The organism is Paraburkholderia sp. MPAMCS5, assembly GCF_036016995.1.
In the GTDB taxonomy this organism is placed as follows: domain Bacteria; phylum Pseudomonadota; class Gammaproteobacteria; order Burkholderiales; family Burkholderiaceae; genus Paraburkholderia.
In genome coordinates this window covers 1-115343 of the sequence record NZ_JAYXBK010000004.1, presented here as the reverse complement: position 1 = coordinate 115343, position 115343 = coordinate 1, and the positions used below count along the sequence as shown (strand labels likewise).

Annotated in this window: 100 protein-coding genes and 14 pseudogenes (1 of these 114 running past the window's edge); 44 read left to right on the top strand and 70 right to left on the bottom strand. The window is 62.1% G+C overall.

The features are described from left to right. Positions 1-688, top strand: the 3' portion of a protein-coding gene (locus VOM14_RS10855; protein WP_327628709.1) for an MFS transporter. 653 nt of this gene lie to the left of the window's left edge; only the last 688 of its 1341 coding nucleotides appear in the window; its start codon lies off the left edge, out of view; it ends in the stop codon at positions 686-688. Positions 689-939: 251 nt separating this feature from the next. Continuing rightward, positions 940-2346 carry an MFS transporter gene (locus VOM14_RS10850; RefSeq protein WP_327628708.1) on the top strand — a complete coding sequence of 469 codons (1407 nt, stop codon included), beginning with the start codon at positions 940-942 and terminating at the stop codon, positions 2344-2346. Between the two features lie 22 nt (positions 2347-2368). On the opposite strand, the gene VOM14_RS10845 is transcribed toward VOM14_RS10850, so the two are convergent. Further along, a complete protein-coding gene (locus VOM14_RS10845; RefSeq protein ID WP_327628707.1) occupies positions 2369-3436 on the bottom strand; it encodes a hypothetical protein in 1068 nt (355 codons plus the stop codon). 125 nt (positions 3437-3561) lie between these two features. On the opposite strand from VOM14_RS10845, the gene VOM14_RS10840 reads away from it, so the two are divergent. Both VOM14_RS10840 and VOM14_RS10835 read left to right on the top strand, forming a co-directional pair. Beyond that, the gene (locus tag VOM14_RS10840) at positions 3562-3729 is read left to right on the top strand and encodes a hypothetical protein (protein ID WP_327628706.1); all 168 of its coding nucleotides are present in this window, start codon (positions 3562-3564) and stop codon (positions 3727-3729) included. 109 nt (positions 3730-3838) lie between these two features. Further along, entirely contained in the window at positions 3839-4981 is a 1143-nt protein-coding gene (locus tag VOM14_RS10835; protein ID WP_327628705.1) for a DSD1 family PLP-dependent enzyme, read from the top strand. A gap of 25 nt (positions 4982-5006) precedes the next feature. Here the strand turns inward: VOM14_RS10835 and hpaR are convergent, their stop codons facing one another. Continuing rightward, positions 5007-5414, bottom strand: a complete 408-nt coding sequence (gene hpaR, locus VOM14_RS10830) for a homoprotocatechuate degradation operon regulator HpaR (RefSeq protein WP_327628704.1) — start codon at positions 5412-5414, stop codon at positions 5007-5009. 191 nt (positions 5415-5605) lie between these two features. Here hpaR and VOM14_RS10825 point away from each other — a divergent pair, with 191 nt between their 5' ends. The 7 genes from VOM14_RS10825 (at position 5606) to hpaI (ending at position 11643) form a co-directional block, all read left to right on the top strand. After that, entirely contained in the window at positions 5606-6379 is a 774-nt protein-coding gene (locus VOM14_RS10825; RefSeq protein ID WP_327628703.1) for a fumarylacetoacetate hydrolase family protein, read from the top strand. Beyond that, positions 6376-7134 (top strand): fumarylacetoacetate hydrolase family protein, encoded by a 759-nt coding sequence (locus tag VOM14_RS10820; RefSeq protein WP_327628702.1) that lies wholly within the window; start codon positions 6376-6378, stop codon positions 7132-7134. Before VOM14_RS10825 ends, VOM14_RS10820 begins: the two co-directional genes overlap by 4 nt. Before the next feature lie 29 nt (positions 7135-7163). Next, complete coding sequence (gene hpaE / locus VOM14_RS10815) at positions 7164-8621, top strand: 5-carboxymethyl-2-hydroxymuconate semialdehyde dehydrogenase (protein ID WP_327628701.1); 1458 nt, start codon at positions 7164-7166, stop codon at positions 8619-8621. 63 nt (positions 8622-8684) lie between these two features. Further along, positions 8685-9548: a 3,4-dihydroxyphenylacetate 2,3-dioxygenase gene (gene hpaD, locus VOM14_RS10810; protein ID WP_327628700.1), complete on the top strand. Its 864-nt coding sequence runs from the start codon at positions 8685-8687 to the stop codon at positions 9546-9548. Positions 9549-9569: 21 nt separating this feature from the next. Then, positions 9570-10010, top strand: coding sequence for a 5-carboxymethyl-2-hydroxymuconate Delta-isomerase (locus VOM14_RS10805; RefSeq protein ID WP_327628699.1), 441 nt, complete (start codon positions 9570-9572; stop codon positions 10008-10010). Between the two features lie 16 nt (positions 10011-10026). After that, positions 10027-10830: a 2-oxo-hept-4-ene-1,7-dioate hydratase gene (gene hpaH, locus VOM14_RS10800; RefSeq protein ID WP_327628698.1), complete on the top strand. Its 804-nt coding sequence runs from the start codon at positions 10027-10029 to the stop codon at positions 10828-10830. A gap of 9 nt (positions 10831-10839) precedes the next feature. Beyond that, entirely contained in the window at positions 10840-11643 is an 804-nt protein-coding gene (hpaI, locus tag VOM14_RS10795) for a 4-hydroxy-2-oxoheptanedioate aldolase (RefSeq protein ID WP_327628697.1), read from the top strand. 28 nt (positions 11644-11671) lie between these two features. On the opposite strand, the gene VOM14_RS10790 is transcribed toward hpaI, so the two are convergent. Then, positions 11672-14005, bottom strand: coding sequence for a bifunctional diguanylate cyclase/phosphodiesterase (locus VOM14_RS10790; RefSeq protein ID WP_327628696.1), 2334 nt, complete (start codon positions 14003-14005; stop codon positions 11672-11674). Between the two features lie 133 nt (positions 14006-14138). After that, complete coding sequence (locus tag VOM14_RS10785) at positions 14139-15392, bottom strand: DUF2252 domain-containing protein (protein ID WP_327628695.1); 1254 nt, start codon at positions 15390-15392, stop codon at positions 14139-14141. A gap of 518 nt (positions 15393-15910) precedes the next feature. Here VOM14_RS10785 and VOM14_RS10780 point away from each other — a divergent pair. Together VOM14_RS10780 and VOM14_RS10775 are read left to right on the top strand one after the other, a co-directional pair. After that, positions 15911-18556, top strand: coding sequence for a response regulator (locus tag VOM14_RS10780; RefSeq protein WP_327628694.1), 2646 nt, complete (start codon positions 15911-15913; stop codon positions 18554-18556). 201 nt (positions 18557-18757) lie between these two features. Next, positions 18758-19024: a hypothetical protein gene (locus tag VOM14_RS10775; protein ID WP_327628693.1), complete on the top strand. Its 267-nt coding sequence runs from the start codon at positions 18758-18760 to the stop codon at positions 19022-19024. Here the strand turns inward: VOM14_RS10775 and VOM14_RS10770 are convergent. From VOM14_RS10770 to VOM14_RS10745, 6 genes are read right to left on the bottom strand one after another with little or no spacing between them, the layout of a single operon-like run. Next, a complete protein-coding gene (locus tag VOM14_RS10770) occupies positions 18945-20366 on the bottom strand; it encodes an ATP-binding protein (RefSeq protein ID WP_327628692.1) in 1422 nt (473 codons plus the stop codon). The genes VOM14_RS10775 and VOM14_RS10770 overlap by 80 nt on opposite strands. Beyond that, complete coding sequence (locus VOM14_RS10765; protein ID WP_327628691.1) at positions 20363-21076, bottom strand: response regulator; 714 nt, start codon at positions 21074-21076, stop codon at positions 20363-20365. The genes VOM14_RS10770 and VOM14_RS10765 overlap by 4 nt, the downstream gene beginning before the upstream one ends. A 16-nt stretch (positions 21077-21092) precedes the next feature. Beyond that, complete coding sequence (locus VOM14_RS10760; RefSeq protein ID WP_327628690.1) at positions 21093-24224, bottom strand: efflux RND transporter permease subunit; 3132 nt, start codon at positions 24222-24224, stop codon at positions 21093-21095. Continuing rightward, positions 24221-25375, bottom strand: coding sequence for an efflux RND transporter periplasmic adaptor subunit (locus tag VOM14_RS10755; RefSeq protein WP_327628689.1), 1155 nt, complete (start codon positions 25373-25375; stop codon positions 24221-24223). The genes VOM14_RS10760 and VOM14_RS10755 overlap by 4 nt, the downstream gene beginning before the upstream one ends. 19 nt (positions 25376-25394) lie before the next feature. Continuing rightward, on the bottom strand, positions 25395-26966 hold the full coding sequence (locus tag VOM14_RS10750) for an efflux transporter outer membrane subunit (protein ID WP_327628688.1): 1572 nt from the start codon (positions 26964-26966) through the stop codon (positions 25395-25397). An 8-nt stretch (positions 26967-26974) separates the two neighbouring features. Further along, entirely contained in the window at positions 26975-27265 is a 291-nt protein-coding gene (locus VOM14_RS10745) for an EF-hand domain-containing protein (RefSeq protein WP_327628687.1), read from the bottom strand. A 440-nt stretch (positions 27266-27705) separates the two neighbouring features. Here VOM14_RS10745 and VOM14_RS10740 point away from each other — a divergent pair, with 440 nt between their 5' ends. Further along, on the top strand, positions 27706-27951 hold the full coding sequence (locus VOM14_RS10740; protein WP_327628686.1) for a hypothetical protein: 246 nt from the start codon (positions 27706-27708) through the stop codon (positions 27949-27951). A 5-nt stretch (positions 27952-27956) separates the two neighbouring features. Next, a complete protein-coding gene (locus VOM14_RS10735) occupies positions 27957-28856 on the top strand; it encodes a formate/nitrite transporter family protein (protein WP_327629063.1) in 900 nt (299 codons plus the stop codon). A gap of 25 nt (positions 28857-28881) precedes the next feature. On the opposite strand, the gene VOM14_RS10730 is transcribed toward VOM14_RS10735, so the two are convergent. Further along, on the bottom strand, positions 28882-30132 hold the full coding sequence (locus tag VOM14_RS10730) for an arsenic transporter (RefSeq protein ID WP_327628685.1): 1251 nt from the start codon (positions 30130-30132) through the stop codon (positions 28882-28884). 217 nt (positions 30133-30349) lie between these two features. Here VOM14_RS10730 and VOM14_RS10725 point away from each other — a divergent pair, with 217 nt between their 5' ends. The 5 genes and pseudogenes from VOM14_RS10725 to VOM14_RS10705 form a co-directional block, all read left to right on the top strand. Further along, positions 30350-30910 (top strand): cytochrome b, encoded by a 561-nt coding sequence (locus VOM14_RS10725; protein WP_327628684.1) that lies wholly within the window; start codon positions 30350-30352, stop codon positions 30908-30910. A gap of 95 nt (positions 30911-31005) precedes the next feature. Further along, the gene (locus tag VOM14_RS10720) at positions 31006-31569 is read left to right on the top strand and encodes a YceI family protein (protein WP_327628683.1); all 564 of its coding nucleotides are present in this window, start codon (positions 31006-31008) and stop codon (positions 31567-31569) included. 62 nt (positions 31570-31631) lie between these two features. Then, entirely contained in the window at positions 31632-32210 is a 579-nt protein-coding gene (locus tag VOM14_RS10715; RefSeq protein WP_327628682.1) for a YceI family protein, read from the top strand. 269 nt (positions 32211-32479) lie between these two features. After that, the gene (locus VOM14_RS10710) at positions 32480-33148 is read left to right on the top strand and encodes a hypothetical protein (protein WP_327628681.1); all 669 of its coding nucleotides are present in this window, start codon (positions 32480-32482) and stop codon (positions 33146-33148) included. 67 nt (positions 33149-33215) lie between these two features. After that, a pseudogene (locus tag VOM14_RS10705) lies at positions 33216-33602 on the top strand (DNA polymerase Y family protein); the annotation flags it as partial. Between the two features lie 620 nt (positions 33603-34222). Here the strand turns inward: VOM14_RS10705 and VOM14_RS10700 are convergent. From VOM14_RS10700 to VOM14_RS10655, 10 genes and pseudogenes are all read right to left on the bottom strand, one after another. Beyond that, a pseudogene (locus VOM14_RS10700) lies at positions 34223-34369 on the bottom strand (IS3-like element IS1397 family transposase); the annotation flags it as partial. Positions 34370-34831: 462 nt separating this feature from the next. Next, entirely contained in the window at positions 34832-35218 is a 387-nt protein-coding gene (locus tag VOM14_RS10695) for a hypothetical protein (RefSeq protein ID WP_327628680.1), read from the bottom strand. 94 nt (positions 35219-35312) lie between these two features. Continuing rightward, positions 35313-36230: a ribokinase gene (gene rbsK / locus VOM14_RS10690; protein ID WP_327628679.1), complete on the bottom strand. Its 918-nt coding sequence runs from the start codon at positions 36228-36230 to the stop codon at positions 35313-35315. A 15-nt stretch (positions 36231-36245) separates the two neighbouring features. Further along, complete coding sequence (gene rpiB, locus VOM14_RS10685; RefSeq protein WP_327628678.1) at positions 36246-36698, bottom strand: ribose 5-phosphate isomerase B; 453 nt, start codon at positions 36696-36698, stop codon at positions 36246-36248. Between the two features lie 69 nt (positions 36699-36767). After that, positions 36768-37562 carry a transporter substrate-binding domain-containing protein gene (locus VOM14_RS10680; protein WP_327628677.1) on the bottom strand — a complete coding sequence of 265 codons (795 nt, stop codon included), beginning with the start codon at positions 37560-37562 and terminating at the stop codon, positions 36768-36770. A 71-nt stretch (positions 37563-37633) separates the two neighbouring features. Further along, positions 37634-38437 (bottom strand): amino acid ABC transporter ATP-binding protein, encoded by an 804-nt coding sequence (locus VOM14_RS10675; RefSeq protein WP_327628676.1) that lies wholly within the window; start codon positions 38435-38437, stop codon positions 37634-37636. Further along, complete coding sequence (locus VOM14_RS10670; RefSeq protein ID WP_327628675.1) at positions 38430-39110, bottom strand: amino acid ABC transporter permease; 681 nt, start codon at positions 39108-39110, stop codon at positions 38430-38432. Before VOM14_RS10670 ends, VOM14_RS10675 begins: the two co-directional genes overlap by 8 nt. Positions 39111-39136: 26 nt before the next feature. Further along, the gene (locus tag VOM14_RS10665; RefSeq protein WP_327628674.1) at positions 39137-39817 is read right to left on the bottom strand and encodes an amino acid ABC transporter permease; all 681 of its coding nucleotides are present in this window, start codon (positions 39815-39817) and stop codon (positions 39137-39139) included. Positions 39818-39847: 30 nt separating this feature from the next. Then, positions 39848-40798, bottom strand: coding sequence for an NAD(P)-dependent oxidoreductase (locus VOM14_RS10660; RefSeq protein WP_327628673.1), 951 nt, complete (start codon positions 40796-40798; stop codon positions 39848-39850). 7 nt (positions 40799-40805) lie between these two features. Then, positions 40806-41531 (bottom strand): FadR/GntR family transcriptional regulator, encoded by a 726-nt coding sequence (locus VOM14_RS10655; RefSeq protein WP_327628672.1) that lies wholly within the window; start codon positions 41529-41531, stop codon positions 40806-40808. A gap of 413 nt (positions 41532-41944) precedes the next feature. Between VOM14_RS10655 and VOM14_RS10650 the strand changes: the two are divergent. Beyond that, a pseudogene (locus tag VOM14_RS10650) lies at positions 41945-42325 on the top strand (IS3 family transposase); the annotation flags it as partial. A gap of 34 nt (positions 42326-42359) precedes the next feature. Here VOM14_RS10650 and VOM14_RS10645 read toward each other — a convergent pair. From VOM14_RS10645 to VOM14_RS10580, 14 genes and pseudogenes are all read right to left on the bottom strand, one after another. Then, positions 42360-42536 (bottom strand): annotated as a pseudogene (locus VOM14_RS10645) (transposase); the annotation flags it as partial. 124 nt (positions 42537-42660) lie between these two features. After that, positions 42661-43460, bottom strand: a pseudogene (locus VOM14_RS10640) (SDR family oxidoreductase). Between the two features lie 77 nt (positions 43461-43537). After that, complete coding sequence (locus VOM14_RS10635) at positions 43538-45214, bottom strand: thiamine pyrophosphate-binding protein (RefSeq protein ID WP_327628671.1); 1677 nt, start codon at positions 45212-45214, stop codon at positions 43538-43540. Between the two features lie 92 nt (positions 45215-45306). Next, entirely contained in the window at positions 45307-46644 is a 1338-nt protein-coding gene (locus VOM14_RS10630) for an MFS transporter (protein ID WP_327628670.1), read from the bottom strand. Positions 46645-46760: 116 nt separating this feature from the next. After that, on the bottom strand, positions 46761-47630 hold the full coding sequence (locus tag VOM14_RS10625; protein WP_327628669.1) for a TauD/TfdA dioxygenase family protein: 870 nt from the start codon (positions 47628-47630) through the stop codon (positions 46761-46763). 308 nt (positions 47631-47938) lie between these two features. After that, positions 47939-48832, bottom strand: coding sequence for a transcriptional regulator GcvA (gene gcvA / locus VOM14_RS10620; protein WP_327628668.1), 894 nt, complete (start codon positions 48830-48832; stop codon positions 47939-47941). Between the two features lie 104 nt (positions 48833-48936). After that, positions 48937-49983: pseudogene (locus tag VOM14_RS10615) on the bottom strand (FAD-binding oxidoreductase); the annotation flags it as partial. A gap of 23 nt (positions 49984-50006) precedes the next feature. Beyond that, the gene (locus VOM14_RS10610) at positions 50007-51584 is read right to left on the bottom strand and encodes a tripartite tricarboxylate transporter permease (RefSeq protein WP_327628667.1); all 1578 of its coding nucleotides are present in this window, start codon (positions 51582-51584) and stop codon (positions 50007-50009) included. A gap of 3 nt (positions 51585-51587) precedes the next feature. Continuing rightward, positions 51588-52058, bottom strand: a complete 471-nt coding sequence (locus VOM14_RS10605) for a tripartite tricarboxylate transporter TctB family protein (protein ID WP_327628666.1) — start codon at positions 52056-52058, stop codon at positions 51588-51590. Positions 52059-52108: 50 nt separating this feature from the next. Next, positions 52109-53092 (bottom strand): Bug family tripartite tricarboxylate transporter substrate binding protein, encoded by a 984-nt coding sequence (locus VOM14_RS10600; protein ID WP_327628665.1) that lies wholly within the window; start codon positions 53090-53092, stop codon positions 52109-52111. Positions 53093-53139: 47 nt separating this feature from the next. Beyond that, positions 53140-54294: a mandelate racemase/muconate lactonizing enzyme family protein gene (locus tag VOM14_RS10595; RefSeq protein WP_327628664.1), complete on the bottom strand. Its 1155-nt coding sequence runs from the start codon at positions 54292-54294 to the stop codon at positions 53140-53142. Continuing rightward, complete coding sequence (locus VOM14_RS10590) at positions 54291-55319, bottom strand: hydroxyacid dehydrogenase (protein ID WP_327628663.1); 1029 nt, start codon at positions 55317-55319, stop codon at positions 54291-54293. Before VOM14_RS10590 ends, VOM14_RS10595 begins: the two co-directional genes overlap by 4 nt. Next, positions 55316-56455 carry a mandelate racemase/muconate lactonizing enzyme family protein gene (locus VOM14_RS10585; protein ID WP_327628662.1) on the bottom strand — a complete coding sequence of 380 codons (1140 nt, stop codon included), beginning with the start codon at positions 56453-56455 and terminating at the stop codon, positions 55316-55318. Before VOM14_RS10585 ends, VOM14_RS10590 begins: the two co-directional genes overlap by 4 nt. Before the next feature lie 17 nt (positions 56456-56472). Beyond that, positions 56473-56817, bottom strand: coding sequence for an NIPSNAP family protein (locus tag VOM14_RS10580; protein ID WP_327628661.1), 345 nt, complete (start codon positions 56815-56817; stop codon positions 56473-56475). 187 nt (positions 56818-57004) lie between these two features. Here VOM14_RS10580 and VOM14_RS10575 point away from each other — a divergent pair, with 187 nt between their 5' ends. After that, positions 57005-57763 (top strand): GntR family transcriptional regulator, encoded by a 759-nt coding sequence (locus tag VOM14_RS10575; RefSeq protein WP_327628660.1) that lies wholly within the window; start codon positions 57005-57007, stop codon positions 57761-57763. Between the two features lie 302 nt (positions 57764-58065). Then, a pseudogene (locus VOM14_RS10570) lies at positions 58066-58149 on the top strand (helix-turn-helix domain-containing protein); the annotation flags it as partial. Between the two features lie 75 nt (positions 58150-58224). Here the strand turns inward: VOM14_RS10570 and istB are convergent. Further along, the gene (gene istB / locus VOM14_RS10565; RefSeq protein WP_028233066.1) at positions 58225-58995 is read right to left on the bottom strand and encodes an IS21-like element helper ATPase IstB; all 771 of its coding nucleotides are present in this window, start codon (positions 58993-58995) and stop codon (positions 58225-58227) included. Continuing rightward, positions 58992-60222 (bottom strand): annotated as a pseudogene (locus VOM14_RS10560) (Mu transposase domain-containing protein). The gene istB and the pseudogene VOM14_RS10560 overlap by 4 nt, the downstream one beginning before the upstream one ends. Before the next feature lie 114 nt (positions 60223-60336). On the opposite strand from VOM14_RS10560, the pseudogene VOM14_RS10555 reads away from it, so the two are divergent. Together VOM14_RS10555 and VOM14_RS10550 are read left to right on the top strand one after the other, a co-directional pair. After that, positions 60337-60690: pseudogene (locus VOM14_RS10555) on the top strand (IS21 family transposase); the annotation flags it as partial. Next, positions 60674-60856, top strand: a pseudogene (locus VOM14_RS10550) (ATP-binding protein); the annotation flags it as partial. The pseudogenes VOM14_RS10555 and VOM14_RS10550, both read left to right, overlap by 17 nt. A 1084-nt stretch (positions 60857-61940) precedes the next feature. On the opposite strand, the gene VOM14_RS10545 reads toward VOM14_RS10550, so the two are convergent. The 5 genes from VOM14_RS10545 to VOM14_RS10525 all read right to left on the bottom strand — a co-directional run bounded on the left by VOM14_RS10545 (position 61941) and on the right by VOM14_RS10525 (position 64599). Then, positions 61941-62198 (bottom strand): hypothetical protein, encoded by a 258-nt coding sequence (locus VOM14_RS10545; protein WP_327628659.1) that lies wholly within the window; start codon positions 62196-62198, stop codon positions 61941-61943. 167 nt (positions 62199-62365) lie between these two features. Further along, positions 62366-62839: an HAD domain-containing protein gene (locus tag VOM14_RS10540; protein WP_327628658.1), complete on the bottom strand. Its 474-nt coding sequence runs from the start codon at positions 62837-62839 to the stop codon at positions 62366-62368. 41 nt (positions 62840-62880) lie between these two features. Next, complete coding sequence (locus tag VOM14_RS10535; protein WP_327628657.1) at positions 62881-63156, bottom strand: hypothetical protein; 276 nt, start codon at positions 63154-63156, stop codon at positions 62881-62883. A gap of 161 nt (positions 63157-63317) precedes the next feature. Beyond that, a complete protein-coding gene (locus VOM14_RS10530) occupies positions 63318-64109 on the bottom strand; it encodes a metallophosphoesterase (protein ID WP_327628656.1) in 792 nt (263 codons plus the stop codon). 4 nt (positions 64110-64113) lie between these two features. Next, positions 64114-64599: a hypothetical protein gene (locus VOM14_RS10525; protein WP_327628655.1), complete on the bottom strand. Its 486-nt coding sequence runs from the start codon at positions 64597-64599 to the stop codon at positions 64114-64116. Positions 64600-64968: 369 nt separating this feature from the next. On the opposite strand from VOM14_RS10525, the gene VOM14_RS10520 reads away from it, so the two are divergent. The 3 genes from VOM14_RS10520 to VOM14_RS10510 all read left to right on the top strand — a co-directional run bounded on the left by VOM14_RS10520 (position 64969) and on the right by VOM14_RS10510 (position 68309). Then, entirely contained in the window at positions 64969-65265 is a 297-nt protein-coding gene (locus tag VOM14_RS10520; RefSeq protein WP_327629062.1) for a helix-turn-helix domain-containing protein, read from the top strand. Between the two features lie 297 nt (positions 65266-65562). Further along, complete coding sequence (locus VOM14_RS10515) at positions 65563-66615, top strand: DNA-binding protein (RefSeq protein WP_327628654.1); 1053 nt, start codon at positions 65563-65565, stop codon at positions 66613-66615. After that, positions 66612-68309: a tyrosine-type recombinase/integrase gene (locus VOM14_RS10510; protein WP_327628653.1), complete on the top strand. Its 1698-nt coding sequence runs from the start codon at positions 66612-66614 to the stop codon at positions 68307-68309. Before VOM14_RS10515 ends, VOM14_RS10510 begins: the two co-directional genes overlap by 4 nt. A 295-nt stretch (positions 68310-68604) precedes the next feature. On the opposite strand, the gene chrA is transcribed toward VOM14_RS10510, so the two are convergent. Then, a complete protein-coding gene (chrA, locus tag VOM14_RS10505; RefSeq protein ID WP_327628652.1) occupies positions 68605-69840 on the bottom strand; it encodes a chromate efflux transporter in 1236 nt (411 codons plus the stop codon). A 47-nt stretch (positions 69841-69887) separates the two neighbouring features. Then, the gene (locus VOM14_RS10500; RefSeq protein WP_327628651.1) at positions 69888-70193 is read right to left on the bottom strand and encodes a PadR family transcriptional regulator; all 306 of its coding nucleotides are present in this window, start codon (positions 70191-70193) and stop codon (positions 69888-69890) included. A gap of 267 nt (positions 70194-70460) precedes the next feature. Here VOM14_RS10500 and VOM14_RS10495 point away from each other — a divergent pair, with 267 nt between their 5' ends. The 4 genes from VOM14_RS10495 to VOM14_RS10480 are packed head-to-tail and all read left to right on the top strand — an operon-like array spanning position 70461 to position 72511. Continuing rightward, complete coding sequence (locus VOM14_RS10495) at positions 70461-70796, top strand: ArsR/SmtB family transcription factor (protein ID WP_327628650.1); 336 nt, start codon at positions 70461-70463, stop codon at positions 70794-70796. Next, positions 70793-71275, top strand: coding sequence for an ArsI/CadI family heavy metal resistance metalloenzyme (locus VOM14_RS10490; protein WP_327628649.1), 483 nt, complete (start codon positions 70793-70795; stop codon positions 71273-71275). The genes VOM14_RS10495 and VOM14_RS10490 overlap by 4 nt, the downstream gene beginning before the upstream one ends. Before the next feature lie 28 nt (positions 71276-71303). After that, positions 71304-71798, top strand: coding sequence for an arsenate reductase ArsC (locus VOM14_RS10485; protein WP_327628648.1), 495 nt, complete (start codon positions 71304-71306; stop codon positions 71796-71798). Continuing rightward, complete coding sequence (locus tag VOM14_RS10480; protein WP_327628647.1) at positions 71795-72511, top strand: MIP/aquaporin family protein; 717 nt, start codon at positions 71795-71797, stop codon at positions 72509-72511. Before VOM14_RS10485 ends, VOM14_RS10480 begins: the two co-directional genes overlap by 4 nt. Before the next feature lie 339 nt (positions 72512-72850). On the opposite strand, the gene VOM14_RS10475 is transcribed toward VOM14_RS10480, so the two are convergent. Continuing rightward, positions 72851-73726: a patatin-like phospholipase family protein gene (locus VOM14_RS10475; protein ID WP_327628646.1), complete on the bottom strand. Its 876-nt coding sequence runs from the start codon at positions 73724-73726 to the stop codon at positions 72851-72853. 653 nt (positions 73727-74379) lie between these two features. On the opposite strand from VOM14_RS10475, the gene VOM14_RS10470 reads away from it, so the two are divergent. Beyond that, positions 74380-75237 (top strand): PA4780 family RIO1-like protein kinase, encoded by an 858-nt coding sequence (locus VOM14_RS10470; RefSeq protein WP_327628645.1) that lies wholly within the window; start codon positions 74380-74382, stop codon positions 75235-75237. Positions 75238-75453: 216 nt separating this feature from the next. Here VOM14_RS10470 and VOM14_RS10465 read toward each other — a convergent pair. The 6 genes and pseudogenes from VOM14_RS10465 to VOM14_RS10440 all read right to left on the bottom strand — a co-directional run bounded on the left by VOM14_RS10465 (position 75454) and on the right by VOM14_RS10440 (position 81544). Then, positions 75454-76454 (bottom strand): annotated as a pseudogene (locus tag VOM14_RS10465) (NADP-dependent oxidoreductase). Next, positions 76454-77311 (bottom strand): oxidoreductase, encoded by an 858-nt coding sequence (locus VOM14_RS10460; RefSeq protein WP_327629061.1) that lies wholly within the window; start codon positions 77309-77311, stop codon positions 76454-76456. The pseudogene VOM14_RS10465 and the gene VOM14_RS10460 overlap by 1 nt, the downstream one beginning before the upstream one ends. 118 nt (positions 77312-77429) lie before the next feature. Next, the gene (locus VOM14_RS10455) at positions 77430-78038 is read right to left on the bottom strand and encodes a TetR/AcrR family transcriptional regulator (protein WP_327629060.1); all 609 of its coding nucleotides are present in this window, start codon (positions 78036-78038) and stop codon (positions 77430-77432) included. 597 nt (positions 78039-78635) lie between these two features. Beyond that, positions 78636-78893, bottom strand: a pseudogene (locus tag VOM14_RS10450) (VOC family protein); the annotation flags it as partial. Between the two features lie 9 nt (positions 78894-78902). Then, the gene (locus VOM14_RS10445) at positions 78903-80288 is read right to left on the bottom strand and encodes an MFS transporter (RefSeq protein WP_327628644.1); all 1386 of its coding nucleotides are present in this window, start codon (positions 80286-80288) and stop codon (positions 78903-78905) included. 89 nt (positions 80289-80377) lie between these two features. After that, a complete protein-coding gene (locus tag VOM14_RS10440) occupies positions 80378-81544 on the bottom strand; it encodes a M24 family metallopeptidase (RefSeq protein WP_327628643.1) in 1167 nt (388 codons plus the stop codon). 184 nt (positions 81545-81728) lie between these two features. Here VOM14_RS10440 and VOM14_RS10435 point away from each other — a divergent pair, with 184 nt between their 5' ends. After that, positions 81729-82727, top strand: coding sequence for a LysR substrate-binding domain-containing protein (locus tag VOM14_RS10435; protein WP_327628642.1), 999 nt, complete (start codon positions 81729-81731; stop codon positions 82725-82727). A gap of 364 nt (positions 82728-83091) precedes the next feature. Here the strand turns inward: VOM14_RS10435 and VOM14_RS10430 are convergent, their stop codons facing one another. From VOM14_RS10430 to VOM14_RS10390, 9 genes are read right to left on the bottom strand one after another with little or no spacing between them, the layout of a single operon-like run. Further along, positions 83092-83355, bottom strand: a complete 264-nt coding sequence (locus VOM14_RS10430; RefSeq protein WP_327628641.1) for a hypothetical protein — start codon at positions 83353-83355, stop codon at positions 83092-83094. 47 nt (positions 83356-83402) lie between these two features. After that, on the bottom strand, positions 83403-84338 hold the full coding sequence (locus VOM14_RS10425) for an electron transfer flavoprotein subunit alpha/FixB family protein (protein WP_327628640.1): 936 nt from the start codon (positions 84336-84338) through the stop codon (positions 83403-83405). Between the two features lie 15 nt (positions 84339-84353). Beyond that, the gene (locus tag VOM14_RS10420) at positions 84354-85103 is read right to left on the bottom strand and encodes an electron transfer flavoprotein subunit beta/FixA family protein (RefSeq protein ID WP_327628639.1); all 750 of its coding nucleotides are present in this window, start codon (positions 85101-85103) and stop codon (positions 84354-84356) included. Next, the gene (locus tag VOM14_RS10415) at positions 85100-86740 is read right to left on the bottom strand and encodes a GMC family oxidoreductase (protein ID WP_327628638.1); all 1641 of its coding nucleotides are present in this window, start codon (positions 86738-86740) and stop codon (positions 85100-85102) included. The genes VOM14_RS10420 and VOM14_RS10415 overlap by 4 nt, the downstream gene beginning before the upstream one ends. Further along, the gene (locus tag VOM14_RS10410; RefSeq protein ID WP_327628637.1) at positions 86737-87960 is read right to left on the bottom strand and encodes a CaiB/BaiF CoA transferase family protein; all 1224 of its coding nucleotides are present in this window, start codon (positions 87958-87960) and stop codon (positions 86737-86739) included. Before VOM14_RS10410 ends, VOM14_RS10415 begins: the two co-directional genes overlap by 4 nt. Then, complete coding sequence (locus VOM14_RS10405; RefSeq protein ID WP_327628636.1) at positions 87953-89731, bottom strand: FAD-dependent oxidoreductase; 1779 nt, start codon at positions 89729-89731, stop codon at positions 87953-87955. The genes VOM14_RS10410 and VOM14_RS10405 overlap by 8 nt, the downstream gene beginning before the upstream one ends. Positions 89732-89743: 12 nt before the next feature. Continuing rightward, positions 89744-90925, bottom strand: coding sequence for an acyl-CoA dehydrogenase family protein (locus VOM14_RS10400; RefSeq protein WP_327628635.1), 1182 nt, complete (start codon positions 90923-90925; stop codon positions 89744-89746). A 20-nt stretch (positions 90926-90945) separates the two neighbouring features. After that, positions 90946-91770 (bottom strand): HpcH/HpaI aldolase family protein, encoded by an 825-nt coding sequence (locus VOM14_RS10395; protein WP_327628634.1) that lies wholly within the window; start codon positions 91768-91770, stop codon positions 90946-90948. 12 nt (positions 91771-91782) lie between these two features. Continuing rightward, positions 91783-93264, bottom strand: coding sequence for an NAD-dependent succinate-semialdehyde dehydrogenase (locus VOM14_RS10390; protein WP_327628633.1), 1482 nt, complete (start codon positions 93262-93264; stop codon positions 91783-91785). Positions 93265-93510: 246 nt separating this feature from the next. On the opposite strand from VOM14_RS10390, the gene VOM14_RS10385 reads away from it, so the two are divergent. Genes VOM14_RS10385 through VOM14_RS10370 form a run of 4 tightly spaced genes read left to right on the top strand, consistent with a single transcriptional unit; the run spans position 93511 to position 98178 of the window. After that, entirely contained in the window at positions 93511-94539 is a 1029-nt protein-coding gene (locus VOM14_RS10385) for a TRAP transporter substrate-binding protein (RefSeq protein ID WP_327628632.1), read from the top strand. A gap of 35 nt (positions 94540-94574) precedes the next feature. Continuing rightward, on the top strand, positions 94575-96488 hold the full coding sequence (locus VOM14_RS10380; protein ID WP_327628631.1) for a TRAP transporter large permease: 1914 nt from the start codon (positions 94575-94577) through the stop codon (positions 96486-96488). A 31-nt stretch (positions 96489-96519) separates the two neighbouring features. Further along, positions 96520-97230, top strand: coding sequence for a GntR family transcriptional regulator (locus VOM14_RS10375; protein ID WP_327628630.1), 711 nt, complete (start codon positions 96520-96522; stop codon positions 97228-97230). Positions 97231-97248: 18 nt separating this feature from the next. Further along, complete coding sequence (locus tag VOM14_RS10370) at positions 97249-98178, top strand: D-2-hydroxyacid dehydrogenase (protein ID WP_327628629.1); 930 nt, start codon at positions 97249-97251, stop codon at positions 98176-98178. 509 nt (positions 98179-98687) lie between these two features. Here the strand turns inward: VOM14_RS10370 and VOM14_RS10365 are convergent. The 8 genes and pseudogenes from VOM14_RS10365 to pdxR all read right to left on the bottom strand — a co-directional run bounded on the left by VOM14_RS10365 (position 98688) and on the right by pdxR (position 108070). Next, entirely contained in the window at positions 98688-99032 is a 345-nt protein-coding gene (locus tag VOM14_RS10365) for a GFA family protein (protein WP_327628628.1), read from the bottom strand. A gap of 22 nt (positions 99033-99054) precedes the next feature. Beyond that, positions 99055-100083 carry a zinc-dependent alcohol dehydrogenase gene (locus VOM14_RS10360; protein ID WP_327628627.1) on the bottom strand — a complete coding sequence of 343 codons (1029 nt, stop codon included), beginning with the start codon at positions 100081-100083 and terminating at the stop codon, positions 99055-99057. Positions 100084-100110: 27 nt separating this feature from the next. Then, the gene (locus VOM14_RS10355) at positions 100111-100806 is read right to left on the bottom strand and encodes a hypothetical protein (protein ID WP_327628626.1); all 696 of its coding nucleotides are present in this window, start codon (positions 100804-100806) and stop codon (positions 100111-100113) included. Between the two features lie 30 nt (positions 100807-100836). After that, a complete protein-coding gene (locus VOM14_RS10350) occupies positions 100837-102177 on the bottom strand; it encodes an MFS transporter (protein ID WP_327628625.1) in 1341 nt (446 codons plus the stop codon). Positions 102178-102240: 63 nt separating this feature from the next. Further along, positions 102241-103377, bottom strand: a complete 1137-nt coding sequence (locus tag VOM14_RS10345) for a porin (RefSeq protein ID WP_327628624.1) — start codon at positions 103375-103377, stop codon at positions 102241-102243. 188 nt (positions 103378-103565) lie between these two features. Further along, on the bottom strand, positions 103566-104477 hold the full coding sequence (locus VOM14_RS10340) for a LysR family transcriptional regulator (RefSeq protein ID WP_327628623.1): 912 nt from the start codon (positions 104475-104477) through the stop codon (positions 103566-103568). A 274-nt stretch (positions 104478-104751) separates the two neighbouring features. After that, positions 104752-106165 (bottom strand): annotated as a pseudogene (locus tag VOM14_RS10335) (IS1182 family transposase). A gap of 375 nt (positions 106166-106540) precedes the next feature. Then, positions 106541-108070, bottom strand: a complete 1530-nt coding sequence (pdxR, locus tag VOM14_RS10330) for a MocR-like pyridoxine biosynthesis transcription factor PdxR (RefSeq protein WP_327628622.1) — start codon at positions 108068-108070, stop codon at positions 106541-106543. Between the two features lie 189 nt (positions 108071-108259). Here pdxR and VOM14_RS10325 point away from each other — a divergent pair, with 189 nt between their 5' ends. The 4 genes and pseudogenes from VOM14_RS10325 (at position 108260) to VOM14_RS10310 (ending at position 110033) form a co-directional block, all read left to right on the top strand. Further along, positions 108260-109012: an SDR family oxidoreductase gene (locus tag VOM14_RS10325; protein WP_327628621.1), complete on the top strand. Its 753-nt coding sequence runs from the start codon at positions 108260-108262 to the stop codon at positions 109010-109012. A gap of 36 nt (positions 109013-109048) precedes the next feature. Further along, positions 109049-109195: pseudogene (locus tag VOM14_RS10320) on the top strand (carboxymuconolactone decarboxylase family protein); the annotation flags it as partial. Between the two features lie 74 nt (positions 109196-109269). Beyond that, positions 109270-109677 carry a cupin domain-containing protein gene (locus tag VOM14_RS10315; RefSeq protein ID WP_327628620.1) on the top strand — a complete coding sequence of 136 codons (408 nt, stop codon included), beginning with the start codon at positions 109270-109272 and terminating at the stop codon, positions 109675-109677. 77 nt (positions 109678-109754) lie between these two features. After that, positions 109755-110033 carry a hypothetical protein gene (locus tag VOM14_RS10310; RefSeq protein ID WP_327628619.1) on the top strand — a complete coding sequence of 93 codons (279 nt, stop codon included), beginning with the start codon at positions 109755-109757 and terminating at the stop codon, positions 110031-110033. Between the two features lie 201 nt (positions 110034-110234). Here VOM14_RS10310 and VOM14_RS10305 read toward each other — a convergent pair whose 3' ends face one another. Next, positions 110235-110609: a hypothetical protein gene (locus VOM14_RS10305; protein ID WP_327628618.1), complete on the bottom strand. Its 375-nt coding sequence runs from the start codon at positions 110607-110609 to the stop codon at positions 110235-110237. A 1296-nt stretch (positions 110610-111905) separates the two neighbouring features. Beyond that, positions 111906-113009: an IS5 family transposase gene (locus VOM14_RS10300; protein WP_327628617.1), complete on the bottom strand. Its 1104-nt coding sequence runs from the start codon at positions 113007-113009 to the stop codon at positions 111906-111908. A gap of 288 nt (positions 113010-113297) precedes the next feature. Here VOM14_RS10300 and VOM14_RS10295 point away from each other — a divergent pair, with 288 nt between their 5' ends. Both VOM14_RS10295 and VOM14_RS10290 read left to right on the top strand, forming a co-directional pair. After that, positions 113298-114320, top strand: coding sequence for an IS110 family transposase (locus VOM14_RS10295; RefSeq protein ID WP_327628616.1), 1023 nt, complete (start codon positions 113298-113300; stop codon positions 114318-114320). A gap of 329 nt (positions 114321-114649) precedes the next feature. Beyond that, positions 114650-115343: transposase (locus VOM14_RS10290; protein WP_327628615.1), on the top strand; the 694-nt coding region annotated here is incomplete at its 3' end.

Sequence of the window (115343 nt, the reverse complement as noted above, 5' to 3'; positions counted from 1 at the left end):
GAAACGCCCTGATCTGAAGGCCGCGCTGTTGATGCAGTTTCTGATCGGCACGTTCGGGCTCAACTTCCCGATCTTCATCTCGACCATGTCGGTGACCGCGTTCCATGCGGGCGCGGGCGAATACGGCGTGTTGAGTTCGACCATGGCGATCGGCTCCGTGACGGGCGCGCTGCTGGCCGCGCGCCGCGCGAAACCGCACATGGCGCTGCTGCTCGGCGCGGCGGGCGTGTTCGGCGTGGGCTGCACCGCTGCTTCGTTAATGCCAAACTATGTTCTCTTCGGCGTCATGCTCGCCTTCATCGGCGTGTCGACGCAAACCTTCAACACCTCCACGAACAGTCTCGTGCAACTGTCCACCGAACCGGCCATGCGCGGCCGCGTGATCGCGATCCTGCTCGCCATCGCGCTGGGCGGCACGCCGCTCGGCGCACCTGTGGTCGGCTGGGTCGCGGATCGTTTCGGGCCGCGCTGGGCGCTCGGCGTCGGCGCGGCATCAGGTTTCGCCGCTGCGCTCGTGGGGCTGCTGTATCTCGTCAAATACCGGAACTTGCGCGTGTATGTCGAAGGCAAACGTCTGCGCTACACCATGGACGAAGTGCGCCAGTCCACGCCTTATGTGAGCCCCGCCATGGCCGTGCAAAACGCGGTGCTGGACGAAGCCGAAGAGGAATCGTCGTCAGGTGTGTAGATAGCGGATGCAAATCCTCTCTCTTCGAGATGCTGTCAAGCCCGCCTCTCACCGCATCGTTTTTTTGCGTTGCAACTGCGTTGGACTGCAATCAGGCTTCCCGCGCCCGATTGCCCCCTGTCGCGCCGCAGCATGCCACCTTTTGCATGGCTATCTCGCGGTATAAATCCTGGTTGCGCAGTTCGTCGCGCCGACGCCAAATTAAAGCCGCCGGAGTAGCTGGTCCTAACGTTTCGTTCAGGAGAGGTGACATGGCAACGAACGCATCGGCAAGCAGCCGCAAGCATAGCGGGCAGGCGGGCAAAGCGACTGCGAGCGGCTGGATCGGCTCCGCACTCGAGTACTACGATTTCTTCATCTACGCGCAAGCAGCCGCGCTCATCTTTCCTCAACTGTTCTTTCCCTCCGGCAATCCGAAGATCGCCATCGTCGCCTCGCTCGCGACGTATGGCGTGGGTTATGTCGCGCGGCCCATCGGCGCGTTCGTGCTCGGGCACTGGGGCGATACGCATGGCCGCAAGAACGTCCTGCTGCTATGCATGTTCATGATGGGCTTTTCGACGATGGCAGTCGGCCTCCTGCCCACCTATCAGCATGTCGGCCTGCTCGCGCCCACATTGCTCGTCGTGCTTCGATTGATTCAGGGCTTCGCAGTCGCCGGAGAAATCTCGGGCGCCAGTTCGATGATCCTCGAACATGCGCCGTTCGGGCGACGCGGCTATTACGCGAGCTTCACGTTGCAAGGCGTGCAGGCTGGGCAGATTCTCGCGGCAGCCGTGTTCCTGCCGCTCGCCTATTACATGGAAGAGAGTTCGTTCAACGCGTGGGGCTGGCGCATTCCGTTCCTGCTGAGCGCCGTGGTGCTGATCGCCGGCTACATCATTCGCCGCGAGGTGGATGAAACACCGGCTTTCGCCAACGAAGACGCCACGGGCGGCGTGCCGAAATCGCCGATTGCCGAAGCGTTCCGCTACAACTCGCTCGACATGCTGCGCGTAGTGGGCTGCTCGCTGATGAATGTCATTCCCGTGGTCGCGACGATTTTCGGGGCCGCGTATGCCGTGCAGGTGTCATACGGCATCGGCTTTTCGAAGAGCGTCTATTTATGGATTCCGGTGATTGGCAACATTGTCGCCGTGCTCGTGATTCCGTATGTGGGCAATCTGTCGGACCGGATCGGCCGGCGCTTGCCGATCATTGTCGGCGCACTCGGCGCGGGGCTGCTCTCGTTCGGCTATCTGTACGCGATCAGCATTCACAACGTGCCGCTCGCGATGGTGATGTCGATCCTCATGTGGGGCGTCATCTATCAAGGCTATAACGCGACGTTCCCGAGCTTTTATCCCGAGCTGTTCCCCACGCGCTCGCGCGTCTCGGCGATGGCGATCGGACAGAACATCGGCACGACGATCACCGCGTTGCTGCCCGCGTTGTTCGCTTATGTCGCGCCGCCGGGATCGCACAACGTGCCGCTCACGATTGGCGCCATTACGTTTGCCATCACCATTATCGCGGCAGTGACCGCGTGGAGCGCGCGCGAGAATTTCCGCGTCAAGCTCAGCGATCTCGGCCACCCCGACGCCGTGCCGCTCGACAAGCTCAGCTACGAGCGGCTGCGAGCCGAAACGATGGCGCAAGCAAAAAAGGCCGCCGTATAGCCGTAAAAGACCGCGATTGAACTCAACGCCACTGCGCGGTGAGTTCGTTTGCGAGGACCATCTTCTCGCGAATCCGTTCGACGAACGCGGGGTCAACACCGCTTTGCGCCTTGAGGAATTTCAGCGCCGCGGAATGCACGGCGCGCATCGAACCGCCGTCTATGCCCACCATGCGCGCTGCGTGCCGCCGTGTTTCGTCGACGAGATCGCGCGCGCTGCTGAAATCGGGCGACAAGCCGCCCTGCGCTTCGAAACCCGCACGCAGCGCGTCAGCGTAGTCACGCGATTGCCCGAGCAGATCCATGTCAACAAAGAGATCGGCGCCTTGCATTCGCCACGCGCAAAGAATCCACAGCGCGAGAAACGCGCGATAGGCGTTGTTGCCCTCCGCGCTGCGTGCGTAGTGTTCGCAGGCCATCGCGTAGGCGTCGTCCGAAGACGGCACGCCGGGCGGCAACTTCACATCGAACATATCGATCACCTGCCTCACCAGCGGTTCCGCGCGATTCAATCCGAGCACACGAAACGGCGCGGCCACAAAAAACGGATTGCGCCATTGCTGGCCGAGCAGCCACCCGGACGCGAATTGCGAAGCAGGATTACGCAGCACGCCCACGTGCAGCGCGCCGGGAAAGGCGTGCTTGAGCCACGGCAACCTGCCCGACGAACGACAGAATTTGAGGACCGGCACGCTGCCTTGTGCTCTCGCGTGATCGCACAGATTGCGCAAATACGCCTGCAACGCGGGGAATTCCGCATCGGGCACGCTTGCGAAACGATCCGTGCTGAAGGGCCTTCTGTATCCGGCTACGCCGCGCGCGCCTTCGTGCAGGAACGGCCGGTACTCGTCGAAGTAAGGTGCCTCCAGCGGCGGATGTCCCGAGGTCAGCGTGGGACGGCTCGCCGAAACGTCGGCGAGCGTCAAATCCGCGAGTACGTTGCTTAGCGGCTCGTAATAGCCGGTCGCGGCGTCGAGCGCGCGCAGACGCGACCAGACCCAGGTGCCCGCGCTGCGCCAGCCGGTATGCAGAAATATCGCTTGTTTCAGGGCACTCTCTGGCGCGGCATCCGCCTCATGTGACAAAGGCATCGGGCTTCTCTTCAAGTAAAAGCTGCAAAAAATCCGGCATCCAACTGGAGCGTTGGAGGCCGTCGGCTGCGTGACGCAAGCGTCACTTTACCTTGCATCGCCGGCGAGCACTGCAAGCATCCCACATGAACGATTCCGCCGATCTCCGCTTCCTGCTGACGATTCGCGAAAGGCAAGCTCGTGCGTCTGCTGCCCGCGCGGACGCGAACCTTCACGCAATATTTGCAGACCGGATTTCGCCCAATGCCGCCGTGGCGGGCGGCACATTAAGCCGTAATGAATCTATGAGTTAGCCACACTGACCACTGTGCACGGGGCAAAACTTTATAATTGCATCGAATCCGCCGCGATTCACCGCGTCCAGCTTGCCTTCCGAATACTGCCTGATTTCCTGGTCAAATCATGAAACTCGAACATCTCGACACGCCCGCAGCCCTGATCGACACCGCACGGATGCAGCGGAACATCGCGCGTATGCAGGCGCATATGAACGCACTCGGCGTCGCATTCCGCCCGCATGTGAAAACCACCAAATGCATCGACGTCGTGCGGGCACAGATCGCGGCGGGCGCGCGCGGCATTACCGTTTCGACGCTGAAGGAAGCGGAAGCGTTTTATGCCGCCGGCGTCAGCGACATTCTTTACGCGGTCAGCATTGCACCTTCGAAGCTGCCGCGAGCCTTGGCGTTGCGCCGCCAGGGCTGCAATCTGAAGCTGGTGGTGGACAACCCCACCGCCGCGGCGGCAATCGCCGCGTTTGGCGATCAGCACGGCGCAAGCTTCGAAGTGTGGATCGAAGTGGACACCGACGGCCACCGCTCCGGCATTACGCCGGAACACGAAAGCCTGCTGGACGTTGGCAGGATTCTTCACGAAAACGGCATGACGGTCGGCGGAGTGATGACGCACGCTGGTTCCAGCTACGAACTCGACACGCCCGAAGCGCTCGCCGCGCTCGCGGAACAGGAGCGCGCGGGTTGCGTGCGCGCGGCCGAGCGCTTGCGCGAAGCCGGCATTGCGTGTCCTGAAGTCAGCGTCGGTTCTACACCAACGGCGCTCGCCGCGACGCAACTGCAAGGCGTGACCGAAGTGCGGGCGGGCGTCTATGTGCTGTTCGATCTCGTCATGCACAACATCGGCGTGTGCTCGCTCGGCGACATCGCGCTCAGCGTGCTGGCCACCGTAATCGGTCATCAGGCGGACAAGGGCTGGGCCATTCTCGACGCGGGATGGATGGCCATGAGCCGCGATCGCGGCACCTCGAAGCAGGCGCACGATTTCGGCTACGGCGTGCCGTGTCTGCTCGACGGCACGCCGCTTGCCGGCTACATTGTGAGCGGCGCGAACCAGGAGCACGGCATTCTGTCTTCAACAGAAGAAGGCGCGCATGCCGGCGAGGCCGACATCGCGCAGCGCTTTCCAATCGGCATGAAGCTGCGCATTCTGCCCAATCATGCGTGCGCGACCGGCGCGCAGTTTCCCGAGTATCAGGCGGTCGCGCCCGACGGCCAAAGCGTGCCGTGGATGCGCTTGCAGGGCTGGTGAGCAGGCGCGCTCACGTCTTGCGCCGTTACTCGTCTTCTTCTTCGAGACCCGCCAGCAGATCGTCGACGGCGCGATAGACCCGCTCGACGATCTCCGGCCCCACCTTGCGCTCCAACCCGCGGTAGTGCGCCTCCAGCTCCTTCGAGATCACGCGCACCAGTTCCGTGCTCGTGTCCGTTAGCGAAACCAGCACGCGGCGCTGGTCTTCCGCGAAACGCTCCTTTGTGATCAGCTCCATGCTCTCCATGCGCGCAAGCACGCCCGCCATGCTCGGGCTCGAAATCGTGCAGATGTCGGAGATATGGCGCGGCTCCATCGGGCCATGCTCATTGAGCGCGCGAATCACGCGCCATTGCTGCTCGGTCAACCCATGCGCCGTGATCAACGGACGAAAACGCTCCATCATTTTTTCTCGGGCGCGCAACAGCAGCATCGGCAAGTTGCGGTGTAAAACTCGTACAGAAGAAGCGGACATAGTGGACGTTGATTGAATGCAGCCTGTCGAAGCTTAAGGGAAAACCCGCGATCAGCCGACTGGCTATTGACCATGGATCATATCAAGCGCAATACTACTAACATGTTAGTGTTTATGCCTGGTACTTCATCCGGAGCCCTAGCTCAGTCATGTTTGCATTTGCCGATCATCTGCTGCATCTGGAAGGCGAAGCCCTGCCCCGCGACGTCGATGCGCGCGCTGCGGCGGCGCTGCTCGCACGCGGCGCCGCATGTCGCGCGCCGGTTCGCGGCATTGTTTATGGAACCTTGCTCAACGACCGTGGCGCGCTCGACGCCCTGGGCGAAGCCATGCACGCCCCGCCCTACAAGGCGCCGCCCAAAGCGCCGGTGCTATACCTGAAGCCGCGCAACACGCTCGCGGGACATCGCGCGAGAGTCGCGATACCCGACGATGTGTCCGGCGTCGAAGTCGGCGCCTCGCTCGGCATCGTGATCGGCCGCACCGCAACGCGCGTCAGCGCCGAGCGCGCGTTCGACTACGTGGCGGGCTATACGCTCGTGGTCGATCTCAGCGTGCCTCACGCAAGCGTGTACCGGCCTTCCGTGCGCTTGCGCGCTCGCGACGGATTTTGCGTCGTCGGCCCCGCGCTTGTTTCGGCGCGTCACGTCGCGAATCCGGACGAACTCGTCATTCAGGTGTCGCTCAACGGCGCGCACGCGTTTGCCGCGAACACCGCGTCGTCAGTACGCGGTGTGGCTCGGCTTCTCGCCGAAGTCACCGACTTCATGACGCTTTCGGCGGGCGACATCATCACGCTGGGCGTGCCGCATGGTTCGCCCGTCGCTCATATCGGCGACACGGCGACCTTGTCGATCGGCGCATTGCCGCCGCTCCAGGTGTCGTTCGCCGGCGCGACCGAACAAGAGGGAGAACAGCCATGATGCGCGGCCGTGTAGCGTATGCAGGCGCCATTCACGAAGCCTGTCCGCATGAAGAAGGCGTGCTTCTCGCGGACGGCCGTGTACGGCGCGAAGACGAGGTCGTGTGGCTCGCGCCCATCGAAGTCGGCACCGTTTTCGCGCTCGGCCTGAATTACGCCGAGCATGCGAAGGAATTGCAGTTCAACAAGCAGGAAGAACCGCTCGTATTTCTCAAGGGACCTGGCACGGTGATCGGTCATCGCGGCTTCACGCGCCGCCCTGACGATGTCACCTTCATGCACTACGAGTGCGAACTCGCGGTGGTGATCGGGCAAACCGCGCGCAACGTGAAGCGCGGCGACGCAATGCAGCACGTGGCCGGCTACATGATCGCCAACGACTACGCGATCCGCGACTACCTCGAAAATTACTACCGCCCCAACCTGCGCGTGAAGAATCGCGACGGCGCCACGGTGCTCGGCCCGTGGTTCGTGGACGCCGCCGACATCGAAGACGTCACGCAACTTGCGTTGCGCACCTTCGTGAACGGCACGCTGCAACAGCACGGCAACACACGCGATCTCGTGACTGACATTCCCGCGTTGATCGAATACCTGAGCAGCTTCATGACACTCGCGCCCGGCGACGTCATTCTGACCGGCACGCCGGAAGGCGTCGTCAACGTCAACGCGGGCGACGAAGTGGTGTGCGAAATCGACGGCCTCGGCCGCCTCGTCAATACCATCGCATCCGACGCGGATTTTGGCCGCGCCTGAGCCGCAGCAAGCATAGTCAAGGACACGCAATGCGAATCGACCATCTGATCAACGGCAAGCCATCCGGCGCCAAAGACTACTTCGAGACGGTCAATCCGGCCACCCAGGAAGTCCTCGCCGAAGTGGCGCGCGGTGGCGCGGAACACGTGGACGCAGCAGTGCGAGCGGCGAAGGAAGCATTTCCCGCGTGGGCGGGCAAATCCGCCGCTGAACGCGCGAAGCTGATCCGCAAGCTCGGCGAATTGATTGCGAAGAACGTTCCTGATATTTCGGAAACCGAAACAAAAGACACCGGCCAGACAATTTCGCAAACCCGCAAGCAACTCGTGCCGCGCGCCGCCGACAACTTCAGCTACTTCGCGGAGATGTGCACGCGCGTGGACGGCCATACGTATCCCACCGAAACGCATCTGAACTACACGCTGTTTCATCCGGTCGGCGTGTGCGCGCTGATTTCGCCGTGGAATGTGCCGTTCATGACGGCCACGTGGAAAGTCGCGCCCTGTCTCGCGTTCGGCAACACGGCTGTGCTGAAGATGAGCGAACTGTCGCCGCTCACGGCTTCCATGCTCGGCGCGCTCGCGCTCGAAGCGGGCATTCCTGCCGGCGTGCTGAACGTGGTGCACGGTTTCGGCAAGGAAACGGGCGAGCCGCTCGTCGCGCATCCGGACGTGCACGCGGTTTCGTTCACCGGATCGACGGCGACCGGCAACCGCATCGTGCAAACCGCGGGCCTCAAGAAGTTTTCGATGGAACTGGGCGGCAAATCGCCGTTCGTGATTTTCGACGACGCCGATTTCGAACGCGCGCTGGACGCCGCCGTGTTCATGATCTTCTCGAACAACGGCGAACGCTGCACCGCGGGTTCGCGCATTCTCGTGCAGAAGTCGATCTACGCGAAATTCGCCGAGCGCTTTATCGAGCGCGCGAAGCGTCTTCCGGTGGGCGATCCGCTTTCCGACAGCACGATCGTCGGGCCGATGATCAGCCAGGGGCATCTGGCGAAAGTGCGCAGCTACATCGAGTTGGGTCCGAAAGAAGGCGCGACGCTCGCATGCGGCGGACTCGACACGCCCGATTTGCCCGACTCGCTGCGCCAAGGCAACTTCGTCGCGCCTACGGTATTCGTCGATGTCGATAACCGCATGCGTATTGCGCAGGAAGAGATCTTCGGGCCGGTCGCGTGCCTGATTCCATTCGACGACGAAGCCGACGCGATCAGACTCGCGAACGACATCGCCTATGGTTTGTCGAGCTACATCTGGACCGAGAACACGGGGCGCGCGCATCGCGTGGCGGCGGCCGTCGAAGCCGGCATGTGCTTCGTCAACAGCCAGAACGTGCGCGACTTGCGCCAGCCGTTCGGCGGCACGAAAGCCTCGGGCGTGGGGCGCGAAGGCGGCACGTGGAGCTACGAAGTGTTCCTCGAACCGAAGAACGTGTGCGTGTCGCTCGGCTCGCATCACATTCCGCGCTGGGGCGCCTGAGACGCCGCGCACTTCACGCGCGAGGCGCACGGCGTCTCGCGACACACCGATCAGGAGACCGCGATGGGCAAGCTCGCGCTAGCAGCAAAAGTCACGCACGTGCCGTCGTTATATCTGTCCGAACTCGACGGTCCGCATAAAGGCAGCCGGCAGCCCGCTATCGACGGACATCATGAAATCGGCCGGCGTTGTCGCGAACTGGGCGTGGACACGATTGTCGTATTCGACGTGCACTGGCTCGTAAATAGCGAATACCACATCAATTGCGCGCCGAAATTCGAAGGCGTCTATACGAGCAACGAACTGCCGCATTTCATCAACAACATGCCGTACGCTTATCCCGGCAATGTGGCGCTCGGCAAGCTGATTGCCGAAGTCGCAAACGAAATGGGCGTGAAAAGCCGCGCGCATAGCGAGACCACGCTGGAACTCGAATATGGCACGCTGGTGCCGATGCGCTATATGAATGGCGACCAGCATTTCAGGGCAGTGTCCGTAGCGGGCTGGTGCATGTGGCACGACCTCGAAACGAGCGCGCGTTTCGGCCTCGCCGTGCGCCGGGCGATCGAGGAGCGTTATGAGGGGACCGTGGCGATTCTCGCGAGCGGCTCGCTCAGCCATCACTTCGCGAACAACGGCACCGCCGAGCAGTTCATGCACAAGGTCTGGAATCCCTTTCTCGAACAGATGGACCGCAAGGTCGTCGAGTTGTGGGAAGCCGGCGACTGGAAGACGTTCTGCGAGATGCTGCCGCTTTACAACGAGAAATGCTGGGGTGAAGGCGGCATGCACGACACGGCGATGCTGCTTGGCGCACTCGGCTGGGACCGCTATGACGGCAAGGTGGAAGTCGTCACGCCGTATTTCGGCAGTTCGGGAACCGGACAGATCAACGCGATTTTTCCGGTCACGCCACTGCCTGCCTGAACCTGATAGAAGGAGCCGAACGTGCCGCATCTGACACTCGAATACAGCGCGAATCTTGCCGACGCACACAGCATTGGACGTTTGTGCGATTCGCTCGCGCAATGCCTCGCCGCGCAGCGCGAGCATGGCAGCGATAAAAACGACAGCGAAAGCGGAAACGAAAGCGCAAAGCGCGTCTTTCCACTCGGCGGCATTCGCGTGCGCGCGCTGCCGTGCGAGCAGTACTGCATCGCCGATGGAAATCCCGACGCCGCCTTCCTGCACGCAAACCTCAAAATCGCCGCGGGCCGCTCGGAGGCCACGAAACGGGCCACCGACGACGCGCTATTCGCGCTCATCAAACAGCACTTCGCCACCGAGTTTGAACAGACGGGCCTCGCGTTGTCGCTGGAAATCAATGAATTCAGCGAAGCCGGCGCGTGGAAGCACAACAATCTGCACGCGCGCCTGAAGACAAAGTAGCGATAGAGAACTCATCATGCTAGACCAACACACGATTCGCGATCTCGCCGCCCAACTCGATCACGCGGAGAAGACCCGCACGCAATTGCGCCATTTTTCCGCGGCCTATCCGCAGATGACCGTCGAAGACGGTTACGCGATCCAGCGCGAGTGGGTCAAGCTCAAGCTCGCCGAAGGACACGTGATCAAGGGGCGCAAGATCGGCCTCACGTCGCGCGCCATGCAGCGCTCGTCGCAAATCGACGAACCCGACTACGCCCCGCTGCTCGACAGCATGTTTATCGACAATAGCCAGGACATTCGCGCGGACCGCTTCATCGCGCCACGCGTCGAAGTCGAGTTGGCGTTCGTTTTGAGCAAACCGCTGAGAGGTCCGGGCGTCACGCTGTTCGACGTGCTCGACGCCACGGCCTACGTCACGCCCGCTGTGGAAATCATCGACGCGCGCATCGAGCAGTTCGACCGCGACACGCGTGCGCCGCGCAAGGTGTACGACACGATCTCCGACTTCGCGGCCAACGCGGGCATCGTGCTGGGCGGGCGTCCCGTGCGTCCGCTTGACGTCGATCTTCGCTGGGTCGGCGCGTTGCTCTATAAAAACGGCGCCGTCGAAGAAAGCGGACTCGCGGCCGCCGTGTTGAATCATCCGGCCACGGGCGTCGCGTGGCTCGCCAACAAGATCGCGCCCTACGAAGAAATGCTCAACGCCCACGACGTGATCCTGAGCGGCTCGTTCACGAGCCCGATTGCCGCGAAAGCGGGCGACACGTTCCATGTCGACTATGGTCCGCTCGGCGGCATCGGTTTGAATTTCATTTGAGTGCCGAACATGCCCTTGCCGCACAACACCTTTAAACGCGCGCTGCGTGAAGGCGCGCCGCAATTCGGCCTGTGGGCCGCGCTCGCCGACGCCTACGTGACCGAGCTGCTCGCCACCGCCGGCTTCGACTGGCTATTGATCGACAACGAACATGCACCCAACGACGTGCGCAGCACGCTTGCGCAATTACAGGCGGTGGCGGCCTACGCGTCGCATCCGGTCGTGCGCCCCGTGCGAAGCGACTGCGCGTTGATCAAGCAGTTGCTCGACATCGGCGCCCAAACACTCCTGCTGCCAATGATCGACACCGCCGAACAGGCCGCCGACGCCGTCGCGGCCACGCGTTATCCGCCGCACGGCATTCGCGGCGTGGGCAGCGCGTTGGCGCGCGCGTCGCGCTGGAACCGCATCCCCGGCTATCTGACGCAAGCCGCCGACGAACTCTGCGTACTGGTGCAAGTGGAGACCGTGCAAGGCATGGAGCATCTCTGCGCGATTGCAGCGGTTGAAGGCGTGGATGGCGTATTTTTCGGCCCCGCCGATCTGAGCGCGTCGATGGGTCTGCTCGGTCAGCCGGGCGACACTCGCGTGCGCGAAGCGATTCGCGGCGGCATCGAAAGCGTTCGGCGCGCGGGCAAAGCCGCAGGCGTGCTCGCGCCGGACCGCGCGATGGCCGCCGACTACCTCGCGGCGGGCGCGACCTTTGTCGCGGTCGGAACCGATACGGGTTTGCTGAGCCGCGCGGCGGCGGACCTGGCGGCGTCGTATAAGGGAATCGCCAGGGAAGGCGGCATGGAGAAAGGCGGCTACTGAGCGCCACGCGCCAGAAGACAACGCACGCTCACTCTCCCGCCGGCCACGGCAAGCCTTGCGCCGACCAGTCCAGTTCCACGCCGATCACCGAACGCTCGTCCGCGAATTGCGCGGCGAGCGTCACCGCGATACACGGCTTTCCGCTTGCGAGCGAAAGATAAGGATTACTAGCGATTGCCACGCCCGGCAACAGCACCGCATTGCGATAGTACGGCCTGTGATCCCACCGCGCGGCCCGCGGATTCGCCACCGGATGCAGCGAGGCGCCTGCCTGGCTCCATGCCGGCCCCGGCACTTCATGGCCGACCTGTCTGCCTGCGTCGTCGAGAATGAAGCAGCTGATGCAGCGCTCGAACGTCGCGAGAAGCGCGAACGCGCGCTCCATGCCGATGCCCGCGCGCAACGCGTGCGCGGCATCCAGCAACGCGCGGCGATACGGCTCGACTTCGGATTCGAACAATGCATGCTGATGCGCCCGGCCTTGCGCGATCACGTCGAAAGCATCGTCGATGCGCAGATGCACGGACTCTGGCGGCACAATCCGCGCCGCCGGCCGCCCGAGCAGATAGCCTTGCGCAAAGTCCACGTTCGATTCGACCGCGAGGATCAGCTCGTCCGTCGTCTCCACGCCTTCCACGACCACCAGCATGCCGGCCTGATGCAGCAACGACACGAGCTTCGGCAAGATCGGCTGCTCGGTGCCGTGACTCGTCGCGCGTATCAGTTCGCCGTCGAGCTTCACGATGTCCGGGCGAATGCGCAGCAGCCGGTCGAGATTCGATTGCCCCGCGCCGAAATCGTCCACTGCGATCAGGAAACCCTGCTCGCGGTAGCAGGCCGCCGCGCGCGACATCTCATCGACACCGCCGCCGTGCGATTCGAGAATTTCAAGGATCACCTGTTCCGTGTCGAGCCCCACTCTGCGCACCATCGCGGCGAGTTCGCCCGCATAGCCCTCGGCGACGAACGTGGACGGCAGGATGTTGAGAAAGAGCCACTCGCCCGCGGGCAGCGACTCGCGCGCGTTGGACAGATGCACGGCGTGACTTGCGCGGTCGAGCACGCCTTCGTCACTGGACGGCTTGGGCGCGAACAACACCGCGGGCGGCAACAGCGTGCCGTCGTCCAGTTCGCCGCGCAACAGCGCCTCGAATCCAACCTGCTTCTGATGCGACAAACTGAAAAGCGGCTGGAAATGCGAGGTCAGATAGTAACCTTCCCATCGATGCCGCGTGTTCGCCGCGCCCTCTCCCGCACACGCGCCCTCGATCAGCCGTTGCAACGACGCGTCGGGCAGCGGACGCTCGGCGGACACGCGGTTCCTGCCGGACTGCTTGGCGCGCAGCAAGGCTTCGTCGGCGCGGTCGAGCAGCACCATGATGCTTTCGCCCACGCGATGTTCGGCCACGCCAAAGCTTGCGGTGAGATTGCCGTCGGGGCGTTCGATCGCGGCAATCGCGCCGCGCAGCCGCTCGGCGGCACGCAGCGCGCCGTCGAGACCCTCGCACGAGAGCACGGCGAACTCCTCGCCGCCGATCCGGCTCACGCTTTCGTTCTCGCCGGTGCCTTTCATCAGCACCTGGGCCACCTGGTGCAACGCGAGGTCGCCCACCGCGTGACCGAAGCGGTCGTTCAGCGACTTGAAGTTGTCGATGTCGAGAAAGATCGCGCTGACCCGCGCGCCATGCGCCATCGCGTTCAAGCGCCGCTCGGCCTGCGCGACGAATGCGCGGCGGTTTTGCAAGCCGGTCAGCGGGTCGGTGGCCGCGAGTTGAGCGAGCTGGTTTTCAAGCAGGAAGTGATTACGCCGGAACGAGTAGAAGCCGAAATGAAAGACCACGGCGGCCGGCATGCCGATGGCCGCGACCCACATCCACAGCACGATGTCGGCCTCGGCCGCGCGCGGCGCGCCGGGCAGCAACGCCAGCGCCGATGCATAAAAGACCGCGCTGCCGACGAAAAAATGCGTCGGCGTGAGCCACAGCGGCGCAGCGCAGACCGGTATGACCACCATGGCCGGCAGCGTCCACAGAAGCGGCTGCTGTACCCCCGCGACGTTCAGCGCGAGGCCGCCCACCAGCGTCAGCGCGAAAGCCACGCCGATGGCGCCGAATGTCCTCGTGGACTTCGCGCAGGGAATGGCGCCCGCCAGCAAGGCCAGCACCAGCGCGCAGCCGAGCCGCCAGGCGAGCGGATACGCCGCGCCGTCGACGAGTCCGCGCGCCCCCACGAGACACACGAACGCGACGACCGTAAACGCCATCGTCATCGTGGACAGCGGGCGCTGATGTTCCAGCGAGCGCAGATGAAAGCGGCTGCGCAGGCCGGGATCGAAGGATTGCTGCGGCGAAGGAAAGAGCATGAGGGTGGCTTGCAGTCGGGTCCGGTCACTCTACCCATGCATATCGGCAAACATCCTACAAATATTTAGGCCCGTGAAAATAAGTACGATTTTTCCAGACGACGCGGATCGCGTCGCCTGACCGGTCCGGGCGTCAATTGTCCTGCGCGCCGGTCGCATACTTGCGGCAATGCTCGAGATAGCCAGCGGCGTGACTGCTGACCAGTTGCACGATGCTGGTCCATAGCCAGCCGGGTGCGTCGAGCGTTTTCGAGCGGTTCTTGCGCAGCTCGGCAAGCCACGCCTTGCGTTCGGCGAAATCCATTTGCCGTCCATGCGCCTTGCCCACGACCAACGCAAGAAAGCGCGCCGCCCTGGTCGCTTCTTCGCGGGTCAACTGCTCGATCGTCAGCTTCATGTCCTGCGGCAGCAACTCGCGCAGCACGACCGCGCGGTCCGCAAGACGCGCCGACCTCATCCGCTCACCGAGCGAAGGCGAGAGATGGCGCGCGCCCTCCACCACGCGTTCCGCGTTATCGCGCGGCATTCTGACGCCTGCATAACGGGGCGCCGCTGCCTGCGCCGCCTCCTTGATGTCGATCAGGCACAGGTCGTCGCCCTCGACCGCCGCGCCGTCGATGTCGAGCAGCACCGCATAGCGCAAACGTCCGAGCGAGCTGCATCCTTTGACCCAGTAAGCGGCGTCGAGCACTTCGACGTCAGCGCTCGGCCGTTGGCCGCGCAACGCGGTCGCCAGTTCCGCGACCGGCGTTTTGAAAAGCGCCTCGATCTCACGCCGCTCGTGCTTCGCAAGCGGCCAGAAGCGCGCGCCGAGCGGAATGGTCGGCTCGATGTCCTCGATCCGCTCTTCCGCGAGATGACGCCACGAGCGGCGCATCGCTTTCTTCATCACGACGTGCACGGCCTCCGGTTTCTCGGCGTGAATGTCGGCCTCGCCCGCGCTTTCGTCGAAGGCGCGTTCGTAGCCGTCGGCGAGCGCCTCCATCATGCGCACGGTCGTCACGCCCGGCAGATCGGAGCCGCGCGCGGCCGTGGCGAGCGACAGCCCGAGCCGGATCAGATCGTGCGCGGGATTGCCGATCACGGTCTGGTCGAGATCGCGAATCTGAATCTCGACGCGGCCTCGCGCATCCGCGACAGGCCCGAGATTGCCGGTATGACAGTCGCCACAAATCCACACAGCCGGGCCTTCGGGCAGCGCGTGACCTTCGATTCCGTCGAGCCACTCATAAAACCGGCTCGTGCTGCCGCGCACATACGCATGCGCCGAGCGCGCCATTCTCGAATTGCGGCGCGTCGTCAGCGGCGACTGGCGCGCGTCGGGATCGGGCAGCTTGTTGGGGATTTTGCTCGACAACCTTTTGGTTGCGACGGGCTTTTTCGGCATTGCGCGGTCCGCTCTTGTCGATCTTCGAAGCCGGCGCGGCACGCGTGCTCGCCGGCGGTTTGCCTACGCCTTCGCGCGCATGGTTGCGCGCGCAAGCAATCAGGATCAGCACGATTCGCGCCCATGCGCATCAAGCAATTTGTAAGCACACGCAAGCGTCGAAGAGACCGCCGACATCACGCGCGATTCGCCGTGGGAAGCCTGAGTCGAGGGCCTTTTATTGCGCCTGTCGCCACCCTTTCTTTCCGCTTTCTATCCGGCTTGCGCGGCCCTCCAGGTAAAACTTGCGCGGACGCCGCGGTGTCTGGCGCCCAGCCCGCCAAGTATCGCGTCGGCACGTCACTGCGGCGTCGTTGTGGCCTACAATAATCGCAGCCGGCATCGAATCTGCTTCGAATCGACAGACGGCGCGCGGCGAAAAACCGTTACGCTCCCTGCCGGCCCGCGGCGCTTTACGCGCGCGCTGCGAATCGGCAGACTAAACCAATACCATCAACGTGATCCCTGTGGAGCGCAGCATGCCATTCCCGGCACAAGATCATGGCTGCCCAGGCTGGCGCGGCGAGATGGCGCGACGCATCAGTGAATTCGACTGGTCGGCAACCGGCATCGGCCCCACAGAAAGCTGGTCCCGCAGTCTCACCGCGACGGTTCAGATGCTGCTCGCCTCCCCTGTTCCGCTCGTGCTGCTGTGGGACAAAGCCGGCTACATGATCTACAACGACGCGTACGCGGTTTTCGCGGGCGGACGGCATCCGTATCTGCTGGGCTGCCCCGTCGAAAGCGGCTGGCCCGAGGTCGCCGAATTCAATCGCCACGTGATGAATACCTGTCTCGCCGGCGGCACCCTGTCGTATCGCGACAAGGAACTCGTGCTGCTGCGCGAAGGCAAGCCCGAAGACGTGTGGATGGATCTGTACTACAGCCCCGTCCCCGACGACAGCGGCGCGCCCGCGGGCGTGCTCGCCATCGTCGTGGAAACCACCTCGCGCGTGCTCACCGAGCGCTGGCGGCATCGCGCCGAGGCCGAGTTGCAGGAGACCAACGAACGCCTGCAACTCGCGCTCAATACGGGCGCCGTGCTCGGCACGTGGGTAGTCGATATGCAAAGCGGCAAGATCACCGGCGACGAGCGCTTTGCGCGCACCTTTTCGTTTTCGGTGGAAGAAGCCGCGAAAGGCGTCGAGCACGACGCCGCGAGACGAATGATTCACCCCGATGACCAGTCGCTGCTGGAGCGCCTGAACAGCGACGCGGCGCGCATCGGCAAGCAGTTTCGCGTGGAATACCGGATTCGCCGCGCCGACGGCGAGTACCGCTGGGTGCAGGCCAACGGCCAGTGCGAATTCGACGAGAACGGCGAGCCCACGCGTTTTCCAGGCGTGCTGATCGACATTCACGAGCGCAAGATCGCCGAACAGTCGTTGCGCCAGTTGACCGAGACGCTCGAACAGCGCGTGACCGATGCCGTCGCCGCGCGCGCGCTCGCCGAGGAACAGTTGCGCCAGGCGCAGAAGATGGAAGCGATCGGCAGCCTGACAGGCGGCGTCGCGCACGACTTCAACAATGTGCTGCAAGTGATCAACGGCAATCTGCAGATGATGGCCGCCGACGCCGGCGGCCATCCCGCCACGCTGCGCCGTTTGTCGGCGGCAACCGACGCGGTCAAGCGCGGCGCGAAACTGGCCGCGCATCTGCTCGCCTTCGCGCGCCGTCAGCCACTGTCGCCCACGGTGCTCAATCCGCGGCGGCTGCTCGCCGGCATGAGCGAGATGCTGCATCGCTCACTCGGCGAGACGGTCCGGATCGAAACGGTATTGAGCGACGACCTGTGGCATGTGCAGGCCGATCGCAACCAGCTCGAAAACGCGCTGCTCAATCTCGCAATCAACGCACGCGACGCAATGAAGGCCGACGGCACGCTCACCGTTCGCGCCGCGAACCGCGTGCTGGACGCGGCGTTCTGCCACGACAAGCCCGAGCTGACGCCGGGCGAATACGTGGTATTTTCCGTCACCGATACCGGCGCGGGCATGTCGCCCGAAGTGCTCGAACACGTGTTCGAGCCGTTCTTCACGACCAAGCCCGACGGTCACGGCACCGGCCTTGGCCTGAGCATGGTGTTCGGCTTCGCGAAGCAGAGCGGCGGCCACACGCTGATTGAAAGCGAAGTGGGACGCGGCACGACCGTGTCGCTGTTTTTCCCGCGCTGCCGCGAACCCGAGACGGCGGAAGCCGTCGATCAAACCAGCGCGCCGGTGGGCGGCGGCGAGACGATCCTCGTGGTCGAAGACGATGCCGACGTGCGCCTGACGGCCGTCGAAATGCTCGCGCAGCTCGGCTACAAGGTGCTGACCGCGTCGAGCGGCGACGCGGCGCTCGAATTCTTTCACAGCGACGTGCCGATCGATCTGCTGTTCACCGACGTCGTCATGCCGGGCAAGATCAAAAGCGTCGAACTGGCGCGGCGTGCCGCGGCGCACGTGCCCGCCGTGCCGACGCTCTTCACCTCGGGCTATACGCGCGATGAAATCGTGCACCACGGCAAGCTCGACGCCGGCATTACGCTGCTGTCCAAACCGTACCGCCGCGACGATCTCGCGCGCAAGGTGCGCAGCGTGCTGCGCACCTCGGGAGAGGCGGCGGCCCGCGCGGCGTCGGTCGGCAAGATGACCGACCGGGAGATTGCCGCGTGCGTGCCGTCCGTCGCGTACGACCCGCCAGGCGGGGAAACCACCGCGCGCGAGGTTCCGCAGCAGCAAACCGGCAGCCCCGAAGCCACGCCGCCGCGCTCGCCGGCTCACGTGCTGCTCGTCGAGGACGACGCCGATTCGCGCGAGGCACTCAGCAGTCTGCTCGGCGCGCTGGGACTCGACTGCACGTCGGTGGCGAGCGCGGAAGAAGCACTGCCGCTCGTGCCGGCGCAACGCTACGACATCCTCTGCACCGACCTCACGTTGCCGGGCATGTCGGGCGACAATCTCGCGCGCGCCGTGTTGCGCGAGCAGCCGGACGTGCGCGTGCTGCTCGTGTCGGGTTACGGCTCGAACGCGCCGATTGGCGACAGCATTCCCGGCGCGCGGATGCTCGGCAAACCGCTCGATATCGCGCAGTTGCGGCAGGAACTCGCGGGATGGCTTCATCCGAGCGAAGCGGCATCGTAGCGCGCGGCGCGCCCGATTCGGACCCGCGTATTTCGCGCCGCGCCCCGAAATGCGGCATATATTGGTTGATAGCGACGCCGCCTTGCGCGGCCCGAAATGCGCGGCGCGGGGCCGCCCTGGTATGATGCCGGGCGCGCCCGTTTCGCGATCCGGCGCACGCCGGATGTTCTGCCCACGCTGCCTGAAGTCACGAGAGCCATCATGCCCGCCCAACACGACCGAGCCCCCGACGCGAGCCCCAGCCCTGCCGACGCCAAGCCCAAAGGGCTGTCGATCACCGCGCGCAATCTTCTGATGGTAGTGGTCGGGGTGATCGTCTTCGCGCTCGTCTCCGGCGTCGTGCTGTACCAGCCGATCGCTTACGGCGACCCGATTCCGAACTTCGGCATCATTCTGATGCTGACGGTGCCCGTGATTGCGGGTGTGGCGTTTCGCGTGGGTCTGGATGCGTGGCTCGATCGCGAATGACGGACAGCGGCAACGCCACCCACACTTCCAGCCCGCCGCCATCGCGCGCATGAAACTCCACTCTGCCGCCGTGCAGCCGCGCGATCCGCTCCACAATCGCAAGTCCCAGCCCCGTGCCGCCGCTATGCGAGCGCGCGTTGCGCCCGCGCTGAAACGGCGCCTTCAATTGCTCCAGCTCCTGCGCCGATAAGCCCTTGCCCCGATCGCCCACGGCCACATGCACGGCCTCGCGCGTCGCCCAACTGCGCACCGCAAGGCCGCTGCCGCCATAGACGATTGCGTTCTGCATCAGGTTCATCAGGAGCCGCATCATGCTCACCGGGCGATACGCGAGCAACGGCAGGCGCGCGAGCGACAGTTCGAATTCGTGCCCGAGTCCCGCGAAGTCGCCGGCAAGCCGCTCGATCAATGCGTTCAGATCGCCGGGCTCGGCGAGTTCGCGCTCGCCGCTGCCGGCGTAATCCATGAATTGCTGCAAGATCGTTTCGATCTGATCGAGATACGACTCGGCGGCGACCACGAAACTGCTGTCGCTGTTGTCCGGCATCGCCATGGCCATCGACAGGCGCAGCTTGGTGAGCGGCGTGCGAATGTCGTGCGAGATGCCCGCGAGCATCAGCGCGCGCGTCGCCTCGGCTTCGTGCAATGCATGGGTCATCTGGTTGAACGCGCTGCTCACGGCGGCGATTTCGACGGGCCCGCCAGTCGGCAGCGGCGGCGGCGTTTCGCCCGCGCTCAAGCGGCGCGCCGCGCGCGCCAGATCTTCCAGCGGCCGGTTCAGGTGAAGCTGGATGGCGTAACCCGTGAGCGCCGCGAGCGCGGCCAGACCGAGCGACAGCAGTATCGCCGCGTCGAGTCCGTTGCCTTGCGCATCTTCGGGAATCGGCAACGCGATCCAGTAAGGCGTGTTGGGCGCGTCGGCGGGCGCGTGCATGCGAATCCACAGGCGCTGGCCGCCTTCGGTCTGCCAGCGCGCCGCGAGGCCCGCGGGAAGATGCTCGCGCAAACTCGTGAGGAACACCTTGCGCTGATAGTTGCGATAGGCGCGCAAGAGACTCGGCGGCGGCTCGGCCACGGCGTTGTCCGGAAGCTCGGCGCGCGCATCGAGCCGCGCGGTCAGCGCGCCGCGCGCGGCAGGCGGCGTGGTTTGCAGCAGATTGTCGAGCGTCGTCACGTAGCTCGCGAACACGGCCGCCGCGCGCTCCACGCGCGGACGCTGCACATAGTGCAGCAGCACGCCGAGCGAACACACCTGGCTCAACATGACGAGCACGATCAGCAGCGCGATATTGCGCGCGAGCAACGTCCTCGGCAGCACGCGTTGCATGAGCGGCTGAGTCATGACTCGACGTCGGCGATCAACATATAGCCGACGCCCCACACCGTCTTGATGAAGCGCGGCTTCGACGGATCGTCCTCGACGATCTGCCTCAGGCGCAACACCTGCACGTCGATGCTGCGATCGAGCGCGTCGTGGTCGCGGCCGCGCGCGCGCGCAAGCAGATTGTCGCGGCTCACCGGCCGGTTCGGCGACGACGCCAGCGCGACGAGCAGCAGCATCTGCGCCGAATGAATGTCGAGCAACTCGCCGCCGCGCGTGAGTTGCTGCTTGCCGACATCGAGCGTGAAGTCGCCGAAACGCACGGCTTGCGAGGTCACGGTGACATCGCCCGCCGCCATCTTCTGGCGGCGCAGCAGCGCATTGATTCGCGCGACCAGCTCGCGCGGGAGGAACGGCTTGGCGAGATAGTCGTCGGCGCCGGTTTCGAGACCGAGCACCCTGTCGAGCGGATCGCCTTTCGCGGTCAGCATCAGAATCGGCAAGGTCTGGCCCTTCGCGCGCAAACGCGCGCAGATGACGAGGCCGTCTTCCTCGCCGATCATCAGATCGAGCACGAGCAGATCGAACGGCTCGCGCTCCAGATAGCGATCGAGCCGCTTGCTGTCTTCCGCGACTCTGACCTCGAAACCCTGCCCGCGCAAAAAGCGCTGCAGCATGTTGCGCAATTCGACTTCGTCGTCGAGCACGATGATTCTGGCGGGGCGTTCCATGCGAAAGCTCCTTGTTTCAGGCGGCGGTTCGCGTCTTGCGCGCGGCCTGCCGTTCGGCGAGGCGCTGCAACAGCACGTAGAACGACGGAATGAACAACACGGCGATGCACGTCGATGCGAGCATGCCGGAGAACACCGCGATGCCGAGCGAACGGCGTGCGCTCGCACTCGCGCCCGTGGCGATCACCAGCGGCACGACGCCGAGAATGAAGGCGAACGACGTCATCATGATGGGCCGAAAGCGCAGCCGCGCGGCTTCCACGGCTGCCTCGGCAATGTCCGCGCCTTGCGTTCGCAAATGCCGCGCGAACTCCACAATCAGAATCGCGTTCTTCGCCGACAACGCGATGAGCAAAACAAGGCCGATCTGCGTGTACAGATTGTTGGCCGTCCCTAGCAAGGCCAGCGTGCCGGCCGTGCCGAGCAGCGCGAGCGGCACGGCAAGCACCACCGCGACCGGCAGCAGCCAGCTTTCGTATTGCGCGGCGAGCACGCAGAACACCAGCAGCACGCCGACCGCGAATACCCAGTAGGCCGAGTTGCCAACCAGCTTCTCCTGATACGACATCGCCGTCCATTCATAGCCGACGCCCGCCGGCAGAATGCGCGCGGCTTCCTCTTCGAAGGCCTTGATCGCGTCGCCGGTGCTGTAGCCGCTCGCCGGATTGCCATTGATGGCCGCCGCCGGCGCGAGGTCATAGAGCGTCGCGACCGCCGGGCCGACGCTCGTGCGCGCGTCGATGAACGTCCCCAGTTCGACCATATGGCCGCTGTTGCTGCGAATCTGCAAACGGCGAATGTCGTCGGTTTCGCGGCGAAACGCGCCGTCTGCCTGCACGAACACAGGGAACGTGTGGTTGAACGTGGTGAACTGATTCACGTAACTCGACCCCACGTAGTCTTGCAGCAGATCGAACACGTTGCCGACCGGCACTTGCAGCGACTCGGCCTTCGCGCGGTCGAGCGTGAGTTCGACAGTCGGCACCGATGCGCGGAACGGGCTGAACACGCGCTGCAACTCGGGGCGCTTCGACATGCTCGCAATCAGCGCATCGGTCGCGCTCTGCAAGCGCTGATAGTTCTGCGAGCCGTCGGTGAGCATCACCTGCATCTGCACGCCGCCGCTGTTGCCGAGCCCTTGAATCGGCGGCGGCACGATCACCACGGAGCGCACGTCAGGCAGCTTCGCCAGTTCGCTGTTCATGCGCAGATACAGCGAACGCAGATCGCGGCCCTTGCCGCGCTGGCTCCAGTCGTCGAGCGTCACGTAGATCAGCGCGGCGTTCGGCAACGACGCGTTGTTGTCGAGCGGCGAGATACCGCCGATCGACACCACATGGCTCACGCCCGGAATCGCGCCGATGCGCTTCTCGATCTGTGTGCTCGCCTCGCGCGTTCTTTCGAGCGACGCGGCATCCGCGAGTTGCGCGGCGATCAGCATATAGCCCTGATCTTCGAGCGGAATGAAACTGGTCGGCACGCGCGTGAGCAGATACGCCGAGGACGCGCCGAGCACGAGCGCGACGACGAGCGCGAGCTTGCAACGTTCGACGAACCACGACACCACGCCCACATAGCCCGTTTCGACGCGCGCATACGCGCGGTCGAACACGCGATACACCACGTTCGGTGTGCCGGGGCGCGCGTGGCGCAACCAGCGCACGCTCTGCACGGGCTTGAGCGTCACTGCGTTGATCGCGCTGATCACCGTGGTGGCGACCACGACGAGCGCGAATTGACGGTACATCTGGCCCGTCACGCCGCCGAGAAACGCCGACGGCAGAAACACCGACACCAGCACGAGCGTGATGCCGACAATCGGCCCGAGCAATTCGTGCATGGCGTCGATGGCGGCCTGCTTCGGCGTCTTGCCTTGCTCGATATGCTGCGTGATGCCTTCGACCACCACGATCGCATCGTCCACGACAATGCCGATGGCCAGCACGATCGCGAACAGCGTCAGCAGATTGATCGAAAAGCCCATCACGTAGATCGCGCCGAAGGTGCCGATGATCGTCACCGGAATTGTCGTGGCGGGCACCAGCATCGCGCGCCAGTTCTGCAAAAACAGCAGGATCACCGCGAGCACCAGCAATGCCGCTTCGAAAAGCGTCTTGTACACGTCGATCACGGATTGCCGCACGAAGATCGTCGTGTCGAACGGCAACTGATAGCTGACGCCCTTCGGCATGTCCTTCGCGAGGCGCGCCATGGTTGCCTTCACCGCGTTGCCCACTTCGAGCGCATTTGCTTCGGGCAACTGATAAATGGCGATGCCAGCGGCGGGCTTGCCGTCGAGATTGAAGAACTGGCCGTAACTCGACGATCCCAGCTCGGTATGCCCCACATCGCGGATACGCACGAAATGGCCGCCGTCGCTCGAATCCGCCTTGACGATGATGTCGTCGAATTCGTGCGGGTCGGACAGCGCGCCGCGCATCGTCACCGTGAGCTGGAACGCCTGGCCGCCCGCGTTGGGTTCCGAGCCGAGCTGGCCCGCGCTCACGTCCTTGCTCTGGCTTTGAATGGCCTGCATCACGTCGGCGGCGCTCAGGTTGCGCTCGCTGAGCTTTTGCGGATCGAGCCAGACGCGCATGCTGTACTGTCCAGTGCCGAACACGGTGACGTCGCCGACGCCCGGCAAGCGCGCGAGCGTATCGCGCAGATAGATCACCGCGTAATTGCTGAGAAACAGCGAATCGTATTTCGGATCGGGCGATTGCAGCGTATACAACTGCAGGATCGCGGTGGATCGCTTGCGCACCGTCACGCCCTGCTGCTGCACTGCTTGCGGCAATTGCGCGGTCGCCGCCGAGACACGGTTCTGCACGAGCACCTGCGCCTTATCGACATCGGTGCCGACCGCGAACGTGACGGTGAGCGTATAGGTGCCGTCGTTGGTGCTGGTCGATTGCATGTACAGCGCGTTCTCCACGCCGTTCACCTGGGTTTCGATCGGCAACGCAACGCGGTCGATCACGGTCGCGGCGCTCGCGCCGGGAAAGTGCGCGACCACCTGCACGGTGGGCGGCGTGATCGGCGGATATTGCGCGATCGGCAGATTGATCAGCGCGACCGCGCCGAGCAGCATCACGATCAGCGCGATCACATTGGCGAATACGGGGCGCTCGACGAAGAAGCGGATCATGAGCGGCCCTGCGCGGCGGCGTCGACGACCTGCACCTTGATGCCTGGCGCCACGGCGAGGCCGCCGCCCGTCACGACCCGATCCGAGGCGGCGAGCCCGCTGGTGATCGCGCGCAGCGAGCCATACAGGCCGCCTGTCGCGACGCCGCGTTTCTCGATCACGCTCGCGGCATTCACGGTCAGCACCGAGGCGCCCGTCTGTTCGCGCAGCAACGCGGTGTCGGGCACGAGCAGCACGTTTTGCGGCGCGCTCGCGGGAATATGCACTTCCACCGACATGCCGGGAATCAGATGCGCGTCGTGGTTCGCGACGTCGGCGCGCAGCTTGATCGCGCCGCTCGACGGGTCCACTCGCGTATCGACGAATTCGAGCGCCGCGTCCTCGCCTTGCTCGCGCGTCGCGCCAGGCACGTTGACGCGCACCGTGCGCGGCGCGTGCGTGAAGAGACCGATGCGATTGGCGTCGCGCTCGTTCAGCGTGAAATTCACATACACGGGTTGAATACGGTCGAGCGTGGCGAGCTTGGTCGAATCTGATCCGCCCACCACGTTGCCGACATCGAATGCACGCGCGCCGATGCGGCCCGCGAACGGCGCGCGTATCTCCGTGTAGCCGAGATTGATGCGCGACATGTCGCGTTTGGCGAGCGCCTGGTCGCGCGTGGTCTGCGCCTTTTGCAGCGACGACTCCGAGGTCGCGTTATCCGACGTGAGCTGCTTCTGGCGCGTGAGTTCCTGCTCGGCGTTATCGAGCGCAGCCTGGTCGTACACGAGTTGCGCGCGATACGTGTCCGGTTCGATCCGGAACAGCACTTGCCCCTGTTTGACGTTGGCGCCGTCCGTAAAACCGATTTCCTTCAGCACGCCCTGCACGCGCGCGACCAGCGTGACGGTTGCCGAAGGCGCGACGCTGCCCATCAGATCGAGTTGCTCGCGCACCTCGCGCGGCGCGGGCCGCGTCACGCTGACTTGCGGCAGCGGCGCGTTTTCCGCAGCCGGCGCGCTGTTCTCGTGACAGGCGCTCAATCCCGCGAGCAACGCGATGCCGGCTATCGCGCGCCGCGCGATCGCGAACGCGAACGCGAAGCATCGCTGCGCGCCGCGCGTCCACGCGTTCGCCTCACACCAGCTCACTCCTCTTTGTCTGGCCATGTTGTTATTTCCCGCGTGGTTACTTCCCGTTCGGCGACGACTCCGCATTCGCTCGCGCCAGCGGCGAATTGGCAGGCGGGTTCAGCAAGCGTCCCCAATCGGTGCGCCGCGCCATCTCGTCGGCGATCTGTTCGCTCACCACCTGCTGCCCTTGCGCGAGCTCCCATCCGCCGCCGAGCGCGCGATACAACGAGACCGCCGCCAGCGCGGCGATGCCCTGGTTCTGCGCGAGCGAATCGCCGTCGCGCAAGGCCGACCGCGATGCGTCCAGCACCGAGTCGTACGTGACATAGCCCGAGCGATACTGCGCGTTGGCGAGCCGCAATGCGCGCCGCGATGCATCCGACGCGCGCGCCGATGCCGCGAGCGCATCGAGCGAGGTGCGCAACGCGGCAATCGCGTCTTCCACTTCTTTCTGCGCTTGCAGCACCGTGTTCTGATAGTCGAGCACGGCTTCCTGAAACGCAGCGTCCTGAATCCGCACGGCGTTCTTCAATTGCGCGCGATCGAAAATGGGCAGCGTGACGCCCGCCGAAAAGAGCCCAATGGTTTTGCTGCCCCATTGCGACAATCCGATGCCATGCTGTTCGCCCGACGACAAACCAAAGAGCCCCGTCAACGACAACGACGGATACAGCTTCGCCTTCGCCGCGCCGATCAACGCCGATTGCGCCGCCGCATTGAGCGCGGCCTGACGCACGTCGGGCCGGCGCCGCAACAGATCGGCGGGAATGCCCACGTCGATCTGCGTCGGCGGCACGGGAACGGCGCTGCTGCTTTTGAGTTGCGCATCGACGGCATCGGGCGGATCGGCGAGCAGCACCGCGAGCGTGTCGCGATCCTGCGCGCGCGCCTTGATGAGCGGTGGAATCTGCGCCTCGGTTTCCGCCACCAGCGTGGCGGCCTGCTCGACGTCGAGCTGGCTCGACGCGCCGCGTTTATAGCGGGCCTGCGTCAGCTTGAGGCTGTCCTGCACCGATTCGAGGTTCTGCTGCGCTACGACAATGCGCTGCTCCAACGCGCGCAGATCGATGTACGCGTTGGCGACATCGGCGAACATGGACACGAGCGCATTGTCGTACGCCGCCTCCGACACGCGCAGTTGCGCGCGGTCCGATTCGATCTGCCGCCGATATTTGCCCCAGAAATCCAGCTCCCAACCCGCATTCACGCGAAAATGCTCGGCCCACAAATGAGTCGGCGGAAACGGCCCGACGCCGCTCGTGTTGATGTGATTCGCGCCCGCCGACACGCTGCCCGATTGCGGCAGCAGATTTTCCGCGCTGACGGCAAGCTGCGCGCGCGCCTTGAAGATATGCAAACCCGCGACCTGCAACGACAGGTTGCGCTCATACGCCCGCTGTTCGAGCGCGCTCAGCACGGGATCGTTGAATGCGTTCCACCACGCGGCCTGAGCGGCGGGCGCAGTCTGCGCCGAAGCCGGCAAACTCTCCAGCCACTGGTTTTCCAGCGTGACGTCCGGCTCCCTGAAATCGGGGCCAACGCTCGCGCAGCCGAAAAGCGCCGCGCTCATCGACACGACGATCGATGCGCTCGCGAATCGCAGCCGGCTGAACGTGGCGGGTTTCATCGCGCGGCTCAGCGCGCGGCCCCGCGTTCGCGCATGTACGCCTCGATCTGCGGCAGCGTGACGTAGCCGGCCTTTTGCGTATCGATCTCATCGAAGTGGCTGGCGACCATCGGCATGCCCGTCGCGGCCTGATCCTTCGTGAGCTTGCCGTCGTGCGTGGTGTTGGCGTTCGCAAAACGCGATTGCAACTGCTGAGCCATCCGCTCCATGCGTTGCGGATTGCCGCCTTGCGGCGCGGCCTGGGCGAACGTGACGGTGGAGGCGCAGCACAACAGGAGGGCGGCGAGCAATTTTTTCATGACTGACTCCTTCGATAGAGCCATCGAGCGTCGCCTGCTGGTGCCGCGATCCGTTCAATGACTGGCCGAATTCTTGTCGAACCGCTGCCTCCCGGCAATTGCAGATGTATGTCGTTTCATGTCGCGGATGCCGCACCGCGCCGTCAGCCGCCGTGGGCCGCCCGGACGGCCACGCAAGCGCGTGTGCGCGACATCGAATGAAATGACTTTGCGCGGCTGTATGCGCTGCGCTTTGCCTGGTTTTGGGCGTCATGCCGCCTTGTTGCGCCGCGCGTCCCATGCCACCGCGACGAGCGCCGTTCTCCAGCATAGGACAAGCTGACGGCGACAAGGCCTGGTGAATTCCCGTTGTCCTGAGGAATGGCGGAACGCTACTTGCTCCACGCGCTATGTAGTGCCGGAACCGCCTTGCCGCCCACCTCTTTTGTCGGATACGTCAGATGAGCTACCAGAACCTTGACAAAGAGATCGCTCACCTCGAACGGGTGTTCGTGCTGATCTCGGTGAACGACCGCATCCCGCTGTCGTATTGGGCCAAACGCCTGCGCCTGCTGTCGAGCGGACCGCTGATGCCAGCCCAACGCGAGCGGATCGCGAGACTCGAAGCCATGCTGTGCGCGCTGCGGGAAAGCGATGATTCCGTTCGCCTCGCGCCGCCGCCCCGCGCGAAGGACGCCGTTTCATGACCGGCATGACGCATCGCGGGAATCGCAAAGACCCTGAAGACAAGGCCGCTCACGACGCGCCGCGCGCCGAAGACGCCGGCGCCGCGTCGCCGCATCTGGACCAGGGCGAACAGGACCAGGCCGCGACTCACACCGCGCCACGCGCGCTCGTGCTGCACGAGATTGTCCGCGAAGAAGGCGAAGCGGCGCTCGCGCGAACCATCGGCGCGTTGATCTGGTCGTCGCTCGCGGCCGGCTTGTCGATGGGCTTTTCGTTTCTCGTGCAGGTGGTGCTGGTAGCGGGCTTGCCGGATACATCGTGGCGCCATCTGGTGTCGAGCTTCGGCTATTCGATTGGTTTCGTGCTCGTGATCATGGGCCGGCAGCAGTTGTTTACCGAAAGCACATTGACCGTCGTGCTGCCCGTCCTGACGCGGCGCGATCCGCTCACGTTGCTCAAGGCGCTGCGCCTGTGGGCCGTTGTGCTCACGGTCAATCTGATCAGCACGTGGATTTTCGCGGCGATGCTGCGCATTCCCGATGTGTTCACGCCCGCCGTGGTGGATGCATTCGGCGAAGTGTCGCGCGCGGCGATCGGCTCCGAGCATATGTTGCCCACCATGGTGAAGGCGATTTTGGCCGGCTGGCTGATCGCGCTGATGGTGTGGCTGTTGCCGAGCGCGCGCTCGGCTCGCTTGCTGACGGTGCTGCTGATTACGTATGTGGTGGCCGTCAGCCATCTTTCGCACATCATTGCGGGATCGACGGAAGTGGCTTATGCGTTCATGAGCGGCGACGCCAGCCTGCACGACTACTTCGTGCGCTTTCTGGCGCCGACGCTCGTGGGCAATGTGATCGGCGGGATGTCGCTGGTGGCGCTGCTCAATCACGCCGCGATCGCGCCGGAAATCAGCGGGCATCGCTAGGCGCGTTCCGGCAAATGCCGGCGCTTCAGCCGCTCAGAATGCGCGCCGCCAGCGCCAGCACGAGCGCGGGCAGCATCACCACGACGCCGACCTTCAGGAACTTCATGAAGCTCACGTCTTCGCCTTCGCGGCGGATTGCGTTGAGCCAGAGGATCGTCGCGAGCGAGCCGGTGATCGACAGGTTCGGTCCGAGATCCACGCCGATCAGCAATGCGTCGATCACGCGCTCGGGGCTATGCGCCTGCATCACCGTCGAACTGGCGATGAGACCTGCCGGTAAGTTGTTCATCAGATTGCTGGCAATCGCAATCGCGCCGCCGGCCCAACCGGCGGTGGTCACTTCGCCGTGTTGCGCGCCGGCTTGCGTCAACGCGGCCAACTGGTGGATCACGCCGGTGTGGTCCAGCACTTCGACCAGCACGAACAGCGCGGCCACGAGCGGCAGCACGCTCCACGAGATTTCGCGGATCATCGGCAGCGGCGATTTGCGCTCCTGAATCAGCACGACGATGGCCGTCAGCGCGCCGAGTATCGCGGTGGGCAAACCCAATGCAATGTCGAACGCGGACACCGCGAGCAACACGACGGCGGTCACGCCGATGCCCGCCAACGCGACACGTCCGCTCGAAGAGAGTTGCAGCGGTTCGAGATTCGCCTCGCAGGCGCCGGCAAGCGCGTCGCGCTGCGTCCAGCGCAGCAGCAGATAAGTTGCGACGATCGACAGCGCCGAAGGCAGCGCGAAGCGCGCGAGCCACGGCCCGAGTGCGGGCGTGTGATTGCCATACAGCACGATATTGGCGGGATTGGAAATGGGCAGCACGAAGCTGGCCGCGTTCGCGATGAACGCGCAGACGAACAGGAGCGGCAACGGAGGCGTCCTCGCCTTCTTCGCGGCGGCGAATACAGCCGGCGTGAGCACGACCGCGGTGGCATCGTTCGAAAGAAAGGCGGTGATGACCACGCCGACCAGGTAGACCAGCAGGAAGAGCTTGCGCGGCGAGCCTTGCGCATGATTGACCGCGAGCACGGCGACCCAGTCGAAGAGCCCCTCACGGCGTCCCACTTCGGAGAGCAGCATCATGCCGGACAGAAACAGATAGACGTCGGCGCCTTTGCCGACGGCTTCCATCGCGAGATGCACCGGCAGCAGTTTGAGCGCGACGAGCAGCACTGCGCCGGCCACGGCCCACACCGCCTCGGGCCATTTGAAAGGCCGCGTGATCACACCGGCCGTCGCGAATGCGGCGATACCCCACGAAAGAATGGTCGAAGTCACACGTCAGCCTTCACTGGATGGTTATACATAAGCACAGCCCGCTGCGCAGGATAACTCAACCCGGTTCCCGCTCAGCCTTCCAGTCCGCTTGCAAGCCGCGAACCCGGAGCGCATTAGCGTCACCGTTAGAACGATGTGTTCTTCCGCGCCTGCCTATTCACGCTTCCTTGACATCCCTACCATTCGCACTCACCCCGACACATTGCGACCCGCGAGTATGAACGACACGTCCCGCTCCATTCATCACGACCGTTATCACGGCGCCGCCATTGCGTTGCACTGGCTTATCGCCGTGCTGATCGTCGGCGGCTTTTATCTCGGCTGGATCATGACGGACATTCCGGGCTTCACGCCGACGAAGCTAAAGTACTTTTCGTGGCACAAGTGGATCGGCGTGACTGTATTCGCACTCGCGGTGGCGCGCGTGCTGTGGCGCGCCACGCATCGCGCGCCCGCGCTCGACAGCGCGACGCCCGCCTGGCAGAAAGCGGCGGCGCATCTGGTGCACGGCCTGCTGTATGTGCTGATGCTGGCGATTCCCGTGTCCGGCTACTTCTACAGTTCCGCGGCCGGCATTCAGGTGGTGTATCTCGGCATCGTGCCCTTGCCGACTTTCATCGGCCCGGATCAGGCGCTCAAGGCCACGCTGCGCACCGTTCACATACTGCTCAATTACACGCTGCTTGCACTCGTTGCCATGCATGTGCTCGCGGCGCTCAAGCATCAGTTCGTCGACCGCGACGGCTTGCTCGCGCGGATGATTCCGTTGCTCAAGTAGCCGAATAGCGGCGCCGATTCGCTACAGCGCGTTGGCAATCAAATTCCCCGCTGTGCGCAATCAACGCGCGCGGTTTCGATAGGATGCGTACCACTATGAAAACCACACTTCAACACGCGATACTCGCGGGCGTCGCGGCCCTTTCCCTCTTCGGCGCAGGCCTCGCGCATGCCGACATCGACACGAGCAAAAGCACCGTCATTGCAACGACGAAGCAGATGAACGTGCCGGTCGACGGCAAGTTCAGGAAGTTTTCCGCGCAACTGTCGTTCGATCCCGCGAGGCCCGCGGCGGGCAACGCCACGGTGTCGATCGACACGGGCAGCTACGACCTCGGCGCCGACGACTACAACAAGCAGGCGCAAGGCAAGGAATGGTTCGACAGCGCCACGTATCCGGCGGCCACCTTTGTTTCGAGCGCGATCGCGCCGACGGGCGGCAATCAGTACAAGATCACCGGCAAGCTGACCATCAAGGGCAAAACGCAAACCGTGGTCGTGCCGGTCGTCATTGCAAGCCAGGGCTCGATTCAGACTTTCGACGGCTCACTGCCCATCAAACGCTCGCAGTTCGATGTGGGCACCGGCGAATGGAAAGACACGTCGGTTGTCGCGGACGAAGTCGTCATCAAGTTTCACCTCGTCGCTTCCAAGAAGTGATTAAAAGCATCACGACGAAACACAAAAGCCTCATCGCACTTTTTAGAAACCTGGAGAACATTTTGAAGAAGCAATTCCTGCTCGCCGCCGGCGCATTGGCCGCGCTGTTGTCGTTCAACGCAATGGCCGCCGACACGTACCAACTCGATCCGACCCACACGTATCCGAGCTTCGAGACGGATCACTTCGGCGGCCTGTCGATCTGGCGCGGCAAGTTCAAGAAGAGCAGCGGCAGCGTGGTGCTCGACCGCGCGGCAAAAACCGGCAGTGTCGACGTGACGATCGACATGAACTCGGTGGATATCGGCAATGACAAGCTCGACGCGGAACTGGTCACGGACAAGTTCTTCGACGTCGCGAAGTACCCGACCGCGACCTACAAGGGCACGCAAATCCGCTTCGACGGCGACAAGCCGGTGGAAGTGATCGGCGCGCTGACCCTGCATGGCGTAACGAAGCCGGTCAATTTGAAGATCGAATCGTTCAAGTGCGTGATGCACCCGATGCTCAAGCGCGAAGTGTGCGGCACCGAAGCCACGGCGACGTTCAACCGCGACGATTTCGGCGTGGACTTCGGCAAGACCTATGGCTTCAAGATGCAGACCACGCTGCATATTCAGGCTGAAGGCATCAAGCAGTAAGACGTTCGCGGGCGCGTCGGCGCGCCCGCGTCAAAGCGCCCGGTTCATCTCGTTCATCGAAATACCCCTTCAAACAGGGCCTGTTTCGCACGGCCACACCGCCTCGATCGCCTGTTCGGCAGAAGTTGCGGGGCATAATTTCCGCTTTTTCCACGCCACCCAACTTGAGTGCGAAGAGCCTCAACAATTGCCCGCTTTTCATTCATTTGAACTGCGCAGGTACACCGTAAAGTCACCGGCATGCAATTGATTTTGTCGGGAGACAAGCGGTGGTACGGGTGAAACAGCAGGTAAAAAGTGCGGCTTTCGTCGCGATGGCAGCATTCGCGCTCATGACGGGCGCAGCGCAGGCGCAAGAGATTTATGGACACGGCGGCACCCTGGGCGCGGGCATCGGCGCCGCGTTGCCGCTCAATGCGTGGACGGGCGTGCATGCGGAATTCGAAGGTCTCGGCTTCTCGCATTCGTTCAACGTCAACGACAATCAATACAACGGCCACCTCAAGCTGCTGCAAGGCGGCCTCTATCTCGACGTGTTTCCGTTCAGGTCGAGCGGCTTTCGCCTGACCGCGGGCGCCCTGATCAACGACGACGAACTCTCGGCGCAGGCGGTGCCCAACGCGCAAGGCAACTATAAGATCGGCGACGACTCTGTGCCGGCCGTCGGCAGCGCGCCCTCCGCAACTGTCACGCTGCCGCGCGTGATGCCTTATCTCGGCATCGGTTACGGACACAAGCCGGTCTCGAAGGGTTTCGGCCTCACGTTCGATCTGGGCGTGGCCTACGGCCGGCCGCGCACGCATTACAACGTGCCCGCCATCTATTCGATGTACACGACGCAGGCGAACATCGACGAACAGGAACAGCAGATCAGCGACAAGGTACAGCGCTACAAGGTCTATCCGGTCGTGCAGCTCGGCGTGAGCTATCGCTTCTAGGCGGTACTTGCGAGAGCGGAGCAAGGTAACATAACGGGCACACATCCGTTTCTCCTTGTCCGCCCCCATGAATCCAGCAAGCCGCCGTATCGCGCATCTCGACATGGACGCGTTCTACGCGTCCGTCGAGCTTTTGCGCTATCCGGAGTTGCGCGGCAAGGCGGTGGTGATAGGCGGCGGGCGCAATGCCGCGCCGCAAACGCTCGAAGACGGCAGCCGCAGTTTCGCGAAACTGCGCGATTACGCGGGGCGCGGCGTGGTCACCACGTCCACTTACGAAGCCCGCGCGCTCGGCGTGTTTTCGGCCATGGGCATGATGAAGGCGGCCGTGCTCGCGCCGGATGCGATCCTGCTGCCCACCGATTTCGACTCGTACCGTCACTACTCGCGGCTCTTCAAGGCCGCGGTCGCCACGTTCACGGATCGCATCGAAGATCGCGGCATCGACGAAATCGTATGATGATACTATCGTCCCATTCGTATTCTTAGCGATCGGTCGGCCCAACTAACAGGGCAAATTTCAATTCAGCATAAGTCTTCTGTGTATCTTTTTGAGCGATGAAATGAACACTGTCGAATGTTATAGCGAAATGTATTCTTTGCGATGCTTTGCAGGTGGATTTGCGACAGCTCCTGGAGATTGAACGCAAAGAAAATGAAACTTGAGCAAGTACCGGCGTCTGTTACTGCGGTTGATCAGGACTCGGGAACTACCTGTTCTACGTATGGGACGTCAAGGATCTCCGCGACCTGCTTGAGTTCCGAAGGCAGACGGCCCTCAAGCACAAGGATGACTCGCAACAGAGGCGGCCCGGCAAGGTGGTCGACGCGTGCCTGACCCTCCGAAACAGCCCGGTATTTGACAACCTGGAAGAGCCCCCGACGGGAGTCGTCTAAGTTCCCTTCAGAAACACGCGATTTCACCTGGACGTAAGAGGTGACCACGCACCGTCTTGACCATTGCCGATACGTCACGAAATGCGTTACTTGGATTCGTTCACATAGATCCTGTAGGCTTTTCCTTGGTCATCCTAGCCCGATTTCGTTGCACATTGTTCTTCAAAAGAATAGTCGCGTCGTCGAACGCCAGTCTCGTGGATAGAACATCTCGGTCTTCAGCCTGCCGAAGAATCCCTCACAGGCCGCGTTGTCCGGCGAACAGGCTTTACGCGACATGGATCGGACCAGATTAGCTTTTGCAACCCGCGATAGCCAGCTCGGCTTCCACCGCATCACCGCCGCAGGTCACAAGGACAAAGCACTTGAGTACGGCAAGGACTTACTTACCGAGCGACCGCTCGACACTAATACCCGCCTTTTCAGATCTTACGGCTTGACCGGCACCAACGGGTCGAGAGTACTCGTTCACTGCATCGGCATCTGTCATTCGAGGCTACGATCGTGTGAGTGGCGGCAATCCGCCGCCTATAAGTTGCCGCACTGTGACCGCCCCTCGAACGTCAGCAATGGCCGAAAAGTTGGCAAAGTCTCACTCCCCGTCGTCCTCACCTTGCCCCGCTTTGCCGTGATAAGCGCGGGTTATCACCGCTACGCCGCGGGCAACTCCGCGGCGTCTCCCTACGTGCTGACTCGTATGGTTTGGATGGGACGCAGATTTTGAAAGCATCCGCATCTATGTCAAGCATTCCTACACAACGTTCGAAATGGTTAATTATATTTAAGTCAAATGCATAGGATGTCAGAATAGTGCATGCGGTCCGCCGTTGGTTTGCAAACTTTTGTTTCCGAATTTTGCATGAATTTGTTCTCGTCCCTTGTCTGAATGAAAACAGCTTCCTGCCGACGCCGTTCACCACCTGCATCTGCTCTTGCAGCGTCGGACTGTTCGGAAACGACTGAATGCGCGCCAGCCGGCTGTTGCTGAGCGCGCGAACAGTCCGACAAGCGGCTGCCAATACGATTGAAGCACTCGAGGATTGAACGACATGAGAACGTTGGATCCCATCCAAAGTGCGGCCCGGGCGTCGGCAAACCTACAAAAATGACTTCCATAGCCCTTGAAAGAACAATTTCATGCAGCATTTCTTCAAGTAAATCTGTTCTCGCCACGGGTCCGAGCCGCCATTTGCCGGTGCCTCAGGAGGAACAAAATCATGCAAACCAACGAATGGCGCAGCCCGAATCCGAGGCTGTGCGGTCGTCATCAACCATCTCCCGCAAGCTCTCGCGCATAGGCCAGCGAAGCCATCGCGCCTCGACGCGTCACGCTGATCGACGCCGCACGTTGCGCGAATTCGATCGCGTGCTCCAGCGGCCTGCCTGAAACGAGCGCCGCGGCGAACGCGCCGATGAAGGCATCGCCCGCGCCGGATGTATCGATTGCCTGCGTCATATAGGCTTCGCGGCGCAGCCGCGTCCTGCCGTCGCCGTATAGCACGCCATCGACGCCCAGCGTGATCAGTACCGATCGAGCGCCTTTTCCAAGCAGCACGTCGAGCGCACGATCCTGGTCGAATGCACCGTCCGCAGGCTGCTCCGCGAGCACCATGGCCTCGCTTTCGTTTGGAATGAGGATATCGACCAACGCAAGCAACGCCGCATCGATCGGCATCGCGGGTGCCGGGTTCAGCAAGACCGGCACGCCTGCTTCGTGCGCAATCCGAGCAGCATGGAGCGTCGCGGACTCGGGCGTTTCGAGCTGACACACGAGCAGCGCGGCCGACGCGATATCGTCGGCAGCCGCATCGACCAACGCGGTATCGACATGCGCATTCGCACCTTCATACAACGCGATGCAATTCTGCCCGCTGGCTTGATCGACGAGGATCATGGCGGCGCCCGTCGCGACATCGCTCACCTCCTTCAGATGGCGCACGTCGACGCCGTTCGCGCTCAGCGCGGCGCGCGCGAGGCGTCCGGACTCGTCCGCGCCAACGGCGCCGACGAATCGCACCGATGCCCCCATGCGGGCCGCGGCCACCGCCTGATTAGCGCCCTTGCCACCCGTCAAACGCTGGAAATCACTGCCCTTCACGGTTTGTCCGGGGACGGGCAAGGCCGCGCAACGCAGCACCAGATCCACATTCACGCTGCCGAGCACGACGACATGACCCTGTTTCATGCGCTGTCTCCCCGCTCAGACATTAAGGCTCTTTTCCAGCGCGTTCAGCTTCTCCACCCGCCGGCGGAAATCTTCGTCGGTCGAGAATTCGGCACCCAGAAAAGCATCGATCAGATCCGTCGCGAGCCACGCACCAACGATCTGAGCGCCTAAACACATGACGTTGACGTCGTCGTGCTCGACAGACTGGTGCGCCGAATGGATGTCATGACACACCGCCGCGCGAATGCCCCTTATTTTGTTCGCCGCGATCGACGCGCCGACTCCGGTGCCGCACACCATGATGCCGCGCTCGGCACGTCCCGTCAGGACCTCGCTCGTCAGAAGCTGCGCAATGTCCGGAAAATCGACCGGCGTGTCGCTGAAGCCACCGACGTCGATGACCTCGTGTCCCAACGCTTTGATATGGCCGGTCACTGTGGATTTCAACGACCATCCCGCGTGATCCGAACCGATTACGATGCGCATCCCAAACTCCTTTTGTTGTGTTGAAGGTCGCGGCGCGCCACGCGCGCGCCTTTATGGTTTAGAGCCTGCTCAACGCATCTGGGGCGGCAGATCGTTGCCGTGATATTTCTTGTAGATGGCGTTAAGCTTGCCGTTTTTCAGGTTCGCGTCGATCCACTCGTTGAGCTTCGCGAGCAACTGCGTCTGCCCTTTTTTCACGCCAATCGCCAGATCGAACTTGTGCAGCACGACTTTTTTCTCGAACGGCCGATCGGGTGTCTTCTTCGTGATCTGGTTGACGATGGTGAGCGACGTGGCGATCAGATCGCACTGACCACTGACCGCGGCAGTCACGTCGGTCGCATCGTCGTCGTAGCGGGCGACCTGAAAGCCTTTGTCACGCGACATTTTCGTCACTTCAAGGTCCTGTGTCGTGCCACGCGTGACGCAGACCGTTCGGCCCTTCAGATCGTCGATGCTCTTGACCGGCAGGTCCTTGCGCCCCCCAATGACCGATTCGAGCACCGCGTAAGGCTTCGAAAAATCGATCACCGTGGCGCGCTCGGGCGTCACCGACAGCGTCGAGATGGCCACATCCGCCTTGCCGGTCTGGAGGTTCGGGATGCGCGTCGCGCCTGTCGTCTGCACGAAATCGAGCTTGACTCCCCAGTCCTTCGCGAGCAGTTGCGCGGTTTCCACGTCCGATCCGATCGGCTTCATGCCCGCATCCATCATCCCCGAGGGCGGAATGGCGAGGTCGGTCGCGACGCGGATCGACTTCGACTTCGTGATGTCGTCGAGCACGTCCGCGTGCGCGGCGCCGATGGCCGTGCCCAGAACGCAGGCTGTGATCGCGGCCAGTGTGAGCTTCCTTCTGTTCATCATGGTGATGGGGTCTCCTTGTTGATATCGAATAGATTTGTCATCGCATGTTGCTCCGCCTGTGCGGCAACGCGTTACAGGTCGCTGTCGAGAAATTGCGCCAATTCGGCAGACACCGGCGCGCGCATGATCTCGGGACCCCCGCGTTCCCAGACGCGTCCCTGATGCATGAACAACACCTGATCCGCGACGTTGCGCGCGAAGCCCATTTCGTGCGTCACCATGATCATGGTCATGCCACCGGCCGCCAGGTCCTCGATGACGCGCAGCACCTCGCCGGTCAGTTGCGGATCGAGCGCCGAGGTAACTTCATCGAACAGCATGACCTTCGGCTGCATCGCGAGCGAACGGGCGATCGCCGCGCGTTGCTGCTGACCGCCCGAAAGCTGCTCGGGATAGTCATCGGCCTTGTCCGCCAGCCCTACTCGCTGGATGGCCTCACGCGCCAGTTCGCGCGCCTCGTGCTTGGGAACCGACTTCGCCAGGCGAGGCGCGAGCGCAATGTTCTGCTCGACCGTCAGATGCGGAAACAGGTTGTATTGTTGAAACACGATGCCGACATCCAACCGCAGCACCTTGAGCGATACGTTCGGATCGTCCACCCGGTGCCCGCACACCGTGATCTCGCCGCGATCGATCGTTTCGAGGCGATTGATGCAGCGCAAGGCCGTGCTCTTGCCGGAGCCGCTTCGCCCGATGATCACGGTCACCGTGCCGCGACCCACTTCGAAGCTCACGCCGTTCAGGACCTGCGTGGCGCCGAAGCGCTTGTGCACGTCCTTGACCAGGACGACGGGATCGGCAGCCTGCGGAAAGATTGCCGATGCGCCGGGGTGGTAAAGCGCGGCCTCTGTGACCGGTTGTACAAATTCAGTCATGCGCGATGGCCTCCAATTTCAGCTCGCGCGCGAATCCGGTGCGGTGTTCGAGCGAGCGACTAAGACGCGAGATGGGGTAACACAAGCAGAAATAGACAGCGGCTATGATCAGATACACGATGAACGGTTGAAACAGCGAGTTGTTGATGATCTGCCCGGAGCGAGCCAGTTCGACGAATCCCACTACCGACGCGAGCGACGTGTTCTTGATGACCTGCACCGTGAAGCCGACTGTCGGCGGTGTGGCAATCCTGACCGCCTGCGGGAGAATCACCCTGAACATGCGCTGCGTGCGACTGAGCGCGAGACACTCTGCTGCTTCCCACTGTGGTTTCGGCACTGACTGGATCGCGCCGCGCCAGATCTCGCCGAGATAGGCGCTGACATTCAACGTGAGCGAGAAGCCCGCCGCGACGAGCGGGGAAATCGCTACCCCTATGGTTGGCAATCCAAAATATGTCACGAACATGATGACCAGAAGCGGCGTACCCTGTATGAGCTGCACGTAGCCGGTTGCGGCCATCCGCACGCCTTCGCGCGGGGAGATGCGGGCCAGCGAGACAAGGAAGCCACCCATGCCGCCGCCGATCAGCGCGACCAGCGAGAGCACGACCGTCCAGAGCGCTCCGTCAATCAAAAACTCGAGATGAGTGGCGTTCAGATGTCCAGGCATTTCAATATCCGTGTAATGAGCGCGCGTCAGAGCGGCGTGCCGAGTCTGCGACGTCGGGGAAACAGCCACGTTCCCAGCGTCCAGAAGCCAATTCGCATCAGCAGCGACAGCACCACATATGCCGCCGCAACGACGAGATACGTTTCGAGCGGCCGGTACGTCTCCGACTGAACGAAGTTCGCGACTGCGGTGAGCTCTTCGGTCGATATCTGCGAGCACACAGACGAAGCGAGCATCATCAGCACGAACTGGCTCGTGAGCGCGGGATAGACACGCTCCAGGCCCGGCAGCAGAATCACATGGCAATAGACCTGCAGGCGCGACAACCCGAGACACTCGGCCGCTTCGATTTGGCCGCGCTGGATCGAATCGAAGCCCGCGCGCATGATCTCGGCCGCGTACGCGCCCACGTTGATGACAAGCGCGAGGATCGCCACGGTGACCGCGGAGAGCCGCAAACCCATACTAGAAAGGCCGAAATAGACCAGAAAGATCTGCACGAGCAATGGCGTGTTGCGGATCGCCTCGACATAGCCGCCGCAGGTCGCGGCAAGCCAGCCAATCGAACTTCGGCGGCCGATCGCGCACAGGGTGCCGATGACGAATCCCAGTATCGTCGCTGCGATCGCGAGAATCAGCGACAGGAACGCGCCTTGCATCAGTTCCGGCCAGTGCTCAAGGACAGTGGAGAAATCGAGGTTCGTCATGGCGGTGAGAGCGATGTGCGAAGCGGGCGACTAGTTGGCGCTCTGGGCCGTCATGCGGTCGTACACGCGGAACAACGCGTGATTGCCGTTGCGTGCCTCCCCGTGCGCGACCGCGTCGAGATACTGGTTCGTTACCAGCGCCGATGCCGGCAACGGCACGTTGAGCGTGTGCGACTGCTCCTGCACGAGGCGCAGGTCTTTGAGCATCAGGTCGATGCGAAAGCCCGCGGACGCATCACCGTCGATCATCGCGGGCGCCAGCTTGTCCATCATCCAGGATGCTGCCGAGCCGCCCAGGAGGACCTCGCGCAACTGTTTGAGGTCCACGCCCGACGCGCGGCCGAGCGCGAGCGCTTCGCAGATGGCCTGGATATTGATGCCGCAGATGAGCTGATTGCAGAGCTTCACTGTCTGGCCCGCTCCGCTCGCGCCGACGTGCGTGACTGTCGCGCCCATTGCCTTGAAGAACGGCCGCGCCATCTCGAAGCCCTGCGCCGTGCCGCCGGCCATGATAGTTAACGTGGCATTCCTGGCACCGATGGGACCGCCCGACACCGGCGCATCGACATATTCGATGCCCTGCGCCGCGGACTGCGCGTGCATGCGTCGCTCCGCTGCGGGCGCAATCGTGCTCATGTCGATGATCAGGCGCCCCGCCGGCGGATGGGCCAGCAAGCCCGCTTCTCCGAGCACGACCGCTTCCACGTCGGGTGTGTTGGGCAGCATCGTGATGGCTGCATCCGCACCCCGCGCCGCGTCGGCCACGCTGCTCGCCGCGTGGGCGCCGAGCGCCGCCAGTTCGTCGACTGCCTCATGGCGCACGTCGAACACCCGCACCGCAATGCCCACCTTTAACAGGTTCAGCGCCATTTCGCGCCCCATGGTACCCAACCCGATGAAACCCACCGTGCGCAACGCTGTGCCTTGTGACATCGAATCCTCTTCTGATCTCTTTAGAGAATGTTGAAAGCGCCAGACCACCCAGCGCTCAGGAAGACTTCCATTCGGTTGCGGCCTTGTGCCGATACTCGTCGCCGATGCCGAAGTGCTCGCGTAAGACCTGGTCGGCGGCCTGCTCGTCGCGATCGACTACCGCCTGAAAAATCCGGCGATGATCGGCGATGACACGCGACTTGATATCCGGGTGAAGCTGAACAGTCTCACGGCGATGCCGATGCGAATGCATGAGCAGCGCGCCGACCGTGCGATGAAGGTTGATCAATGTCTTGGAGCCGCCAGCTTGTACGAGCGCTGCGTGAAACTCGAAGTCCGCCTGGCTTCCAAGCTCAAGCTGATCGACCGTCGCCTCGATCTGGTCGAGCGCCGCCCGCATGCGCTCAAGGTCGGCAAGCTTCGCGCGGCGGCACGCAAGTCGGATTGACTGACATTCGATGGCGATACGCGCTTCCATCACGTCCTCGACGACGTCCTTTTCCTGCGCGAGCGCGAAGGCGAAGAAATCGCCAAGTGTCGATACATCCGGTCGGGTCACGATGGTGCCGACGCGCTCGCGAATTTCAACCGCGCCGATCATCGCCAGCGCGCGCAACGCCTCGCGTACGACGGGACGGCTCACGCCCAGCTGCAAAGCGAGTTCGCGCTCGGGGATGAGCTTATCGCCCGGTTGAATGGCGCCCTGCAGCAACAGGTCGCGAAGGAAGGAGAAGACCTTCTCGAAGCCTTTGCTGTCCTCTTCTTGACGAACAATCTGCACGATAGACTCTCGGTAAAACCGTGGTAAGACCAATAATTACAACCAGGTACGGCCGTGGTATGACCAGAACTTACGCGAAATGCTCATGCTCCGCCTATACGTGGTTTCCCGCACCGCTCTGTACGGCAGCCGTTACCTCATTTGCAACTACGATGAGGCTGGGCGAGACATCACGCAGAACATCGTCGGCTTCTTTAAATGTGACTCATAGTGCTCAACCGCGCTATGTGGTTGATTAATCTTCTCGAGATCTCTGTCGTCACGTCGGTACCCATTGGGAAAGTTCGAATCGCGCTGCTGCCTGCTACTGCTGTGCTTCTACATGCCGAGCCTTGAGTGGCCTCATTACGCCTCCCATGAGGTGGCCCGATTACGCCGCCCCTGATTTGGCTCTATAACGCCGCCCGCTGACACTGCTCGCACGCGGCGTGCGCGTGGGCAAGGAGCGGGTTCGAAAGCTGATGGCGCAGCATGGCATTCGGGCGCGCCACAAGCGCAAGTACATCGAGACGACGAACTCGAACCACGACCGGCCGGTCGCAAAGAACCTGCTGAAGCGCAACTTCACCGCCACCGCACCGAACCAGGTCTGGACGACCGATATCACCTATCTGGCGACGGCCGAGGGCTGGGTGTATCTCGCTGTCGTCATCGACCTGTTTAGCCGGCAGGTGGTGGGCTGGTCGATGCAGCCGCACATGAAGGCTGAACTGGTCACGGACGCACTGCGCATGGCGTGGTTCCGGCGCCGCCCGGAAGCTGGCGTAATCGTGCATAGCGACCGGGGCAGCCAGGGCGGATTCAACCGGTCGTCGCAACACTAGATTGTTAAACAAATTTTAGGTAGTCGTCCAGAGCTTCGACCGGTGTCTTCCAACCAAGCGTTTTCCGGGGCCTGGTATTTAGTGCATTGGCGACGGCCTGGATCTCTCGAGCGCTCCAACGGGATAGGTCTGTGCCCTTTGGAAAGTATTGCCGCAGAAGGCCGTTCGTGTTCTCGTTTGAGGCATACTTCGCGACGCTGCCTGCGATCAAATCGGCTGCATGAATGCTCCGGTGGTTCCACTTAAAAATCTCAGGCCCCTGTCCGAACGAGCAGCGCCACCTCTGAGCCCGCCGACGCTCGCGATTAGAACGTCCCCGGATACGCCCCACCGTCGAGCAGAAGGTTCTGCGCGTTGATATAGCCGGCCTGAACGCTGCAGAGGAATGCACACGCGGCACCAAATTCTTCTGGATGGCCGAATCGGCCGGGCGGTATTTCGCGCAACCGTGCGTCACGGGCCACCTCAAAAGGAATCCCCTTTTTTGATGCAAGATTTTGCAAGTTGCCGCGCAGCCGTTCGGTGTCGAAGCTGCCGGGCAGCAAACTGTTGATCGTCACACCATGCGGCGCGACTTCACGCGCGACGCCGGCGACAAAGCCGGTCAGTCCGGAACGTGCGCCGTTCGATAACCCCAGATAGCTGTTTGGCGCCTTCACTGCTGCGCTGGTGATGTTGACGATACGTCCCCAACGGCGCTCGATCATCCCGTCGACCGTCGCAAGGATCAACTCGATCGCACTAAGCATGTTCGCGTTGATCGCGCGCATCCATTGCTCCGTATTCCAGTTGCGGAAGTTGCCGGGCGGAGGGCCGCCGGCATTCGTCACGACGATATCGAATTGTCCCGGCGCCCCGCCGGAAGTTGCGCTGCGACTGCCAGCGCGTCGTGTCGCCCGGCCGGTGTCGTAATGTCACCGGCGATGGCGACCACCGCGCCGCCGTGGCTGCGCAACTCCCGCGCGGCACCCTCAAGCGCATCGGCGCCCCGCGCAACCATGATGAGCGCAACGCCTTCTGCCGCTAATGCTCTAGCGCAGGCGAAGCCGAGTCCCTTGCTCGCATCGCACACGAGCGCGGTTTTTCCATTCAGGCCAAAATCCATCGAAGCTCCTCGTGACGGGCAATCTGGATCGGGCAGCCGCTCGGGATAGTCCGCGCATCCCGCACTGGTACTTTCTCTTACCGCGCGAGTTGTGCCAATGCCTGTTCGCGTATTTCGGTCAGGCTCATACGCGGCGTAAGTGCTTCCGGATCAACTCGGATCTCTATCAGCGCAGGCCGACCAGAAGCAGCCGCGCGCTCAAACGCGGGGGCGAACGCGGCCGTGGTATCGACAAATTCTCCATGCACTCCGTACGCACGCGCCAGAACCGCGAAATCGGGATTCGTCAGCGCCGTCCCGCTGACCCGGCCCGGATAGCTCCGCTCCTGATGCATCCGGATCGTCCCATACATGCCGTTGTTGACCACGATAAAGATCGCGTTGGCGCGATAGTGAACGGCCGTGGCGAGTTCCTGTCCGTTCATCAGGAAGCAACCGTCGCCGGCGAGACATACCACCATGCGCTGAGGCGCCATTAGCTTCGCCGCGATCGCCGCGGGCACGCCGTAGCCCATCGAACCATTGCTCGGCGCCAGTTGGGAACGAAACGACCGGTATTGATAAAAGCGATGCAACCAAGCCGAGTAGTTGCCGGCGCCATTCGTCAGAATGGCGTCCGCAGGCAGGCGGCCACGCAGCCATTCGATGATCTCCTCCATCTGCACGGCGCCCGGCGCGCGCCCCAGCCGACTGGGCTCGACATGCGCGAGGTAGTCGGCATGAGCGCCTTCGGTCCACACCGAAGCGGGTCGTTCGATCCGACCAAGCGCCCTTGCTCTGGCCGCAAAGGCTTTCATCCCGCTGTTGATCGGCAAATCCGCCTGATAGACGCGCCCCAGTTCTTCGATGCCGGGATACACATGAACAAGACGCTGTCTTGGAACGGGCACGTCCACCAGCGTATAGCCGCCGGTAGTCATCTCGCCCAGGCGTGCGCCCACGACCAGCAGCAGATCCGCGTCCCTCACTCGTCGTGTCAGCAGTGGCGGTGCAGCGAGCCCAAGGTCCCCGGCGTAGTTCGGATGACTGTTATCGAAAAGGTCCTGGCAGCGAAACGACGCCGCCACCGGCAAGTCCGCCAGTTCCGCGAAGTGCCTGATATCGTCGACCGCGGCAGCGTCCCAACCGCCGCCTCCCACGATCATCAGTGGCCGTTCGGCGCATGAAAGCAGCCCACGCAGTTGTTCCATCTGCGCGTCGGCCGGGTTTGCTTCGACTCGCGTGTAAGCGCGGGCGTCGGCGATATCGGCGCAATCGGTCAACATGTCTTCCGGCAACGCAACAACCACCGGGCCCGGCCGGCCATTCACTGCGCGGTGAAACGCTTGCCCGATGAGTTCGGGAATCCGCGCGGTGTCATCGATCTGCACGACCCACTTTGCGAGCGGGCCGAACATTCGCCGATAGTCGATCTCCTGGAACGCCTCGCGATCCGACTGCTCGCGCGCCACCTGTCCGACGAAGAGAATCATCGGCGTGGAATCCTGAAACGCTGTGTGCACCCCTACCGAAGCGTTCGTCGCGCCGGGCCCTCGCGTAACGAAACAGATGCCGGGCTTGCCCGTTAGCTTGCCGTACGCCTCGGCCATGTACGCAGCGCCGCCCTCTTGCCGGCATACGACGAGGTCGATGTCGCCACTTGCGTCATATAGCGCATCAAGCACCGCGAGATAACTCTCGCCCGGTACGCAAAAGATCCGGTCCACGCCGTTGATGCGCAGTGCGTCCACCAGCACTTCACCGCCGGTTCGCATGTGTTTTCTGCTATCCAAGAGACATCTCCAAAGGATGACGGACTGCCTCGCGTCGTTGCGATTCCCGCGTGCAATCCCAGTTTCCTTGCGCGTTACTGGTCGAGGTAATTAACCTTCCGAGTTTCCGGCCCTATGAAGGCCGCGATCACCACCACGAGGCCGCCGATCACGAGCAGCAGTGGCGCCGTGTCGCGCAACGGCATGACGGCCGACAGCCAGTTCTGGTAGACGGCAAAAAACGACGGAAGGATGATCGCGAAGCTGAATGCAATGCCATAACCCGCCGAACGATTGCCGGTATGAAACCGCTCGTTGAGGTAACTGTGCGGCCCCGAACCCCACACTAGCCCGACCAGGAAGAATGCGATCGATTGCAATGCACCGGCCAGAACCAGTTGATCCCCGGGAAGCCGGACCAGGATATACAGCAGGATCGGCGCAATGACGGTGGCCGCGATTCCCTGCGACAGAAACGCCATGCGCCGTCCGACCCTGTCGCTGACGACACCGCCGAGGACGAACCCGAAGAATGCGGTTGCGCTCGCAATGAGCATGATCGTCGTAACCTGCGTCGCGTTCAGCTTGACAACTGTACGCAGCATAGCCGGCATAATTACCGCTGGAACCATGTACGCGAGCCACAAGCCGTTCATCAGCAGGAAGCCCTGCACAAGGCTGCCGACCTGCACGCCACGGAATAGCGCCGCAAACGACGTTCGGCCTTCACCGGAGGCGAGCCAGCGATGCGACTCTTCAACGTGCCGTGTCATGTAGTAGCGAAATCCAAACGCCAATCCCGCGCCGAGTACGAAGGGAACGCGCCAGCCCCATTGCACGTAAGGCGAATCGAGTCCCGCATGAGGCAGCAGATGAAGCAGTAGCAGCCCGAGCAGCGACATCACGATAAACGAGAGGTTCGAGCTTGAGCCGATAAGGCCGCCATAGAAGCCGCGTCGCGAATGCCGACAGGTTTCCATCGCGAGTGTTACTGCACCGGTGTACTGGCCGCCAGCGAAAAAGCCCGTCAGGAAGCGTAATACGATTAGCCCTGCGATCGACGCGGTACCGATGCTCTGATAGCCCGGCATGCACGCGGTCAGGAGGACGGCTGTGCCCGCACCGGCCATCGTCACCGACGCCACGCGCTTGCGGCCCAGGCGATCGGCGAAGTAGCCGAAGAACAACGCACCTGCCGGACGTCCGAGCAAGGCGGCGGCGAAGATGAAGGAATCCAGCAGCGGCGAAACGAGCTGCGGCGGCTTGAAATACAAATAGGCCGGCGCAAGGATCATCACGGGCAGATACAGGTCGTAGACGTCGATGAAAAAGCCGAAGAAAGCCGTCCATACTGATGACATCTGAAACTTCTGCGCTTCTTCGCGTCGTTGCGACGCCTGTGCAGGAATGGCCTGCGTGGAACTCAGACTCATTGCGTTGTCTCCTGGGTGTGCGTAGCGGCCGCCGGTCGTCTCTCTTTCTTGTAGTGGCCGGGCGGATTCGCGTCGCAGACGCACCGCCCGGAATGACGCAAAGGTACCGATCAACGTCAGCCCGCGATGGGCGCCGTTCCGGTCGTATTGATACGCCACATCGAGCGGAATTGATCAGGTGGTAGCTTGTCAGTCGTGGCGCAATGCATCGTCGCACGGTTGTCCCAGACGAGGACATCGCCCGTGCGCCACTTGTAGCGAAATTGAAAATCGGCTTGATCGCAGTGCTCGTAGAGCGTCTGCAAAAGCGCTTTGCTCTGCGCCAGCTCCATGCCGAGAATGCCTTTCACACCGGACGTCAGGCCAGGAAATACAAAGATAGACAGTTCACCGGTCTCGGGATGGCGGCGCACGACGGGGTGTATCACTTCGGGCGTCTGTTCCCGCTCAGACTCGGTCAGCAACTGCCAGCGTCCCTCGGGATGATTGCGGTCCACGTGCCAGCGGTAGTGATGCTGCGCCTTGAGACCATGAAGCTTTGCCTTCATATCGTCGGGAAGCGCCTCATAGGCTGCGGCGAGATCGCCGAATAGGGTATCGCCGCCTTCGTCGGGCGTTTCCAGCGCGTACAGCATGGTCGCCTTCGCCGGCACTGCCTTGTATGAATAATCAGAATGCCAGTGCGAACCTGCGTCCTTGATACCTTTCGGTCTGCCGAGTTCAGTGCGGTTGGACAGGAGTGTGATCCCAGGACGTTCCGAATGGCGATACATTTCGACCGTGTGGGGCTCGATTATTCCGAACCGCTCGCCGAAAGCATGGAAATCAGCCGCCGATAACTTCTGATCGTGAAAGGCGATGACCTTATGCTGCAGAAACGCCTCGTAAATCTGCCGCCAGCTATCTTCCGGCAAAGGCGCCGAAAGATCCACACCCGAGATTTCGGCGGCAAAGCCGGGCCCCATGCGGCGTACCGTGATCGTCATATCGTCTCCTTCGTAAATCGCACAATGGTGCCTCGAATCCGCAGCGCACTCCTGTGGATCTGGGCTGTTATGAACCTCGAGCGAACTGGCCTTGCACTTGAACACCTAACACTCGAGCACTTGAGCCAGTCTGTTGTCTGATTCTCGGCGGATGGTCGGGACCCTGCAAACGATATAAAGTTGTCACGGCATGACGATTTGTCATCGCCTTAAGAGTCCCAGGGGAGTCGCCATGCTTCGGCCAAGCGCAAACGGATCGCCCGATGCGATATCCGTCGGCAAGTGAACAGCAAACTGATGCGCGACTTTTATGGACGAGCCGATTCCGCCTTGAGCCAGTTGCGGAACGCGCATAACTTGACGTCGTTCTCATTGCTGGGCGGATATACCAGGCGATAACAGTCCGGACTGTCGAACTCCATCTTCAGCGGATTCACGAGCCGGCCGAACTCGAGCTCTTCGGCCACGATCACACGCGGAAGGATGGCGAGACCAAGGCCGGCAACGGCGGCCTCGAGGATCAGATAGTAGTGCTCGAAGCGCGGCCCTGCCCAAGGATTAGCCTCGTCTACGTCCGCCGCTGCCAGCCAGTCTCGCCACAGGTTGGGCCGCCGTATCGGCTGCAGCTTCACGGCGTTCGCCACATCGGCCGGGCAGCGGATCGGCGCGGCGCGATCCAAGTAGGCCGGCGAGGCCACCAGCACGAGTTTGTCGCCCGTCAGCGGCATGGAGGCCACATTCGGCCAGTCGTCGTTGCCGTAATGAAAAGCGGCATCGATCTCTTCTGTCAAGAAATCGAAGACCGCGTTGCGCGTGACAAGACTGATGACGATGTCAGGATACTGCCGCTGAAAGCGTGGCAGCCGGGGGACCAGCCAGTGCATGCCGAACGCGGGTGGCGTCGCTACGTTTAGAACCCCCGCATTGGTCTCTCCGGTGACGAGTGCGAGCGTCGCCTTCTGGAGTTCATCCAGTGGGCCGCGGATTTTTCGCAAATATTCAGCGCCCGCAGGCGTTAGAGTAATGCGCTGCTGCGTGCGCTCGAAGAGCCGAACGTTTAGAGACTCCTCCAGCAACCGGATCTGGCGGCTCACTGCACTTTGCGTGATATGAAGCTCGCGCGCCGCACGCGTAAAGCTGCCGTGTCGCGCCGACGCCTCCATGATGCGCAGCGCGGCTAGCGACGGCAGATTCCAGTTCAAGGTGAATCTCCTGAGGCGCGTCGGTTGACGTGAGGACTGTCATGGCTGTTGTTACGGTGCTCCGATGCGCCCTCGCGCCCGCCGATCCGCCGTGCCCGCATCGCTTAAGAGATCTTGCCAGGATTCATAATGCCGTGGGGGTCGAGGCACTTTCGAATCTCTCGCATGAGGCGAATGTCGAGCGGATCTTTATAGCGATTAAAATAGTTGCGCTTCAGTTGCCCGATACCGTGTTCTGCGCTGATGCTGCCACCATAACGCGCGACCTCGTCGAGCACTTCGGCGGTCAAGCTTTCCCCATGTTGCGCGAAGAAGTCGCGCGGCGCACCTTCTGGGCGCGACAGGTTGTAGTGAAGATTGCCATCGCCGAAATGGCCGAAAACGATCAGCCGCACGTCAGGATGACGTTTGTCGATCCGCTCTTGCACCGACGCAAGGAATGCGGGAATCGAAGCGATTGGCAGTGAGACGTCGTGCTTCAGATGCGGACCATCCGCGCGCTGCGCCTCCGAAATCTCCTCGCGAAGCCGCCACATGCTGTTGACCTGCGCGATGACTGCGGATATTGCGGAATCCACACACAGGTCGCGCTCGAGCGCCCCGCCCATCACCGTCTCGACGAGCGCGCGCAACGCCGGTTCGTCCACGGTGTCGGCAAATTCGATCAGCACATGGGCTGGGTGACGCTCGCGGAAAGGTACACGGATGCCCTCGACCTGCGCCAGTACCATATCCACGCATTCGGCCGTGAAAAATTCAAATGCCTGCATGCGCGGACCACCGCGTTCAAACAGAAGCTCGAACAGATCCAGCGCCTGTTGCGGCGAATTCACCGCCGCCAGCACGACCACGCGCACATCGTTGCGCGGATACAGACGCAACGCCGCCGCGGTGATGACGCCCAGCGTTCCTTCCGCGCCAATCAGCAATTGCTTCAGGTCGTAACCCGTGTTGTCCTTACGCAGCGTGCGCAGTCCATGAAAGATCTCGCCGTTCGGCAGGACTGCCTCGAGACCCAGCACCAGTTCGCGTGTCATGCCGTACCGCACGACATTGACTCCGCCCGCATTCGTGGACAAATTGCCGCCCAACTGACACGAATCTTCGGCGGCGAGGCTGAGCGGCAGCAAACGACGTTTGTCTTCGGCAGCGAATGGACCGAATTCTGCCCGCGTCACCCACGAGTCGACGAGTGCGTGTGCAGGGGTTCGGTCCCGTTCAACGAATTTCGCAGTCTGTGTTCTTCACGCTCCTTCCTGCCGGTCCAGCTTCGACGCAGCGCCAGTACGATCTGCGCGAGAATCAGCACCAGGCAAATGCCGAGGAACGCTGCGCTGATCGGCTTGTGCACAAATACGGCAAGGTCCCCGTGCGACAGCAAAAGAGAGCGACGGAAATCTTCTTCGGCCATCGGACCCAGGACATAACCAAGAAGAATCGGCGCAATGGGAAAGTCGAGTGCCAGGAAGATTGCACCCGCTACGCCAAACACGAGTACTTCGCCCACTTCAAAAAGGCTGTTGTTAGTGCTGTAGACCCCGACAGCAATGAAAAAGAGCGCGGTCGGAAAGAGATAGCGATACGGCACGCGCAGCAGCTTGACCCAGACACCGATCAATGGAACGTTCAGCAGCATCAACAACACGTTGCCGACCCAGAAGCTGGCGATCAATCCCCAGAAGAGATCAGCGTGTTCAGTAATAAGCTGCGGTCCAGGCTGAATGCCCTGGATCAGCAATGCTCCGAGTAGCAGCGCCATGACCGCATCGCCCGGAATCCCCAGACTCATGGTCGGAATGAAATCGACCTGGGTCTTCGAATGCGATGCCGCCTCCGGCGCGGCGACGCCTTCCAGCGCACCATGTCCGAAGCGCTCGGGCGTCTTCGATATCTTCTTTTCGAACGCGTACGCAATGAAGGTGGTAATGGTCGGTCCAGTGCCGGGCAACGCGCCGAACAGGCTGCCGATTATCGTACCGCGCAGCATCGGAAAGAACGCGCGCTTCAGATCCTGGCGATCGGGCCGCATATCGCGCAACCTTACCTTGGCGGCACTTCCCACTACATCCATCCGGTTGACGCCGCGCAGGAACTCGCCGACTCCGAATAGCCCCATGGCGAGTGCGACGAGTTCCACCTTGTCGGAGAGCTCTGTAAACCCGAACGTGAAACGCGCCACGCCCGTGTTCACATCGGTGCCTGCCACGCCGACCAGTAGCCCGACTGCGGTCATCGCGACGCCCTTGAGCTTCGAGCCCTTGCTCATCGTCGCGCCGACCAGCAGGCCGAGCAGCATGATCGAAAAGATGTCAGTCGGGCCGAACTGGAATGCGACGCGTACGAGTACGGGCGACGCGAACACCATGACCATGATGCCGAACGACGCGGCAAAGAACGATGCGATCATCGTAATGCCGAGCGCCGCTCCGCCGCGGCCTTGCCGGGTCATCGGATAGCCGTCGAGGCAGGTGACGGCATGAGGCGGATGGCAGGGCAGGTTCAACAGGATCGCTCCGATCGCTCCGCCATACTGGGATCCGTAGAAGATGCCGGCCAGCATCAGGATCGCGGGAATAGGATGCAGCGCATAGGTGAGCGGGAGCAGCATCGAGATGGCTGACAGCGCTCCCATGCCGGGCAGTACGCCGATCAGGTTGCCGACCAGCACGCCGAAAAACGACCACATCAGGTTGTGCGGTTCGAGTGCAACGCCGAACCCCTGCCATAGATCCACCAACGATTGATAAAGCATGTCTCAACCCCAACGAACGAGCGGCAACTGGATCTTCAATCCCCACCAGAACACGACCACGCACACGACGCAGACCGCAATCGCCAGCCAGAAAGCGTTTTTCAACGTGTTGCGTTGATCGCCCAGCGCCGATACGAAGACAATCGCGAAGGTCGCGGGCAACAGCCCAATGTAGGCGGCAGAAACGATGAAGAGGATAATGCCGAGCACGATGCAGATCCATCCACGCCATTGCGGCGCGGCATCGCCGCTGGCGCGCGATGCCGCCGCGCCAGCCGACTGGCCCGCGAACGCGATCGCGATGCCCGTCACGGCGAGAATGACGCCGATCGCGGCGGGGGTGAAGCCGGGTCCCATATCGGCAAGGTCGCCGATACCGTAGCTTGTACCGCGCACCGTCGCCGCCATGCCCAGCAGAAACATCAACGCGCCACCGACATAGTCGCGAGTGCGTGGGTTGTGCAGACCTTCCATGTCTGTTTCCTCCTGAGGGTGCTGTTTAGGCCGAATGCGTGTTAGTGGTGCTATTGCGGCTTGATTGCAGCCCATTTGACGACCTTCCCCGCCAGCGCAATCTGGTCCTTGATGAACTGCGCGAACTGATCGGGCGTATCGCCGACCACGACGAGGCCGACGCCGGTCAGCGTCTCGTGAGCGGCCGGTGTCTGCAATGCCTTGACGATGCCAGCGTTCAGCTTCGCGAGCACGTCCTTGGGCAGATTCGCGGGGGCGACGAATCCGTACCACGACGACGCCTCGAAACCCGGAACACCGGACTCGGCCACGGTAGGCAAGTTCGGGAATGCGGGTACGCGTTTGGAGGCCGCGACGCCGAGTGCGATCAACTGACCGGACTTGATGTAAGGCATGGCAGCCGTGAAGGCATCGAATTCGATTTTCACGCGGCCGCCCAGCAAATCCGTGTACGAGTTCGCCGAACCCTTGTACGGCACATGCGTCATTGAGATGCCGGCCATGTGATCGAACAGTTCCATCGCCAGATGCTGAGATGAGCCTATGCCGCCCGATGCATAGCTGATCGTTCCTGGACTGGCTTTCGCCTTCGCGATCAACTCCTGCACGGTCTTGACCTGCAACGACGGATGTGCAACGAGCACGAGCGGTGCGTTAACAGCTAACGTGATCGGTGTGAAGCTCTTGACCGTGTCGTAGGGCAGATGCTTGTAGAGGCTCGCGTTGGCCGCGTGCGTGCCGGGAGACGCAATCCCGATCACGTAGCCATCGGCAGGTGCCTTCGCGACCAGGTCGGCACCGATGATCCCGTTGGCTCCCGGGTGATTCTCAACGATAACGGGCTGCCCCCATTGCGCGGCCAGTTGCTTCGCGACGACGCGTGCAAGCAAATCCGTCGAGCCCCCCGGTACATACGGCACGATGATGTGGATCGGTTTGTCAGGGAAGGTGTCCGCGTGCGCGACGGACGTCGCGCAGAGCGTGGAAAGTGCCAATGCAGCGAACGCAGCGAAAGCGCGCCGAAGGAATTGCATGTTTGTCTCCTGTTTTATCTGATATTGGCCGGTCTATGTCGCGGCTCTTAAACGTACGCGGGACCATCGATTACCGGGTGAGCCGCAAGAAACGCTTCGTCTACTTCGATTCCCAGTCCCGGCGCGTCGCTAACGATCACGCAGCCGTTCGCGTCAAGGCGGTCAGGGCGAGTCGTCAGACTGTCGCGGAAGGCGTTTTCGCGCGCCACGTCGGCTTCGAAGAAGCCGACGTTGTCGATCGCGCTCAGCATGTGGATACTGGCCGCCATGTTAAGGCCGCTTGCGGATGTATGGGGATGGATTCGCAGCTTGTATGCTGATGCCATTGCAGAAATGCGGACCCCTTCCGTGATACCGCCCGTCTTCGAGAGATCCGGTTGCAAGATGGAAATCACGCCATCCTCGATCACGCGATTGAACTCGAAGCGCGTGAAGTGGTTTTCGCCGGCTGCAAGCGGAACGGGCCCGAGCCGGTTCGCTTCGCGATAGCTTCGGTGATCGTGCGGCGGGAACGGCTCTTCGAGCCACAGCACGCGATTCGCTTCGAGCGCGGGCATCGCGAGACGCACGTCGTCCATGCTGTAGCCCGTATTCGCGTCGACCATGATATCGATGTCGTCACCGAATGCTTTGCGCACCGCTTCCAGTCGTTCGACATCGCGCCGTACCGCATCGCCGAAGCGCAGCTTGAGGGCGCGATAGCCTTGCGCGACGAGTGCGCGTGCCTCCTCGACGAGTTCCTCGGCCGGCTGGAAGCCGAGCGAGATACCGCCCGCGTATGCTCGGATCGGCCTCCGCGATCCGCCAAGCAGCTTGTAGACGGGCCAGCCGACGGCCTTGCCACGAATGTCCCACAGGGCGAGGTCAATACCGCTCATCGCCAGGGCGGCCGCTCCGGCCATCCCGTGACTCGCGAGCTGGCGGGAGTAGATGCGCGACCAGACGCCGACCACATCGGCGGCATCCATGCCCACGACGAGCTGGCTCAGCGTCGTGTTGATCAGGTGCGCGATGGCGCCCGGGCAACGCCCATGATGCGCCTCGCCCCAGCCCGTCAACCCACTAGCTGTCTCCACCTTGACGATCACGCAGTCACGCTTGACAGCGCGGCCGATGCCGAGCGTCACGCCGTTTTTGACCGGCACTGACGTGGCAAAAGCGTGGATCCGTTCGATGCGCAGGTTTGCGTCGAATTGGCTCATAAGGACACTCCGGAATCAGTTACCGCGCTGCTCGCATTGGAGCGCGCCGAATGTTTTCCCCAAACTTCGGGGTTGACCAGATGTTCGGGCCGCTCGCCCTTCAGCAACTGGACGACCTGGCGTGCCGCACCCAGACTCATGCGCGCCGTGCTTTCCTGCGTCAGTGCAGCGGCGTGCGGCGTGAGCACGACATTGTCAAGTCGGTGGAACGGATGGCTGGTCGGCAAAGGTTGTTCGGTGAACACGTCGAGCATTGCACCCTTGATCGAACGCCGGCTGAGCGCGTCGACGAGGGCGGCATCGTCGATCACCGCACCGCGCGACGCGTTGACGAGCACCGCATGCGGCTTCATCAATTCGAGGCGCTGAGCGTCGACGAGATGACGGGTCGCGTCGGTGAGCGGGCAGTTCAGCGAAATGAAATCGCTGCGCGCAAACAGGGTGTCGATATCCACGGGCTCGACGAAGGCCGGCAGGGCGTCGAGGCGCGGCTGCGAGCCAATCACGCGCATGCCGAACCCATAGTGGCACGCGTGTGCGAGCGACGCACCGATCGTCCCCACGCCGACGATGCCGACTGTCTTGCCCGACAGCTCCGACGTGCTCGCAGACAGCGCGCGCGCCGCGGCCCAGCCGTCGCGGCGCAATCCGCTATCCATCTCTGCAAAGCGGCGCGAGAGGAGCAGGAATCCGCCGATACAGTATTCGACGACAGCCTGCGCGTTGGCGCCCGGCACATTCGCGACGGGAATGCCGTGCAAGCTCGCTGACGCGACGGGAATGAAATCGAGGCCGGTGCCGTTGCGCACCACGCCACGCAGCCGGGTCGGCCGTTCGAACAGATCGGCGGGCAGTTGGGAGCGCACGACGAGCACGTCGGCGTCGCCTATCATATGCCGCAACGTGTCGGCCGACGGGTCGGGCGCGACCACCACGTGCGCAATGCCTTCAAGTAACGAGAGTCCTGCGGGATCGAGCGGCAGCGTGCACAGGACGACAGGCAGATTGGGCGCGGCCATGTTCATGCGACCTTGTAGCGTTCGAGCACTTCGCGATTGATTTCGATGCCGAGGCCGGCGCCCGTAGGCACCTTGACCATCCCTTCGCGATGCGTCAGGTCAGCCGAACTTAGTTCATCGCGGAACGGGTTGAACGTCTGTTCGTACTCGAGCATGGGTGGCGTCGGCACCAGGCAAGGAGGTGTGAATGGCAGCGATGCAAGGAAGTGCATTGTGGCTGCCAGGCCGATTGCCGTGCCCCATGCGTGCGGTACGCATTGAACCGAATTTGCCTGCGCGAGCGCAGCGATCTTCTTGCATTCGGTGATACCGCCCGCTGCGCAGACGTCGGGTTGCACAATGTCCATCGCGCGCCGTTCGAGGATTCGGCGGAAGCCGAATTTGGTGAATTCGTTCTCGCCGCCCGCGATGGCCATGTCAAGACTTCGCGACACTTCGACATAGCCATCCAGGTCTTCGGGGGAAATGGGTTCTTCGAACCAATGCACGTCGAGTTTTTCCAGCTCCCGCCCGATGTTGATCGCTTGTGGAACGTTGAAGCAATGGTTGGCGTCGACCATGAGCGCGATGTCCGAGCCGATTGCATCGCGCACGGCTGCCACGCGCTCGATATCCTTTTTCAGCGAGCCGAGGCCGATTTTCATCTTGATCGCCTTGAAGCCTTGCGACTTGTAGCCGAGCGCCTCTTCGACCGCTTCTTCGTTGAGGCGGTCCATGTTCCTGAAGTACAGCCCGGTTGCGTACGCCTGCAACGAAGTCCGGAAGCTGCCGCCGATCAGCTTGTGGACGGGCTGACCGGTAGACTTGCCGATGATGTCCCACAGAGCGATGTCGACGCCGCTGATAGACGAAATGGTCATGCCGCTCAGGCCGTAGTCCTTGACCTTGTTATACAGCTCCTCCCACAGCACTTCGACGTCGAACGGGTCGCGTCCGATCAGCGAGGGCCGCAGCAGCGATTCGACGATGGATCGGTTGACGGCCGCTGGCCCGTAGCAATCGCCCCAGCCGACGATGCCGTCGTCGGTGCGGATCTCGACGACCAGCGCGCCCTTGGTCTTGTAGATCCAGCCGCGGGACGAGGTGAATGGTTCGTCTACATTGACGAGCAACTGATGGGCGATGACTTCTGTGATCTTCATGGTGGCGTGTTCGAACGTTACTGGTTGACAGACGGATGGGGCGCGCCATTCGCCCACGGCGAGAACGGCGCGGGGATGAGAATCTTGTTTTCCTGGTTGAGTACCAGTGGCTGGACCTTCGCGGCGTATGCCTTCCACTCGGGATGCGCAAGGAGGCGCGCGCGGCGCGCGGCGCGGTCCTGGAGGTCTTCGTAGGCCCACAGATGGACCACCTGATTGAGCACGCCGAGTTCGCTGGTGAAATAACCCACCAGGTTGCCGAGAATCGGCCGCTGGATGGCGAGGCCTTCTTCCTGATACATCTTCACGTACTGCTGGGCCTTGCCGCAGTAGCAGGTATAGATGCGCTCTTCAATGATCATCCGTCGTCTCCAAGTCGGGCTTTTGCTATAATATTGTGGGCGATATAGCTATAGTCCTATATAGGACATACTACGAAGCCTGTGAGGCGATGTCAATCGAGGGTAATCACCAGTCTCCCGTGAATCTGATGCGCCCAATAAAGTGGGGCAATGCTCAAGGGCGGTTGGGCGCATGAAAGAGACAGATATGGACAACATCAACGATCAAACGGCGGTTCCGGCGCTGCGATTGCCGCAGCAAAACGGAGTGCCGAAATACCTGCTGCTGCGTAACTATCTGTCCGACGAGATCGCGAGCGGCCGGTTGGAGACTGGCGCAAAGCTTCCGCCGGAAGATGCGCTTGCGGACATGATGGAACTGAGTCTTGGCACCGTGCAGCGCTCACTCCGCATGCTTGTCGACGAGGGCAAGCTGGTCCGCAAGCACGGTACAGGCACTTTCGTCGCGGATGGATCGACGATGATGCATGCGCCCTTTCAGCACTGCCGGTTCATCGACGAAGCGACGGGACAGCTGTTGCCGATCTTTTCGAAGGTAGTGCGGCGGCGCGCGGAGAAGGAGCGCGGCCACTGGTCTATGCGGTTGCAGGCTGCGAGGCCCATGTGTATCGAACGGCTGTTTTCCATTGCCAATGAATTTACGATTTACACACATCTCTACTTCGATGCCGAGGTGTTTCCCGAACTGGCAACCCTCGATACGGAAAAACTGAATGGCGCGAATTTCAAGGATCTGCTTGCTCGTGAGTTCCATCACCCACTCACGAAGTTCAGTGAGCAACTTGCGGTACGCGTCTTCCCGGCATACGTGTGCAAGGCTTTGCGTCTGAAGGCGGAGACCTCGGGTGCCGTGCTGGAAATCTTCGCGTACGACCGACGCGGCGAGGTCATGTATTTTCAGGACCTTTATATCCCGCCCAACGGACGTGCGCTACAGATCAGCTGAGTCCAGCGTCGATTAGCGGCAACGAACGAGCCGCGGTGACCAGCGCTTCGTAAGGTTGTAATGAGATGGACCCGACGCCTCCCTTCGGGAGACACTGACGGACGTCAACCTGACGTGTGGAGGTTCATCATGGAAATCGATATTCTGGGTATTGATTTGCACTGAATCCTGACCCACCCTGCGCGGTAATTTGCATCGAATATTGACCCACGTAGAACACTGACCTGCTCGGCAACGGGCAGGGGAATGGAGTGATCGACGTGGCTATATTGAGCATCATCCGACGCTGACACTTTCGCGATCATGTCTCGTTGCGCGAGATTGCCAAACGGCTGGGCGTGTCCAGAAACACGGTCAGGCGTTACATACGGGCTGGCACCGTCCCCGGGCGGGCAGTTCAAATTCCCCCACTTATGGGCGCGTAAATTCCCCCACCTCGTGAAGCAGGACGAGATCGTTATTTAGCTCTCTTTCGTTTTTCGCGCAAGGGTTTCGGCGGCCTCCTTGAGCCGGTAGCTACGACCATCGAATTCGAGCAGGTGGCAGTGGTGCATGAGGCGGTCGAGGATCGTTGAACTCATGGTGTTGTCGCCGAGATAGGAACCCCAGTCCTGGACGACGCGGTTCGAAGTCACAACGACGCTGCGATGAAGCTTGTAACGCTGATGGATTAGGGTCTGTAGCAGCGCGCCGGCGTCGTCGGGGATCGTCCGCGAGAGGAACAGGTCGTCGAGCACGAGCAGATCACAATCGAGGATGGCGCGCAGCCGCGCCTGTCGCTGCTCGGGTGCACTGAGCGCATAGCGGTTAAAGAAGTCGTCGGTTTCGAGATACTGAACCTTGTGCCCCTGCAGAATGGCCTGATACGCAACGGCCTTCGCAACATGAGACTTCCCTGTCCCCGGTTTGCCTATGATCAGCGCGTTCTTGCCTTCGGCGACGAACTTCAGTGCGTGCAACTGGAAGCACGCCTGGCGAGGCAGCTTTGGATTGAACGACCAGTCGAATTCCGTCAGGGTGAGCTTCTCTTCAAGGCCCGACTGCTGGTAGCGACGCTCAATCAGGCGGGACTGCCGCCGGTCGAGTTCGTCCTGCAGGATCAGCGCGAAGGTCTCGAGGAACGGTTGCTGGGTACCCTGTGCCTGCAGTACGCGCGTCTCGAGTGTGTCACGCACGCCTGACAGCCGCAGCAGCCTGAGGGCACGCTCGATGTCCGGTAACGTTGTAGTCATGCGGTTTCTCCAGTGGTCGGAGCGGGTTGCGATCCGGCGCTGTGCTGTGCGCCGACATTGAAGAGCTCGCCATATTCGGCGGCGGGCCGGATCAGGGGATGCTCCTGGGTAAGCGGCAAGGCCAACTGGGGCGCGCGCTCCAGGCGCTCCAGCGCCTGCTCGAACAGCCGCTCGACGACGGCGCGTACCTGCCGGTAGCGATAGAGGTGGTGCCGCAGGGCGTGGTCGCATGCCTGTTCGACGAGCCACGCGGGATACTTCTTCGCCAGCGCGACGATGCCCCACATGCCGCGATGGCCGACGCGGCCTTCGGCGTCGAACAGGTGCTGGCACAGTGCCCTCGCCTGTGGACCGATGTCGCTGGCGCTGGCGAGCGCCAGGCCCGTCTGGCGCGACGGGTTGAACGGGCGCTCGCTCTCGGGAAGCTCGAGCGAGCCGGGTTGCGTGTGGCGCGGGTGCGTGCGCAGCAGCTCCTGCGTGCGGCGATCGCGGATCTCGATCGTGGTGTCGTAGATGCGCACGCACACGAGGCTGCCGATGGGCGCGGGCCGTGCCGCATAGTTGCTGCGATCGATGCTCACGGTAGTGTCGTCCCAGACAGTGCGCACGACCTCGGTGAAGTAGCGGAATCCGGTGGCCGGCAGAGGCCGCAGGTGCGGCTTCTCCTCCTGGAACATCGCCTCGACCTTCGCCGTAATCGACCTGGGCTTCTTCTCCGGCGGCGAATTCGAGGCGATCAAATTGCTCGGGATCGACGTGGCGAAGCGCGCGGACGAAGCGTTTGACGCTGTCGTAGCTCGCGGTAAAACCAAACTGGTCGACCAGATCCTGGTAGATGGCCTGGGCGTTGCGCTTCAGGCGTATCTGCTGCTCGATCCAGTCGCGATGGGGTTCGCTGGCCGAGCGGGCGAAGTTGAACGGCTTGACCGGTGTGGCAACGCCGGAAGCCGGTGGGCGTGGAGGTGGAGGAGTTTGGGGTGGAGGAGTTTGCGTGCCCGCCGGCTCCGTCATGCCGGCGGGCGCGGCGATGGAGGAATTTGCGCCCGCTGCCCGCTGTGCTTCGAAAAGCGCCTGGTAACGGCGGATCGTCTTGCGGTCGATCCCGGTGAGTTCATGAATCCGGCGCTGGCTCACGCCGCGCTCGAGCAATGTGAATATCGTGCTTCGCAGATGCTGCTTCAAGACGTTCACCCCTTGGCCTCCTTCTTCTTCGAAGGAGACAAAAATAAACGTCCTGCAGCATCGTTCGTGGTCGCTCAGCAGTTCAGCCGGGGAGCGTCAGGTGGGGGAATTTGAAGTGCCCATACCCGGAGGAGTTTGGGTGCCCGCCGGGGCGTCCTGCCGGCCTATCCCGAGCGCCACAGTCCCAGCAAGCTTGACGGGTTTGCCGCAAAGCTCGCAGGCTGGCTCAAGACCGAGGCGAACCGGCCCCGCAAGCAGCGCAGGACCCTCAAACAGATCCACGCGGATCTTTGCGCGCTGGGTTTTACCGGCTCCTATGATCGTGTCGCGGCGTTTGCCCGGCGCTGGCGACAGGAACAGCACGAGCAGGCAAAGACGACCGGACGTGGAACCTTCGTACCGCTCCGGTTTGCTGCCGGCGAGGCGTTCCAGTTCGACTGGAGTGAGGACTGGGCTGTTATCAACGGCGAGCGCACCAAGCTGCAGGTCGCGCAGCTCACTCGAACATCATCGCCGCCGCGTGCGCTTCTTCTCCACTATCGAACTGGTCAACGCACTCGAGCAGGAGAAGCTTGGAGGCAAGCCTGGACAGCTCGCAACGCGGCTGGTGTACGCCGACCTCGTGGTGCTGGACGAACTCGGCTACCTGCCGTTCAGCCAGACCGGCGGTGCGCTGCTGACCGCGAGCGAGCAGAAGGTGCTGACACAGGACCTTCCACGCGCCGTTGCCAACGAACGCAAGATAGGAGCGATGCTTGGAAGACTGTCGCGCCTTGATCGTCTACTTGCGCCGATCGACGACGCGCTCGCGGCTGTGGATGGCACGCATCTTTACGACGATCGCGTGAGACTGATGCTGCTACAGCATTGCGCAATTCGGCACCAATCCTTCTGGGCCTGGGATGCCGCCGCATGGCACATAGTTCTTGGAACAACGCAGGCAGCCTTCTTCGCAGCCCACCTTCCCAAACCGCACGCCGGTGGCGTCTGTCTCGAACATCTCGGTATAGAGCGTCCAGCCGGGCAGATCGCCTGCCTTTTCCTGAAACCGGATAGTGTCTTTGGTGCCCATGGCTTTCCTTGTAGAAAATCAGTCAACCTGCCAGGAAGAACAGTGCCCGCGTGAGAGCCCGATCACATCGATAAGCCGTCACGCCACAAACGTTCCGCGGAACCGGCGCACGGCTTCCAGCGCTCCGACGCGGTTGTCGAGCGCGTCCCTTTGACGCAACCGGCCGGGCGCCACCGTCGTCGACGATCCAGCCGTTGGGAAAGTGAATCCAGGCAGCAATCGTCCACGGGTCCGTTACGGCTCCGAGTTCTGCTAGAGTCTCCCTGATATCCGGCCGCGGCTGGTCGCGCTCATCGAACTGGTACCGGGCGAAGTACAGCTGGCGCCCAGCCTGAACACCAAAGATCCACCGGCGTTGCTTCCATCCGGTTGCCTCAGGCGCGGCGGCTGCGCTGATCCACTCTCCCTCGGCCAGTACTTTGAGAATCATCTGCGCTCGCCCTGTCTGCAGGCCGAGGAGCAGCTCAGGTAACGTCACAAACATTCGCCGCGCATCTTTCGCCGGTTCCCTGGTTGTCCAAGCCAAGCATGAGTTGGAAATTCCGCACATCAGTCAGCGAGTACGCTGGACGCGGTTGCCAGGAACCTTGGTCTACGTCGGTCAATCTTTATCCATTGGGTCGTCGGCGGCTGACACGCGGCGACTGCGCAATGTGCTGCGCATTTACAACCCATGCCGGTCTCGCGTTCCTCAGATCTCGGGCTCATCCGTGTCCTTTTCAGTCGAAGCAACCGGCTCGTCCGACACCGCAGGCTTCGAGCGCACGCGTCGTCGCAGCGGTCCGGCCATGACGGTGATGCTGTCATCGGGACACGGTATCTTCGCTGCGTTTATCGCCCACTCGCGGGTGCGAAGCGCGAATGCGGTCAAGCGTGCCTCAAGCTGCTCGCTGCTTTCGTACGGCGGCGTGGCTTGTCGCCGTCTCTTTCGCCTGTTCGCCTTGGTCATGCGACCTCCTTATTGAAGTGGCATCCCTATATCCGTAGTCTTTTCGCTCGACCAGAGTCGTTTCCGGTGGCCCTTCTGGCGGCCCATCCTGTAAACGTGGTCTTTTGCACACGTCAGGCCGGTGGTGACGAGCGTTATGTCCAGTGAAATCTCACGGCGCAGGGCACCTACCCGGCCGGGTTGTCTGGAAGCGGGGGCAGCATTTCCCTTAACGCCCGTTGTACGGCTTCATCACTCAGACCATGCGCAGAAGCACATGCGATAAAACCGCGTTCCTCTGCCTGAGCCGAAACGACGCTTGGATGATCGTCAATAGCGAGCCAATGGACGAGCTTGCTGCGCCGAACCTCCATCAGGATCTCCTCAGAACGGCACGATCCGTAACTCTCCAGGTCGCCCACAAACCGGTTGTCCAATGGACCCGGCAGCTGCATCAGCGTTGCGTCATCGAACAGGCGTCGCCAGTCCGAGCTGACGATAATCCGGACGGCGGGATGTTCAGCCAGCAGCGCCTCCAGGATCGGGCGCCAGACGAAAAGGCCCGGGTTCTCAATGAGGCGGAAATCTTCGTCTAGCGCGGGTTCACGCACTGGATGCAGCACACCGTCGAAATCGAGAAAGAGAACGGGGATCCCAGCCACGCAGGTTTCGGTGAAACCGCTGCCGGATGCCTCTGGTATCCTCATTCCTCCAGGCCCACACGCAGGATATGCAGGACGGACGTCACCGACTCACGCTCGCCCTGCGACAGCATTTCAAGCGCGCAGCACCCGCCGAATGCGGCCATGCGACGCGCGAGCCAACTGCCGGCTTTATCGCGGGATTCAAACGTGGCCAGAAGCTCGGCGACCAGCTCCGGGTCGGTCAGACTGAGCGCATCCATCGCCCGGATACCGGTCCGCTCAAGGCCCGTGTACAGGCGGAATATCTCTTCCACCAGCGTCTCGATCTCGATCAAACTGCTCCTCCTCATGCGGTCGATGACGGGCGCATCGCGCTCGCCGTCCCGCGTTTTACTGTCGCCGGGTACCGGCGTTATCGCCGCGCCCCGTTTTCTTTACGACCGCCGGGTCGCACCCGACGATCGCACTGTTCAATGCGGCGTGCCGCGGCGTGTGATCAGACTTCAATGACCAGTGACGGATCAAACGCCGGGTTTTCCCATTCCAGGTCGATGGGTGAACGCGCCATCAGACGGTTCGTCGCATAGCCGCGCGGGTTGGCAATCACCCGCGACCGGCCAACGCGATAATCGAACGAGTCATGCACGTGCCCGTGGATCCACACGTCGGCCAGATCGAGCAAGGGTCCCAGGTCGCTCACGAAAGCCGCGTTGACCGGGTCGTTCCCATAACGCGAATGCACCGAGGGCGGCGCAACGCCGTGATGGGTCACCACGACAGTGCGCCCGTCGAAGGGTTTTGCCAGCTCATTTCGCAGCCAGCCCAGTGACCTTTCATGTTCGGCGAGTGCATGCTCCGGCCGGAACCGTCCTCCTTCGCCAGCGCGGATCACACGATGGTCATGCAGCATCCGCCCGGCCAGCGCCATGCTGCGCTCGCGCGTGCCATTGAGCGCATAGTCTGTCCACAGGCAGCAACCGAGAAAACGCACGTCATCCGTGAAAAATGCGTCGCGCTCAAGGTAATGCACCGCCGTGCCGGCCGCGCGCGTGCGGATGGAATCGGCGAGCGGATCGTACTCTTCGCCATACGCTTCGTGATTGCCATGCACATAGATCACGGGCACCGGCCAGTGCGCGAACGGCTCGATTGCATCGGTGCCCTTCGCAATATCGCCCGCCAGCACCAGCACATCCGCATCCGCATCCGTTGTTACGATCGGGTTAAAACCTGGAAACCTCTGGTGCACGATCTCCAGATGCAGATCCGAGGCGATATGGATACGCATGCCGTCAGCTCATCCCTACGCCATCGCCCGTCGGATTCCGGCGGCGAGCCTTTGACGAACGCGCCGGCGTGGATGGGTAGATGCGCTTTCCGGGAGAGTGTTTCTCCGCAATACCGATCGGCATCGAGAATTCCTCACCCGCTGCTGTCGTAAATCGCGCAAACGACACCAGCGGATGGTCTTCGTCATAGGCGGCCGTCGCGCCGATGTGAATTTCGCTCAGCGGTGCCAGATTCCATTGTGCCGAGTCCTTGTGCGGCCTCGCGCTCAGCACGGCCGCGCCCCGCACAATCTGGCCATCTGCCGTCAGTTGCAGCAGCGTTTTCGCCGCACCCGACGCGAATTCCACCATGGCAACCCGGGGCAGGTCACGCTTTCCAGCGGCAAATTGCAGGATAAGCACATCACCACAACCCGCCATCTCGGTAACGGCCGACAACGTCACGCCGGGCCATGCCGGCAGACGGTTCTGGTCAGAAGTCAAAAACATACGATCACTCTCAAAACAGCAAACTTGCCAACATACCGCTCGAAGCAACGGATCGGCACGCGTGAAATGGCATCAAGTCGAATCGGCATTTCCTGACGCCTGCAGACGAACAAATCAGCGTTCTCAGTGCACGCGTTCCGGCGCAAGGCGCACATAAACCCAAATACTGCAGACCCCGGTACCACGAATAATGCAATCCAAGACGGACACATTCTAAAAAGCCGCCCTTCCCCCGCCCCCCAAGCATTTCCGGTCGATTGATGACGCTTAACTCCCAGTCTACTGGGAAGACAAACTATAGCGGGAAACTGAGAGTGCTCCCATTTCACTGGGAGCAAAGATTTGGAAGAGGTAAGGGCAGTTTTTGGCGTGCTGTTGCGGGAACGACGTCTTGCGGCTGGACTGACGCAGGAGCAACTTGCATTTGAGGCGTCGATTCGCCGGAACTACGTCAGCATGCTCGAACTCGGCCAGCACCAGCCCACGCTCACCATGCTCTTCTCGCTCGCCACTGCCCTCAGCTGTGCTCCCAGCGATCTGCTCGCCGATCTCGAAGGTCGGATTGCAAAAGCCCGACGCCGAAAGCCACGGCCGAAACGACAGCGCGCGGCCACGTCAGAGACTGTCACCCCACCCAGGAAAGCCTCACGCTATACAACGGAGTGATGCCTCCCTCAAATCAGTGAGGGTACGCGCGGCCGGCGTTCGGCGGTGTGCCGCGCGCCATACCGACGCTGCCCTGTATCCAGCGTGCCTCGCAGAGCCCATAGCCACACATCCGCGGTCCCGGCCGCCTGCCCGCGTTTTCCGGTGATAAGGGCGTTTATCACCGGAACGGGTTCGGTTTCCGGTCCAAAAGCGGTCATCTAACGTTCGTGCCGTGCGTGAACCAGACTGTGAACTAGACTGGACATGTCACCGTCACCGCGCCCCACCGCTTTCTCCGGGCGCCGGAGTCCCGCCATGGCCCGCCCCGCCGCCGTCACCCCCGACCAGATCCGCACCACCGTGCTCGCCATGCTCGCCGAAGCGGGTGACGCGGAAACTACCATCCCGGCCACTTCAGTCACCCCAGCCACGCCGGTCACCCGGGACCGTTTCCGCCGCGCCGTCTCCGTGCGGCGGCTGCGCGCGCGGCTCGGCGCCGGCGACCCCACGGTGCTGTCGCGGGCGCTGAACGCGATCGAGGCCGAACTGGTGCAGGCGGGTCTCACTGAGGTCGCGTTACCCGGCCTGCCGGACGCGATCGCCGACCAGATGCGCGCGCTGTGGGCGGCCGCCGTCAGTGTGCAACTCGATGACGTGGTGCGCCTGAAAGCCGAGGCGCGCGACGCGATGGAGGCCGCACAGGGCGCCCGGCACGACGCGGACCTGCGCGTCGAACTGCTGCGCGTGGAACTCGCCGAGCTGCGCGCGCAGCTGTCGGCCCGCGACACGGAACTCGCGACGGCCCGCACAGAATGCCGCGCCGCGACGGCGACCCTTGCCGAACGCGAGCAGGCGGCCGCAGCGCTCAGACAATCCGCCGAGCAGGCGACCCAAGCCCTCGAGGATGCGCGCACCGACCATGCAGCGGCGCTGGCCGCCGTCCACGCCCGCTACGAAGGCCTGTCGAAACGGCTGCTGCAGGAGACGGAGCACCAGCGTCACGCGCTTGCGGCCGAGCGCGAGCGGCTTTCGAAACAGTTCGCCGACGCGCAGACCCGGATCACCGCGCTTGAGGGACTGCGCGAGCGGCTGCTGGAAGAGCTCGCCACAGGGCGCGACGCCCACCGGCAGGCGGCGGCCGAGGCCGCGGCACTCGCGACCGTGGTCGCCGAACAGCGCCATGCGCTCCAGGCGCTGCAGGCCCTTCAGGCGCTCCCGGCGGCGCACGCCACACAGGTCGCCACGCACAAACGACCCGCCCGACACCCGCCCGCGCGACACATGAGCGCGGGCCACGCGGCGGCCGTCGCCGCCGCACCGCGCCCACGGCCCCGCTCACCCCGTGCGCGTAAAAGCCCGTCATCATGAAGTCCGCCGACTGGATCGATGCGGGCGTGCTGCCACCACAGCGGCTGCCGTCCGGCGTCGAGGCCGCGCTCGCGTATCTCGAGCAGGCACTGGGTCACGTCGTGTACCGCCGCTGGACGCTCGCCGACCTGAAACGCGCCGCGCCGTCGCTCGCCGACGCGAAGCACGCGCACCCGGCCGTGTTCGCGCTGCTGCTCGAGCACGATGTGGCGATCGAGTACTGGGCGCAGGGGCGCCTTCATCTGGCGGCCGCGGGCGCCGCACCGTCGCCCGATACCGTACTCGCCCGCGTGCTGCACGCGCACCGCCGCCGGTTCCGGCATCTGCCCGACGGCGACACAGCCGACGCTGCCGGCCAGCGCGGCGAACCCATTGTCAGCGCAGCCAATGAAGGCGACGGCGCCGTCACGCCCGCCGAGGCGACGCTCGATGCCGCCGCTATGCAGGTCGTCGACATGGCGACACTGGTCGCGCTGTCCGCCTCGCGTAGCAGCAATCCCGCGGCGCTGCGCGCATGGCTCACGCGCGCCGGACGCTTCATGAACGCGACGACCACCAATTCCCTCGGTGTGACCGACGACGCCCGGGCCCTCGCGCTGTTCCTGCGCGACCGCGCGCAGCGCTCACCGCACACCTTACGCGCGTACCGCACCGAACTGCGCCGCCTGATCGGCTGGTGCGAGGCGCACCGGCGTGGCCCGTTATCCGACCTGACGCGCGATGACCTGCTCGCCTTCCGGCAAACACTCGGCCCCGCGTGCAGCATGGGGGGCACCCCATCCACGGTTCCGGCCCGGCCCAGTGCCGCGCGTCCCAGCAAACCGCCCCGTAGCGACGCGGGCCGTCGCCGCGCGCTCGCGGTCATCTCGAGCCTGTTCCGTTACTGGCAGAAGACGGGCTACCTGGTGATCAACCCCGCCGCCGAGCTGTCAGGCGGTGGGACCGCCCGCATGACGTGGATGCCGTCGCGGATCCTGCCCGCTCGGGTGCTCGCGCAGTGCGACACGGTGACGGCCGGCGCGCGGCCGCCGGCGATATCGGTCCTGGTCTGGGCGCGCCGCTGTGCGATCTGGTCGCTCTACCGCTTCGCGGGGGTGCGCCTCGCCGAACTCGAGTGGTCTGCAGAGCTGGGACTGCCGCGCCTGAGCGTCGAGCCGGACGGCACCACGGCGGCCTCCAAGTCGGCCGGCCCGGCACACGGATCGTCCGGCGCGACCGGTGGTCAGTGGACGTTGCACGTGCGCGGCAAGGGTGACAAGCTTCGCGCGATCCCGCTGCCGTCGCGCTGCGCGCCTGTGTTGCGTGACTATCGCGTCCTGCGCGGTCTCGCCGCCGAACCCGCGCCGTTCGAGTCACTACCCCTGATTCACAGCGAGAAGCGCGACGCACTCGGGCACAGCGGCCTCTATGATGAAGTGAAGGCGGTGCTGCAGGCGGCAGAAGGAACGGTCCCGGCCGGTGACGCAGCGACGCGCGCGCTGATCCACGCGGCGTCGACGCACTGGTTAAGACACGGCTATGCGCGCACGCTGGTCGTCGATCATGCGGTGCCACTCCCCGTTGCGCAGACGCTGCTCGGTCACGCGTCGGTGCAGACGACGGCCGCGTATGCGCGCACGGACCTCACGCAGTTGCGGGACTTTGTGGAAGGGAGTTTTCCAAAAAAACAAATAGCTTTCGCACGCGACGATTAATCGATCATTCGGCCGCTCGTCGGCCTATGCGGACATTGGTGCGGGTCGCGTTCAACGTCAGCAGTTTGGCGGAATGCTGACGTTGGCGGCTTCGCGCGGCAGGACTGCAACGCCCGCTCAGCGAACTCACCCTCCCGACCCTGACCACCCATTCGAGCGGCCAATACGAATGACTCAATGCAACGGGGAGCGGCCATCCATCGCTCCCGCTGTCCTCTCATTTTTGTGTGCCCCATGTGTATCAGCGATCGGCATCGCTCGCCCTCATCCACTGCAGTGCACTGCATGTAGCTGATCAGCGTAAGGCGATTTCCGCAATACCCGCTACCGCCGAAAGCACGACGACAGCCAGCGGTGGGACCTTCCAGCGCGTCAGTAGAAAGAAGCCGGCACTAGCGACTGCAAAGTCAATACCGGAACGGACGGCACTGGTCCACACAGGCGAATACAGTGCGGTTGCCAGCAGCCCGACGACCGCAGCATTTACTCCAGACAGCACAGCCGCCATCGAAGGATGCGCGCGAAGCGCCTGCCAGTATGGCAAAGCGGCAAGCACGAGCAGCAGCCCTGGCAAAAAGATGCCTGCCACGGCCAGCAGTGCGCCCCAGCCGTGATTCGGCGAGCCGCTCATGATCCATCCCAAGAAGGCGGCGAACGTGAACAGTGGACCGGGTACAGCCTGAGCGGCCCCGTAGCCCGCGAGAAAATCATTTGGCGATACCCAGCCGGTGACGACCGTTTCTTGTTGCAGCAGCGGGAGCACAACGTGACCGCCGCCGAACACGAGTGCACCCGAGCGGTAAAAGGCATCGAACACGCGGACGGCATGGGTATTGTCGTATGCCGAGAGTCCCGGAAGCACGAACAGAAGTCCGCAGAACAGGATAAGTGCGAGCATGCCGACAGTACGCGATACACGGAACTCGTGCGTATGCGGCCGCAAGGCGCCCGCACTTGCCGAAGCAGACGAGCGGCACAGTACGATACCGAGGAGCGCGCCAAGTACGATCGCGATCAGTTGCGCATAGACCGTCGTCAAGACCGCAAGAATTCCCATCGTCAGGAGTGCAATACCGGCACGACGATGATCAGGGCACAAACGGCGCGCCATGTCCCACACGGCCTGCGCCACTACCGCCACCGCGACGAGCTTTAGACCATGGATCAGGCCGCTTCCCACGGGGCCGCCTAGTTCGGGGGCAGCAATGGCGAAGGCAATCAACAGCGCGACGGATGGCAACGTGAATCCGCACCATGCCGCGAACCCGCCGAGCCACCCCGCACGAAGCAGGCCAATTGAAAAACCGACCTGACTGCTAGCAGGGCCGGGAAGAAACTGGCAGAGACCGACCAGATCAGTAAACGTTTCATCATCGAGCCATCGCCGCTGCTCAACGAATTCGCGGCGAAAGTATCCGATATGCGCGATGGGGCCACCAAAGGACGTCAAGCCGAGTTTCAGAAATACCAAGAGAACTTCGACTATCGATCCTCTGCGGCCGTGCTGCGTCGTCGACATACCTGTTTCCATAACGCTTTCGATTCTGATGACGGTGATTGGGCGAGAGTGTATGCAGATCAGATTTCTTCGAAGAGCTCACTGAAAAGCTCGCGCACCTTGTGTTTCGCAGATGCCAGGGCCCGGCGTCCTGTCACAGTGGCGCGATACATCCTCCGGCCGCTTCGCCCGGAGCGCTCCAGCGTGGACTTCAGGTAACCCTTGTTCTCGAGGCCGTGCAGGATCGGATAAAGCGTGCCTGGACTCAGCTTGTAACCGTGCCGTCCTAGTTCTTCGATCATCGCCTTGCCATACAGCGGCTCCCTGGACGCGTGGTGTAGCACGTGCAGGCGGATCAACCCGGCATAGAGATCTCGATCGTTCATCAAACGCTATCCGTGTTCCGACTGTATCGAAATTCGATTCTGTCGGGATCATACGGGACGGGATATGACCGGTCAACGGCATGGGCGCACAACTGTTGATGCTGGATCTGCGCACTGGGGACGAGCACTTCGACGAGAGCTGCTCCCTGTATCTGATTCATGGGAGGATTGGGTCGCCTGCGTTAAGCGGTCGTTCACCGTCGAGAATTCGGTGTGCAATGAGCGGTCTCCGTGTCACTGATTCCATATTTCGACTATAATTGAAATATGGAAACTAAACAGACCATCGCTGCTCTGGCGGCACTCGCGCACGAGTCCCGACTCGAGGTCTTTCGCGCCCTGGTGCAGGCCGGCCCCGAGGGCATGCCCGCAGGCCAGATTGCCTCGCTGTTGGACGTCGCGCCGTCGTCGCTTTCCTTCCACCTGAAGGAGCTGTCTCACGCGCAGCTCGTCACCAGCCGGCAGGAAGGCCGGTTTGTCATCTACTGCGCGAACTTCGCAACGATGAACGGCCTGTTGGCCTATCTCACCGAGAACTGCTGTGGCGGCAACCCCTGTTCGCCGGCATCAGCATGTTCTCCCTCTAGGGAGAAGCAGTCATGAAGCGCTTTCACCTCCACGTCGCCGTCACGGATCTCGCTGCGAGCATCCGCTTTTACTCGGCGTTGTTTGCAGCCGAACCGACCGTCGTCAAGAGCGACTACGCAAAGTGGATGCTCGAAGACCCGCGCGTCAATTTCGCGATCTCGCAACGCGGGGCCACGCCTGGTCTGGACCATCTGGGCGTGCAGGTCGAGAACGAGGCCGAACTGACCGAGATGCATAGTCGGCTGGAAGGCGCAGCGTTACCCATCGACGCGCAGATCGGTACGGCCTGCTGCTATGCGAACTCGAACAAGTACTGGACCGTTGATCCACAGGGCATCGCATGGGAGTCGTATCACACGCTGAACGACATTCCCGTGTTTGGCGAGTCGCGCGATACACAGACTGCCGCACCTGGCTCCGGGGTGGCTGCGTGCTGTGCTCCGTCGTCGGGCAAACCGGTTGGGATTCCGGTCAAGTCTTCGTCGTGCTGCTGAGTCGAGCACGCGATTTAACGAGGAACGTATGACGACCAACGTATTGATCCTGTGCACGCACAACTCCGCTCGCAGCGTGCTCGGCGAAGCCATGCTGAATCACTGGGCCTCGAAGCTCGGCAAGGACGTACGCGCTTTCAGCGCGGGCAGTGCGCCAGGCGGCCGCCTGAACCCGTTTGCTGTCGAGGCGCTCACGGAGGCGGGTATTGATGTGAGCGACTATCGCAGCAAAAGCTGGGACGAGTTTGCTGATGGCGGTGCCCCTGCCATGCGAATCGTCATTACGGTCTGTGACAGTGCCGCTGCGGAGCCATGTCCCTACTGGCCCGGCAGTCCCGTCAAGGTTCACTGGGGCTATCCGGACCCGTCCGTTGCTCCGGGAGGCGACGAAGGCAAGCGCGTTGCGTTCGAACTCACCCGTCAGGCGATCGGCTTCCGGATGCTGCAACTCCTCGCGCTGCCGCTCGAATCGATGAGTAACGAAGACCTCCAGCGGGCTCTCACAGCGATTTCCGAATCATGATCGTAACCATTGGTCTGAAGCGCAAGGTCCTCGCCGAACTGATTGGTACTTGCCTGTTGCTCGCAGTGGTGATCGGCTCCGGGATCATGGGCGAGCGACTTGCCGGCGGCAATGTTGCGATCGCCTTACTTGCCAATACATTGGCGACCGTGGGCGGACTGTATGTGCTGATCGAGATGTTCGGCCCACTGAGTGGCGCGCATTTCAATCCGGCCGTCAGCATGGTCATGACCCTACGCGGTGAACTGCCTGCATATGAACTGGTGCCCTACATCGCGGCACAGTTGATTGGCGCTTTGCTCGGCGCATGGCTCGCGCACGCAATGTTCGGTTTGCCGATCATCGAGTTTTCGGGCAAGGTGCGCGCCGGGACCGGCCAATGGATTGCCGAAGCAGTGGCCACCGCCGGACTGCTGCTCGTCATCCTGCGTGCACCGGCCGGGCGCGCCTCGATCATGGTGGCTGCGTACATCGGCGCGGCATATTGGTTCACTGCGTCGACGTCGTTCGCGAACCCGGCCGCGGCATTCGGCCGTATGTTCAGCGACAGCTTCGCAGGTATCGCACCATCCAGCGTGCCCGGGTTCATCCTTGCCGAACTGATCGGCGCGGCAATTGGCTTTGCGGTGCATACGGCGTTCGAGCCGAGCAAGCAACGCATCGGCCACCCCAACCTGATCGAGTCCTCTGGCGAGCACGAAGACGTTCACTGACGCGACCATTCTGGTCGGCTCCCGCTTCGGGAGAACCTCAAACGCTTGCGTCTCGGCACAGGCCGCAATGGGCGATTGAACAGTCGTTTGCCGGCATAAGGCGAGTGTCTGAATCTGGCCGGGTTGAGGCAGTGCCGCCGTCCGCCGAGAATCCGAGGATGACGCCGAGTATGCGAATCGCATGAGGCAGTGACCGGCCACTTCTAGCCGTTCGCCTGTGATCCCAGACGGACATTCGAATGTCGACTCGAATCACATAGCGTACCAATGGCAGCCAGTCATGCTCGTCGGGTCACTGGCCCTTGGCACAAAGTAGCTCGTCAGTTTTTGTTTGCGCCGTTAGCGCGCGGCGTGCGCATGCTCGCGCAGCTCACCAGGAATCAAAGCGCGCTCGAGGCCACCGTCGCTGAGCCATGCACGCGTCTTCTGCGCAGCTCGGTCGATCAGTTGCGCGCACTGCGTATAGTCGTAAGGCGAGACATCGAGTGGACACAACGGCGGAACGACATAGATCTGCACACGCGTCGAATAGAACTCAAGGTCGCGCACGAGCTGGCGTGCGATGACGAGCGTCAGAGCGTGCAGGGCCTGCGCGATCGCGCTACGCGGCGGTGCATGCAACGCACACGCGAAGCCGGCCGGTAGCACGATGATGCGCGTCGCGCCGAGCGTAACCGCCACCGAGATCGGCGTGTTGTTGGCGACGCCGCCATCGATGAGATCCACACCGTCGATACGCATCGGCGGGAACACGCCGGGAATCGCTGCGCTCGCCAGCACGGCGTTCACCACAGGACCGGTAGAAAGAACGATTTCGTCGCCGGTAAGCATATCGGTCGCGGCGATGTGAAGCGGCAAGGTCGCCTGCTCGATCCGCTCATACGACAGATGCGTCTCCAGCAGCTGACGCAACGCGTTCGCCTCGACGAGATGCGCACGACTGCGCAGGATCATCGCGAGCAGCCCGAGCATAGAAAGCGGCATGATGTCCTGCCGCCGGATCTTGCACCAGAGCGCTTCGAGCATTGCTACGCCCGCGCCGTCCGGTTGTCCTGCGAAATACGCTGCGTTGATCGCGCCTGCGGAGGCCCCCACCACGCAGCCCGGATGCTCACCGCGTTCGAGCAGTTCGCGCAGCATGCCAACCTCGATCGCGCCAAGGCTGCCACCGCCTGCGAACACGAAGGCGGTCAAACCCGAAAGATGGGGGTTCATGGCTTATTCGAAACGTCTGCCCGCGGTCAACGCCAATTGTTGGTGCCAGTTGCGCCGGCAGCACATGCTGAGGCAACCGCATACAAGCGCCTGTATCGCGCATCTAACACAGCCTCAACAATTAACCGCCGCGACGTCTTCGTCCTTTGATCAGATTCTGCAGTTCAGTCTGCATGGTATGCCCCTTTCAAGGTATCCACCAAACGTCGGTAAGATCAGACGAGATCTCGTGGTTTTTCGGGCAAGCGGACATCCGCGTCAAGGTGCTGCGCGGCCTTTGGTGGCAGTTCGCGACCGTCCGGGGACTTGCCCGCCGTCGAAGAGGCGGTCGACCGTCGGACCCAGGAAGCTGTCATTGAAGTGGACCCGGTTCCAGTGGCCGGAGCGGGTCGGGCGCTGCCCGTCGTACCAAGCAGCGAGCGGCCCGGTAGCGCGGCGCAATGCATCTACGCAGTCGCCAGGAGATTTGCGTCGGCTCGTCCTCGGCCACCCTTATAATCCGGCATGACTCAATCCATCTCCCACGCAGCAAGCTTACAGCCGCCAGCACCGGCTGCGCGATTCATCGGTTTGTTGGTCGCGCATACGTCAGCGGGCCATTCGCCATCCACGCGTGTGGATGGCACGTTCGACGAGCTGCGACCGGCGATCGTATGAAAATACCCAAACGACTTGCACCGCTTCTCGAAGAAGGCCTCATCGACGAAGTCATCGGCCAGTTGATGAGCGGCAAGGAGGCAGCAGTCTACGTCGTGCGCAGCGGCGAATCGACACGTTGCGCAAAGGTCTACAAGGACGCGAAGCAGCGCAGTTTTCGGCAAGCCGCGTCGTATCGGGACGGTCGCAAGGTCAAGAACAGCCGCCAGGCGCGGGCGATGGAAAAAGGTACGCGCTACGGCCGCCAGATGCAGGAAGCGTCATGGCAGAACGCTGAAGTCGACGCGCTGTTCCGGCTCGCCAACGCAGGTGTGCGCGTGCCGCAACCCTATATTTGTACCGACGGCGTGTTGCTAATGGAGCTGGTGATCGACGCGATGGGTGACGTCGCGCCACGGCTGAACGACGTCGATCTGACCGAGGCCCGCGCCCTCGAACTGCACGCGCTGCTGCTGAACCAGGTTGTCCGCATGCTTTGCGCAGGGTTGATTCACGGCGACCTGTCGGAATACAACATCCTGCTGGCAGCGGATGGGCCGGTGATCATTGATCTGCCACAGGCCGTCGACGCAGCTGGCAACAACGAAGCCGCCTCGATGCTCAAGCGGGACGTCGACAACCTGGCCGCGTACTTCGGACGGTTTGCGCCGCAAATACTCACCGCGAGTTATGGCATGGAGATCTGGACGCTCTTCGAGGCAGGGCTGCTGCGTGTCGATGCCGAATTGACAGGCCGCATCGAAGTCGACACGCGACCTGTGGACCTCGATGGCGTGCTGCAGGAACTCGAAGAGACACGTCTTGAGGAAGACGCGCGAGTGCGGCGACAGCAGGAACTGAGCGCGAGCCGGTAACCGTGCCCGATGTCCCCTGAAGATAGCCCGAAAGTGAAGGTCTTCGAAAAACGTCGCCGCTCGGCCGGCCAGTTACGGCCATTCCGCTCGAGTATTCCGTGGACGTTTGAAGGTCGGCTCCACGCTGACAACGGACGGTAACGTTCGACGTTACAAGAACTTCACGTCGAGCAAGCGCCGTTGCCTCTGCGCGGAAACAAACAGCGATCCCTTCTACTATCGGATCTTGATGACGACCTTACCCTTTGCACGTCCTGTTTCGACGTAAGCCAAAGCCTCTTGCGTTGATTCGAACGGGAAAATCCGATCAATCACAGGCCTTATCGCAGCTACGTCGACGAGCTTGGCGATCTGGGCTAGCTGGCCTCCATCGGCACGCATAAAGAGGAATGAATAGCCGACGTCACGACGTCTCGCTGCTTTTCGGATGCGATAGCTTAGAAACCGCATCGCCGTTTTCAGGAACCAGGAGGCACCCATCTGCTTAGCAAAATCAGGATCGGGCGAACCGGCGATCCCAATGAGCTTGCCACCCGGCTTGAGCACTTGCAGTGATTTTCGAGCGTATTTCCGCCCTGCATATCCAGTACCACGTCGCAGTCTTTCAATACAGCGGCAAAGTCGTCCTTCTTGTAATCGATGATGATGTCGGCACCGAGTTGCTTCATCAATCCGGCATTCGCGGCGCTCGCTGTCGTCGCGACGGTCGCGCCCAGATGCTTCGCCAGTTGAATAGCAAAGGTGCCAACGCCGCCCGAGCCGGCGTGTATGAGCACCTTCTGCCCTTTCTTCAGTTGCCCTCGTTCGATCAGCGCCTGCCAGGCGGTCAAGCCCACCAACGGGATTGAAGCCGCTTCTTCCATACTGAGCGTTTTGGGCTTGAGGGCCACGGCATCTTCATTGATCGCGATGAATTCCGCGAAAGTACCGATGCGATTTTTGGGCGGTCGCGCATATACTTCATCGCCCGCCTTGAATCGCCGCACACGCGATCCGACGCGGACAACGACCCCGGCCAGGTCGTTGCCCAGAATCAGCGGCAAACGATAGGGCAGAATGAGCTTGAACTCTCCATCCCTGATCTTCGAATCAAGCGGGTTCACGCCAGCGGCGTAAATCTGGATCAATACGCCGTCCTCACGCAGTTCCGGGACCGGCATATCGCCAGCTCGTACGCCATTCTTGCGTCCATATCGATCGACGACGAATGCCTTCATCATGGTTCTTTGTTCCTTGACGGTTTCTTGTTGCGTGAGTAACAGCTCCACGTTGCGAGCCGCAGATCTTTGCGAATGCCGGCGTCCACTAGGCCCGCAGGCGCAAATCTGCGCAGCAATCGGAGGCGTCCGGCGAGGCCGCCCGCTGCATAGCGGAGTCTCGGGCGAGCCGCGAGCGCGGCCTGCAATACAGTTTCGGCCACAACCTCAGGGCCGTCGGCATTCTCGACCACCTCCTCGACTCTCTTGTCCACGGCCGCGCGCACCTCGTGGTACGCGTCAAGCGGGGCGTCAGGGGCCATGAAGTTCGCGTCGAAAGGCGTTTTGATGTAGGCAGGCTCAATGACCGATACCCGGATGCCCATCGTACGTAACTCATGATCGAGCGACTCCGAATAGCCTGCCACCGCATGCTTGGTGGCGGAATACAGCGCCATATAGGGCATCGGTAAGAAACCCAGCACGGAGCCGATGTTGATGATGCGGCCGCGACCTTGTTGTCGCATATGGGGCAGCACGGCACGCGTCATGCGGACGATCCCGAAGAAGTTCGTATCGAAGATCGCACGGGCCTGGTCAAGCGAACTCTCTTCTGCGGCGGCGGGGGCGACCCCGAAGCCGGCGTTGTTTACCAGGAGATCGATGCGGCCGTGTAGGCGCAGCACCTCCTTGACGGCTGCTTCGACTGATTCGTCGCTAGTCACGTCCAGCGGCAACATCTCGAACCTCCGCTGGCCCGCTAACGCACCGCGCCGGCTAGTGCCGTAGACTTTGTATCCGGCTTCCGCAAGGCGGGTTGCCGTGGCTTCGCCGATGCCTGAAGAGGCACCTGTAACAAGCGCTATTCCGGTTTTCATGATGTCCTTCGGGGAGTGAGAAATGATCTTCAGGTCTTTGGTCAAGCATTCATCTTGCCAAAAATATGATGATCATCATATTTTTGGCCCATCAAAAGCGCACGCAGGGTACGCGGATTTACTCATCAGTGGACGCGAATTTTTTCAATGCGGCTTCAAGAAAACTGTCCGACAGCTTGGGGTCGTCGACGGCGCGCGCCAGCACTAATGTGCCGACCATGGTTGCAACGGTCATAAGTGCCTGCTCATGCGCGCCCGGTTGGCCCCAATCGGGCAATTGGCGCGCAACGACATCGATCATCTCCTTGATGCGGCGGGTGGCCGCGCGCCGCACGACCGGCGCTTGGCGCGGCATCTCCGAGCCAAGGGCGGAAACCGGGCAGCCCGTCTCTATGGCTTCACGGTGCTCCTTCGATAGATAGGCGCGCACCATCGACGGCAATGCCTGCTCCGGAGGCACGGATGCGGCGATCTGCTCCGACCGGGCCACGGCCTCAGCACCGGCGCGGTCAGCCGCTTCGGCAAGCAGCACCTCGCGCGATGGAAAGTGCGCGTAGAAGCCGCCGTGCGTCAGACCGGCCTCCTTCATGATGTCGGCCACTCCCGTCCCGGCGTAGCCGCTGCGCCGAATCGCGCGCGCGGCAACCTCGACGATGCGCTCGTGCGTGATTTCCTTACGGCTGGCAGTTTTCTGATCGAATGATGACTTTTGCATGATGCTCATCATATACCACGTCGGCACAATTTGTTGAGCGGGAGCAATCTCGATGGAGACCAAGGTTTCCAGCAGGCAGCGCCAGCGTGCGCAACTCTCGTCAAGACACCGATCCCGAGCTCGGTTTTTCATGTCGGTGGTCTTGGCAGGTATGGCCATCGCGCGCTTCCTGGCTAACATCCGCAAGGACAGGCACTGACGGTTCCTCGTTAGGCTTACTCTGGCGTGGCCGCTTTACCTCGGAAGCGGACGTGTAGGCTACGCGGCATCGAACGGCGGATAGGGGTCGGCAGTGCGCGTTGACGACCGGCCGCTTCCGGGAAGCGGAATTCCAATGGCCGCTTTCCGGCGATGAATTTGAAGAGCGGACTGATGCAACCCGACGGTCGTCAAGACTCACTCGCGTTTCGGCCGAGCCGGCGTTCATACGACCGCATCGCCAACGACCGCAAAGGAAAGTGCAGCCGCCGCAGGATTGCGGAACGATAATTGGGCCGCCAATCGGAATACAGAATGGGTGCGCCCAGTGCCACGTCCAGCCACAACGGGTAGGCTCTTCAAGCAGCGATACGCCGTGCGCTGCCGGATCCTCTGAATCACGGCCAATCTGCCGCGCGGCCACTCGGTGTCTGCGCCCACATAGTCGATGTCTGCCGAATATTCCCAGAACGAGCCCCACGGATCGCGCACATAGTGGAAGTAGTTCGACCCCAATACGTGCCGACCCACGCCCCGTCCTTTCGCATATCCGGCCTGCCGCATCTGCAGCTTTCCGAGACCAACATCGTCGACAGCCGGCACGTCCCACGCACTATGATGCCAGCCCTTCGCATTGCCCTGCGCAAATGCGACGAGGTGATGATCACTTTTTTGCGCTCAGCGCGACAGGGGTTGCGGCGAGTGCGCTGACGCACGCGCGCCCAGCGCTGCGGCCGCCTCGTCTTCCGGCTCTGCGGACAGATTCCGCTTGAAAGTCTCAGCAAGAAAAAAGGCGCACACCAGGCTCAGCAACCCTGTCGCCGCGATATAGATCGAAATGGGCAGCGTCTGGCCATACGTCGCGAACAGATAGGTGGCGATCAATGGCGTCGGTCCTGACGTGATGATGCCGGCGATCTGATACGGCAGCGAAGCACCCGTATAGCGCACCCGCGTCCCGAACAGTTCCGCAAACCACGTCGATTGCACCCCGTACACCGAAGCCTGGCTCAACGCGATACCGCAGACGTATGCCACGAAAATCAAGGTCGGACTGCGTGTCTCAAGCAACGGAAAGAACGCGAATCCATAGATCGCCACGAACACCGCGCCGAGCATGAAGACGGTCCGGCGTCCAATAACGTCCGACAGTTTGCCGAACAGCGGCAGCGTGATCAGCGCAAACGCGCAGCCCACAATGATGGCGTTCAGCAGTAGTCCACGCGACAAGCCGAGCCGCGTCGTTCCGTATACCAGCACGAACACGTTGATCACGTTGAAGGTGATGTCGACCGCGAAGCGCGTGCCGATCGTCAGCACGAGGTCTTTCGGATGCCGGCGCAGCAATTCGATCAGCGGCGCCTTCACAACCTGCTTGCTCGCCTTGATCTGTTCGAATACCGGCGACTCCATGACGCGCAGGCGGATGAACAGGCCGATCGCGATCAGCGCGACGCTCAGCAGGAACGGCAGGCGCCATCCCCATGAATAGAACGCGTCTGACGGCAGACTCGAGACGGCTTTGAACACCGCGGTCGAGAGCATCAGTCCGAGCGGCACGCCCAATTGGGGGAATGCGCCGAAGAAGCCACGTTTCCTGGCCGGCGCCGTTTCGACCACCATCAGCACCGCGCCGCCCCATTCGCCGCCGACGCCGAGCCCTTGCAGGAAGCGCATCGCGACCAGCAGGATCGGCGCCCAGACGCCGATCGAGGCGTAAGTCGGCAGCAGGCCGATCACGAAAGTGCCGACGCCCATGATCGTCAGCGTCGCGACGAGCGTCGCCTTACGTCCGATGCGATCGCCAAAGTGCCCGAAAAACACGGCCCCGAATGGCCGTGCGAGATAGCCGACCGCAAAACTGCCGAACGCAGCGATGGTGCCGACCATCGGATCGAACGAGGGGAAAAACAGCTTGGCGAAGACCAGCGCCGAAGCGGTGGCATAGAGAAAAAAGTCGTACCACTCGATGGCGGTCCCGACCACCGAAGCGACCAGCACACGGTTGACGGCCGACCGGCTGATAACCGGCGCGTTGCCGGATGAAATGGGCGATGTATTCACGTCTCCTCCCTTCTCTGGGAATCTATATTTTGAACTGCTGCGTCTCGGCGGCGCGGGTTCGCCCGCACGTTACGATCGGTTCACTGGGCTTACCAGTGCAGTTCCATCGGGAACTGGTCGAGCGTTTCGACGCCGCCCGAGGTCAGCCGCACGATACGTTCCGTGCGCAAACCACCGACGTTCGGCACCGTGATCGTCGCCTTCAGGGTAAAGACCATGTTTTCCTGCAACACGGTCCTGTTGCCCGGCCCGATCCACGGCGCTTCTTCTTCTGGATCCATGCCGGTGCCGTGACCGGTGCCGTGGCCGCGCGCTTCGCTTGAGTATTGCTCGTAGTTCGATTTCACCAGCGCCTGCTGGATCACCGCGTTCAGTTCCATGGCCGCCATGCCGGGACGCGCCGCGGCCAGCCCCGCTTCGACCGCGCGCGCCGCTGCCGCGACGATCGCCATTTTCTCGGGAGTCGCCGGACCGTAGGTGAAACCGCGTCCGCCATCGGCCACGTACCCACGATAACGCGCACCGATGTCGGTCATGATGAGATCCCCCGGTTGCAGGATGCGGTCGGTGGGGCGCGCCAGGTTATAGGCCGAGCGCGGACCGGATTGCACCATCGAATCGAACGCGGTCCGGTCCGCTCCTCCCGCGAGCATCGCGCGGTCAGCGATTAAAGCGAGTTCACGCTCCGTGTAGGGACGGCGGTCGGCGAGCGCGTCGCGAATCGCGGCCATCGCCGAATCGGTCAAGGCAGCGGCTTTGCGCATCAGCGCGACTTCGGCCTCGCTCTTGATTGCCTTGATTTCGGCCAGCACCATCGTCGGTTCGAGCTTCAGTTCGCCAAGACCGACATCCAGGCGCTGCAACAGGTCCGCGGGAATATAGGCGGCGCCGGCGAGCCCGACCGTGCCGCTGCGGTGCCGCGCCGAAAATACCTGCACCTCTTGCGTGACTTCACGCAGGCTGCGCACCTCGAAGGCGGTCACGCTCGTCGCGTAATCGAGGCATTGATCCGACACGAACAGCACGGGGTCGCCGTCCACCGGCAGCAGCAGGATCGCGTTTGCAATGTCCGATACGCCGTCGAGCGGGCGGAACTCGGTGAAGTAGCCGATGTTCGCGCCACGCCAGCAATCGCCGAATGCAAGCAGGCCGACCAGGCCCGCCTTGTCGAGCGCGCTGCGGACCTTGGCGACGCGGCCGAGGAACTCGTCGGTAGTGATGCCTTCCGGCGGGAAGTCTGCGGTACGGATGTTCATTGCTTGTTCATCTCCTGTGCGGCTGCATGCGCGGATGCTGGATGCAACCAGTCTCGATGCCTGTGATGGGAAACCGCCCGCCCGTGGAATGCAGGGCGTCTGCTGCATAGTAGAATCGATCGATATGCTTTTATAATGAAAAATATCGCAAAATCTATATCGATACGGAATACATGGAGACGACATGGTGAACTCGGCCATTCATCCGGACACCGGCGCGGGGGGCATCGCGACGGGCCGCTTCGACCCCACGCGCCTGAAGACGCGCCAATTGGCCCTGATCGTTCAGCTCGACACCCATCGCTCGGTATTGCGCGCGGCGGACGCCGCGCACATGACCCAGCCCGGGGCGACCAAGTTGCTGCGGGAACTGGAAGAGACGATGGGTGTGCCATTGTTCGAACGGCATCCGCGCGGTGTCGAGCCTACCTGGTACGGCGAGGTGCTGATCCGCCATGCGCGCAGCGCGCTGGCGGAGTTGCGGCACGCGTACGACGAAGTGTCCGCGCTCAAGGCCGGCGTGACCGGGCAGGCGATGATCGGCACCGAGGTCACGGCGGCCACCAACCTCGTGCCGCAAGCCGTGGCGCTGCTCAAGAAGCGTTTTCCGCAGATTCGCATCAACATCGAGATGGAGTTCAGCGAGGTGCTGGTGCAGCGTCTGCTGGAAGGCAAGCTGGATATGATCGTCGCGCGAATCCGCAATCGGGACGATCTGGCGGAACTGCACTACGCCCCGCTCGCAGAAGCACAGCACGCGCTATTCGCACGCGTTGGCCATCCGCTCGTCAGGCGCAAGACTCTGAGCTGGAACGAACTGGCGCCGCAAACGTGGATCTTGCCGCCGAAGGGCAACGTGATGCGCAATCAGTTCACGCAACTTTTCCTTGAACGGCAGCTCGCGTTGCCAACGGATGTGGTCGAGAGCTCATCGCTGCCTGTCATCACGAGTCTGCTGCAAATGAGCGATATGATCGCGCCGCTTGCGCGCGAGCCGGTGCGGCCGTATTGCATTGCCGGTGCGCTCGAGCCGCTACCGTTCGAACTCGATTTGAAGCTCGGGCCGGCGGGCATCGTCACACGGCGCGGGGACAGGCTCTCACCGGGTGCGCGGGCGATGCTGCAAGCGCTGCGCGAGGTCGCCGGATTCGACACTCAAGGCCCCGACGCCGGCAGCGACTGACTTACCGCAATAGGACTCAGCGCGCGCCGTCCACCGCGACGGTTGCGCCAGGTTGTAGTAACCATTCATGAGCCGGCTCGTTATGTATGTGCCAAGCCCGGCGCTGGGCCGGCCCCCGAAGAACGCAGCATGCGACGTTCACCGCACCGCGCTCGAGAATCAATCAATGACCGAATGAACCCCAAGCTCGCAAAAGGGAAAGTCCTTCTAGGTTGCTTCCGGCTGCAGCATTTTCCGGGCGGGGCTTGGACCCGCTGGAAAGCGTCACCTTTTCAGAGCGCACACCCAGACCGGCCGCTCGCCGCTCAACCTTGCGAACGGCAGCTTACGGTGAGAGTACGGCGAGCGATCAGCGATTTTACGGTCATCGATGCGACGCTTCGCCGTTGTGCATGAAACAGCCGATCCCTCGATCTTCGCGGTCTCTTTCGCAGCGCCGACCCGCACGATCGAAGCTGCTTTCGGTGGCAACGTGAGTTCGGTCAACGTTCACGATCCAATTGTCGAAGCACCAACGCCACCGAATACGGCGCTCCTTCAAAAGCGCCGAGAACCAACGCCAGAGGGCCGCATCGTCGGCATTTCCCACTACCGCCGCCTCAATACGTATTCGTTGCATTGCGTCCATTGCCGCCGCCGAAGCCCAACGTCATGTCCATCACATCAGTACAGACATCACGGCCATTGCCCAACCAGATCGGGGACAGTCGTGAAAAGGTCGCCGATAAGGCCGTAGTCAGCAACGCTGAAGATCGGTGCCTCGGGATCTTTGTTGATCGCCACGATCACCTTTGAGTCCTTCATGCCGGCCAGGTGCTGGATCGCGCCCGAAATGCCGACGGCCACGTAAAGCTGCGGCGCGACGATCTTGCCCGTCTGCCCCACTTGGTAGTCGTTCGGCACGTAGCCTGCGTCCACCGCTGCGCGCGAGGCGCCCAGTGCCGCACCGAGCTTGTCCGCCAGCGGCTCGAGCACCTTCGTGTAGTTCTCGCCGCTGCCGAGGCCCCGGCCTCCCGACACGATGATGTTCGCGCTCGTCAGCTCCGGACGATCAAGCTTCGTGACTTCGCGGTTCACGAACTGTGAAATACCGCGATCCGCCGCCGCTTCGATCTTTTCCACCGATGCGTTCCCACCGTCAAGCGCGACGGCGTCGAAACCCGTCGCACGCACGGTGATCACCTTGATCGCATCGCCCGATTGCACCGTGGCGATGGCGTTGCCCGCATAGATCGGGCGCTCGAACGTATCGCTCGACACCACCGCCGTAATTTCGCTGATCTGCGCGACGTCGAGCTTCGCCGCCACGCGCGGCGCAACGTTCTTGCCGTAGGCCGTGGCCGGCGCCACGATGTGCGAGTAATCCTTCGCGATGTTCAGCACGGTCGCTTCGACGTTTTCCACGAGCCCTTCGGCCAATTGCGGTGCATCGGCCAGCAGCACCTTCGCCACGCCAGCGATCTTCGCTGCTGCGTCGGCCGCGCCTTGCGCATTGTGGCCCGCGACTAGAACGTGGACGTCGCCACCGATTTTCTGTGCGGCAGCAACGGTATTCAACGTGGCGCCCTTGATCGATGCGTTGTCATGTTCGGCAATTACCAAAATCATCATTTCTTCGCGCTCCCCTTACAGCACCTTGGCTTCGGTCTTCAGTTTCTCGACCAGCGTCTTTACATCGGACACCAGCACGCCCGCACTGCGCATGGGCGGCTCTGCCACCTTCAACGTCTTCAAGCGGGGAGCGACATCAACGCCGAGATCCGCTGGCTTGAGCGTTTCCAGCGGCTTTTTCTTCGCCTTCATGATGTTGGGCAACGTGACGTAGCGCGGCTCGTTGAGACGCAGGTCGGTCGTCACTACGGCCGGCAGCGTCAGCGACAGCGTTTCAGCTCCGCCGTCCACTTCGCGCGACACGGTCGCCTTCCCGTCAGCCACAACGACCTTCGAAGCGAACGTCGCTTGCGGAAGGTTAGCCAAAGCGGCAAGCATCTGCCCGGTCTGGTTCGAGTCGTCGTCGATGGCCTGCTTGCCGAGCAATACCAACGAAGGCTGTTCCTTGTCGACCAGCGCCTTGAGCAGTTTGGCAACGGCCAGAGGCTGCAGGTCTTCGGATGACTCGATCAACACAGCACGATCCGCGCCTATCGCCAACGCCGTACGCAGCGTCTCCTGCGCCTGAGCAACACCGCAAGAAACCGCCACCACCTCGCTAACCACGCCGGCTTCCTTCAACCGCACCGCTTCCTCAACCGCGATTTCATCGAACGGATTCATCGACATCTTCATGCTCGCAATGTCGACACCCGTGCCGTCCGACTTGACCCGGACCTTTACGTTGTAGTCGACCACTCGCTTTACACCTACCAGCACTTTCATACCGTCTCCTTCGAATATGTCGAAGCAGTGCGCGCCGTCATAGGCGACCGGATCATGTCAGCTGCGCGCTCGGCCAGCATCAGCACCGTCGCATTGGTGTTCGTCGAGGTTATCGACGGCATCACCGACCCGTCGACGATGCGCAGGCCGGTCGTTCCGCGCACCCGCATCTCAGAATCGACGACGCTCATTTCGCCCTCTCCCATCCGGCACGTGCCAACCGCGTGATACACAGTCGAGCCATTGTCACGCACGTATTGTAGTAACGCCTCATCGGTGTCCGCCTGACGGCCAGGTACGGTTTCGTCGACGATATAGCGGGCGACCTCGGGCTGCGCGAAGATCCGGCGGCCGATCTTGAGTCCTTCCACCATCGTGTTGCGGTCCAGTTCGCTACTGAGGTATGACGGTGCGATCGTCGGCGCTGCCGTCATCTCGCTGCTGGTAATGTGCACGTGCCCACGGCTTTCCGGGCGCATCTGCCAGACGCCGCAGGAGACGCCGGGCTCCGACTCCAGCACCCCGATCCGTCCCTCGACGAAGCTGCCTGGCGCGATCACGAACTGCACGTCGGGCCGGGTTGCGAGCCGCGTCTGTGCAAAGCCGCCGACGATCGCCGCGCTATAGGTCAGTACGCCGGTCCCCGACACGACGTAGCGCATCATCTCGCGCGCGAGCGCGAGTCCGTGCGAGCGCTCGTTCGCGGTACCTGCACCCCGTACCCGATAGCCGAGCCGGACTACATAGTGATCTTGCAAATTGTTGCCGACGCCCGGTAACGCGATGCGTGTTCGAATGCCCGCATTGTCGAGCACGTCCTTATCACCGATGCCACTCATTTCGAGCAGCCGTGGCGTGCCGATCACGCCAGCGCTTAGAATGACCTCGCGGGTCGCGCGAAACTGCATCGAAACGCCTGCGGTCGTCGTCGCATTGATGCCGCTCACGTGCTTGCCGTTCATTTCGAGCCCGGACACCTGGACGCCGGTCACGACCGTGAGATTCGGCCGCACCATTGCGGGCCGCAGATAACCACGCGCTGCGCTGGACCGGCGACGTCCGTCGCGCGTTTGCTGGTAGTACCAGATCGACGGACCGCGCGTGTCGCTGTTAGGATCATCTACAAACTCGAGACCGGCCTTTTGGGCGGCTTGCACGACCGCACCGCAAATCTCCGGCGGATTCTTAACCCGGCTGACCTGGATTGGACCATGCGTGCCGCGTTGCGGACTGTTGCCCTCGGTCCACGTTTCGGAGCGGCGGTAGAAAGGCAGACAGTTGCCGAAAGTCCAGCCCTTGGCGCCCGACTGCTCCCAGCTATCGATATCCTCCGCAAACGGGCGCACATAAAGCAGGCCGTTGATCGCGCTGGACCCGCCGAGTCCGCGTCCACGCGGAAACAGGATTGCACGGCCGCTGGTCTCGGCGTCGGCCCGCGTGTGATAGCGCCATGTCACGGTTGGATGATCGAGCAATCGCACGAAGCCGGCCGGTACGTGGATGAACGGGTGACGATCGCGCTCGCCGGCTTCAACAAGAATCACTGTGACGTTCGGATCTTCGGTTAGGCGGTTTGCGAGCACGCAACCCGCCGTCCCCGCGCCGACGATCACGTAGTCCGATTTGTACGATTTCATGATTTCGCTCCGGCAGCGGCCGGTTCACGACCTTCGAGTGCTGCGATCTCCTCCTCTGCGAAACCGAACTCGGCAAGTACTTCAACCGTGTGTTGTCCGAGTGTAGGCGGCGGGCGACGGTAAGCTACCGGGCTGCCGTGAAAATTCACCGGGCTCGCGATGTTCGTTATCCTGCCCGCCAGCGGATGTTCGATCTCGACGACCGCGTGGTTATGCGCGATCTGCGGGTCCTCCGTCAACGCGGTGTGATAGTCCTGCACGATCGCGCATGGCACGTCCGCGGCACTCAAATGCGCCACCCAGTATTCGGCGGTATGCTGTAGAAACTGCTGTTCGAGGATCACGTCGAGCGCATGCCGATTCGCAGTCCGCGCGGTGTTGCCAACAAAGCGTTCATCGCTCAGCAAGTCTTCGCGGCCCAACGCCCGGCAAAGGTTCTGCCAGAATTTTTCGGTGAAGCAGGCCGCAAAGAAATAGCGGCCATCGGAGCCCTGATAGTTACGATACGGCACCATCGTCGGATGGCCGCTGCCGAGGCGCTCCGGCGCTTTGCCGCTCCTCAGCGTCTCGCCGTCGCGCGGGATGGTGCTGAAAAGCGCAGCCGACAGCAGCGACGTATCGATGCGCTGACCTTCGCCATGCCGTTCGCGATGCAACAGCGCCGCCGAGATGCCGAACGCGAGCAGCGCAGCCGCGCCGAAGTCCGGCAACGGCGCCCCGAGTCGAACCGGATTGCCGCCCGCTTCGCCCGTCATGTCCATGAGACCCGCCACGGCCTGCACGATCGGATCGTTCGCGGGCCATGCGGCGTAAGGACCGCTTTGTCCGAACGCCGACACGCTTGCATAGACGATCATCGGATTGCGCGCTTTCACGGCCTCGTAGCCGATGCCGAGCCGATCCACCGTGCCCGGTCGGAAGTTTTCGACGACGACATCCGCCTGCTCCGCCATGCGCAGAAATGCATCGCGTCCTTTCGGCGACTTCAGGTCAAGGCGGATGCTGCGCTTGTTACGGTTCTGCGACAAAAACTGCACGCTTTCGCCTTCGACGAATTGATTACCGAGATTGCGCGAGAGGTCACCGGCCTTCGGTTCCTCAACCTTGATCACGTCCGCGCCGAGGTCGGCAAGCAACACTGTACCAACCGGACCCGCGGTCATGACGGTGAGATCGAGAATGCGGTAGCCCGACAACGGGCCCACTTGCTTCTTATCCATGATTTGCCACCTGGGAATGCGATGCGTCCGTGAGTTCGGCACGAGGGTAATCGAGCACGTCGAAGGCGAGACGGAACGGGTCGGCCTCACCGCGCGTGATGGTCAATGCATGATTGAAACGGGCGTCGTCGCGCTCAGGACAGTCGGTGCGATAGTGGCTGCTGCGTGATTCGCGCCGCTCGATACACGCCTGCACGATGACGTCGGCAGTCGTCGCCATGTTGTCTATCGTCAACGCATCGATCACCTGCGGCGGCGTAGCGGCGCCCCCTGCGGCAAACTCCGCGCGCGCCTCGCGAGCGGCGGCTAACGCGATGTTCAGACCGCTTTCCGTCTTCTCGACCAGGCAATGCGCCTGCATCGCTGCACGCAGATCGGAGGCGATACGTTGAGCGTCGAACGACGCATTCGGTTTTAGCGCCGTTTCGAGTCGCCGTGCAAGGGGCGCCACATCGGACGTGCCGGGCGCCGCGCTGCCGCGTGCGAATACGGCCGCACCCACGCCCGCGCGATGACCAAAAACCTGACCTTCGGCAAGCGAATTGCCGCCCGGACGATCCGGACCGCGCACGCCGCCCGCAAGTTCGCCGATCACGAAGAGCCCCTCGATGGTCGACATCGCGTCGGTGTTGGTCATCCGGACACCGCCATTCAGGCACTGAAAAGCAATACCGACGTCGAGCAGATCACGCTTCGGATCGAGTCCCTTGGCGCGCATCCAGCGCATGGTGTTCGGAATGGTGGCCGCCAGCCGTTCCTCGGCGATGTCGGCGAAAGAGAAATGCACCGCGCCGCGTTCCGTGCCTCTGCCCTGCGCGATTTCCGTTGCGATCGCGATATCGATATAGCGCGACTCGTTCGAGATCGTGAACGGGAAGACTTTCTCGTCCATCGCAGCCTCGGGCGTCACGCTCGTCGGCAGATAGTCCGAGAGGAATTCGTGACCGTCGCGATTGAGCATCTTCGGATGCAGGATGAAGCACGACTTGCTGAAAAGTTGCACGTAAGGGTGCACCATCGCCGGCCCGAACTGGTGGAACTCCATGTTCACGAGTTCTGCGCCGTGGCGGAAGCAGATCGCCTGGCCGTCACCGGTCATCTCCGCTGTCGACACCTGCTGCGAGAACAGACCGTGCGCGCCGCCGGTGCCAAGCACGACGGCCCCCGCCGAGACCACCAGCAGCCGCCGCGAATCGAGGTCCATCGCAACCACGCCGCTCACGCGCCCTGTCGAATCGCGCAGAAGGTCGATCAGTGCCGCCGGCTGACGGGTCTCGACACCGAGCTTTCTGGCTTCGTCCGCGAGCGCGCTCACGAAGGCCTTGCCGGTTTTGCCCTTCACGCCGAGCGCGCGCGCATAGCTGCCGAAGTCGCTGCGGATGAGCTTATAGCCATCGTCGACGCGGTCGAACGGCACGCCGAGTTCGATCAGGTCAGCGATGCGCTTCGGTGCGTCCTCCGCCAGAACGCGCACCAGGTCGCGGTCGATGAAGCCAGCTGCCGGACGCATCGTGTCTTCGTAGTGCACGGTTGCGCTATCGTCGGGACTGCCGTAGCCGGATGCCCCCATGCTCATGATTTCGCTAGCGCCGTGCACCGTGCTGCCACCCTGTCCGACCGGCGCCTTGGCCAGCATAAGGACCTTCGCACCCGCCTGTGCCGCCGACACGGCAGCACGCGACGCCGCGCCGCCACCGCCGACCACCACTACGTCGGCTTGCGCGTAGTCGACGCTAAAGCCGAAATTCTCCAACGTCCGAACTGCCGTCACGTCTGTCTCCGTTCACGATTTGAGCGCGCGCGCCACGATGTTGCGCTGAATTTGATTGGTACCGCCAAAGATCTGGAACATCTTGGCTTCGCGGTAATGACGCTGCATCGCGTATTCGGCGGAGTAGCCATTGGCACCCATGATCTGGATGCCGTCGGTCGCAACCTGCACGTAGGTGTCCGACGCGAAGTACTTCGCCTGCGACGACTCCATGTCGCAGCTTTCGCCTTCGTCGAGCAGCTTCGCCGCCCGAAACGCCATCAGGCGAGCGGCATCCACGCGCGTCTGCATATCGGCGAGCAGATGCGACACGGCCTGGAAATCGATGATCGACTGCCCGAACTGTTTCCGGTCGTTCGCATACCAGCGCGCAAGATCGATCGCCGCCTGCGCGCCGCCCACACACATCGCCGACAACGCGATGCGCTCCTTCGACAGCACCGTGGTGAGCTTCTTCCAACCCACGTGCAGGCCGCCCACGATCATTTCTTTCGGGACACGCACTCCGTCGTACACCACTTCGCAGGTCCGGATAGCGTGGCCGCCGAGCAAATCGATCGGATTAATGGTCAGGCCTCTGGATTCTTTCGGTACGAGGAAGAGGCTGATCCCGTCGTGCTTCTTCGCTTCCGGATTGGTGCGCACCGCGGTCAGAATGTAATCGGCCTGCAGCGCGCCGGAAATCCACATCTTGGTGCCGTCGAGAATGAAGTCGTTTCCGTCGGCCACCCCGCGCGTCGTCAGCGAGGCGGCATCCGAGCCGGAGCCGTTTTCGCTCAGTGCGAAGGCAAGAAAGGCACGCCCTTCGGCTAGCTTCGGCAACACTAAGGCCTTGATATCGTCCGGGGCGAAGCGCGCCAGCGCGCCGCCCACCATGTTCACGTTGGCATTCCAGAAGCGCGCGAGCGCAATGGTGTGATACGCGACGACCTCGAGATAAGCGGCCATGTCGAGATAGCCACCGACGCCGCCATACGCTTCGGGCAGCGTGATGCCGAACCAGCCCTGTTCGGCGGCCACCTTCACGAGTTCCTGTGGGAAGCGCTTCTCTTCGTCGCACTGGCGAACGTATTCCGGCGATGCATGGCGCGTCAGCACCCGATTCACCGAATCTCGAAATTCGAATTGATCGGCATTCAGATAGGGTTTCAGGTCGCGCCGGTTGACCAGATTGCTTGCGTATTCGGGATTCACTCTGTCTCCTCCTTCTCCGATCAGGACGCCTTGCGTTGCGCCATCTCTTGTTCCGCCGGGCCGAGCGGGATTGCACGCAACATCTCCGAACGCGACTTCGCCCCCGTCATCAGGAACGCGAGATCCGAGCCGCTGAGAATGAAACGCGCGCCTTTTTGCACGTAGGCGGTCATCAAGGCCTCGTCGTACACCCCCCCGACGCCCGGCACCTTGCCGTGCCGGTGACATGCGACGCACACGGCGTCGACGGCGGCCGCCACACGCATATGGCCGAGTTGTCCAGTGATACCGAGATCCGCCGCGAGATCGGTCGCGCCGACCAGCAGCACGTCGATGCCCGGCACCGCCGCGATCGCGTCGGCGTTCTCGAGCCCTTCGCGGGTTTCGATCATCGCCACGACCAGCACCTCGTCGTTGATCGCGCGAACCACATCGGCGATCGGAAGAGCCTGAAAGCCGACCTGCGGCAACATGCCCGGGATCGACCGTCCGCCGGCAGGCGGGAAGCGGCACATGTCGGCGATCCGCGCGGCCTGTTCGGGCGTACTCACGTGCGGCACCACGATGCCCATCGCGCCAGTATCGAGCAGTCGAGTGGCGTGGAACGGCTCGTGCCCCGGCACGCGGATGATCGGCGTCACACCGCCCACCAGAGCGGCGGCGCAAATCTGTGCGGCCGTGTCGATGTCCATCGAATTATGTTCCATATCGATGAACAGCCAGTCGAAACCCGCCGTCTGCGCGATCTGCGCGATGTCGACGGTGCGGGCCTGGCGCAGCCCCATGCCGAGTGCCAGTGCACCCGCGGCGAGTTGCGCTTTCGCGTGATTCTTGATGCTTCGCATAATGGATTCCGTTCAGGCGGTGGCGTCGAGCGGCTCGTCGTTCGCCAATTCGAGGTTGATGAATTTGGTGTCCATGTAGTCGCGGATCGCGTTCGGTCCGCCTTCGCGTCCGAACCCGCTGTCCTTGTTGCCGCCGAATGGCGTCTCCGCCGTCGACGCCACGAACGTGTTCACGCCGACCACGCCGGCCTGCAAGCGCTCCGTGGTCTCCAGCGTGTTGCGCATCGAGCGCGTGAAGACATACGCCGCGAGCGCGAACGGCAGCCGGTTCGCCTCGGTGATGACTTCGTCCATCGTCGTGAACGGGGTGAGCGTTCCGACCGGGCCGAATGGCTCGTCGTTCATCAGGCCGATGTGGGAAGCGGGGTTGGCGACGAGCGTCGGCTCGTAGAACCAGCCGCGACCGAATTGCGAGGGGCGCCGGCCACCGCATAGCACGCTGGCGCCTTCACTCACGGCTTCATCGACGAGACGTTCGATCGCGTCGCGGCGCTTCGACGTGGTCAGCGGACCAAGATCGGTGTTCTGCTGCAACGGATCGCCGACGCGTAGCGCTTCGGAGCGCTCGACCAGCGCCTTCACGGTCTTGTCGAAGATCGATTCGTGGATATAGAAACGAGTCGGCGATGCGCAAACCTGGCCCGCGTTGCGGAACTTACCCAGCGACGCCAGATGCGCAAAAGCGCCGATGTCAGCGTCGCGATGCACGATCACCGGCGCATGGCCGCCGAGTTCCATCGTGACCTTCTTGAGGGTCTTCGCGGACATTTCGACGATCTGACGGCCGATAGGCACCGAGCCGGTGAAGCTGATCTTCGCCACGCGCGGGTCGGCCATGATCGTCGGCGTAATCGTGTCGGCTTTGCCGATCACCAGATTGACCGCGCCCTCGGGGAACCCGGCATCGACGAAACAGCGCACCAGTGCCATCGTCGCGCCGGCCGCTTCGTTCGACGGCCGGATCACGATCGTGTTGCCGGCGGCCAGCGCCGGGCCCATCTTGCGGGCCAGCAATAGCAGCGGGAAATTCCACGGCGTAAAGGCGGCGACCACCCCGAGCGGCTCGTAGTGCACCAGATACCGTCCGCCCTTGACGCGACTTTCGTAAGACATACCGAACACACGGCGCGCTTCATCGGCGAACCAGTCGATCGACTCAGCGGACGCATTCGCTTCCCCACTGGCCTGTGCGATCGGTTTGCCTGTTTCCAGCGCGACGATTCGCGCGAGTTGCGGCGTGCGTTCGCGGATGAGCGTCGCAGCCCGGCGCAGCAGCGCTGAGCGCTCCCACGCCGTGAGCTTGCGCATGGCGGCCAAGGCGTCGGTCGCGGCGTCGATGGCCTCGGTGACCTGTGCCTGCGTGGCCAGCGGCATGCAGCCCAGCCGCTGTTCCGTCGCCGGATTGATCGAAAGCTGGCCGTTGTCAGCCGTCGCGGCTTGCCAGCGGCCTCCGAGCAGCAAGCCGTGCTCGCGGTAGTGCGCCTCTAGTTCCATTTGCCTCCTCCTGACAGGTATCGCGGTTGTTTCCCGGCTTTGTAGGTGCTTTCCCGGGAAGCCTCTTGCATGCACTCTTTTTCTTATATCAACACCTTGACATCGAAGTGTCAACACTTTTAGAGTGTGTGTCAGCGAAATGTGATTCGTCGCATACACTTTCAGTAGTCAAGGTTCACAAGAAGAACGCCAGCGGCGCCGCCGAATGCGTCATCCAGCATTTCCTTTCCATGGAGCGAGACGAAAATGAGTTTGTATTCCCGTCGTACCTTTCTTCAAACGCTCGGAGCCGCCACGGTGGCGGCGATGGGGACCGGCGCCTTGCCGTCGCTCGCTCGGGCGCAGACCGCGCAGTTCAAGCTGAAGTACGCGAACAACCTCGCGCTGTCCCATCCGCTCAACGTTCGCGCGAAAGAAGCCGCGGACGCCATCAAGAAGGAATCCGGCGGTCGTGTCGAGTTGCAGATTTTCCCGAACGGTCAGATGGGCACGGATACCGACATGCTGTCGCAGGTTCGATCGGGCGCCATCGACTTCCTTACTCAAGGTGGCGTGGTGCTGTCGACGCTGGTGCCGGTTTCCGCGATCAACGGCATCGGCTTCGCGTTCAAGGACTACAACCAGGTATGGGCGGCGATGGACGGCGAGCTCGGCAGCCACATCCGCACGGCGATCTCGAAGGTCGGGCTCGTCGCGATGGAGAAACCGTGGGACAACGGCTTTCGGCATCTCACGAGCTCAGTCAAGCCGGTGCAAAGCCCGGCCGACCTTAAAGGCCTAAAGATTCGCGTGCCGGTCAGCCCCCTTTGGACCTCGATGTTCAAGGCGCTCGACGCCTCGCCCACCAGCATCAACTTCAGCGAAGCCTATTCGGCATTGCAAACCAAGGTCGTCGACGCGGAAGAAAACCCGCTCGCGCTGATCGAAACCGGTCGCTTCTATGAAGTCCAGAAGTACTGCTCGTTGACCGGCCATATCTGGGACGGTTTCTGGTTCCTTGGCAACGCGGGGTCTTGGGGCAAGCTCCCACCGGACTTACAGACCATCGTGGCGAAACACCTGAATGCGGCCGCGGTGGCTGAACGGGCGGACGTCGCCGCTCTGAGCACATCGCTCGTCGGAACCTTGCAATCGCGCGGCATGGCGTTCAACAAACCCGACATCCAGTCGTTCCGCGCCTCGCTGCAAAAGGCCGGCTTCTACGACCAGTGGCGCAAGAAATACGGAGATGAAGCGTGGGCGTTACTCGAGAAGTACACGCAGAAGCTCGCATGAGCGCGGACCACCGAAGAGTTTCTGGAGAACGAGTCATGACTTCCCGAGTTCATCCCGAGCAGGTGTTCGCCCAGGACATGGGCGCGCCTAAGGAACGGCATGCGATATCGAAGGTCGTGCGCGTCGGCAGCGCACTCGAAACGGCCATCAAGTGGATCACCGAAGTGCCCGCTGCGTTGCTGCTAGTGGCCGAAGTGGTGCTGTTGCTTACCAACGTTTTCTGCCGCTACGTGCTGCAGGATCCATTGATCTGGGGTGACGAACTCGCGTCGATCCTGTTCATCTGGCTGTCGATGCTGGGCGCAGTGGTGGCGTTGCGGCGCGGCGAACATCTGCGGCTGACGATGTTCGTTGCCAGAATGTCTTCGCGAAACCGCGCGTTTGCGGAAACGCTCGGAAATTTTATCGTGATGACCTTCGTGCTGCTGCTGGTACGGCCGGCAACCGACTGGGCGATGAACGAATGGATCATCAGCACGCCGGCGCTCGATCTGCCGAATGCCATCCCCGCGGCCGCGATTCCCGTGGCGGCTGTGCTGATGCTCGTGCTCGCCGTTACGCGGTTGCTCGAGCGCTCGTCACTGCGCGACTGCGTGAAGGCTTTCGCGCTGGTGGCCGGGGTCGCAATTGCGCTCTATTTCGCACGGCAAGCGCTCGCGCCACTGACCGCAGTCAGCCTGATTCTTTTTTTCGCTGTCGGCGTAGTCACGATCATCTGTCTCGGTGTGCCGATCATGGTCGCCTTCGGGGTGTGCACGTTTGCTTATCTTGCAACCGTCACCGGCGCACCGTTGACGATTGTCGTGAGCACCATGAATCAGGGGATGTCCAGCCTCATCCTGCTCGCCGTCCCGCTGTTCATCCTGCTAGGCGCGCTCATGGAAGCGATGGGGCTTGCCGAAGCGATGATCCGTTTCCTCGCTTCGCTGATCGGGCACAAGCGTGGCGGCCTCGCCTATGTGTTGATCGGCGCCATGTACCTCGTCTCCGGCATCTCCGGCTCGAAGGTGGCGGATATGGCTGCGCTCGCGCCGGGCCTGTTTCCGGAAATGAAAAAGCGCGGTGCGAATGAAGGCGACCTCGTCGCAATGCTTAGTTCGGCGGCGGCCATGTCGGAAACCATTCCGCCCAGCCTCGTGCTGATCACGATTGGGTCGGTAACCGGCGTTTCGATTGCCGCGCTGTTCACAGGCGGCTTCATGCCGGCCGTGGTCGGCGCGGTAGCACTCGCGGCAGTCGTCTGGTTCAGAAGCCGCGGGGAAATCCTGCAAGGCGTGCAACGGGCCTCCCGGGCCCAGGTCGGCCGCGCATTCCTGATTTCGCTGCCTGCGCTCGCGCTGCCCTTCGTGATCCGCGCGGCCGTGGTGGAAGGCATCGCGACAGCAACGGAGGTGGCGACAATCGGCGTGGCTTACACCTGTGTGGTGGGTTTGCTACTGTATCGCCGCTTCGACTGTAGCCGGCTCTATCCTATTCTGGTGGAAGCGGCGTCGCTGTCTGGCGCGATTCTGATCATCATCGGGTGTGCAACCGCGATGGGATGGGCGCTCACGCAGTCAGGCTTCTCCGCGCAACTCGCCACGTTGATGATGGCTGCGCCCGGGGGCAAGCTCGGCTTCCTGGCGATCTCCGCGATTACGTTCGTGATGCTCGGCAGCTTTCTTGAAGGTATCCCGGCGATCGTACTGTTCGGGCCGCTACTGTTCCCGATCGCGCGCGCGATGGGCATCTCGGACGTGCACTACGCAATGGTCGTGGTATTCGCGATGGGACTGGGCCTGTTCGCGCCACCGCTTGGCCTCGGCTTCTACGCGGCGTGCGCGGTCAGCAAGGTCGATCCGTCAACCGCAATGCGCCGCGTTTGGCCCTATCTGGGGGCTTTGGCGGTCGCCCTCATCGTGATAGTGCTGGTTCCGTGGGTATCGACGGGTTTTCTGCAAGCAAAATAAGGTATCGAATGGTACAGAAAGGGCAATCGACATGAAAAACGCGTTTAACAGTGAGCCGAACGGCAAGGGGAACGCGCGCGCGCCCGAGGTAATTGCGTCGAAGCTCGACGACATTCGCGATCAGGTTCGCGCCATGATTCAGCGGGGGGACTTGCGCCCCGGTGAACGCGTGAATGAGCAGGCGCTCGCAAACCAGATCGGCGTCGGCCGCAATTCGGCGCGCGAGGCCCTGCGCTCGCTCGAACAAGCGGGGCTCGTGCGAATCGTCCCCAATCGGGGCGCCGAAGTACGGCGGCTTTCGCTCGAAGAGGCGATGGATCTCTACGAGATTCGAGCAGGGCTCGCACGCACGGCGGGACGGCTCGCCGCGCTGCGTCTGACCATCGACGAGGAGCAGTCCCTGAGCCTTCTCGTTGACAAGATGGACTCCGCCGTAGCCGAGCGCAACAGCCCTCTGTATCGGACTTTGAACACCGAGTTCCACCGTCAACTAATGGCAGCGACCAAAAATCCGCGGCTGATCACGATCGACCAGGCTGTCGAAGACGAACTGACGCTTTACATTCACAAAGGTGTGTATTCGTTCACGCAGATGCAGCGTTCCTCGAAAGAACACCGCGAGCTTTTCGAGGCGCTGCGTGCGGGTCAGGCCGACGCGGCTGCACAGGCTTTCGAGAATCACGTGCAGACGGGCAAGCAGCGCATGCTCGACACAGTGTCCACGAGGCCGTCCGAACGTTAATGAGCTTGGAGTAGCTTGTTGAAAACCATAGTGTTTCTGGACCGCGCGACGCTGTCGGCCGATTTACCCGATTTTCGCTTCCCACATCGCTGGGTCGAATATTCGTCCACTACGCAAGAACAGGTGGTACAGCGCTGCCGTGACGCGCAGATCGTCGTGACCAACAAGGTGCCGCTGACGGGGGAGGTGCTCGCGCAGTTGCCGCAACTGGAAGTGATCGGCGTGCCGGCCGCAGGGGTCAATCATCTGGATATGAAAACATGCCGCCAACGGAGCATCGAAGTAGTCGCATGTCCGGGCTATTCGACGATCTCCGTGCCGGAGCACGCGTTCGCACTGATGCTCGCGCTGCGCCGCAACCTGGTTCCTTACTGGAACGCCGTTTATGCTGGAGGCTGGAGCGGGTCACCCACTTTTTACGCTGAACTGCATCCGATCGAGGATCTGCACGGTTCGACGCTCGGCATCGTCGGTGCCGGTCACGGTGGAAAGCGACTCGCCGAACTGGCCGGCGCGTTCGGCATGCGTGTGCTCTTCGCCGAGCGCAGGCACGCCATGGCGGTGCGCGAAGGCTATGCTGCATTCGGCGAGGTGCTGCGTGAGGCGGATGTGATCAGCCTGCACTGCCCGCTTACCGACCAAACGCGGCATCTGTTCGGTCTCGCCGAATTCGAGCAAATGAAGCGCAGCGCGTCGCTCGTGAACGCCGCGCGCGGCGGCATTGTCGACGAGGGGGCGCTGATCGAGGCGCTCGACCGCAAGCTGATCGCGAATGCCGCGCTCGACGTCCTCGAGCAGGAGCCGCCAGCGGTCGATCATCCGTTGTTGACCAGCGCGCGCACGGATCTGATCGTGACTCCACATGTCGCATGGCGGACTCAGGTGGCGATGCAGCGGCTCGTCAGACAGCTTGCGCAAGGCATCGACCAGCATTACGCGCGGCGCTGAGAGCGAAATTCGACGAGCTAGTGTTGCGCCTCTTGAAGCTGCGCCGCTCCGTCGCGGCTGAAAGGCCGAGAGCATCATTGCAATAAGCGGCTGTGGCAGAGGCCGGCGATAAGCCTCTATGGATTTGAACTTTCCGATTCATCGGGAGCCGGTCGAGGTTTCGAAACGGTTGCGCGTTAGCCGCATGGTAACTTCGGAGCTGGAGCCGCAGCCTCCGCCACCGTATTCGTCGCCTTTGGCGTGCAAACCCACTGCCGACTGGCCGAGAAGCGGAATTCCACTGGCCGCTTTCCGGCGATGAATTCGAAGAGCGGGCTGACGCAACCCGAACCCGAAGCCGCCACCTGCAATCTGAGACTGAATGTCTGAAGTTTGGCCCATAGCCGGCGATGCAGACGTGCCGCGCCGAAAACCTTCAGACACTACTTTATGTTCGCGTACAGCTCTAAATATTGCTCCGAGCCGGCATATCTCCGAACGACGAAAAGATGCAGCGGTTTTCAACGCGGCTAACGCCTGCTTCCGTCCACATGCCGCAGCGGAATCGCTGACACGTCAAGACCGTCAATGCAGAATGCGTTCACGCTGTACATGGCAGGATCCATGCGCCGCTGATGAAAAGTGTAGATGCCGCATGTCGAGCAAAACTGATGATGGGCTTGCCCGGTATTCCATCGATACGAACTCAACGCACTGTGCCCTTCCATTATCTGCAGACTATCGCGCGGGACACTCGCCATCACCGCATGCCGCTTCGTGCATAACGAGCAGTTGCAGATTACGAGTTCGTCGATCTGCGCGTCAAAGGCGAACTTGACCGCGCCGCAATGGCATGAGGCTGTATAGCGTGGCATCTTTCCTCCGTTGAGGACGTCGTCACGGCATCAGCAAAATTTTCGAGCCGATCTTTTTACGCGCCATCTCGAAGCCCTCGAGCGCATCGGCAAGCGGCAGCCGATGTGTGATCATCGGCACCAGTGCGACGTGATGCTCGACGACAAAATCACGCACTTGCGCCCATGTGGCGCGAGAAGCGCGGTAGGTACCGCGAATCTGATGACGATTACGCACGAGTTTAGCCGCATCGAAACTGACCGGCGCGCCGTGGATGCCGCAGATCACCATCACACCCGAAGGGCGCAAGAGATCGAGACCGGCCTGCACCGTGGACGGCACACCGGTCGCCTCGATGATGATATCGAACTCGTCCGCGCCGCTCAGTTGCTTCGCATCGGACAGCGGCCGTTCTTTCAGATCAAGTGTCTTGCCGATGCCAAGCGCCCGCACCCCATTGAGCCGGTCCCTGTCGTCATAGCCTGCCACCACGACGTCCGCGCCGCGCGCTTTTGCGAGCAACGCGATGCCCTGCCCGATGGTACCGGGTCCCATTACGAGCACCTTGTCGTCGCGCTTCACGTCGGCGGCCTTAACCGCGCTCAATCCGATCGACAACGGTTCGCATAGCGCCGCAATCCCGAGATCGAGATCGCTGGGCAACGCGAGACAGTTGATCGCAGGCACGCGCACGGACCGCGCAAAGCCGCCATCGCGCAACATGCCGATGCCGCGACGATCACGGCATTCGTCGAGGCGCCCTGCCGTGCAAAAGCGGCATACGCCGCACTCGACCGACGGAATCACAACGACTGGCTGCCCCGCCTGAAGATCAACGACGCCTTCGCCCGCAGTCGCGATCCTGCCGGCAAACTCGTGACCGATCGTGACCGGAAACGCCTGCTTCAGAAAGTCGTAGCCTCCCGACCAGTCGTAGATATGGACGTCGCTGCCGCAGATGCCGGCGGCGACCACCTCGACGATCACCTCGCCCGCGACGGGCGTTTGCGGCGGCGCTATCTCACGAAGTTCGAGGCCGAATGCGGCGGCAGTTTTTTGCAATGCTTGCATGGGTTCCTCCTGACTGCAGTATCGGATTCAAAGCGGCGAATCGGAGGCCGGTACGGATCGCAGCAACGACGCGTCTACCTGCGAATGCTTGATGCCAAAGACAAGTTCGTAGACGTCGACAATGGCTGGCCGTACAGCTTCTGCAAACCGACGCGCGAGCTTGCCGAGCGCCGCCTCGTGCGTCCTCAACGTAGCCTCGTCGACGCCTTCCGCCAGCAACACGTGGCTCGGTTGCTCGGCATTCGACCATTTCTCGAATGCGTCCGGCACCGATGATCTGACCTTTCCCAGATGCGCCGAGCTCACGCCCGCCAACGCCATGCATGCATCGGTCAGCGCCCGTCCATCGAACTGTCCGGCCGCACTGATCCGAACACACGCGATAGCCTGTCCCGGTACGCTGCCTGTGGACGCAACGGTGTCGCACGTCGCACGCACCACGTTTTTCAGCAGCGGGCGCATCGACGCCGACCACGCAGTGGGCCGTTCAATCACGTCGAGGTAGGCCGCCGAATCGAACACCGCCGATGTTTCGGTCTCGTACAGCGTGAAATAACGGTGCTGCCCCGGCGCCGACGACCGGTAGCGGCGGCCAGAGATGAAGCCGGCTATGCCGACCCGTTCGGGCACATGTTGGTCCGTATGCCAACGGTTGTATTCCGTGTCTGATTCAGCGCTGACGTCGTTCCATAGCGCGAGAAACGCGGAACCCGAAATGGCCATGATGCAACACTCCAGTTAATCGAAAACACTTCAGGATGGCCGTGCGTGCAGAACACGCGGTACGGCAGCGGGCATGCCGAACATGCACAGCGCGGCAACCAGTGCGGGTACCGCAACCAGCATGAACAAAGTCTCATAACCCAAGCCCGACGACAGCAGGAATCCCCCCATCACCGAGCCGAGCATCGAGCCAAAACGGCCGATCCCCGTGGCCCACGCCACGCCCGTCGCACGGCTGGTGGTCGGGTAGTGAGTCGCCGCTAGACCGTTGATGCCGACCTGCGAACCACTGATGCAAAAGCCCGCGAGAAAAACTATCGGGCCGAGCACCGCGGGTGTCGTATAGGTCTGCCCGACCAGGTAGATCACGACGCCGGCGAGACCGTACGCGCAACCCAGCACCCGGTGCGGCGTCCCCAGATCCATGACGCGGCCGAGCAGCAAGCCGCCGCACGTGCCGCCGACAGACCACAGCGCGGTAGTCAGCGCCGCCGTCTTCATCGTGCCGCCGGAATGGGTGATGATGGTCGGCAGCCAGCTCGACATCAGGTACAGCACCGACAGACCCATGAAGAAAGTCGTCCACAGCAGGAGCGTGCCACGACGATAAGGTGCCACCAGCAGTTCACGGACCGCCGAGCGCAGCCGCTCCGGTTCGCGCGCGACAAAGTGGCTATCCGCCGGCACCGCAACTGCCGCGATGCGTTGGCCGAAAGCACGCAGGTCCGCTTGCCGATCCCGACGGCGCAGTGCGAGAAAGCGCATCGACTCCGGCAGCCACAACCACAACACCGGCAGCAGCAACAAAGGCGTCACTCCGCCAACGATCAACATGGCGTGCCAGCCGAAGCGCGCAATCACCTGCGAGGCCACTACCCCGCCGAACGCCGAGCCGAGCGAATTGCCACACAGCATGATCGTGATAAGGGTCAGGCGCCGGCGCGTGGGGGTATATTCCGCCGTCAGCGTGACCGCGGTCGGCGTGGCACCACCGATGCCGACGCCGGCAACGAATCGCAGCAACGCCAGCTCCGTCACGTTGGTGGCCAGCAGGCTGAGCAGCGTTGCAAAACCAAAAAACGCGACCGATGCGAGCATCACCGGCCGTCTTCCGTAGCGGTCGGCGAGCGGACCGAAGATCAGTGAGCCGGCCATCATGCCGATCAGGCCGAACAGGAAAATCGGCGAGAGCTGGTTGACCGTCAACCCCCACGCCGCGCGCACCGACGGTGCGATATAAGCGGCGAGTCCGATATCTATACCGTCGATCGCCACCGTCAGAAAGCAAAGCACGATGACCAGCCACTGGAAGCGGCTGAGCGGCTGCGTATCGATAAACTCCTGCACATCGATCAAATTATTCTGCTTCATGCTGCATGTCTCCTACCTACATCCTGTCGTGGGCGCCTGGTTTGGCGGGTCGGGTCCGCTCTCTTAAAAGAGCTTTCTGAGGCCTACCCGCAGGGCCAGCTGATTCGAGTTGCTTGACGGCGACAAGCCGAACAGATTCGCGACAGCCTGCTTGCCGGTCGAATCGACGCCGCTCGCGTGTTGCCAGATGGCCATGCCGTAAACGTAGGTCGACTTCGAGAAGAGATAGGCTGTGCCGGCTTCGAGCGAGTTATAGTGACCGCCCGGCGAAGCGCTGTACTGCCATGCCACGCCACCCATTGTGGCCGGTGTGAAATTGAACGCGTAGTTCAACTGGTAGTTGTTGAACGCGGCATTCGCAGGCGCGGTGCGATTCGACGTCGTTCGGACAATGTCGAGAAAGCGCACGTTCGAATACAGAAACGACCATTGAGAGCGGCCATATACGTATTTCGCGCCGCCGCCGAGCACCTGCTGGCTGGTTGCAGTGACATAGTTCTGGAAGATCGGATTGGTGACCGGATTGGCAAAGGCCGCTCCGGTCACCGGCGAACTGGCCGCACCGAAAATCGATGTGGTCGGTGTTCGCATGTTCATATATGCGCCCGCAAACGTGAGACCGCCATTTACATATTGCGCGCCAGCACCATAAGTCCTGTCATGCGAGAAATCGCCCGGCGTACCACCGAGGCTCAGCATCGCACTGTAGTTGAAGCCGCGATAGACCGGGCTTTCGTATTTGATCACGTTGCTGATCTTGTTGTAGTTCCACGAACCGTCGATATCGCCAAGCGTGGCGCCGAGGCCGCCCGCGAACAGAAAACTCGTGCTCAGCGGCACGAAGTAGTCATTGGTCATGGAGTACTGACGACCCAGGTAGACGTTACCCCAGTCGCCGCTCAGGCCCACGAACGCCTGTCTGCCAAAGAGCGTGTTGGCTGGCTGAAAAGCCCCTGTCTCAACGCTGAAACCCGCCTCCAGCACGAAGATCGCCTTGAGAGTCGAGCCCAGATCCTCCACGCCACGCATGCCGAACTTGTCGCCGGCGCGCCCGCCGCTATAGGTCTGCACGGCCGATTTGCCGCCCTGATTGTTGGTATAGGTGAGTGCGCTGTCCACCGCCCCGTATAGCGTCACACTACTTTGCGCGTGCGCTAGCGCGCACGCTGCCAATGGCAGGCAAGCAACCAGATGTTTCACTTCCGTCTCCTGTTCATTGTCCGGGGCCGCGGCTGGCGCACCCTCTTTTTTACCAGGGCACCCGGTAATGGGCGACCTGTCAGAAAAATGATCGCCGAAACGGAACGTCGGAAATAGCAGCAAAGGGGAAGTTCAGAACATGGTTTTTGGAAAATATCGGAGCGTGGGGCCAGAAGAGTGGATAAACGTCAGAGGAAATCGTCCTCGCGTGCAAGTTCGGCGAGACCTTGCGTCAGAAAATCGAGCAAGGCGCGGAACAGCTTGGGATTGTTGTGATCCGCCGGGCGTAGCACCTTGATCCAGAAGTCCGGCAGCTCGAAACCTGCGAGGATCTGCACGAGTTGCCCCTCCTTGACACTCACCTTCGCGCGGTAACGCGGCAGCACCGCAATGCCGAGACCGTCCACGGTAGCACGATGCATCGCGTCGATGTCGTTGGTCGAGAACGCGCTGTTGACGGCCACGTCGATGCGGCCCGAGCCATGTTCGTCGAACGTCCACGTACGGACCGGGCTGAGATACGAATAGAGCAGGCATTGATGCGCGGGCAACTCGGATGGATGAACCGGCTCGCCGTATTTCTCCAGATACGCCGGCGACGCATAGACGAGCCGTTTGAACGGGCACAGCGGAAATTCCTCGACGCCGTCATAGGCAAGCGGCAGACCCGTGATCACGAAATCGAACCCTTCGAGCAGGGGATCGACCGGCCGGTTCCTCAATTGCAATTCGATGTCGACTTTCGGATGAGCACGGAAAAAGTCGTTCAGCAGTTTGCCGAGAAAATGATTCGTGAACGACGACGGCGCCTTGATGCGCAATCTCCCCGTGAGCGCCGGGCCATCGTCAACCGGGCCGCTCATCAGGCGCTCATAGGAGGCGAGAAAATCGCGCGCCAGTGCAACCGTCTGCCGCCCGCTCGAGGTCAGATGCAAACTGCGCGTGGTGCGTTGAAACAGCAGCGTATTCAGTTCTTTTTCAAGCGCACCGACCCGTTTGGTAACCACCGAGCCCGCTACGTTCAACCGCAGCGCCGCGCCGGAAAAGCTACCGATCTCCGCCACTGCGAGAAACGCTCGAACATTTTCTACGCTGTCCATATGTAATCGCTTCCGATAGTTTTCGCTATTCAACTGCCTTGCGCCAGCTCAGCTGATCATGATTTTCGACGTCACAAGTATAACGATCGGTTGCGTTTCGCCCCGGACTGAATCTGCACGCCGCCAAGGACTTCACAGTGAGTGCCGCCGAGGGCGCACGCACATTTGAAAAAGTCTTGTTTTTGTCGGAGACGCCGGAGTTGGCGGCATGTTTTCGAGTTGTGGCGATCGGCGAAGCGGCGAACCTGTGCGAGGCAACGATCCTCGTTTCTTGTCATGTCACTGCCTGGTTCATCTGCTTGCTTCCTGACATGAAACGCGTGGCCATTCTTCGCAGGTTTTGCGCAGTCGCCGCCATCAGGAATTCATCATGGGCGCCGCTTGGACCCCGCAGGCGCAGACGGTCCAACTTCAGAATGCGTTTGAGATGGCAAAGAGCATTTCCACCTTCTTTCGCTCACGGCAAGATCGCTTGTATTCAGGCGTTTTCGCAATATGCCTCGTTCCGTCACGCGCAGCTTCATGGATGCTGCGGGCGATCTTGCGGAATGGTGTGTTCGGACAGCAGCGATCCTTCATCGAACAGCTTTCGCAGTCGAACTGGCTTGCCCGATAGATGATCGTGCCAGCCTTCGTGACGCGCGAGCGCGGATTTCTGAAGTTGCGCCGATCACTGCGTAGTGTGTGACCGGTGGGACAGCGATATTCATTGGGCAGTTCATCCCATTGAAACTCGCTGCTGGACAATGTGTTGTCCTTGCGCGTCGTTTTTTCCCAGACCGGAACATGTGGCGCAATTTGCTTCTCGTCGATCATCCAGGCAAGCATCGCTGCCGAGCCATACGCGGTGTCGCCTGCAAGACGTCGGGGTTTGAGATCGTGCCGCCGCTCAACGCGGTCAATCATCGTCCTGGTTGATTCCACTTCGTGCGAGCGGTTCGCGGGCGTCGCCTCGACGTCAACGATGATCCCTGCCTGGAGGTCAATCAGATAATTGATCGAGTAGGCGAAGAACGCTGGGCTACCCTTGGCGGCTGTCCAGCTCGCAGCGGGATCGGTCAGAGATATTCTCTTTGGAGGTGTCGATGTCTCTGCCTCCTCGACCGCGTCTGCGCCGGCCGGATTCGCTTCCTCTAATACCTTTAGATATTCCCGTACTGCGCGGCTTTGGTCCTTGACGCAACCCCAGTTGATGGACTCAGTACCTGGGACACCGCGTGCAGGGCTTGCATCGGCCCTGATGATGCTTCGTCAATAGCGAAACCTTCGCCCTTTACGAGCCCCTCGGACATGCAGCGACCCAGCACCGACTCGAACACATGGCGTAACACATCGCTATCGCGGAAGCGACCGTGGCGGTTCTTGGAGAAGGTCGAGTGTTCGGGTACGACGTCCTCCAGACCCAGTCGACAGAACCACCGATATGCAAGGTTCAAATGGACCTCCTCGCATAACCTGCGTTCGGACCGGATGCCGAAGCAGTAGCCCACAATCAACATGCGGATCATGAGCTCCGGATCAATCGACGGCCGTCCCATTGGACTGTGGAACGGCGCGAGATGCTGGCGCAGATCGCGAAGGTCGAGGAAGTGATCAATGCCTCTCAACAGGTGTTCGCGAGGGACGTGACTATCAAGGTTGAACGAATAGAAGAGTTTGTCCTGTCCACTGCCCAGTTGACCCATCATGACGAATCACTCTCGTCGATCGATGTCTTCCAGGATAGTCTTCCAGGATACCGAACATTCCGAACCACGGGCGACTTTTTCAACACAATCAGAGTTGAGCAGCCGCTCGGTACGGTCAACTACGCCATCGGCGAACTCACACTCCCATCGGCCCGCAGAGGACCGTGGAGGTGCAGCGACTTCGATGACTCTATTTGAAACGGACCCGATGGTTAGAAAGCAGACGTACATGGCCGCCTCGCTTCGTTCACCTCGACACGCCCGATTCGCTGCTGCTCGAATTCCACGTCATGTGTCAGAAGCGGCGGCATGTGACGGACGCGCATTCGCCCGCCGTGCGGCGATTATTCGAAATCCGGGCACGCCCCCCGCGCGCTAGGCGTCGAGACACGCGCGCAACGTGCGCGCGAGACGGCCTGCCTCACCCGCATCGGCGATGTTCGCGAAGCCCATCACGAGGCCGCGCAGCGTGCGCCGCGCGCGGCCATTCGCGTACCAGATCGAAAGCGGCAGCACGGCGAGCCCCGCGTCGCGGGCACGCGAGGCGACGGCGACGTCGTCGACCGGGCCATCGGGGCCTTCGGCGAACTGCACCGTGAACTGGATTCCACCTGGCGGCAACTCGACAACCAGCCGTTCGCCAAACGCCTGCTCCAGCGCGTGCACGATCAGCATGCGCCGCTCGCCGTACAACGCACGCATCCGCTTCAGATGCCGCGCAAAATGCCCTTGCTCAATGAAATCGGCCACGGCCGCCTGCAATAGCGTCGGCGATCCGGCGTTCATGCTGTGCGCCACCCGCCCGACCCGCTCGACGGCCCGCTCCGGCACCACCACATACGCGAGCCGCAGACCGGGAAACATCACCTTGCTAAACGTGCCGCAATAGATCACGCGATCATGCCGGTCGAGGCTCTTTAAAGCTGGTAACGGCCGGCCCAGATAACGGAACTCGCTGTCGTAGTCATCTTCGATGATCCAGCGGGACGCTTTCTCTGCCGAAGCCAGCAGCGCCATGCGTCTCGCGAGCGACAGCGTGTGCCCGAGCGGGCTCTGATGCGACGGCGTGACCACTGCGAAACGCGCCCGCGCATCCAGCTGTGTGCCGCGCTCGACGTCGATCCCTTCGCCATCCACCGGCACCGGCACGAGCTGCACACCGGTCTCGGCCAGAAAACCGCGCGCGAGCAGATAGCCGGGATCCTCGAACCAGACGCAATCGTTCGGGCTGGCGAGACTGCGCAACACGAGTTCGAGCGTCGCACGGTAGCCGCCGGTCACGAACACCTGGTCCGGCAGGCAGGTCACCCCGCGCGACAGCCCGAGATAGGTGGCGATATGTTCACGCAGCAGCCGGTAGCCTGCCGGATCCGGGTAGGCGAGCATCGCGCGATCGCCGCTGCGTGCGCGACGCGAAACGAGCCGGTTCCATAGCCTGCCCGGAAACGCGTCGAGCGCGGGCAGCCCTGGTTGCAACGGCCGCGGCTCGCCGCTCATGGCGACGGCGATGGCCTGCCGGCGCGGTGCCGGTTGACCACCGCGCGATTCGTCTGGCGTCTGCGGCGTGTCCTTTCCCGCTGTGCTCTGCCTACCGCGCGCGTCCTGAACCCCTTGCGCACGCGACGGGCGCATCGCCGATGCCGGCAGCGACGACGATACGAACGTGCCCGCCGCGCCGCGCATCCGCAGGTAGCCCTCGTCGACGAGGATCGTGTAGGCGAGCTCGACCGTGCCGCGCGCCGTGTTCAGCTGCGCGGCGAGGCCTCGCAGTGCAGGCACACGATCGCCGGGACGCAGATGCCCGGCAGCGATCGCGGTCCTGAAACGCTCGCAGATCTGCAGATAGATCGGCAACTCATGCTGCCGATCGATTTCGATGATCAATGCGGAAGTCGGCACGGTCATGACGGTCTCGCGGGCAAGGGGAACGGAAACGACTTGGACTAGTCAGTTCACCAATTCTTGGCTCTTTTCGCTAGAGCAAGATTTTTCCACAATAGCCTCACGCAATGCGACGGCGGCGAACACTTTCACGCGACACGACACCCGCCGCGCACCCCGCGCGTTTATCTATTTTCATCTGGAGAATCTGTCATGAAGATCGTCGTAATCGGTGGGTCCGGCTTGATCGGATCGCGTCTTGTCGCACTACTCAACAAGGCGGGTCATGAGGCGCTCGCCGCATCGCCGCGTACCGGCGTGAATGCCGTTACGGGCGAAGGCCTGAGTAACGCGCTCGTGAGCGCAGACGTCGTAGTAGATGTGACGAACGCGCCGTCATGGGAGCCGCAGGCGGTGCTGGACTTCTTTCGCACTTCGGCGCGCAACCTCGGCAAGGCCGAAGTGGCCGCAGGGGTGCGCCATCACGTCGCGCTATCCATCGTCGGCTGCGACCGCACGCCGGAGAACGCGTACTTCGTTGCCAAGGTTGCGCAGGAAGAGGTGATCGAAGCGGCAGGCGTACCGTACACGATCGTGCGCGCGACCCAGTTCATGGAGTTCATCGGCGGTATCGCGGATTTCGGCACGGAAGGCGGCACGGTACGCCTCGGCGACGGACTGTTTCAGCCGATCGCCGCAGACGACGTCGCGGCGAACCTCGCGCAGATCGCGCTCGCCGCACCGCTGAACGGCACGGTCGAGATCGCCGGCCCAGACCGCGCGCCCTTCGCGGAGATCGTCACGCGTTATCTGAAATCGATAGGCGACGCACGCCCGGTGGTGACAGATCGCGATGCGCAGTACTACGGCGGCCGTGTCGAGGAACAATCGCTCGTGCCGCTCGGCGACGCGCGGATCGGCCGCGTCAGTCTTGACCAGTGGCTGGCGCAGGCAAAAAAGGGTTGATTGGAGGTTTAGCCATCGAGCAAAGTCCACCGCGCGCGGACCCTGCTCTCCGAGAAGGAACTGTCGGACCTGACGTTCGAAGTGATGGCCATCAAGGGATGGGGACGCGCGAACGTCGCGTTCAAAGCCGTGCCGGGTTCGTCCGACAAGGCGTTTGGCCTCGACAAAGCCAAATCCGCCTGAACGACGGGCTTTTGCTGTCTTTCTTTAATTTCCGCCCGCGCAGGCGGGCCGCGTCATGTGGGGAGCACACCACCATGCTTCGCTTGAAAAACGCCGCAGTGGCTGCGGCCGTCATTATATGTGCATTGATGGGCGAGGCTCGCGCCGAGCCGCCCGCGGCCATCGTCACGCCGTTGATGACAAACTCGCTCGACGAATATCCTGGCAAGGAAGCCGTGATGATCACCGTCGAGTATCCGCCGGGCGCCGCCGATCGTATTCATCGGCATAACGGGTACGGCTTCATCTATGTGCTGGAAGGATCGGTCGTCATGCAGGTCAAGGGCGGCAAGGAAGTCACGCTGGGACCAGGAGAAACTTTCTATGAGGGCCCGAACGATGTTCATACGGTCGGACGCAACGCAAGCCAGACTCAACCGGCAAAGTTCCTCGTGCTGCTGTTAAAGAACAAGGGGGCGCCCATTCTCGTGCCGAAGAAGTAAGCCTGACCGCGCGGCCACGCTTGCGCCCTTAAAGAAATCGGCGGCCGATGTCACAAACGGCAGTGCTGATACGCCTAATGCTGCAAGGACTCCACGACTCGCGCTGCCATGTCAGATTGCCGATCACCCCGCCCGCCGCCGACGCAGTCTGTCCGTTCGCAAGCAGTTTTGCGACCAGTTACGGCGGGGTCGTTTCCTTTCTCGCCGTCGCCGACGACGGCAGCGTCCGTCAGTTTCCCGAAGTAATGCAGCCGTTCCAACGGCAGGTTTCCCCGCTCGCTGAACGGCAGGTTGTGGCCGAGAGCACCAGAGCTGCCATTGAAATCATCAACGGTGGCTTCAGGCGACTTTGGTGAATGCGTACAGTCGGCCAATCGCTGCCGTTCGCGCAACCGCGCAACACGCGAAGCCGTCATTCCAACGGCTGGTCCCTCTCCGAAACCTGTCGGATATTCTTTGGGAGCGAAACAGACGCGCGGTATTCCGTGAAGTTAGCGCGGATACGCTTGCTTAATGGTGCAGATCTTCGCGGGTGCCGGAAATCGCCAGTTCCGCACTCAGGGACTGGACGCGGAAAACGCAGTCGTCGACTTTTGTGAACTGACGACTCGTATGCAGTGCCCTTGCTCGACCCAGATTTGTCTTGCTGCTGCGGGGGTGCTTACCGGGCGAACCGAATATTTGCCAACCTTCGGCGCCGTGATGTTGTATCCCTGTTTTCCCAGCTTTCTTTTGTTAGGATTCTCCGCGAACCAATTATTGAAATCCTCTGCATTGGAATAGCTTGCAAAGACAAGTTCGTCTTGCTGTTGGTTGGCAATAGCTTCGATTGTGTTCCCGTTTGGCGCGACCAAGTGATAGCGTTTTGGAAGTTCCTCCGGCCGCACAAGAACGTGAGGGCCCGTATCCACCTTTCCGGAAGTGATCGTCACGTCCTGGTTTCCTTCCAGATAGTATTTCCTCGTTACATCGGAGGGTGTTCGAAGCTGATAAGACTGCACGACGTTGGCGCACAAGGCCCTCAACGCGGATCCTGCACTTCGTTCATCGAAAGCGAAAGCTTCGCGCTCGGGATAGCCTCGTTGTTCTTGACATATCCATCGGGATTTCGTAGACCGTACGCCCCGTTAGTCGCGCCCGCCGTCGAGCTACGTGGAGTACCCTCCTTGCTCGGCTTCGCCAAGCAAGGAGGTCGCCCCGGGGCGTCTATGCCGACGTGGAAGCAGTGCTTAGCGCATGTCTAGGCCGAAGACTCTTCGAAAGTAATATCCTAGGAAACCGTACTTCTTACGCATTTTCTCGTCATAGTCCGGCGAACACAAAAGCTGAAGATACTCTCTAGTCTCACGCGACGCCTCCCACTGTCGCTGGCGCTCCTCAGGAGTAGTAGAGCGCGCCTCTGGCCGCTTTGGCGTTATTGTGTATATCGGCCGGTCCTGGTCATAGGCGCTCTGGTTCCCCGCCTGTTCCCGCTGCCCTATGGCCTTCCCTATTGACTCACGTCGCTGTTGCGCTTCTGCTTCTTTCCGCCTTTTATAGAGAAGGTCACCTGGTTTGTCGCCTTTGTAAAGAAAAGATTTTCCGACAGGATCCTCCCGGCCACAGTATTCGCAGCTGCGTGCGTCGCGCTCGATGTAAGCAAAACAATATTGACAACAACTACGATCCATAGATTCCCCTTCTAACCAAGACATCAGATTCCCGTCGATCTTTAAGGACGAGCATCGAACGCCTCCCGACGGAGCGCGGGAACGTCCCACCCCAAGTCCGCTAATAACGGCAAGCACCGGTTAAAGTTTAACTGTCGCGGAGCTGACATAGCGCCTAAATATGTGTGATGCAAATTCGGCGACACTGAAAAGGCACCGGTCCATAATGTGTCTGCGCCGAGGAAATGTCTTCGAAGGAACGGTCGATACGAGCCCGCGAACCCTGAAACAGTACGCCGCATCGACCGGTGCGAGTGATCCAAGGGTTGGAAGATTCCGACTGCTCCTCAGCAAGATGAAACGCCAATGGCCGGAGTATGCCAACGATCGGCCATTCGGTGAGAAGGTGTTGCGAACGACGCCTAGCAGGCTGCGGAAATACATCTCTACGGAAACAGCGTTCTTGGCTTTGCGCGGGTCTCGTCGTTAATTTTTTGCATTGCGAGATATCAAGGCAAATCCAAGTTTTTTTCGACGGGTTGAGGCGTACTTTTCGCCTCATTCCCGCGATTGCTGTCACTACGAGCGGACCTGTCCTAGCGAACGCATGCGCACGAGGTTGTAGGCCGCCATGTTCAACACGAACATCTGGTCGACTTTCTTCAAGCCGCGCACCATCACCTGGCGCATGCGGCCCACGGTCTTCGCCCATCCAAAACCTTGTTCGATCAGCTTTCGCTTTTGCTGTGATATCGCGTAGCCGACGCTGCGCGCAATCGCATCGGGCACCGCCGAACGTCGGCCGGAGGTGTTCTGTGCCACGTGCGGCGTGACCTTCATCTGCTCACAGGCTTCAATGAACTCCTGTGCGTCGTAACCCTTGTCCGCACCAAGCGTGATTTGCGCAACCGCATTGTTCGACGCTTGCCGCGCATCGTTGATCATGACCTTGGCCGCTTCACGTTCTGCATATCCGTCAGCGCGACTCACGCGGGCATTGACCACCAGCCCATGGCGATTGTCTGTCAGCGTGTGACCCATGTAACGAAGTTCGCTGGCCGTCTTGCCCTTGCGATAAAGCCGTGCATCGGGATCGGTCTTCGACTCGTGTGTTTCGTTGTTCCGCTTACTACCCTTGAAGCCTGCTTCGCCGCTGCCATCGTCGCTATTGCTGCTGTCTTCATCGTCCTTGCGCACAAAGCTCTTGTGTCCCGCCCAGGCCTGGATCAACGTGCCATCCACGCTGAAGTGCTCCCCCGACAACCAGTTCTTCTTCTGCGCGAGCGACAGCACTTCATTGAAGAATTCGACCACCGCATCGTGCCGGATCAAACGCTCACGGTTCTTCGTGAACACCGTCGGCACCCAGACCGATTCGTCCATCGACAGACCAATAAACCATCGAAACAGAAGGTTGTATTGCGTTTGCTCCATGAGCTGACGTTCGGACCGGATGCTGTATAGCACCTGTAGCAGCATCGCCCGCAGCAGCTTCTCCGGCGCGATGCTTGGCCGGCCTCCCTTGATGTCGGCCTCGTACATCCCGGCAAACACCCGATCCATCTTCGCCAGCGCTTCGTTCGCCATGACGCGAATCGAGCGCAGTGGATGTGAGGTCGGAACGAAATCGTCCAGCTTGCGCACGGAAAACAAACTCTCGGTGAACGTGTCGGCGCCGCGCATAATTTCGTGGTGGGTGAGCTTCCTATATCAACGCTTTCGCTATTCGTCGCGATGACTTCAGTGCGCGGCATTTCCGCAGCCTGCTAGGAGTCGCGTGCTGCCGATCGCAGCCTAGCGAAGCTGCGTATGCAATTGCATGAGTCGGCACCCGGCCGAGATGGAATGGACACCGCCCTCCCTTCGGGGACGCAGGGCCTGGCACAAACGCAGAGGCTCTCCTGAACCGATCGGCATCATTGTGCCAGAGTGGAGTTTCGACACGTCCACTTGAGGAACGGAGAGCCCAAAATGAATGCTACGACATACGGACTGGATGTTGCAAAACACGTGTTCCAGATGTACTGGGTCGACGCTCAGACCGGCGAGATCACGAACCGGCGCTTTCGCCGCGACGAACTGATCAGCTTTCTGGCTCAACGGCCAGCGGGTCGTGTGGCATTTGAAGCATGTGGCAGCGCGCACTGGTGGGCTCGAAAGATCAAGGCGCTTGGGCACGAGGCGGTGCTGTTACACCCGAAGTTCATCCGGCCGTTCGTTCAAACGAACAAGACAGATGCAGCCGACGCTCGTGCGATCTGGACTGCTGTTCAGCAGCCGGGGATGCGAACTGTAGCGGCAAAGACGGAGGACCAGCAGGCGATGCTCGCTCTTCACCGGATGCGCTCGCTGCTCATCAAGTTTCGAACCATGCAAGTGAACCAGCTGCGAGGCCTTCTTTACGAGTTTGGCGCGTCGTTTCGGGTCGGACGAGCGGCAGGGTTGGCTGAGATCCGTGCACGAATGACCGAGGTCGAGGATGCCTTGCCCGGGACTATTTTCAACAGCCTGCAAGACCAGTTGAGGCGCATCGACGGGATCGAACAGGATATCGATAGGCTGGAAAAACAGATAGGCAGCTGGCACAAGCGAGAAGCCGAGTGCCAGGCTATCGCGGCGGTACCCGGCATCGGCAAGCTTACCGCGACGGCGCTTGTTGCCACGATCGGCGATGCGAAGACATTCAAGTCGGGTCGTGAGTTTGCGTCCTTTCTGGGGTTGGTACCAAGGCAAAGTGGCACCAGTGGCAAAGTCTGGCTAGGCGGGATTTCAAAGCGGGGGGATCCGTATCTGCGTACGCTGCTCATTCACGGGGCGCGCTCAGTCATGTACCACTCAAAAACACCGACTGCATGGCAGAGAGCAATCCAGGAGCGACGTCCAGCGAACATTGCAGCAATCGCTCTTGCGAACAAGATGGCACGAACGGCATGGGCCATCCTCGCTCACGGCAGTGCGTATGAAAAGAACCACAGTAGCGTAAAACCCGCTTAACGCAGGGACAGTGAGCGTCGAGCTGTAGTACCGATAGGTTGCTGAGGTTGATACTCATGTGATGGCAAAACAGGTCGGACCGCAGGAGCGCAAACCTGAACACGCCCTTGCACTAAATGTGCGTGACCGAGATGAGGACGTTCCTGGCGAATTCCATCAAGGCCCGCGGGCTTCGGCTTGCACGAAAGGCCGAATATAAGACCGCAGCCGACACCTCGTTTGAACATCGCATGAAGATCGATCTGGCAAACCGGGCGGTGTCCATATAAGGGCGTGTGAAAACGCATTTATCGCCTAAGTTGAATCAACACATTGAGACCGGGTGACTCATGAAGCGATTCGTTGAAGGCGACGACCGCAAACAGATCGCACTCCTTCCCGAATGCGTCGACGACTACATCGGGCAGGACAACCCAGTGAGGGTGATAGATGCCTTCGCCGACGAACTGAACCTTGCGGAACTCGGCTTCAACGGTACCACGCCGGCGCTCACAGGCCGCCCGTCCTATCATCCGGGCGTAATGCTCAAGATCTATATCTACGGGTATTTGAACCGGGTGCCGTCAAGCAGGCGTCTTGAGTGTGAATGCCAACGCAATGTGGAGTTGATGTGGCTAACAGGACGTCTGGTGCCAGACTTCAAGACGATCGCTGACTTTCGCCGCGACAACGGGCCGGCTATTCGCAACGTGTGCCGTCGTTTCGTCGAACTATGTCGCGGGCTGAAGCTGCTATCCGGCGATATGGTGGCAATCGACGGCAGCAAGTTCAAGGCTGTGAACAGCCGTGACAGGAACTACACGGCAGGAAAGATCGACAAGCGTCAGCAGCAGATCGAGGAAAGCGTTCGGCGCTATCTCGACATGATTGAAACCGCAGACCGGATCAGCCCGACAGGCCTCGATGTGAAAACCGTTCGCCTGTACGAGAAGATCGCGCTCTTACGTCAGCGGATGCGTGAGCTCGAGCAGATCAGGGAGCAACTGAAGAAGGAACCGGACAAACAGTTGTCGCTTACTGATC

Coding starts and splice junctions, on each gene's coding strand:
- hpaE (WP_327628701.1), top strand. CDS start 7,164: ATGCGAATCGACCATCTGATCAACGGCAAGCCATCCGGCGCCAAAGAC.
- VOM14_RS10440 (WP_327628643.1), bottom strand. CDS start 81,544: ATGAACATCCGTACCGCAGACTTCCCGCCGGAAGGCATCACTACCGAC.
- VOM14_RS10310 (WP_327628619.1), top strand. CDS start 109,755: ATGCTGCAAGGACTCCACGACTCGCGCTGCCATGTCAGATTGCCGATC.
- VOM14_RS10590 (WP_327628663.1), bottom strand. CDS start 55,319: ATGAACATGGCCGCGCCCAATCTGCCTGTCGTCCTGTGCACGCTGCCG.
- VOM14_RS10475 (WP_327628646.1), bottom strand. CDS start 73,726: ATGAACCCCCATCTTTCGGGTTTGACCGCCTTCGTGTTCGCAGGCGGT.
- VOM14_RS10820 (WP_327628702.1), top strand. CDS start 6,376: ATGATGCGCGGCCGTGTAGCGTATGCAGGCGCCATTCACGAAGCCTGT.
- VOM14_RS10515 (WP_327628654.1), top strand. CDS start 65,563: ATGGCCCGCCCCGCCGCCGTCACCCCCGACCAGATCCGCACCACCGTG.
- VOM14_RS10530 (WP_327628656.1), bottom strand. CDS start 64,109: ATGCGTATCCATATCGCCTCGGATCTGCATCTGGAGATCGTGCACCAG.
- VOM14_RS10300 (WP_327628617.1), bottom strand. CDS start 113,009: ATGCGCGGCGCCGACACGTTCACCGAGAGTTTGTTTTCCGTGCGCAAG.
- VOM14_RS10510 (WP_327628653.1), top strand. CDS start 66,612: ATGAAGTCCGCCGACTGGATCGATGCGGGCGTGCTGCCACCACAGCGG.
- VOM14_RS10545 (WP_327628659.1), bottom strand. CDS start 62,198: ATGACCAAGGCGAACAGGCGAAAGAGACGGCGACAAGCCACGCCGCCG.
- VOM14_RS10500 (WP_327628651.1), bottom strand. CDS start 70,193: ATGAACGATCGAGATCTCTATGCCGGGTTGATCCGCCTGCACGTGCTA.
- VOM14_RS10325 (WP_327628621.1), top strand. CDS start 108,260: ATGAAGATCGTCGTAATCGGTGGGTCCGGCTTGATCGGATCGCGTCTT.
- VOM14_RS10430 (WP_327628641.1), bottom strand. CDS start 83,355: ATGGACGCAATGCAACGAATACGTATTGAGGCGGCGGTAGTGGGAAAT.
- VOM14_RS10740 (WP_327628686.1), top strand. CDS start 27,706: ATGAGCTACCAGAACCTTGACAAAGAGATCGCTCACCTCGAACGGGTG.
- hpaR (WP_327628704.1), bottom strand. CDS start 5,414: ATGCTGCTGTTGCGCGCCCGAGAAAAAATGATGGAGCGTTTTCGTCCG.
- VOM14_RS10295 (WP_327628616.1), top strand. CDS start 113,298: ATGAATGCTACGACATACGGACTGGATGTTGCAAAACACGTGTTCCAG.
- VOM14_RS10485 (WP_327628648.1), top strand. CDS start 71,304: ATGACGACCAACGTATTGATCCTGTGCACGCACAACTCCGCTCGCAGC.
- VOM14_RS10595 (WP_327628664.1), bottom strand. CDS start 54,294: ATGAGCCAATTCGACGCAAACCTGCGCATCGAACGGATCCACGCTTTT.
- VOM14_RS10765 (WP_327628691.1), bottom strand. CDS start 21,076: ATGGAACGCCCCGCCAGAATCATCGTGCTCGACGACGAAGTCGAATTG.
- VOM14_RS10785 (WP_327628695.1), bottom strand. CDS start 15,392: ATGCCGAAAAAGCCCGTCGCAACCAAAAGGTTGTCGAGCAAAATCCCC.
- VOM14_RS10375 (WP_327628630.1), top strand. CDS start 96,520: ATGAAAAACGCGTTTAACAGTGAGCCGAACGGCAAGGGGAACGCGCGC.
- VOM14_RS10580 (WP_327628661.1), bottom strand. CDS start 56,817: ATGATCATTGAAGAGCGCATCTATACCTGCTACTGCGGCAAGGCCCAG.
- VOM14_RS10455 (WP_327629060.1), bottom strand. CDS start 78,038: ATGATGAGCATCATGCAAAAGTCATCATTCGATCAGAAAACTGCCAGC.
- VOM14_RS10410 (WP_327628637.1), bottom strand. CDS start 87,960: ATGGATAAGAAGCAAGTGGGCCCGTTGTCGGGCTACCGCATTCTCGAT.
- VOM14_RS10675 (WP_327628676.1), bottom strand. CDS start 38,437: ATGACTGAATTTGTACAACCGGTCACAGAGGCCGCGCTTTACCACCCC.
- VOM14_RS10385 (WP_327628632.1), top strand. CDS start 93,511: ATGAGTTTGTATTCCCGTCGTACCTTTCTTCAAACGCTCGGAGCCGCC.
- VOM14_RS10360 (WP_327628627.1), bottom strand. CDS start 100,083: ATGCAAGCATTGCAAAAAACTGCCGCCGCATTCGGCCTCGAACTTCGT.
- VOM14_RS10340 (WP_327628623.1), bottom strand. CDS start 104,477: ATGGACAGCGTAGAAAATGTTCGAGCGTTTCTCGCAGTGGCGGAGATC.
- VOM14_RS10635 (WP_327628671.1), bottom strand. CDS start 45,214: ATGCGAACCGGCGGTGAAGTGCTGGTGGACGCACTGCGCATCAACGGC.
- VOM14_RS10665 (WP_327628674.1), bottom strand. CDS start 39,817: ATGACGAACCTCGATTTCTCCACTGTCCTTGAGCACTGGCCGGAACTG.
- istB (WP_028233066.1), bottom strand. CDS start 58,995: ATGACTACAACGTTACCGGACATCGAGCGTGCCCTCAGGCTGCTGCGG.
- VOM14_RS10725 (WP_327628684.1), top strand. CDS start 30,350: ATGAACGACACGTCCCGCTCCATTCATCACGACCGTTATCACGGCGCC.
- VOM14_RS10490 (WP_327628649.1), top strand. CDS start 70,793: ATGAAGCGCTTTCACCTCCACGTCGCCGTCACGGATCTCGCTGCGAGC.
- hpaI (WP_327628697.1), top strand. CDS start 10,840: ATGCCCTTGCCGCACAACACCTTTAAACGCGCGCTGCGTGAAGGCGCG.
- VOM14_RS10350 (WP_327628625.1), bottom strand. CDS start 102,177: ATGAAGCAGAATAATTTGATCGATGTGCAGGAGTTTATCGATACGCAG.
- VOM14_RS10850 (WP_327628708.1), top strand. CDS start 940: ATGGCAACGAACGCATCGGCAAGCAGCCGCAAGCATAGCGGGCAGGCG.
- VOM14_RS10775 (WP_327628693.1), top strand. CDS start 18,758: ATGCCCGCCCAACACGACCGAGCCCCCGACGCGAGCCCCAGCCCTGCC.
- VOM14_RS10395 (WP_327628634.1), bottom strand. CDS start 91,770: ATGCGAAGCATCAAGAATCACGCGAAAGCGCAACTCGCCGCGGGTGCA.
- VOM14_RS10435 (WP_327628642.1), top strand. CDS start 81,729: ATGGTGAACTCGGCCATTCATCCGGACACCGGCGCGGGGGGCATCGCG.
- VOM14_RS10470 (WP_327628645.1), top strand. CDS start 74,380: ATGAAAATACCCAAACGACTTGCACCGCTTCTCGAAGAAGGCCTCATC.
- chrA (WP_327628652.1), bottom strand. CDS start 69,840: ATGGAAACAGGTATGTCGACGACGCAGCACGGCCGCAGAGGATCGATA.
- VOM14_RS10610 (WP_327628667.1), bottom strand. CDS start 51,584: ATGCTTTATCAATCGTTGGTGGATCTATGGCAGGGGTTCGGCGTTGCA.
- VOM14_RS10495 (WP_327628650.1), top strand. CDS start 70,461: ATGGAAACTAAACAGACCATCGCTGCTCTGGCGGCACTCGCGCACGAG.
- VOM14_RS10790 (WP_327628696.1), bottom strand. CDS start 14,005: ATGCTCTTTCCTTCGCCGCAGCAATCCTTCGATCCCGGCCTGCGCAGC.
- rpiB (WP_327628678.1), bottom strand. CDS start 36,698: ATGCGCATCGTAATCGGTTCGGATCACGCGGGATGGTCGTTGAAATCC.
- VOM14_RS10415 (WP_327628638.1), bottom strand. CDS start 86,740: ATGAAATCGTACAAATCGGACTACGTGATCGTCGGCGCGGGGACGGCG.
- VOM14_RS10750 (WP_327628688.1), bottom strand. CDS start 26,966: ATGAAACCCGCCACGTTCAGCCGGCTGCGATTCGCGAGCGCATCGATC.
- VOM14_RS10525 (WP_327628655.1), bottom strand. CDS start 64,599: ATGTTTTTGACTTCTGACCAGAACCGTCTGCCGGCATGGCCCGGCGTG.
- pdxR (WP_327628622.1), bottom strand. CDS start 108,070: ATGACCGTGCCGACTTCCGCATTGATCATCGAAATCGATCGGCAGCAT.
- VOM14_RS10600 (WP_327628665.1), bottom strand. CDS start 53,092: ATGCAATTCCTTCGGCGCGCTTTCGCTGCGTTCGCTGCATTGGCACTT.
- VOM14_RS10840 (WP_327628706.1), top strand. CDS start 3,562: ATGAACGATTCCGCCGATCTCCGCTTCCTGCTGACGATTCGCGAAAGG.
- VOM14_RS10735 (WP_327629063.1), top strand. CDS start 27,957: ATGACGCATCGCGGGAATCGCAAAGACCCTGAAGACAAGGCCGCTCAC.
- VOM14_RS10460 (WP_327629061.1), bottom strand. CDS start 77,311: ATGAAAACCGGAATAGCGCTTGTTACAGGTGCCTCTTCAGGCATCGGC.
- VOM14_RS10390 (WP_327628633.1), bottom strand. CDS start 93,264: ATGGAACTAGAGGCGCACTACCGCGAGCACGGCTTGCTGCTCGGAGGC.
- VOM14_RS10605 (WP_327628666.1), bottom strand. CDS start 52,058: ATGGAAGGTCTGCACAACCCACGCACTCGCGACTATGTCGGTGGCGCG.
- VOM14_RS10670 (WP_327628675.1), bottom strand. CDS start 39,110: ATGCCTGGACATCTGAACGCCACTCATCTCGAGTTTTTGATTGACGGA.
- VOM14_RS10420 (WP_327628639.1), bottom strand. CDS start 85,103: ATGAAAGTGCTGGTAGGTGTAAAGCGAGTGGTCGACTACAACGTAAAG.
- VOM14_RS10825 (WP_327628703.1), top strand. CDS start 5,606: ATGTTTGCATTTGCCGATCATCTGCTGCATCTGGAAGGCGAAGCCCTG.
- VOM14_RS10770 (WP_327628692.1), bottom strand. CDS start 20,366: ATGACTCAGCCGCTCATGCAACGCGTGCTGCCGAGGACGTTGCTCGCG.
- VOM14_RS10760 (WP_327628690.1), bottom strand. CDS start 24,224: ATGATCCGCTTCTTCGTCGAGCGCCCCGTATTCGCCAATGTGATCGCG.
- rbsK (WP_327628679.1), bottom strand. CDS start 36,230: ATGAAACAGGGTCATGTCGTCGTGCTCGGCAGCGTGAATGTGGATCTG.
- VOM14_RS10480 (WP_327628647.1), top strand. CDS start 71,795: ATGATCGTAACCATTGGTCTGAAGCGCAAGGTCCTCGCCGAACTGATT.
- VOM14_RS10585 (WP_327628662.1), bottom strand. CDS start 56,455: ATGAAGATCACAGAAGTCATCGCCCATCAGTTGCTCGTCAATGTAGAC.
- VOM14_RS10745 (WP_327628687.1), bottom strand. CDS start 27,265: ATGAAAAAATTGCTCGCCGCCCTCCTGTTGTGCTGCGCCTCCACCGTC.
- VOM14_RS10625 (WP_327628669.1), bottom strand. CDS start 47,630: ATGACGATCACGGTACGCCGCATGGGGCCCGGCTTTGCCGCCGAAATC.
- VOM14_RS10425 (WP_327628640.1), bottom strand. CDS start 84,338: ATGATGATTTTGGTAATTGCCGAACATGACAACGCATCGATCAAGGGC.
- hpaD (WP_327628700.1), top strand. CDS start 8,685: ATGGGCAAGCTCGCGCTAGCAGCAAAAGTCACGCACGTGCCGTCGTTA.
- VOM14_RS10720 (WP_327628683.1), top strand. CDS start 31,006: ATGAAAACCACACTTCAACACGCGATACTCGCGGGCGTCGCGGCCCTT.
- VOM14_RS10835 (WP_327628705.1), top strand. CDS start 3,839: ATGAAACTCGAACATCTCGACACGCCCGCAGCCCTGATCGACACCGCA.
- VOM14_RS10380 (WP_327628631.1), top strand. CDS start 94,575: ATGACTTCCCGAGTTCATCCCGAGCAGGTGTTCGCCCAGGACATGGGC.
- VOM14_RS10315 (WP_327628620.1), top strand. CDS start 109,270: ATGCTTCGCTTGAAAAACGCCGCAGTGGCTGCGGCCGTCATTATATGT.
- VOM14_RS10355 (WP_327628626.1), bottom strand. CDS start 100,806: ATGGCCATTTCGGGTTCCGCGTTTCTCGCGCTATGGAACGACGTCAGC.
- hpaH (WP_327628698.1), top strand. CDS start 10,027: ATGCTAGACCAACACACGATTCGCGATCTCGCCGCCCAACTCGATCAC.
- VOM14_RS10630 (WP_327628670.1), bottom strand. CDS start 46,644: ATGAGTCTGAGTTCCACGCAGGCCATTCCTGCACAGGCGTCGCAACGA.
- VOM14_RS10845 (WP_327628707.1), bottom strand. CDS start 3,436: ATGCCTTTGTCACATGAGGCGGATGCCGCGCCAGAGAGTGCCCTGAAA.
- VOM14_RS10575 (WP_327628660.1), top strand. CDS start 57,005: ATGGACAACATCAACGATCAAACGGCGGTTCCGGCGCTGCGATTGCCG.
- VOM14_RS10755 (WP_327628689.1), bottom strand. CDS start 25,375: ATGGCCAGACAAAGAGGAGTGAGCTGGTGTGAGGCGAACGCGTGGACG.
- VOM14_RS10680 (WP_327628677.1), bottom strand. CDS start 37,562: ATGATGAACAGAAGGAAGCTCACACTGGCCGCGATCACAGCCTGCGTT.
- VOM14_RS10365 (WP_327628628.1), bottom strand. CDS start 99,032: ATGCCACGCTATACAGCCTCATGCCATTGCGGCGCGGTCAAGTTCGCC.
- VOM14_RS10780 (WP_327628694.1), top strand. CDS start 15,911: ATGCCATTCCCGGCACAAGATCATGGCTGCCCAGGCTGGCGCGGCGAG.